Source organism: Escherichia sp. HH26CH, assembly GCF_009820205.1.
Taxonomy (GTDB): Bacteria; Pseudomonadota; Gammaproteobacteria; order Enterobacterales; family Enterobacteriaceae; genus Escherichia; species Escherichia coli_F.
The window spans coordinates 57672-173014 of the sequence record NZ_VNXM01000038.1 but is presented as its reverse complement, the minus strand read 5'-3'; the positions used below and the strand labels follow the sequence as shown (position 1 = coordinate 173014).

Genomic DNA, 115343 nt, shown 5'->3' with positions numbered 1-115343 from the left:
ATGTCGCCTTTCTTCGCGGTGCTTAATGCCTGGGCGAAGATCCCCGGCAACTCCTGAATACGGCCCCAGCCCATCTGGCCGCCGTTCAGCGCCTGCTGGTCGGCAGAATGAGCAATCGCCAGCTTACCGAAATCAGCGCCGTTACGCGCCTGATCGACAATGGCACGCGCCTGGCTTTCCGCTTCGTTCACCTGATCAGAGGTCGGGTTTTCTGGCAGCGGAATCAGGATGTGGCTCAGGTTCAGCTCAGTGCTGGCATCGTTTTGGTTACCCACCTGCTGCGCCAGAGATTCAACTTCCTGCGGCAGGATAGTGATGCGACGACGCACTTCGTTGTTACGCACTTCAGAGATAATCATCTCTTTGCGGATCTGGTTACGATAGGTGTTGTAGTTCAGACCGTCGTAAGCCAGACGGCTGCGCATCTGATCCAGCGTCATGTTGTTTTGCTTCGCGATGTTAGCAATCGCCTGATCGAGCTGCTCATCGGAGATTTTCACTCCCATTTTCTGCCCCATCTGCAGGATGATTTGATCCATGATCAAACGCTCCATGATTTGGTGGCGCAGCGTAGCATCATCAGGAAGTTGCTGCCTTGCCTGGGCAGCGTTCAGTTTTACCGACTGCATTAATCCATCAACGTCGCTTTCCAGCACGACGCCGTTATTGACGACGGCTGCGACTTTATCGACTACCTGGGGGGCAGCGAAACTGGTATTCGCGATCATGGCGATACCGAGAAGCAGCGTTTTCCAGTTCTTCATACTTTTTCCATTTCAATTAACCGCACTGCGGATTACGTGGTAAATCAACAAATCACAAAGTGTTTTGATACGGCAGAATGTTCGAACGCAGCATCTCTTGCGTACCCAGACCGTAGTTGGAGCTCAGGCCGCGAAGTTCGATGTTAAAGCCGATTGCGTTGTCATATACCGCATGTTGTTTATCGTTATCCCAACCGTTCAGCTTCCGCTCGTAACCGACGCGAATCGCATAGCAGCAGGAGCTATATTGCACACCTAACATAGAGTCGGCTTGCTTGTTCGCATTGGTGTCGTAGTAGTAGGCCCCGACAATTGACCAACGATCGGCAATTGGCCAGCTGGCGACGGCACCTACCTGCGAAATACCATTCTTATATTGCTCTGCCGTGGAATAGTACTTAGGCAGCGTAGCCTGAATATATTCCGGGCTGGCGTAACGGTAGTTCAACTGCACCAGACGGTCTTCATCCCGACGGTATTCAATGCTGGAGTTACTGGTGGCTACGTTATCCAGGCGCGTGTCGTACTGAATCCCGCCACGCAACCCCCAGCGCTCGGAGATACGCCAGTAGGTATCGCCTGCCCATACCAGTGAGCCCGTTTTGTCGTCATTCTCCCATGTTATGTTGTCATCGCCAGTGCGAGACTCCGTGAAATAGTAGATTTGACCAACGGAAATATTAAAACGTTCAACGGCAGCATCATCATATATGCGAGATGTGACACCGGTCGTCACCTGGTTAGCGGAGGCAATACGGTCAAGACCGCCATAAGTCCGGTCCCGGAACAGGCCTGAGTAGTCAGATTGCAGCAGAGACGAGTCGTAGTTATAGATGTCGCTCTGATCGCGATACGGCACGTACAAATACTGCGCGCGCGGTTCCAGCGTTTGGGTATAACCCGGTGCCAGCATTTCCATATCGCGTTCAAAGACCATTTTGCCGTCAACTTTGAATTGCGGCATTACGCGGTTAACGGATTCGTCCAGCTTGGTTGTGTTTCTGGAGTTATACCAGTCAAGGTTGGTTTGCTGATAATGGGTTGCCAGCAACTTCGCTTCGGTATTGATGCTGCCCCAGTTATTAGAGAGCGGCAAATTGATGGTCGGTTCCAGGTGAACACGGGTTGCTTCAGGCATGTCGTCTCTGGTGTTAACAAAGTGCACAGCCTGGCCGTAAATGCGCGTATCAAATGGACCAACATCATTCTGGTAGTAGTTAACGTCTAACTGCGGCTCTGCCGAGTAGCTACTGGTGTTCTGTTCGCTGAAGACCTGGAACTGCTTGGTTGAAACGGTGGCATTGAAGTTTTGTACCGCATAGCCAACGCTGAATTTTTGCGTTGCGTAGCCGTCAGTACTGGAACCGTACTTGTTATCGAAATCATTGAAGTAGCTAGGATCGCTGACCTTGGTGTAGTCGACGTTGAAACGCCACACCTGATCCATGACCCCGGAGTGGTTCCAGTAGAACAACCAACGACGTGAACTGTCATCGTTCGGGTGTTCATCTTCATAGACTTTATCGGAAGGCAGATAGTCCAGTTCCATCAAACCTGCGCCCGCCTGGGAGAGGTAGCGGAATTCGTTCTCCCACATGATGTTGCCACGACGATGCATATAATGCGGCGTGATGGTGGCATCCATATTTGGCGCAATGTTCCAGTAATATGGCAGGTAGAACTCAAAGTAGTTGGTGGTGGTGTACTTGGCGTTCGGGATCAAGAAACCAGAACGACGTTTGTCACCCACCGGCAACTGCAAATATGGGCTATAAAAGATCGGTACCGGACCCACCTTAAAGCGGGCGTTCCAGATTTCCGCAACTTGTTCTTCGCGGTCATGAATAATTTCGCTACCTACTACGCTCCAGGTGTCGGAACCCGGCAGACAGGAGGTAAAGCTACCGTTATCCAGAATGGTATAGCGGTTTTCACCACGTTGTTTCATCAGGTCCGCTTTACCGCGACCCTGGCGACCCACCATCTGGTAATCACCTTCCCAGACGTTGGTATCTTTGGTGTTCAGGTTCGCCCAGCCTTTCGGCCCTTTGAGGATGACCTGGTTATCGTCGTAATGGACATTACCGAGCGCATCAACGGTACGTACTGGCTCCGGCTGTCCTGGTGCCTCTTTTTGATGGAGCTGCACTTCGTCGGCCTGCAGACGGCTGTTACCCTGCATGATATCCACGCTGCCAGTAAACACGGCGTCATCCGGGTAGTCCCCTTTCGCGTGGTCAGCATTGATAGTCACGGGTAAGTCATTGGTATCGCCCTGTACCAGAGGACGATCATAGCTTGGCACGCCCAACATGCACTGTGAGGCGAGGTCGGCTGCCAGTCCCTGTTGACTATAAAGGGCGGTGGCAATCATGGTGGCCAGGAGAGTGGGGATACGTTTTTTCATACGTTGATTTTATTGTTCCATCATCGGTAACGTTGCGCGTGACAAACGGTCAGAGACTAACGTACTCGTCATCTCTACGCTAGTGTTAATCCTGTCCGAATAGCGTCAGTGGTGTTAGGCACGGCATTGAATGACAGGTATGATAATGCAAATTATAGGCGATGTCCCACAATTGACCGCAGCCGGAAAACGGTAAAAGCACCTTTATATTGTGGGAGATAGCCCTGATATCCGTGTGTCGATTTGGGGAATATATGCAGTATTGGGGAAAAATCATTGGCGTGGCCGTGGCCTTACTGATGGGCGGCGGCTTTTGGGGCGTAGTGTTAGGCCTGTTAATTGGCCATATGTTTGATAAAGCCCGTAGCCGTAAAATGGCGTGGTTCGCCAACCAGCGTGAGCGTCAGGCGCTGTTTTTTGCCACCACTTTTGAAGTGATGGGGCATTTAACCAAATCCAAAGGTCGCGTCACGGAGGCTGATATTCATATCGCCAGCCAGTTGATGGACCGAATGAACCTTCATGGCGCTTCCCGTACTGCGGCGCAAAATGCGTTCCGGGTTGGAAAATCAGACAATTACCCACTGCGCGAAAAGATGCGCCAGTTTCGCAGTGTCTGCTTTGGTCGTTTTGACTTAATTCGTATGTTTCTGGAGATCCAGATTCAGGCGGCGTTTGCTGATGGTTCGCTGCATCCGAATGAACGGGCGGTGCTGTATGTCATTGCCGAAGAGTTAGGCATCTCCCGCGCCCAGTTTGACCAGTTTTTGCGCATGATGCAGGGCGGTGCACAGTTTGGCGGCGGTTATCAGCAGCAATCTGGCGGTGGTAACTGGCAGCAAGCGCAGCGTGGCCCGACGCTGGAAGATGCCTGTAATGTGCTGGGCGTGAAGCCGACGGATGATGCGACCACCATTAAACGTGCCTATCGTAAGCTGATGAGCGAGCACCATCCGGATAAGCTGGTAGCAAAAGGTTTGCCGCCTGAGATGATGGAGATGGCGAAGCAGAAAGCGCAGGAAATTCAGCAGGCCTATGAGCTGATAAAGCAGCAGAAAGGGTTTAAATAAGTTTCAGGGTGAGTAAGAAGAGAAGGCCTTAGCGCCTTCTCCTGCCTACCTAATCGCGCTAGCAAGACTATTAAAAATCCGCTGGCGCTTTAAACGTCATACTATTGCCATACGCCGGATGGGTAATCGTCAGCATCTCTGCATGTAGTAACAAACGCGGTGCCATAGCTCTCGCTTCTGGTGATGCATAAAAACGATCGCCGAGAATCGGATGACCCAGCGCCAGCATATGCACACGCAACTGATGCGAACGCCCGGTAATCGGTTTTAACACCACTCTTGCCGTGTTATCCGCCGCATACTCCACCACTTCATATTCCGTCTGCGCAGGTTTACCTGTTTCGTAACAGACTTTCTGTTTCGGGCGGTTTGGCCAGTCGCAAATCAGCGGCAGATCTACCAGACCTTCCGCTGGGGATGGGTGCCCCCAGACGCGGGCCACATACTGCTTTTTCGGCTCGCGCTCGCGGAACTGGCGTTTTAATTCCCGCTCCGCGGCTTTGGTCAGCGCCACTACAATCACGCCGCTGGTAGCCATATCCAGACGATGCACCGATTCCGCCTGCGGATAATCACGCTGAATGCGCGTCATCACGCTGTCTTTGTGCTCCTCCAGACGCCCCGGCACAGACAACAAACCGCTCGGCTTGTTGACCGCCATAATGTGGTCATCCTGATACAGGATAACCAGCCAGGGCTCCTGCGGCGGATTGTAGTTTTCCATCCCCATTTTCGGCTCCGTTACTGATGCGTCACAACGATCAAACGCAGGGCATCCAGACGCCAGCCTGCCTGATCCAGGCTTTCCATTACCTGCTGACGGTTGCTCTCAATAGCAGTCAGTTCGTCGTCACGAATGTTCGGGTTCACTGCGCGCAGAGCTTCCAGCCGAGACAGCTCGGCAGACAGTTTTTCGTCGGCTTCGTTACGCGCTGCATCAATCAATGCTCGGGCAGATTTCTCGATCTGCGCTTCACCCAGCTGAAGGATAGCGTGAACATCCTGCTGCACGGCATTAACCAGCTTGCTGCCAGTGTGGCGGTTAACCGCGTTAAGCTGACGGTTAAAGGTTTCAAACTCCACCTGCGCCGCCAGGTTGTTGCCATTTTTATCCAGCAGCATACGTACCGGCGTCGGCGGCAGGAAGCGGTTGAGCTGCAACTGCTTCGGAGCCTGGGCTTCAACGACATAAATCAATTCCACCAACAGCGTACCTACCGGCAACGCTTTGTTTTTCAACAGTGAAATCGTGCTGCTACCGGTATCGCCAGAGAGGATCAGATCCAGACCGTTGCGGATCAGCGGATGCTCCCAGGTAATAAACTGCGCATCTTCACGCGCCAGCGCTACCTCACGGTCGAAGGTGATGGTGATGCCATCTTCCGACAGGCCCGGGAAGTCCGGCACCAGCATATGATCGGACGGCGTCAGCACGATCATGTTGTCGCCGCGATCGTCCTGATTGATACCGATAATATCGAACAGGTTCATGGCGAAGGCGATCAGGTTGGTATCGTCATCCTGCTCTTCAATGCTTTCAGCTAATGCCTGCGCTTTTTCGCCACCGTTGGAATGGATCTCCAGCAGGCGGTCACGACCCTGTTCCAGCTGTGCCTTCAACGCCTCGTGCTGCTCGCGGCAGTTTTTGATCAGATCGTCAAAGCCTTCGGTTTGATCCGGTGAGGCCAGGTAGTTAATCAGATCGTTATACACGCTATCGTAGATAGTGCGTCCGGTCGGGCAGGTGTGCTCGAATGCATCCAGACCTTCGTGATACCAGCGCACCAGCACCGACTGAGCGGTTTTTTCCAGATAAGGCACATGTATCTGAATATCGTGTGCCTGACCGATACGATCCAGACGACCAATACGCTGCTCCAGCAGATCCGGGTTGAACGGCAGATCGAACATTACCATGTGGCTGGCGAACTGGAAGTTACGCCCTTCAGAACCGATTTCCGAACACAGCAGCACCTGCGCGCCGGTGTCTTCTTCGGCAAACCATGCCGCAGCGCGGTCACGCTCAATAATCGACATGCCTTCGTGGAACACCGCGGCGCGGATACCTTCACGCTCACGCAGTACCTGCTCCAGTTGCAGCGCGGTAGCGGCTTTAGCGCAGATCACCAGCACTTTCTGAGAGCGATGGCTGGTCAGGTAGCCCATCAGCCACTCAACGCGCGGATCGAAGTTCCACCAGGTGGCGTTATCGCCTTCAAATTCCTGATAAATACGCTCCGGGTAGAGCATATCGCGAGCGCGATCTTCGGCACTTTTACGTGCGCCCATAATGCCGGACACTTTAATCGCCGTCTGATACTGCGTCGGCAGCGGCAGCTTAATAGTATGCAGCTCGCGTTTCGGGAAGCCTTTCACACCGTTACGCGTGTTACGGAACAGCACGCGGCTGGTGCCGTGGCGATCCATCAGCATGGAAACCAGTTCCTGACGGGCGCTCTGGGCATCTTCGCTGTCGCTGTTTGCCGCCTGCAGTAACGGCTCAATATCCTGCTCGCCGATCATCTCACCGAGCATGTTCAGTTCATCATTGCTCAGTTTGTTACCTGCCAGTAGCATGGCAACGGCATCTGCTACCGGACGATAATTTTTCTGCTCTTCAACGAACTGCGCGAAATCGTGGAAACGGTTCGGGTCCAGCAGACGCAGACGGGCGAAGTGGCTTTCCATCCCCAGTTGTTCCGGGGTCGCAGTCAGCAGCAGAACGCCGGGCACATGCTCTGCCAGTTGTTCAATGGCCTGATATTCACGGCTCGGCGCATCTTCGCTCCACACCAGGTGATGCGCTTCATCGACCACCAGCAGGTCCCATTCGGCTTCACAGAGATGTTCCAGACGCTGTTTGCTACGACGGGCAAAATCCAGCGAACAAATCACCAGCTGTTCGGTGTCGAACGGGTTGTAAGCATCGTGCTGAGCTTCGGCATAACGCTCATCATCAAACAGCGCAAAGCGCAGGTTGAAACGGCGCAGCATTTCTACCAGCCACTGATGCTGTAAGGTTTCCGGGACGATAATCAGTACACGTTCAGCAGCGCCAGAGAGCAACTGCTGATGCAGGATCATCCCGGCTTCAATGGTTTTCCCTAAACCCACTTCGTCAGCCAGCAGGACGCGCGGCGCATGGCGGCGACCAACATCATGAGCGATGTTGAGCTGATGCGGGATCAGACTGGTACGCTGACCGCGCAGGCCGCTGTACGGCATACGGAACTGTTCGCTGGAATATTTACGTGCGCGATAACGCAGAGCAAAGCGGTCCATACGGTCAATCTGCCCGGCAAACAGACGGTCCTGCGGTTTGCTGAACACCAGTTTGCTATCAAGGAAAACTTCACGCAGGGCTACGCCGGACTCTTCAGTATCCAGGCGAGTACCGATATAGGTCAGCAAGCCATTTTCTTCTTTTACTTCTTCGACTTGCATCTGCCAGCCGTCATGGCTGGTAATGGTATCACCAGGGTTGAACATCACGCGGGTCACGGGGGAATCACTGCGTGCGTACAGACGGTTTTCACCAGTAGATGGGAAAAGTAAAGTGACAGTTCGCGCATCCACCGCGACAACGGTTCCAAGTCCCAATTCGCTTTCTGTATCGCTGATCCAGCGTTGACCAAGTGTAAAAGGCATATGTGTTCGGCTCTATATCTTTAATTGCAGGCAATAACCACCCGCTACCGTGCTTATGAGGTAGTGGTGTTATTCAGGTCCAGGAATGGAAAGGGCGCTATGGTACTGGATGGCAAAGCATTCGTCACGCATCAAAATGGTATCTGGCGAACTCTTTTTTTGCTCAAAATAGCCCAAGTTGCCCGGTCATAAGTGTAGCAAAATTATCCTCAATAAAAGGGAGTATTCCCTCCGCTACCGGTTGCAGCTGGCGGGTCAGATAGTGTTCGTAATCCAGTGGTGAACGTTGGTAGTCCAGCGGCTCCGGGCCGTTGGTGGTCCATACGTACTTAATGGTGCCGCGGTTCTGATATTGCAAAGGGCGACCGCGCTTTTGGTTTTCTTCATCGGCAAGGCGTGCAGCGCGTACATGTGGCGGTACATTACGCTGATATTCGCTCAGCGGACGGCGAAGGCGTTTACGGTAAACCAGCCGTGCATCCAGTTCGCCTGCCATCAGTTTGTCGATGGTTTCGCGAACGTATTCCTGATATGGCTCGTTGCGGAAGATACGTAGATATAGCTCCTGCTGAAACTGCTGGGCCAGCGGTGTCCAGTCGGTGCGTACGGTTTCCAGCCCTTTAAACACCATCCGCTGTTTGTCGCCCTCCTGAATCAGTCCGGCGTAGCGCTTTTTGCTGCCCGTATCGGCCCCGCGAATGGTTGGCATCAGAAAACGGCAGAAATGGGTTTCATACTCCAGTTCTAATGCGCTGGTCAGCTGTTGTTTTTGCAGCGTTTCTGCCCACCAGGCGTTAACGTGCTGCACCAGTGCACGACCGATTTTCGCCGCTTCTTCTTCGGAGTGCGCGCCTTTCAGCCAGACAAACGTTGAGTCAGTATCGCCGTAGATTACGTCATAGCCCTGCGCTTCAATCAACGCTTTGGTTTGCCGCATGATCTGATGACCACGCATGGTGATTGACGACGCCAGGCGGGGATCGAAGAAGCGACAGGCGGTAGTCCCGAGCACGCCATAAAAGGCATTCATGATGATCTTCAGCGCCTGCGACAGTGGCTTATTGCCCTGGCGTTTGGCTTCATCGCGCCCGTGCCAGATGTTAGTCACAATCTCCGGCAGGCAATGTTTCTCCCGCGAGAACCAGGCATCGAGAAAGCCTTCGGTGCTGTGCTCTGGATCAGGCTGCGCCATGCCTTCCACCAGCCCGACGGGATCAATCAGATAGGTGCGGATGATCGAGGGGTACAGGCTTTTGTAGTCCAGCACCAGTACCGAATCATAAAGCCCAGGCCGCGAATCCATCACATAGCCGCCAGGGCTGGCGTGCGGCGGCACTTCGCCGAGATTAGGCGCGACATAACCAGCGCGATGCATTCGCGGAAAATAGAGATGACCAAACGCTGCCACCGACCCCCCGTGCCGATCTACCGGCAGGCCGTTAACCGTCGCTCGTTCGAGTAAAAACGGCATGATTTCAGTTTTGTGGAAGATCTGCGTCACCAGTTCGCAATCTTTCAGGTTATAAGTTGCCAGGGCAGGTTTATCTTCGGCGAAACGGCGGTCAATTTCGTCCATCCGATCCCACGGGTTATCGATAGATTTTCCTTCGCCTAATAACTCCTGAGCGACGGTTTCCAGCGAGAATGAAGAGAAATTCCAGAATGCAGATTTCAGCGCCTCAATACCGTCGATAATTAGCCGACCTTTGGCCTGGGCAAAAAAGACGCCGTTTTTAAAGCCGTGCTCGCGCCACTCCAGCTCACTGTTATCGCGCCCCAGACGCAGTGGAATACGGTAGCGCTCGGCATGTTTTTGCAGCATTCGCAGATCGAACTGCACCACGTTCCAGCCGATGATCACATCAGGATCGTGGTTAGCAAACCAGGCGTTGAGTTTTTCCAGCAGCTGCGGACGACTGGCGACGTACTCCAGTTCGAAATCAAGCGCGGAGGCATCGCCATTCTCCGGCCCCAGCATATAAACGATGCGCTGCCCGCAGCCTTCCAGACCGATGCAGTACAGTTCACCGTGGCGGGTGGTTTCAATATCAATAGAAACCCACTTGAGCGGCGGGCGGTAGTCGGGATGCGGTTTCAGACGGGCATTAACGATAGCGCCATTGCGCATATCACCCTCGACCCACACCGGAGAGGTGATAAACCGCTCCATCAGATAGCGTTCCGGCGGGCGCACATCGGCCTCGTAGACGGTAACGCCACCTTCACGCAGGCGCTTTTCGTAATTCATTAACTGGCGATGGGCGCGACAGTAAAGGCCATACACCGGCTGGCGATGAAAATCCTTTAACGCCAGCGGCGTCAGGCGAAAGCCTTGTTCACCCTGCAAAATATGCTGGGCGCGGGGAACCTGATCGGCGGGAATAAACGCCACGGACTCTTGCGGTGTAAGCGTAACCTGCAACGGCCCGTTGTCCGTCGCCAGCCAGAAGGAGACCTCTGTCCCTTGCGGGGTGTCCCGCCAGTGTCGGGTTAAGATAAAACCTGCCTGCGCCACGCTGAAATTCCAATAAAAAACCAGGCTTGATTATAGCCTGGTTTCGTTTGATTGGCTGTGGTTTTATACAGTCATTACTGCCCGTAATATGCCTTCGCACCATGCTTACGCAGATAGTGTTTATCCAGCAATGTTTGCTGCATATCCGGTAACTGCGGAGCAAGCTGGCGGCAGAAAATCCCCATATAAGCGACTTCTTCCAGCACGATGGCGTTATGCACTGCGTCTTCAGCGTTTTTACCCCATGCAAACGGGCCGTGAGAATGGACCAGAACGCCAGGCATTTGCGCTGCGTCGATACCCTGTTTTTCGAAAGTTTCAACGATGACGTTACCGGTTTCCCACTCATATTCGCCGTTGATTTCTGCGTCGGTCATTTTGCGAGTGCAGGGAATGGTGCCGTAGAAATAGTCGGCGTGGGTGGTGCCGGTTGCCGGGATTGACTGGCCCGCCTGCGCCCAGATGGTGGCATGGCGGGAGTGCGTATGCACAATGCCGCCAATGGACGGGAATGCCTGATAGAGCAGCCGGTGAGTTGGCGTGTCGGAGGAGGGCTTTTTCGTACCTTCAACCACTTCACCGGTTTCGATGCTGACCACGACCATATCGTCAGCGGTCATGATGCTGTAATCGACGCCGGAAGGTTTGATTACAAAGACGCCGCGCTCGCGATCAACGGCGCTGACGTTGCCCCAGGTCAGCGTGACCAGGTTGTGTTTTGGCAGCGCCAGGTTGGCTTCTAAAACCTGACGTTTGAGATCTTCTAACATGTTGACTCCTTCGTGCCGGATGCGCTTTGCTTATCCGGCCTACAAAATCGGAACGTGTAGGCCAGATAAGACGCGTCAGCGTCGCATCAGGCGTTACATACCTGATGCGGCTACTTAGCGACGAAATCCGTAATACACTTCGTTCCAGCGCAGTGCATCTTTAAACGCTGGCAGGCGGGTGTCGTTATCAATCACCGTGATTTCAATGTCGTGCATCTCGGCAAACTGGCGCATATCGTTGAGGTTCAACGCATGGCTGAAGACGGTGTGGTGCGCGCCACCGGCAAGGATCCACGCTTCGGAAGCGGTTGGCAGATCCGGTTGCGCTTTCCACAGCGCATTCGCCACTGGCAGTTTCGGCAAGGAGTGCGGAGTTTTCACCGTGTCGATGCAGTTAACCAGCAGACGGTAACGATCGCCGAGATCAATCAGGCTGGCGACAATGGCCGGACCGGTTTGGGTGTTGAAGATTAGGCGGGCCGGGTCGTCTTTACCACCAATACCGAGGTGCTGAACGTCGAGGATCGGTTTCTCTTCTGCGGCGATCGACGGGCAGACTTCCAGCATGTGGGAGCCGAGCACCAGGTCATTACCTTTCTCGAAGTGGTAGGTATAGTCCTCCATAAAAGAGGTGCCGCCCTGCAGACCGGTTGACATCACCTTCATGATGCGAAGCAGGGCGGCAGTTTTCCAGTCGCCTTCGCCCGCAAAGCCGTAGCCCTGCTGCATCAGACGCTGCACGGCCAGGCCTGGAAGCTGCTTCAGACCGTGCAAATCTTCAAAGGTGGTGGTGAACGCATGGAAGCCACCTTGTTCCAGGAAACGCTTCATCCCCAGCTCAATACGCGCAGCTTCCAGCACGTTCTGCCGTTTTTCGCCGTGGATTTGTGTCGCAGGCGTCATGGTGTAGCAGCTTTCGTACTCATCGACCAGCGCGTTAACATCGCCATCGCTGATGGAGTTCACCACCTGCACCAGATCGCCAACTGCCCAGGTATTGACGGAGAAACCGAATTTGATTTGTGCGGCAACTTTATCGCCATCGGTGACCGCTACTTCACGCATGTTATCGCCAAAGCGGCAAACTTTCAGATGACGGGTATCCTGTTTAGAGACCGCCTGACGCATCCATGAGCCGATACGCTCATGTGCCTGTTTATCCTGCCAGTGACCGGTAACGACGGCATGTTGCTGACGCATACGTGCGCCAATGAAGCCAAACTCGCGACCGCCATGTGCAGTCTGGTTCAGGTTCATAAAGTCCATGTCGATACTGTCCCACGGCAGCGCCGCGTTGAACTGGGTGTGGAATTGCAGCAACGGCTTATTGAGCATGGTCAGGCCGTTAATCCACATTTTGGCTGGAGAGAAGGTGTGCAGCCACACCACCAGACCAGCGCAACGATCGTCGTAATTCGCGTCACGGCAAATAGCGGTGATTTCATCCGGCGTGGTGCCCAGCGGTTTCAGCACCAGTTTGCAGGGCAGTTTCGCTTCCGTATTCAGCGCATTAACGACGTGCTCGGCATGTTGGGTGACCTGACGCAGGGTTTCCGGGCCATACAGATGCTGGCTGCCAATTACAAACCACACTTCATAATTATCAAAAATCGTCATTGTCGTGTCCTTATAGAGTCGGAACGGCCTGGGCAGCCTGTGCCGGGGCGGAAGTTGGAAGATAGTGTTGTTCGGCGCTCATCGCCCATTGCTGATAGCGGCGATAAAGCTGTTCAAAGCGTTGTGCCTGTTCGCTGCGCGGTTGCAGGGTTTTCTCTACCGCACTGGCCATTTTTTGCTGGGCTGATGGGATGTCTGCGTGCACTTTCGCGGCGACGGCAGCGAAAATCGCCGCACCGAGCGCACAGCACTGGTCAGAGGCAACAATTTGCAGCGGGCGATTCAGCACGTCGCAGCAGGCCTGCATAATGACCTGGTTTTTCCGCGCGATGCCGCCCAGCGCCATCACGTTATTAACGGCGATCCCCTGATCGGTAAAGCACTCCATGATTGCGCGTGCGCCAAAGGCGGTGGCAGCAATCAAACCGCCGAACAGCAGCGGAGCGTCGGTAGCGAGGTTCAGATCGGTAATCACCCCTTTCAGGCGTTGGTTAGCGTTTGGCGTGCGGCGGCCGTTAAACCAGTCGAGCACCACCGGCAGGTGATCCAGAGACGGATTTTTGGCCCATGCTTCGGTCAGCGCCGGAAGCAGTTGTTTCTGGCTGGCGTTGATTTGCTCTTTCAGTTCCGGATGCTGGGCGGCAAGCTGTTCCAGCGGCCAGCCGAGTACGCGACCGAACCAGGCGTAGATATCACCAAACGCCGACTGACCTGCTTCCAGACCGATAAATCCAGGCACCACGCTGCCATCAACCTGACCGCAAATGCCTTTAACTGCCCGCTCGCCAACGCTCTGTTTGTCGGCAATCAGAATGTCGCAGGTGGAAGTACCGATAACTTTTACCAGAGCGTTAGGCTGTGCGCCTGCGCCAACTGCGCCCATATGGCAGTCAAACGCGCCGCCGGAAATCACCACGCTTTCAGGCAGGCCGAGACGCTGTGCCCATTCCGGGCATAACGTGCCCACCGGAATATCGGCAGTCCAGGTGTCAGTGAACAGCGGGGAAGGCAAATGGCGATTGAGGATCGGGTCCAGTTCGTCAAAGAAACTGGCTGGCGGCAGGCCGCCCCAGCTTTCGTGCCACAGAGATTTATGTCCGGCGCTGCAACGTCCGCGGCGAATATCCTGCGGGCGCGTGGTGCCACTGAGCAGGGCGGGCACCCAGTCGCAAAGTTCAATCCACGATGCGGCAGATTGCGCTACGGCGCTGTCCTGGCGAGTCACATGCAGGATTTTTGCCCAGAACCATTCGCTGGAATAAATACCGCCAATATAGCGGGAGTAGTCAACTTTGCCCGGCGCGTGACACAAACGGGTGATCGCTTCCGCTTCTTCAACCGCGGTGTGGTCTTTCCACAATACGAACATCGCGTTCGGGTTTTCGGCAAACTCCGGGCGCAGCGCCAAGACGTTACCGTCGGCGTCAATCGGTGCGGGCGTCGAGCCGGTTGTGTCAACGCCAATCCCGACCACGGTTGCGCGCTGTTCGGCACTAAGCGCTGCAAGCACGGTTTTCAGCGCCGCTTCCATTGACTCAATGTAGTCACGCGGATGATGACGGAACTGGTTATTTGGGGCATCACAAAATTGCCCTTTCTGCCAACGGGGATACCACTCTACGCTGGTGGCGATCTCTTTACCGGTGGCGCAGTCCACCGCCAAAGCTCGCACAGAATCACTGCCAAAATCGAGGCCAATTGCAATCGCCATCGTTTCACTCCATCCAAAAAAACGGGTATGGAGAAACAGTAGAGAGTTGCGAAAAAAAGCGTCAGGTAGGATCCGCTAATCTTATGGATAAAAATGCTATGGCATAGCAAAGTGTGACGCCGTGCAAATAATCAATGTGGACTTTTCTGCCGTGATTATAGACACTTTTGTTACGCGTTTTTGTCATGGCTTTGGTCCCGCTTTGTTACAGAATGCTTTTAATAAGCGGGGTTACCGGTTGGATTAGCGAGAAGAGCCAGTAAAAGACGCAGTGACGGCAATGTCTAATGCAATATGGACAATTGGTTTCTTCTCTGAATGGCGGGAGTATGAAAAGTATGGCTGAAGCGCAAAATGATCCCCTGCTGCCGGGATACTCGTTTAACGCCCATCTGGTGGCGGGTTTAACGCCGATTGAGGCCAACGGATATCTCGATTTTTTTATTGACCGACCACTGGGAATGAAGGGTTATATTCTCAATCTCACCATACGCGGCCAGGGGGTGGTGAAAAATCAGGGACGAGAATTTGTCTGCCGACCGGGTGATATTTTGCTGTTCCCGCCAGGAGAGATTCATCACTACGGTCGTCATCCGGAGGCTCGCGAATGGTATCACCAGTGGGTTTACTTTCGTCCGCGCGCCTACTGGCATGAATGGCTTAACTGGCCGTCAATATTTGCCAATACGGGTTTCTTTCGCCCGGAGGAAGCGCACCAGCCGCATTTCAGCGACCTGTTTGGGCAAATCATTAACGCCGGGCAAGGGGAAGGGCGCTATTCGGAGCTGTTGGCGATAAATCTGCTTGAGCAATTGTTACTGCGGCGCATGGAAGCAATTAACGAGTCGCTCCATCCACCGATGGATAATCGGGTACGCGAGGCTTGTCAGTACATCAGCGATCACCTGGCAGACAGCAATTTTGATATTGCCAGCGTCGCGCAGCATGTCTGCCTGTCGCCGTCGCGTCTGTCGCATCTGTTCCGCCAGCAGTTAGGAATTAGCGTCTTAAGCTGGCGCGAGGACCAACGCATCAGCCAGGCGAAGCTGCTTTTGAGCACCACACGGATGCCTATCGCCACTGTCGGTCGCAATGTTGGCTTTGACGATCAACTCTATTTCTCGCGGGTATTTAAAAAATGCACCGGGGCCAGCCCCAGTGAGTTCCGTGCCGGTTGTGAAGAAAAAGTGAATGATGTAGCCGTCAAGTTGTCATAATTGGTAACGAATCAGATAATTGACGGCTTGACGGAGTAGCATAGGGTTTGCAGAATCCCTGCTTCGTCCATTTGACAGGCACATTATGCAAGCATTGCTGGAACACTTTATTACCCAATCCACCGTGTATTCATTGATGGCGGTAGTATTGGTGGCCTTTCTGGAGTCGCTGGCGCTGGTCGGTTTGATTCTGCCCGGTACGGTGCTGATGGCAGGACTGGGAGCGCTGATTGGCAGCGGCGAGTTAAGTTTCTGGCACGCCTGGCTGGCAGGGATTGTCGGTTGCCTGATGGGCGACTGGATCTCCTTCTGGCTGGGCTGGCGTTTTAAAAAGCCGTTGCATCGCTGGTCATTTCTGAAGAAGAACAAAGCATTACTCGATAAAACTGAACATGCGTTGCATCAACACAGCATGTTTACTATTTTGGTCGGTCGTTTTGTCGGCCCGACGCGTCCGCTGGTGCCAATGGTGGCGGGAATGTTGGATCTCCCGGTGGCGAAATTTATTACGCCAAATATTATCGGCTGCCTGTTATGGCCTCCGTTTTACTTCCTGCCGGGGATTCTGGCGGGCGCGGCGATTGATATTCCTGCCGGGATGCAGAGCGGTGAATTTAAGTGGTTGCTGCTGGCAACAGCGGTGTTTTTGTGGGTTGGCGGCTGGCTGTGTTGGCGGTTATGGCGCAGCGGCAAGGTAACTGATCGTTTAAGTCATTATTTGTCGCGCGGTCATTTGTTGTGGTTGACACCGTTGATTTCTGCCGTCGGTGTAGTGGCGCTGGTAGTGTTAATTCGCCACCCGTTGATGCCGGTATATATCGATATTTTGCGGAAAGTGGTTGGGGTTTAGGGGATAGTCTGTGCGGGTTGCCTGATGCGACGCTTGCCGCGTCTTATCAGGCCTACAAAACGCACTGTCCGTAGGTCGGATAAGGCGTTCACGCCGCATCCGACAGTGCATACTAACCCGTAATCCCCAATATTGCCGAAGCACTCGCCTTACCGCTCAACAATTCTTCAGTCTTACCCTGCCAGGCGATGCGCCCGTCGGCGACCACCACCGAGCGTGTGGCGATCCGCGCCGCATCTTCCACACTGTGCGACACCATCAATAGCGTCATTTTTTGCTGCTGGCAGCTCGTGCTCACCAGCGTCAGCATCTCCTGACGTAACGCCGGATCGAGCGCAGAGAACGGTTCATCGAGCAATAAAATGGGCTGTTCGCGTACCAGACAACGCGCTAACGCCACTCGCTGACGCTGACCGCCGGAAAGCTCGCCCGGTAACCGCGCCATTAAATTATCAATCCCCATCTGACGGGCAATAGCGTGCATTTTCTCCTGCTGCGCCGCGTTCAGTTTCAAGCCTGGATTTAGCCCCAGCCCAATGTTCTGCGCGACCGTCAGGTGACTGAACAGGTTGTTCTCCTGAAACAGCATCGATACCGGACGGCGTGACGGCGGCGTAGTGGTGTGATCAATACCATCGATAGTCAGCGAACCGCTGGCTGGCGTCAGAAAACCGGCGATCAAATTTAGCAGGGTACTTTTACCCGCGCCGCTTGGCCCGAGGATCGCCACCTGCTCGCCGCGTTCCACCGTTAAGCTAAAACGCATCGGCAAATGGTGATAAAGCCAGGTGATATCAGTCAGTTTTAACATTTCGCCCCGGTAGTTTTTCAATCACGGTAAACAGCAGAAAACAGAGCAGCAGCAGAATTAACGCGGTCACCGCGCCGTCCTGGCTACGATAGGAGCCAATTTGCTGGTAGAGATAAAACGGCAGGGTACGGAAATCATCGTTACCGAACAACGCCACCACGCCAAAATCACCAATCGACAGTACACAGGCAAAGGCCAGCGCCTGCGCCAGTGGGCGTTTCAGGGCGCGCAGCTCCACTACTTTTAATCGTGACCAGCCTTCAATGCCCAGCGACTGACACAACATACTGTAACGCGCGGTGATATCGCGCATCGGGTTTTCCAGCACTTTCAGCGCATAAGGGATGGCCATTAACGCATTGGTGAAAATCACGATGCCGTCAGCAGATTGTGGCAGGCCGATGGTGTTGTTGAGCAGTAAAAAGAAGCCCGTTGCCAGCACAATCCCCGGCATAGCGAGGATCAACATGCCGCTCATCTCCAGCGCCTGGCCCGCCAGCATTTTTTGCCGTGCCCGCAGTTCGCGACTGCTCCATAGCAGCATCATGGTCAGCACCACGCACAATACGCCTGCCGCCAGCGCAATACGCAACGAGGTCCACAGCGCCTGCCACAGCACCGGTTGTGCCAGCACCTCTGGCAACTGGCGATTTACCCCATCGACAATCACCGCCAGTAACGGTGGCAGCAACAGCAGCAGCGCCAGCACAATTAACACCGTGTCGCAAATGCGGCTATGCAGACGGTCGTCCGGGTCGTGCCAGCCTTGCAGCAGCGTGGTGCCGGGCGCAATGGCTTTACTTAGTCGCTGACTCAACAGCACCAGCCCAAGGCAACATATCATCTGGATCAGCGCCAGCATCGCCGCGCGGGCGGGATCGTAGTCGTAACTCAACGCCTGATAGATTGCCAGCTCGATAGTGGTCGCCTGCGGACCGCCGCCCAGCGATAGCACGGTGGCGAAGCTGGCGAAACAGAGCATAAAGATAAGCGCGGCAACCGGCGGGATTTGACGCCGTAACCACGGCCATTCGACGAAGCGGAAAAAATGCCAGCCGCGCATCCCAAGCTGGGCGGCAAGCTGACGTTGTTCGCCGGGAATGTTTTCCAGTGCCTGGAGTAATAAGCGGCTCGCCATCGGCAGATTAAAAAATACGTGCGCCAGCAAAATACCTTGCAGGCCGTAGGGCGAAAAGGTCCACTCCAGACCGAGCGATTGGCAGAGTGATGCCAGCCAGCCCTGGCGACCATAGACGCTAAGAATGCCGAAAACAGCAACCAGCACCGGGAGGATCAAGGTCATTGCGCACAGACGCAACAGCGCCAGCCGCCCCGGAAAGCGCCTGCGATAGAGGGCGCGGGCAAGGAATATTGCGGGCACGACAGAGATCAGCGCCGAGAGAAACGCCTGCCAGAAGGAAAAGCGCACCACATGCCACAGGTAGCTGTCCTGCCAGATTGCCACCCAGTCACCCTGCGGCGCGTTCCACCACAGGGCGAGAAATGCCGCCAGTGCAACCGCCACCACAAGCGTAGCGGCGCTTACGCCTGGAATTAACCAGCCGGGAATTAACGGCTGACGGCGCGTTGCCATTCGCTAATCCATGCCTGACGTTGTGCCGCCACCTCGGCTGGCGTGAACTCCAGCGTGGTTGCCGGTTTGGTCAGTTGTTCAAAACCGGCAGGCAGCGTGACGTTTGCCACCGGATACATCCAGTTGCCGGTTGGGATCGCATTCTGAAAAGCCGGAGAAACCATAAACTGGAGGAATTTTTGCGCCAGCTCCGGCTGTTTGCTGGCAGCGGTGCGGGCGGCGACTTCCACTTGCAAATAGTGACCTTCGCTGAAGTTCGCGGCGGCGTAGTTATCTTTCTTCTCTTCGAGAATGTGATAAGCCGGAGAGGTGGTGTAACTCAGTACCAGATCGCTTTCGCCTTTTAAAAACAGGCCGTAGGCTTCGCTCCAGCCTTTGGTGACCGTGACCGTTTTCTTCGCCAGTTTCTGCCAGGCTTGCGGGGCGTCATCGCCATAGACTTTTTGCATCCACAACAGCAGACCCAGCCCCGGCGTGCTGGTGCGCGGATCCTGATAAATCACCCGCCAGTTTTGATCGCTTTCAACCAATTCTTTCAGGCTTTGCGGCGGATTTTTCAGTTTGTTCTTGTCATAGACGAAGGCGAAATAGCCGTAATCAAACGGGACGAAAGTGTCATTATTCCAGCCGCCGGGAACGTTAACGGCATCCGCTGCCACACCGCTTTTAGCAAACAGCCCGGTTTTGCTGGCGGCATCTAACAGATTGTTATCCAGCCCCAGCACCACATCGGCTTTACTGTTTTTGCCTTCCATCCGCAGACGGTTGAGAAGCGAAACGCCATCTTCCAGCGCCACCAGTTTCAGTTCGCAATTACAGTCGGCTTCAAAGGCTTTTTTCACCACCGGACCTGGCCCCCAGTCGGCGGCGAAGGAATCGTAGGTATAAACAGTCAGAACGGGTTTAGCGAAAGCGGGTGCTGTACAGAGCAACAGCAGGGGAAGATATTTTTTTAACACTTTGCACCTCAAAGAAGAGTGGCAAAGGACTTGAGAAGGAGCCTCAAATCCCTTCGCCGGCGTTATCCGGATCAGGTTCGACGGGTATTTTCTCAGCGCACGCGGCAGCGTGGCACCCCGTTGAGAACGGCGTTAGTGTAGTGATTTTGTTATCAACCAGCAATCATGGATCCGGCGGCGCAAACCACGCGGATTTAAAATCGAACCAGCCGAGGGTGTTCATACGCAGACCGCGCATACTGCGTTGCCCCTGAATGATCAGCCAGTGGTGGATAAGTGGCACCATTGCTTTACTGGCGACCAGTTGCTGGCACCAGTTCGCCAGATTCATTTCGCCATTGCGCCAGCGGGCGGCGTCGGCTTGCCAGTCGATCGGAATACAGTGTTGGAGCAGCGGCACCTCGCACAAGTGCGCGAACAGCGAAAAATCCAGCGGCAGCGTAAAGTTGGCGCTGTTAAGCCAGATGTCACTTTCGATCTCTCCTTCGTGCCACTGATCGTAGCTGATCTCTTTAATTTTCAGTGTGACCTGATAACTTGCCAGAATCTGCTTCATGATCCCGGCAATCACTCGATGCTCAATATGATCCTGATAAAAAGTCAGGATGAGGCTTTCCAGCCCGGCAGGTTTTTCGCACTGCGTCGGGCGGGCATGATGCCAGCGGGGGAGCAGTCCATAAGCCGGAAACCACAGTTGCTGGTATTGTTCCTCGGCGAAATAGACCAGATTAGTTGGAGAAAGCACATAACTTACCCAGTCCCTGACTTGCTGATTCGCCCCACGGTGGGTGCGGCTGTCGAACAGTAAATAGTAGCAACCTTCCTCCAGCCGACTTTCAATCTCTTTTTCCTCGCCCTGCGGCCCTTTTAGCATCAGACCGCCGGCTGGCTCGTCGGCAATTTCTGGCAGAACCCAGACATTTACTTCGTCGATTAATGCGCGATAACCGAAGAAGTCATCGAATGCCTGAATTTTCAGTTGATTGGTGCTGTTGCGGATCACCGCATACGGACCGGTGCCGATGGGATGGCTGGCAAAGTTACTGAGGGTTTCCCATTCTCGTGGCAGGATCATCGCCGGAACTTGTCCCAACAGTAACGGCAACCAGCGGTCTGGTTGCGTGAGATGGATATCTAACGTCCAGGGTGTCGGCGACACAATTTCAGCAATATGTGAATAGAGTGGCAGCGTATTGATTCGTTTTAAAGAGGCGATCACATCGTCCATTTCCAGTTCACGACCATGATGAAAATGGACTCCTGGACGCAAAAAGAAGCGCCAGTGAAGCGGTGATATTTGCTGCCAGTGGTGGGCGATGTCTGCTTCCAGTTCCCCATTTTCCTCATTTATGCGCGTTAGCGAACTGAAGATTTGCCGGGCGATATGGGTTTCGGAACGGCGCAATGCACTGCCGGGCAGCAGATTGCGCAACGGACGATAGTAGAGAACGCGCAGGATGTGCCGCCCCTGGCGGAAGCTGCGTCCCAAATGAGAAACCAACATTTGCCGCACAGCCGCTTTGTCGCCAACCAGTTGCACCAACTGATCGATACGATCCTGCTCCAGTAAGTCTTCCGCCCGCTGTTGCTGAAGCGCCAGCCCGGTATAGAGGAATGTTAAACGTGAGCGTTTACCGCGCCCGACCTCCGCTTCCCATGTCAGCCAGCCGCGATCCTGCATGGTATTGAGCAGGGTGCGCATATGACGACGGGAGCAGCTCAGTAACGCTGCCAGTTCGTTGAGCGTCGTGTCCTGCGATTTACCCTCGCAGCATTGCCACAGGCGGATGAACTGTTGTTGCAGACGAGCGGATGGCATAAAAGGGGAACTCCTGTGCAAAAGACAGCAATTTTATTTTCCCTATATTAAGTCAATAATTCCTAACGATGAAGCAAGGAGGTGCCCCATGCGTCAGTTTTATCAGCACTATTTTACCGCGACAGCGACGTTGTGCTGGTTGCGTTGGTTAAGCGTCCCACAACGATTAACTATGCTTGAAGAACTGATGCAGTGGGAGGGGAGTCATTCTGACTACTGATTTGCGGACATCATGTGTGACTGAGTATTGGTGTTAATCGCCACGCCAGCAGTGATTATCTGCTGGCTTTTTTTTTGGCGATTGAGTGCGGGACGGTGTACAAACTAACGCATAAACGCCGGTTGCTTCTCTTCATAAGACGCAATTGCGTCGTCGTGCTGCAGAGTCAGGCCGATGCTGTCCAGACCGTTCATCATGCAGTGGCGGCGGAAGGCATCGATGGTAAAGCGATAAGTTTTCTCTCCCGCTTTCACCTCTTGCGCTTCCAGGTCCACATCAAAATGAATCCCCGGATTGGCTTTCACCAGCGCAAACAGTTCGTCCACTTCTGCATCGCTTAATTTCACCGGCAGCAGCTGGTTGTTAAAGCTGTTGCCGTAGAAGATGTCAGCAAAACTCGGTGCAATCACCACCTTAAAACCGTAATCGGTCAATGCCCACGGCGCGTGCTCACGCGAGGAACCGCAGCCGAAGTTTTCTCGTGCCAGCAAAATGGAAGCACCCTGATACTGCGGGAAGTTCAGCACGAAGTCCGGGTTTGGCTGTTGGCCTTTTTCATCCAGAAAACGCCAGTCGTTAAACAGATGCGCGCCAAAACCAGTGCGCGTCACTTTCTGCAAAAACTGTTTCGGGATGATTGCATCGGTATCGACATTGGCGGCATCCAGCGGAACCACCAGGCCTGTGTGTTTGATAAATTTCTCTGCCATGGTGTGCTCCTTATTTAATGTTGCGAATGTCGGCGAAATGTCCGGTCACAGCAGCAGCGGCAGCCATTGCCGGGCTGACCAGATGCGTGCGCCCGCCGCGCCCCTGGCGGCCTTCAAAGTTACGGTTGCTGGTGGAGGCACAACGCTCGCCCGGATTCAGGCGGTCGTTGTTCATCGCCAGACACATTGAGCAGCCTGGCAAGCGCCATTCAAAACCGGCTTCGATAAAGATTTTGTCCAGACCTTCCGCTTCCGCCTGGGCTTTTACCGGACCAGAGCCGGGAACCACCAGTGCCTGCACGCCCGGCGCGACTTTCCGGCCTTTGGCGATTTCTGCCGCTGCGCGTAAATCTTCAATGCGCGAGTTGGTGCAGGAACCGATAAACACTTTGTCGATAGCCACTTCGGTCAGCGGAATACCCGGTTTCAGCCCCATATAGGCCAGCGCTTTTTCTGCCGACGCGCGTTCAACTGGATCGGCAAACGAAGCCGGATCGGGAATGTTGTCGTTCACGGAGATCACCTGACCGGGGTTAGTTCCCCATGTTACCTGCGGGGCGATCTCTTCTGCTTGCAGAGTGACAACGGTATCGAAAGTTGCGCCTTCGTCGGTTTGCAGAGTTTTCCAGTAGGCAACGGCGTCGTCGAAATCTTTACCTTTCGGCGCATGCAGACGGCCTTTAACATAGTTAAAGGTGGTTTCGTCCGGCGCAACCAGACCGGCTTTTGCGCCCATTTCGATTGCCATGTTGCACAGGGTCATACGACCTTCCATGCTTAAATCACGGATTGCTTCGCCGCAAAACTCCACCACATGCCCGGTACCGCCAGCGCTGCCGGTTTTACCTATAATCGCCAGCACAATATCTTTCGCGGTAATGCCCGGCGCAGCTTTGCCCTGGACTTCAATTTTCATGGTTTTCGCGCGCCCCTGTTTCAGGGTCTGCGTTGCCAGTACGTGTTCGACCTCGGATGTACCGATACCAAAGGCCAGTGCACCAAACGCCCCGTGGGTGGCGGTATGTGAGTCGCCGCAGACAATGGTCATTCCTGGTAAGGTGACGCCCTGTTCCGGCCCCATTACGTGGACAATCCCCTGATACGGGTGATTCAGGTCATACAGCTCGACGCCAAACTCTTTGCAGTTTTTGATCAGCTCCTGCATCTGGATGCGCGCCATCTCACCGCAGGCATTAATGTCTTTAGTCTGAGTCGAGACGTTGTGATCCATGGTGGCGAAGGTTTTCCCCGGCTGACGTACCGGGCGACCGTGGGCGCGCAGACCATCGAACGCCTGCGGTGAGGTCACTTCATGTACCAGATGACGGTCGATATATAACAGCGGGGTTTCGTTTTCGGCTTCGTACACTACGTGAGCGTCGAATAATTTTTCGTATAACGTCTTAGCCATGATTACACCCCTTCTGCCACATAGCGGGCAATGATATCGCCCATTTCATCGGTACTAACGGCGGCAGCGCCACGGGCTAAATCCCCGGTGCGAATGCCTTCTTCTAACGCGCGGTTAATGGCGCGTTCAATGGCGGAAGCCGCATCATCGGCATCCAGGCTGTAACGCAGCAGCAGCGCCAGCGACAGAATTTGTGCAATCGGGTTGGCGATGTTTTTGCCTGCGATATCGGGTGCCGAGCCGCCCGCCGGTTCATACAGACCAAAACCTTGCTCGTTCAGGCTGGCGGAAGGCAACATGCCCATCGAGCCTGTGATCATCGCGCATTCATCAGACAGAATGTCGCCAAACAGGTTGGAGCACAGCAGTACGTCAAACTGCGACGGATCTTTAATCAGCTGCATGGTAGCGTTGTCGATGTACATATGCGCCAGTTCGACATCCGGATACTCCGTGGCGATCTCGTTAACAATCTCCCGCCATAAAATAGAGGATTGCAGCACATTGGCTTTGTCGATTGAGGTGACTTTGCGACGACGCTTGCGGGCAGATTCAAACGCGATACGGGCAATGCGCTCGATCTCAAAACGGTGATACACCTCGGTATCAAACGCTTTTTCATATTGTCCGCTACCTTCGCGGCCTTTTGGTTGACCGAAATAGATGCCACCGGTCAGTTCGCGCACGCACAGGATGTCGAAGCCGTTAGCGGCAATGTCAGCACGCAGCGGACAGAATGCTTCCAGCCCCTGATACAGTTTTGCCGGACGCAGGTTGCTGAATAATTTGAAGTGCTTACGCAAAGGCAACAGCGCGCCGCGTTCTGGTTGCTGGTCTGGCGGCAAATGTTCCCATTTCGGGCCGCCCACCGAGCCAAACAGCACGGCATCGGCTTGCTCACAACCTTCAACCGTCGCAGGCGGCAGCGGCTGCCCGTGGTTATCAATGGCTGCGCCGCCTACATCGTAATGGCTGGTGGTGATACGCATCGCAAAGCGGTTACGCACGGCATCCAGCACTTTCAGTGCCTGGGTCATCACTTCCGGCCCGATCCCATCTCCGGGTAAAACGGCAATATGGTAATTCTTCGACATCACACGGTTTCCTTGTTGTTTTCGTTGTGTTGAGCTTTGCGTTGCAACTCTTTTTCGACTTCTGCGGCGCGCCAGATATTGTTCAGTACGTGCACCATGGCTTTGGCGGAGGACTCGACAATATCGGTGGCCAGGCCGACGCCGTGGAAGCGGCGACCGTTGTAGTTAGCGACGATATCCACCTGACCCAGCGCATCTTTACCGTGGCCTTTGGCGGTCAGGCTGTATTTCACCAGTTCGACGTTATAGTCAGTGATGCGGTTAATCGCCTGATAGACGGCATCGACCGGACCATTACCGTTGGCAGCTTCCGCTTTAACTTCCTCGCCACAGGCCAGTTTGACGGCGGCAGTGGCAATATCGTTAGAACCAGACTGCACGCTGAAGTAATCCAGACGGAAATGCTCCGGCTCTTCTTGCTGCTTACCGATGAAGGCCAGCGCCTCCAGATCGTAATCAAACACCTGACCTTTTTTGTCCGCCAGCTTCAGGAAGGCATCGTACAAATTGTCTAAATTATATTCACTTTCTTTATACCCCATCTCATCCATGCGGTGTTTTACTGCCGCACGACCGGAACGAGAGGTCAGATTCAGCTGGATTTGGTTCAGACCAATAGATTCTGGTGTCATGATTTCGTAGTTTTCGCGGTTTTTCAGCACGCCATCCTGGTGGATACCGGAGGAGTGTGCGAATGCGCCGCTGCCAACAATGGCTTTGTTTGCCGGGATCGGCATATTACAAATCTGGCTAACTAACTGGCTGGTGCGCCATATTTCCTGGTGATTAATGGCGGTATGAACGTTAAGAATATCCTTACGAACTTTGATCGCCATGATCACTTCTTCCAGCGAACAGTTACCGGCTCGCTCGCCGATCCCATTCATTGCACCTTCCACCTGGCGCGCTCCGGCATGTACCGCCGCCAGTGAGTTGCCAACTGCCAGGCCTAAATCGTCGTGGGTATGTACGGAGATAATGGCTTTGTCGATGTTAGGTACGCGTTCATACAGGCCGCTGATGATTCCGGCGAACTCAAATGGCATGGTGTAGCCCACGGTGTCCGGAATGTTGATGGTGGTGGCACCGGCATTAATCGCCGCTTCCACCACGCGCGCCAGATCGGCAATGGGTGTGCGTCCGGCATCTTCGCAAGAAAATTCAACATCATCGGTGTAATTACGGGCGCGTTTCACCATATAGATAGCGCGTTCGATCACTTCGTCCAGCGTGCTGCGCAGCTTGGTGGCGATGTGCATTGGCGAAGTGGCAATAAAGGTATGGATACGGAAGGCTTCGGCAAATTTCAGAGATTCAGCTGCCACGTCGATATCCTTTTCCACGCAGCGAGCTAACGCACATACGCGGCTGTTTTTGACCTGGCGGGCGATGGTCTGCACCGATTCGAAATCGCCCGGCGAAGAGACGGGGAAACCGACTTCCATCACGTCAACACCCATACGCTCAAGGGCCAGCGCAATTTGCAGTTTTTCTTTCACACTCAAGCTTGCCTGTAACGCCTGTTCACCGTCGCGCAATGTGGTATCGAAAATAATGACTTGCTGGCTCATGGTTTGGGTCCTTGTCTCTTTTTGAGCGCCTCGCTTCGGGCATAAAAAAACCCGCGCAATGGCGCGGGTTTTTTGTTTGACTGCGTGCTGGCTTAATGCTGAATGCCGCTCACTCGTCTACCGCGCAAAGAAGATGCGTTTAGTAGTAGTAGACCGATAAAGCGAACGATGTGTGTCATTAAATCAGCTCCAGATGAATGCGATATGCTTTTAGAGTTACTGGATACAAAAACGGATGTCAACCCTGACGCAACAAAAACGTTCCGCCAGAGTGAGTTCTGCATTCGTCAAATTAGCTAATTGTGCTGCGGTGGTTAAAACAAGCGATATTAATTTCTGCTTAACCACCGACGCTTTTCATCGGTTGACATATTTCAGAATAAATTTTTGCATCTAATTAACGAGGAAAAGGGGGATAAAATGCACGCGTTACAAAACCTATCTTGATGATTTGTATTGAATTATATGTTTTGCTAATTTTTTGATATTCATTTGGTGAATATTATTGTTCGATTAATGTTAAGAATTAATGCATTAAACATATAAATTAATTATTAAAAAAGCACATTTAATCCATTTTGTGGATGATTGAGTATTCGCGGTAGCTATGATTAGATTGTTTTCGCAACAAAAACATTATGGATTATTATGCTGCGGTAAATGACTCTTTACTCGGCAATGGGTTCTGTTTTTATAAGAACCCGTATCTTTATGTTTTCCTAATTTTTCTCATTTTCCTTTTTCTTATTTTATATGCATGATAAATCATATTCTCGAGGATTATTTCTCTGCATTCCAATAAGGGAAAGGGAGTTAAGTGTGACAGTGGAGTTAAGTATGCCAGAGGTACAAACAGATCAACCAGAGACGGCGGAGTTAAGCAAGCCACAACTACGCATGGTCGATCTCAACTTATTAACCGTTTTCGATGCCGTGATGCAGGAGCAAAACATCACCCGTGCCGCTCATGTTCTGGGGATGTCGCAACCTGCGGTCAGTAACGCGGTTGCACGCCTGAAGGTGATGTTTAATGACGAGCTTTTTGTTCGTTATGGCCGTGGCATTCAACCGACTGCTCGCGCATTTCAACTTTTTGGTTCAGTTCGTCAGGCATTGCAATTAGTACAAAATGAATTGCCAGGTTCAGGTTTTGAACCCGCGAGCAGTGAACGTGTATTTCATCTTTGTGTTTGCAGTCCGTTAGACAGCATTCTGACCTCGCAGATTTATAATCACATTGAGCAAACTGCGCCAAATATACATGTTATGTTCAAGTCTTCATTAAATCAGAACACTGAACATCAGCTGCGTTATCAGGAAACGGAGTTTGTGATTAGTTATGAAGACTTCCATCGTCCTGAATTTACCAGTGTGCCATTATTTAAAGATGAAATGGTGCTGGTAGCCAGCAAAAATCATCCAACAATTAAAGGCCCGTTACTGAAACATGATGTTTATAACGAACAACATGCGGCAGTTTCGCTCGATCGTTTCGCGTCATTTAGTCAACCGTGGTATGACACGGTAGATAAACAAGCCAGTATCGCGTATCAGGGCATGGCAATGATGAGTGTACTGAGCGTGGTGTCGCAAACGCATCTGGTCGCTATTGCGCCGCGTTGGCTGGCTGAAGAGTTCGCTGAATCTTTAGAGTTACAGGTATTACCGCTGCCATTAAAACAAAATAGCAGAACCTGTTATCTCTCCTGGCATGAAGCTGCCGGGCGCGACAAAGGCCATCAGTGGATGGAAGAGCAATTAGTCTCAATTTGCAAACGCTAACTGAATGCAGAATAGGTCAGATATTGATTACTGATTTATTCTGTATTTTTTATTGAATATAGAATTTTATTCTGAATGTGTGAGTTCACTATTTTAGGATTAATTAAAAAAATAGAGAAATTGCTGTAAGTTGTGGGATTTAGCCGATTTATTATCAATTTAATCCTCCGTAATGGAGGATTTTATCGTTTCTTTTCACCTTTCCTCCTGTTTATTCTTATTACCTCGTATTTATGTCTCTGGCTACCAATTGCTTAAGCAAGATCGGGCGGTTAATGTGTTTTACACATTTTTCCGTTAAACAGTGAGGCAGGCCATGGAGATGTTGTCTGGAGCCGAGATGGTCGTCCGATCGCTTATCGATCAGGGCGTTAAACAAGTATTCGGTTATCCCGGAGGCGCGGTCCTTGATATTTACGATGCATTGCATACCGTGGGTGGTATCGATCATGTATTAGTTCGTCATGAGCAGGCGGCGGTGCATATGGCCGATGGTCTGGCACGCGCGACCGGGGAAGTCGGCGTCGTGCTGGTAACATCGGGGCCAGGGGCGACCAATGCGATTACTGGCATTGCCACCGCTTATATGGATTCCATTCCATTAGTTGTCCTTTCCGGGCAGGTAGCGACCTCGTTGATAGGTTATGATGCCTTTCAGGAGTGCGACATGGTGGGAATTTCCCGCCCAGTGGTGAAGCACAGTTTTCTGGTTAAGCAAACGGAAGACATTCCGCAGGTGCTGAAAAAGGCTTTTTGGCTGGCGGCAAGTGGTCGCCCTGGACCAGTGGTCGTTGATTTACCGAAAGATATTCTTAATCCTGCGAACAAATTACCCTACGTCTGGCCGGAGTCGGTCAGTATGCGATCTTACAATCCCACGACCTCCGGACATAAAGGGCAAATTAAGCGCGCTCTGCAAACGCTGGTGGCGGCAAAAAAACCGGTTGTGTATGTAGGCGGTGGGGCAATCACGGCGGGCTGCCATCAGCAGTTGAAAGACACGGTGGAGGCGTTGAATCTGCCCGTTGTTTCCTCATTAATGGGGCTGGGGGCGTTTCCGGCAACGCATCGTCAGGCACTGGGCATGCTGGGAATGCACGGCACCTACGAAGCCAATATGACGATGCATAACGCGGATGTGATTTTTGCCGTCGGGGTACGTTTTGATGACCGAACGACGAACAATCTTGCGAAGTACTGCCCAAATGCCACGGTTCTGCATATCGATATTGATCCTACTTCCATTTCTAAAACTGTGACTGCTGATATCCCGATTGTTGGAGATGCCCGCCAGGTCCTCGAACAAATACTTGAACTCCTGTCGCAAGAATCCGCCCATCAACCGCTGGATGAGATCCGCGATTGGTGGCAGCAGATTGAACTGTGGCGTGCTCGTCAGTGCCTGAAATACGATATTCACAGTGAAAAGATTAAACCGCAGGCGGTTATCGAGACTCTTTGGCGGCTGACGAAGGGGGACGCTTACGTGACGTCTGATGTCGGGCAGCACCAGATGTTCGCCGCACTTTATTATCCTTTCGACAAACCGCGTCGCTGGATTAACTCTGGTGGCCTCGGCACGATGGGGTTTGGTTTACCTGCGGCACTGGGTGTCAAAATGGCGCTGCCAGAAGAAACCGTGGTTTGCGTCACTGGTGACGGCAGTATTCAGATGAACATTCAGGAACTGTCAACCGCCTTGCAATACGAGTTGCCGGTATTGGTGGTGAATCTCAATAATCGCTATCTGGGGATGGTGAAGCAGTGGCAGGACATGATCTATTCCGGCCGTCATTCACAATCTTATATGCAATCGCTACCCGATTTCGTCCGTCTGGCGGAAGCCTATGGGCATGTTGGGATCCAGATTTCTCATCCGCAAGAGCTGGAAAGCAAACTTAGCGAGGCGCTGGAACAGGTGCGCAATAATCGTCTGGTGTTTGTTGATGTTACCGTCGATGGCAGTGAGCACGTCTACCCGATGCAGATTCGCGGGGGCGGAATGGATGAAATGTGGTTAAGCAAAACGGAGAGAACCTGATTATGCGCCGGATATTATCAGTCTTACTCGAAAATGAATCAGGCGCGTTATCCCGCGTGATTGGCCTTTTTTCCCAACGTGGCTACAACATTGAAAGCCTGACCGTTGCGCCCACCGACGATCCGACATTATCGCGTATGACCATCCAGACCGTGGGCGATGAAAAAGTGCTTGAGCAGATCGAAAAGCAATTACACAAACTGGTCGATGTCTTGCGCGTGAGCGAGCTGGGGCAGGGGGCGCACGTCGAGCGGGAAATTATGCTGGTGAAAATTCAGGCCAGCGGCTACGGACGTGACGAAGTGAAGCGCAATACGGAAATATTTCGTGGGCAAATCATCGATGTCACGCCATCGCTTTACACCGTCCAACTGGCAGGCACCAGCGATAAGCTTGATGCATTTTTAGCATCGATTCGCGATGTGGCGAAAATTGTGGAAGTTGCTCGCTCTGGTGTAGTTGGACTTTCGCGCGGCGATAAAATAATGCGTTGAGAATGATCTCAATGCGCAATTTGCAGCCCAACATGTCACGTTGGGCTTTTTTTGCGAATTCAGTGGGAACATGGAATAAAAGCAGTTGCCGCAGTTAATTTTCTGCGCTTAGATGTTAATGAATTTAACCCATACCAGTACAATGGCTATGGTTTTTACATTTTACGCAAGGGGCAATTGTGAAACTGGATGAAATCGCTCGGCTGGCGGGAGTGTCGCGGACCACTGCAAGCTATGTTATTAACGGCAAAGCGAAGCAATACCGTGTGAGCGACAAAACCGTTGAAAAAGTCATGGCTGTGGTGCGTGAGCACAATTACCACCCGAACGCCGTGGCAGCTGGGCTTCGTGCTGGACGCACACGTTCTATTGGTCTTGTGATCCCCGATCTGGAGAACACCAGCTATACCCGCATCGCTAATTATCTTGAACGTCAGGCGCGGCAACGGGGTTATCAACTGCTGATTGCTTGCTCAGAAGATCAGCCAGACAACGAAATGCGTTGTATTGAGCATCTTCTACAGCGTCAGGTTGATGCCATTATTGTTTCGACGTCGTTGCCACCAGAGCATCCTTTTTATCAACGCTGGGCTAACGACCCGTTCCCGATTGTCGCGCTGGACCGCGCCCTCGATCGTGAACACTTCACCAGCGTGGTTGGTGCCGATCAGGATGATGCCGAAATGCTGGCGGAAGAGTTACGTAAGTTTCCCGCCGAGACGGTGCTTTATCTTGGCGCGCTGCCGGAGCTTTCTGTGAGCTTCTTGCGTGAGCAAGGTTTCCGTACTGCCTGGAAAGATGATCCGCGCGAAGTGCATTTCCTTTATGCCAACAGCTATGAGCGGGAGGCGGCTGCCCAGTTATTCGAAAAATGGCTGGAAACGCATCCGATGCCGCAGGCGCTGTTCACAACGTCGTTTGCGTTGTTGCAAGGGGTGATGGATGTCACGCTGCGTCGCGATGGCAAACTGCCTTCTGACCTGGCAATTGCCACCTTTGGCGATAACGAACTGCTCGACTTCTTACAGTGCCCGGTGCTGGCAGTGGCTCAACGTCACCGCGATGTCGCAGAGCGTGTGCTGGAAATTGTCCTGGCAAGCCTGGACGAACCGCGTAAGCCAAAACCTGGGTTAACGCGCATTAAACGTAATCTCTATCGCCGCGGCGTGCTCAGCCGTAACTAAGCCGCGAACAAAAATACGCGCCAGTGAATTTCTCATTGGCGCGTCGAGTACGGGAATGGACATCAATATCCTTAAAGTAAATAAGACTATTCCTGGCTATTATTGATAAATGCTTTTAAACCCGCCCATTAATTAACTCACCTGCTGAAATTCACAATAATTAAGCAATATTGACAGAGCGTTTTTGCATTATTTTGTTACATGCAGAGATGAATTGCCGATTTAACAAACACTTTTCTTTGCTTTTGCGCAAACCTGCTGGCATCAAGCGCCACACAGACGCAACAGGGACTGTTAACCGGGGAAGATATGTCCTAAAATGCCGCTCGCGTCGCAAACTGACACTTTATATTTGCTGTGGAAAATAGTTAGTCATTTTAAAACGGTGATGACGATGAGGGATTTTTTCTTACAGCTATTCATAACGTTAATTTGCTTCGCACGTTGGACGTAAAATAAACAACGCTGATATTAGCCGTAAACATCGGGTTTTTTACCTCGGTATGCCTTGTGACTGGCTTGACAAGCTTTTCCTCCGCTCCGTAAACTCCTTTCAGTGGGAAATTGTGGGGCAAAGTGGGAATAAGGGGTGAGGCTGGCATGTTCCGGGGAGCAACGTTAGTCAATCTCGACAGCAAAGGGCGCTTATCAGTGCCTACCCGTTATCGGGAACAGCTGCTTGAGAACGCTGCCGGTCAAATGGTTTGCACCATTGACATTCATCACCCGTGCCTGCTGCTTTACCCCCTGCCTGAATGGGAAATTATCGAGCAAAAATTATCGCGTCTGTCGAGCATGAACCCGGTTGAGCGCCGTGTGCAGCGCCTTCTGTTAGGTCATGCCAGCGAATGTCAGATGGATGGCGCCGGTCGATTGTTAATCGCGCCAGTACTGCGGCAACATGCCGGGCTGACAAAAGAAGTGATGCTGGTTGGACAGTTCAACAAGTTTGAGCTGTGGGATGAAACAACCTGGCATCAACAGGTCAAGGAAGATATCGACGCAGAGCAGTTGGCTACTGGAGACTTATCGGAGCGACTGCAGGACTTGTCTCTATAAAATGATGGAAAACTATAAACATACTACGGTGCTGCTGGATGAAGCCGTTAATGGCCTCAATATCCGTCCTGATGGCATCTACATTGATGGGACTTTTGGTCGCGGTGGTCACTCACGTCTGATCCTCTCGCAGCTTGGCGAAGAGGGGCGTTTGCTGGCGATCGATCGCGACCCGCAGGCTATCGCCGTTGCGAAGACTATTGATGATCCGCGCTTCTCCATCATCCACGGACCTTTCTCCGCGCTGGGCGAATACGTTGCCGAGCGCGATCTTATCGGCAAGATCGACGGAATTCTCCTCGATCTTGGTGTCTCTTCACCGCAACTTGATGATGCAGAACGCGGCTTTTCCTTTATGCGCGATGGCCCGCTGGACATGCGTATGGACCCAACCCGCGGCCAATCCGCTGCTGAGTGGCTGCAAACCGCAGAAGAAGCTGATATCGCCTGGGTATTGAAAACCTACGGCGAAGAGCGTTTTGCCAAACGCATTGCCCGTGCCATTGTCGAGCGAAACCGCGAACAGCCGATGACCCGCACCAAAGAACTGGCGGAAGTCGTGGCTGCCGCAACGCCGGTGAAAGACAAATTCAAACATCCCGCGACCCGTACCTTCCAGGCGGTGCGCATTTGGGTAAACAGTGAACTGGAGGAGATAGAGCAGGCGCTAAAAAGCTCGCTCAACGTGCTGGCCCCTGGGGGGCGGCTTTCAATCATCAGCTTCCACTCGCTGGAAGACCGCATTGTGAAGCGCTTTATGCGTGAAAACAGCCGCGGCCCGCAAGTTCCGGCAGGGTTACCGATGACTGAAGAGCAGCTCAAAAAACTGGGTGGACGTCAGCTGCGAGCACTAGGCAAGTTGATGCCGGGCGAAGAAGAGGTGGCTGAGAACCCTCGTGCCCGTAGTTCAGTTCTGCGTATTGCAGAGAGGACGAACGCATGATCAGCAGAGTGACAGAAGCTCTAAGCAAAGTTAAAGGATCGATGGGAAGCCACGAGCGCCATGCATTGCCTGGTGTTATCGGTGACGATCTTTTGCGATTTGGGAAGCTGCCACTCTGCCTGTTCATTTGCATTATTTTGACGGCGGTGACCGTGGTAACCACGGCGCACCATACCCGTTTACTAACCGCTCAGCGCGAACAACTGGTGCTGGAGCGAGACGCTTTAGACATTGAATGGCGCAACCTGATTCTTGAAGAGAATGCGCTCGGCGACCATAGCCGTGTAGAAAGGATCGCCACGGAGAAGCTGCAAATGCAGCATGTTGATCCGTCACAAGAAAATATCGTAGTGCAAAAATAAGGATAAACGCGACGCATGAAAGCAGCGGCGAAAACGCAGAAACCAAAACGTCAGGAAGAACATGCCAACTTTATCAGTTGGCGTTTTGCGTTGTTATGCGGCTGTATTTTATTGGCACTGGCTTTCCTGCTGGGGCGCGTTGCCTGGTTGCAGGTAATCTCCCCGGATATGCTGGTGAAAGAGGGCGACATGCGCTCTCTTCGCGTTCAGCAAGTATCCACCTCCCGCGGCATGATTACCGATCGTTCTGGTCGCCCGTTAGCGGTGAGCGTGCCGGTAAAAGCGATTTGGGCTGACCCGAAAGAAGTGCATGACGCTGGCGGTATCAGCGTCGGTGATCGCTGGAAGGCGCTGGCTAACGCACTCAATATTCCGCTGGATCAGCTTTCCGCCCGCATTAACGCCAACCCGAAAGGGCGCTTTATTTATCTGGCGCGTCAGGTAAACCCTGACATGGCAGAGTACATCAAAAAACTGAAGCTGCCGGGGATTCATCTACGTGAAGAATCTCGCCGTTACTATCCGTCTGGCGAAGTGACCGCTCACCTCATCGGCTTTACTAACGTCGATAGTCAGGGGATTGAGGGCGTCGAGAAGAGTTTCGATAAATGGCTTACCGGGCAGCCTGGCGAGCGCATTGTGCGTAAAGACCGCTATGGTCGCGTAATTGAAGATATCTCTTCCACCGACAGTCAGGCGGCACACAACCTGGCGTTGAGTATTGATGAACGCCTGCAGGCGCTGGTTTATCGCGAACTGAATAACGCGGTGGCCTTTAACAAGGCTGAATCCGGTAGTGCCGTGCTGGTGGATGTCAACACCGGTGAAGTGTTGGCGATGGCTAACAGCCCGTCATACAACCCAAACAATCTGAGTGGCACGCCGAAAGAGGCGATGCGTAACCGTACCATCACCGACGTGTTTGAACCTGGCTCAACGGTCAAACCGATGGTGGTGATGACCGCGTTGCAACGTGGCGTGGTGCGAGAAAACTCGGTACTGAATACCGTTCCTTATCGGATTAACGGCCACGAAATCAAAGACGTGGCACGCTACAGCGAATTAACCCTGACCGGGGTATTACAGAAGTCGAGTAACGTCGGTGTTTCCAAACTGGCGTTAGCGATGCCGTCCTCAGCGTTAGTAGATACTTACTCACGTTTTGGACTGGGAAAAGCGACCAATTTGGGGTTGGTCGGAGAACGCAGTGGCTTATATCCTCAAAAACAACGGTGGTCTGACATAGAGAGGGCCACCTTCTCTTTCGGCTACGGGCTAATGGTAACACCGTTACAGTTAGCGCGAGTCTACGCAACTATCGGCAGCTATGGCATTTATCGCCCGCTGTCGATTACCAAAGTTGATCCCCCGGTTCCCGGTGAACGCGTCTTCCCGGAATCCATTGTTCGCACCGTGGTGCATATGATGGAAAGCGTGGCGCTACCGGGCGGTGGCGGCGTGAAGGCGGCGATTAAAGGCTATCGTATCGCCATTAAAACCGGTACCGCGAAAAAGGTCGGGCCGGACGGTCGCTACATCAATAAATATATTGCTTATACCGCAGGCGTTGCGCCTGCGAGTCAGCCGCGCTTCGCGCTGGTTGTTGTTATCAACGATCCGCAGGCGGGTAAATACTACGGCGGCGCCGTTTCCGCGCCGGTCTTTGGTGCCATCATGGGCGGCGTATTGCGTACCATGAACATCGAGCCGGATGCGCTGACAACGGGCGATAAAAATGAATTTGTGATTAATCAAGGCGAGGGGACAGGTGGCAGATCGTAATTTGCGCGACCTTCTTGCTCCGTGGGTGCCAGACGCACCTTCGCGAGCACTGCGAGAGATGACACTCGACAGCCGTGTGGCTGCGGCGGGCGATCTCTTTGTAGCTGTAGTAGGTCATCAGGCGGACGGGCGTCGATATATCCCGCAGGCGATAGCGCAAGGTGTGGCTGCCATTATTGCAGAGGCGAAAGATGAGGCGACCGACGGTGAAATCCGTGAAATGCACGGCGTACCAGTCATCTATCTCAGCCAGCTCAACGAGCGTTTATCTGCACTGGCGGGCCGCTTTTACCATGAACCCTCTGACAATTTACGTCTCGTGGGCGTAACGGGCACCAACGGCAAAACCACGACTACCCAGCTGCTGGCGCAGTGGAGCCAACTGCTTGGCGAAACAAGCGCGGTAATGGGTACTGTTGGTAATGGCCTGCTGGGAAAAGTGATCCCGACAGAAAATACCACCGGTTCGGCAGTCGATGTTCAGCATGAGCTGGCGGGACTGGTGGATCAGGGCGCGACTTTTTGCGCAATGGAAGTTTCCTCCCACGGACTGGTACAGCACCGTGTGGCGGCATTGAAATTTGCGGCGTCGGTCTTTACCAACTTAAGCCGCGATCACCTTGATTATCATGGTGATATGGAACACTACGAAGCCGCGAAATGGCTGCTTTATTCTGAACATCATTGCGGTCAGGCGATTATTAACGCCGACGATGAAGTGGGCCGCCGCTGGCTGGCAAAACTGCCGGACGCGGTTGCGGTATCAATGGAAGATCATATCAATCCGAACTGTCACGGACGCTGGTTGAAAGCGACCGACGTGAACTATCACGACAGCGGTGCGACTATTCGCTTTAGCTCAAGCTGGGGCGATGGCGAAATTGAAAGCCATCTGATGGGCGCTTTTAACGTCAGCAACTTGCTGCTGGCGCTGGCGACGCTGCTGGCGCTGGGCTATCCGCTGGCTGATCTGTTAAAAACCGCCGCGCGTCTGCAACCGGTTTGCGGACGTATGGAAGTGTTCACTGCACCGGGCAAACCGACGGTGGTGGTGGATTACGCGCATACGCCGGATGCATTGGAAAAAGCCTTGCAGGCTGCACGTCTTCACTGTGCAGGCAAGCTGTGGTGCGTCTTTGGCTGTGGTGGCGATCGCGATAAAGGTAAGCGTCCACTGATGGGAGCAATTGCTGAAGAGTTTGCTGACGTGGCGGTGGTGACGGACGATAACCCGCGTACCGAAGAGCCGCGTGCCATCATCAACGATATTCTGGCGGGAATGTTAGATGCCGGACATGCCAAAGTGATGGAAGGCCGCGCTGAAGCGGTGACTTGCGCTGTTATGCAGGCTAAAGAGAACGATGTGGTGCTGATCGCGGGCAAAGGCCATGAGGATTATCAGATTGTTGGCAACCAGCGTCTCGACTATTCCGATCGCGTCACGGTAGCGCGTCTGCTGGGGGTAATTGCATGATTAGCGTAACCCTTAGCCAACTTACCGATATTCTAAACGGTGAACTAAAAGGGGCAGATATCACCCTTGATGCTGTAACCACTGACACACGAAAACTGACGCCGGGTTGCCTGTTTGTTGCCCTGAAAGGCGAACGTTTCGATGCCCATGATTTTGCTGACCAGGCGAAAGCTGGCGGTGCGGGTGCACTACTGGTTAGCCGTCCGCTGGATATCGATCTGCCGCAGTTAATCGTCAAGGATACTCATCTGGCGTTTGGTGAACTGGCTGCATGGGTTCGCCAGCAAGTTCCGGCGCGCGTGGTTGCTCTGACCGGTTCCTCCGGCAAAACCTCCGTTAAAGAGATGACGGCAGCGATTTTAAGCCAGTGTGGCAACACGCTTTATACGGCAGGCAATCTCAACAACGACATCGGTGTACCGATGACGCTGTTGCGCTTAACGCCAGAGTACGATTACGCAGTAATTGAACTTGGCGCGAACCATCAGGGCGAAATTGCCTGGACTGTGAGTCTGACTCGCCCGGAAGCGGCGCTGGTCAACAACCTGGCAGCGGCGCATCTGGAAGGTTTTGGCTCGCTTGCGGGTGTCGCGAAAGCGAAAGGTGAAATCTTTAGCGGCCTGCCGGAAAACGGTATCGCCATTATGAATGCCGACAACAACGACTGGCTGAACTGGCAGAGTGTGATTGGCTCACGCAAAGTGTGGCGCTTCTCACCGAATGCTAACAACAGCGATTTCACCGCCACCAATATCCACGTGACCTCGCACGGTACGGAATTTACGCTGCAAACCCCAACGGGTAGCGTCGATGTTCTGCTGCCGTTGCCGGGGCGTCACAATATTGCGAATGCGCTGGCAGCCGCTGCGCTCTCCATGTCCGTGGGCGCAACGCTTGATGCTATTAAAGCGGGGCTGGCAAATCTGAAAGCTGTTCCTGGCCGTCTGTTCCCCATTCAACTGGCGGAAAATCAGTTGCTGCTCGACGACTCCTACAACGCTAACGTCGGCTCCATGACCGCCGCTGTTCAGGTACTGGCTGAAATGCCGGGCTACCGTGTGCTGGTGGTGGGCGATATGGCGGAACTGGGCGCTGAAAGCGAGGCCTGCCATGTACAGGTGGGCGAAGCGGCGAAGGCGGCGGGTATTGACCGTGTGTTAAGTGTGGGTAAACAAAGCCATGCTATCAGTACCGCCAGCGGCATTGGCGAACATTTTGCCGATAAAACTGCGCTTATCACACGTCTTAAATCACTGATTGCTGAGCAACAGGTAATTACGATTTTAGTTAAAGGTTCACGTAGTGCTGCCATGGAAGAGGTAGTACGCGCTTTACAGGAGAATGGGACATGTTAGTTTGGCTGGCCGAACATTTGGTCAAATATTATTCCGGCTTTAACGTCTTTTCCTATCTGACGTTTCGCGCCATCGTCAGCCTGCTGACTGCGCTGTTCATCTCATTGTGGATGGGCCCGCGCATGATTGCTCATTTGCAAAAACTTTCCTTTGGTCAGGTAGTGCGTAACGACGGTCCTGAATCACACTTCAGCAAGCGCGGTACGCCGACCATGGGCGGGATTATGATCCTGACAGCGATTGTGATCTCCGTGCTGCTGTGGGCATACCCGTCCAACCCGTATGTCTGGTGCGTGTTGGTCGTGCTGGTCGGTTACGGTGTTATTGGCTTCGTTGATGACTATCGCAAAGTAGTGCGTAAAGACACCAAGGGGTTGATTGCTCGCTGGAAGTATTTCTGGATGTCGGTTATTGCGCTGGGTGTTGCTTTCGCTTTGTACCTTGCCGGGAAAGACACGCCCGCAACGCAGCTGGTGGTCCCGTTCTTTAAAGATGTGATGCCGCAGTTGGGGCTGTTCTACATTCTGCTGGCTTACTTCGTCATTGTGGGTACTGGCAACGCGGTAAACCTGACTGATGGTCTCGACGGTCTGGCAATTATGCCGACCGTATTTGTCGCCGGTGGTTTTGCGCTGGTGGCGTGGGCGACCGGCAACATGAACTTTGCCAGCTATTTACACATACCGTATCTACGACACGCCGGGGAACTGGTCATTGTCTGTACCGCGATAGTCGGGGCAGGGCTGGGCTTCCTGTGGTTTAACACCTATCCGGCGCAGGTCTTTATGGGCGATGTCGGTTCGCTGGCGTTAGGTGGCGCGCTGGGCATTATCGCCGTACTGCTGCGTCAGGAATTCCTGCTGGTGATTATGGGCGGCGTGTTTGTCGTTGAAACCCTGTCGGTTATTTTGCAGGTCGGCTCCTTTAAACTGCGCGGACAACGTATTTTCCGCATGGCACCGATTCATCACCACTATGAACTGAAAGGCTGGCCGGAACCGCGTGTCATTGTGCGCTTCTGGATTATTTCGCTGATGCTGGTCCTGATTGGTCTGGCAACGCTGAAGGTACGTTAATCATGGCTGATTACCAGGGTAAAAATGTCGTCATTATCGGCCTGGGCCTCACCGGGCTTTCTTGCGTGGACTTTTTCCTCGCTCGCGGTGTGACGCCGCGCGTTATGGATACGCGGATGACACCGCCTGGCCTGGATAAATTACCCGAAGCCGTAGAACGCCACACGGGCGGTCTGAATGATGAATGGCTGATGGCGGCCGATCTGATTGTCGCCAGTCCCGGTATTGCACTGGCGCATCCATCCTTAAGCGCTGCCGCTGATGCCGGAATCGAAATCGTTGGCGATATCGAGCTGTTCTGTCGCGAAGCACAAGCACCGATTGTGGCGATTACCGGTTCTAACGGCAAAAGCACGGTCACCACGCTAGTGGGTGAAATGGCGAAAGCGGCGGGCGTTAACGTTGGCGTGGGTGGCAACATTGGCCTGCCCGCGTTGATGCTGTTGGATGCTGAGTGCGAACTGTACGTGCTGGAGCTGTCTAGCTTCCAGCTTGAAACCACCTCCAGCTTACAGGCGGTAGCAGCGACCATTCTGAACGTGACTGAAGATCATATGGATCGCTATCCATTTGGTTTACAGCAGTATCGTGCGGCAAAACTGCGCATTTATGAAAATGCGAAAGTTTGCGTGGTTAATGCTGATGATGCCTTAACAATGCCGATTCGTGGTGCGGATGAACGCTGCGTTAGCTTTGGTATCAATATGGGCGACTATCACTTGAATCATCAGCAGGGTGAAACCTGGCTGCGGGTGAAAGGCGAGAAAGTGTTGAACGTGAAAGAGATGAAACTTTCCGGTCAGCATAACTACACCAATGCGCTGGCGGCACTGGCGCTGGCAGACGCAGCTGGTTTGCCACGCGCCAGTAGCCTGAAAGCGTTAACTACGTTCACTGGTTTGCCGCATCGCTTTGAAGTGGTGCTGGAACATAACGGTGTGCGCTGGATTAACGACTCGAAAGCGACCAATGTCGGCAGTACGGAAGCGGCGCTCAATGGCCTGCACGTAGATGGCACGCTGCATTTGTTGCTGGGCGGCGATGGTAAATCGGCGGACTTTAGTCCGCTGGCACGTTACCTGAATGGCGATAACGTACGTTTGTATTGTTTCGGTCGTGACGGCGCACAGCTGGCGGCACTGCGCCCGGAAGTGGCAGAACAAACCGAAACCATGGAACAGGCGATGCGCTTGCTGGCTCCTCGTGTTCAACCAGGAGATATGGTTCTGCTCTCCCCGGCCTGTGCCAGCCTTGATCAATTCAAGAACTTTGAACAACGAGGCAATGAGTTTGCCCGTCTGGCGAAGGAGTTAGGTTGATGCGTTTATCTCTCCCTCGCCTGAAAATGCCGCGCCTGCCAGGATTCAGTATCCTGGTCTGGATCTCCACGGCGCTAAAGGGCTGGGTGATGGGCTCGCGGGAAAAAGATACCGACAGCCTGATCATGTACGATCGCACCTTACTGTGGCTGACCTTCGGCCTCGCGGCGATCGGCTTTATCATGGTGACGTCCGCATCAATGCCTATCGGACAACGCTTGACTAACGATCCCTTTTTCTTCGCTAAGCGTGATGGTGTCTACCTGATCCTGGCGTTCATTCTGGCGATCATTACGCTGCGTCTGCCGATGGAGTTCTGGCAACGTTACAGCGCTACGATGCTACTCGGTTCAATCATCCTGTTGATGATCGTTCTGGTAGTGGGTAGCTCTGTTAAAGGGGCATCGCGTTGGATCGATCTCGGCTTGCTGCGTATCCAGCCTGCGGAGCTGACAAAACTGTCGCTGTTTTGCTATATCGCCAACTATCTGGTGCGTAAAGGCGACGAAGTGCGTAATAACCTGCGCGGCTTCTTGAAACCGATGGGCGTGATTCTGGTGTTGGCAGTGTTACTGCTGGCACAGCCAGACCTTGGTACGGTGGTGGTGTTGTTTGTGACTACGCTGGCGATGTTGTTCCTGGCGGGGGCGAAATTGTGGCAGTTCATTGCCATTATCGGCATGGGGATTTCAGCGGTTGTGTTACTGATCCTCGCCGAACCGTACCGTATCCGCCGTGTTACCGCATTCTGGAATCCGTGGGAAGATCCCTTTGGTAGCGGCTATCAGTTAACGCAATCGCTGATGGCGTTTGGTCGCGGCGAACTGTGGGGGCAAGGTTTAGGTAACTCGGTTCAAAAACTGGAGTATCTGCCGGAAGCACACACTGACTTTATTTTCGCCATTATCGGCGAAGAATTAGGTTATGTCGGTGTGGTACTAGCACTTTTAATGGTATTCTTCGTCGCTTTTCGTGCGATGTCGATTGGCCGTAAAGCATTAGAAATTGACCATCGTTTTTCCGGTTTTCTCGCCTGTTCCATTGGCATCTGGTTTAGCTTCCAGGCGCTGGTTAACGTAGGTGCGGCGGCGGGGATGTTACCGACCAAAGGTCTGACATTGCCGCTGATCAGTTACGGTGGTTCGAGCTTACTGATTATGTCGACAGCCATCATGATGCTGTTGCGTATTGATTATGAAACGCGTCTGGAGAAAGCGCAGGCGTTTGTACGAGGTTCACGATGAGTGGTCAAGGAAAGCGATTAATGGTGATGGCCGGCGGAACCGGTGGACATGTGTTCCCGGGACTGGCGGTTGCGCACCATCTAATGGCTCAGGGTTGGCAAGTTCGCTGGCTGGGGACTGCCGACCGTATGGAAGCGGACTTAGTGCCAAAACATGGCATCGAAATTGATTTCATTCGTATCTCTGGTCTGCGTGGTAAAGGTATAAAAGCACTGTTAGCTGCGCCTCTGCGTATTTTTAACGCCTGGCGTCAGGCACGGGCGATTATGAAAGCGTTCAAACCTGATGTGGTGCTCGGTATGGGCGGCTACGTATCAGGCCCAGGTGGTCTGGCCGCGTGGTCGTTAGGCATTCCGGTTGTACTTCATGAACAAAACGGTATTGCGGGCTTAACCAATAAATGGCTGGCGAAGATTGCCACCAAAGTGATGCAGGCGTTTCCAGGCGCTTTCCCTAATGCGGAAGTGGTGGGTAATCCTGTTCGTACCGATGTGTTGGCGTTGCCACTGCCGCAGCAACGTTTGGCTGGACGTGAAGGTCCGGTTCGTGTGTTGGTAGTGGGTGGTTCCCAGGGCGCACGTATTCTTAACCAGACAATGCCGCAGGTTGCAGCAAAGCTGGGCGATTCAGTCACTATCTGGCATCAGAGCGGCAAAGGTTCGCAACAAACCGTTGAACAGGCATATGCCGAAGCAGGGCAACCGCAGCATAAAGTGACGGAATTTATTGATGATATGGCGGCGGCGTATGCGTGGGCGGATGTCGTCGTTTGCCGCTCCGGTGCGTTAACGGTGAGTGAAATCGCTGCGGCAGGACTACCGGCGTTGTTTGTGCCGTTTCAACATAAAGACCGCCAGCAATACTGGAATGCTCTACCGCTGGAAAAAGCGGGCGCAGCCAAAATTATCGAGCAGCCACAGCTTAGCGTGGATGCTGTCGCCAACACCCTGGCCGGGTGGTCGCGAGAAACCTTATTAACCATGGCAGAACGCGCCCGTGCTGCATCCATTCCGGATGCCACCGAGCGAGTGGCAAATGAAGTGAGCCGGGCTGCCCGGGCGTAATTGTAGCGATGCCTTTTGCATCGTATGAATGTAAGAAGTTAATGGCGTAAAGAATGAATACACAACAATTGGCAAAACTGCGTTCCATCGTGCCCGAAATGCGTCGCGTTCGGCACATACATTTTGTCGGCATCGGTGGTGCCGGTATGGGCGGTATTGCCGAAGTTCTGGCCAATGAAGGTTATCAGATCAGTGGTTCCGATTTAGCGCCAAATCCGGTCACGCAGCAGTTAATGAATCTTGGGGCGACGATTTATTTCAACCATCGCCCGGAAAACGTACGTGATGCCAGCGTGGTCGTTGTTTCCAGCGCGATTTCTGCCGATAACCCGGAAATTGTCGCAGCTCATGAAGCGCGTATTCCGGTGATCCGTCGTGCTGAAATGCTGGCTGAGTTAATGCGTTTTCGTCATGGCATCGCCATTGCCGGAACGCACGGCAAAACGACAACCACTGCGATGGTTTCCAGCATCTACGCAGAAGCGGGACTCGACCCAACCTTCGTTAACGGTGGGCTGGTAAAAGCGGCGGGCGTTCATGCGCGTTTGGGGCATGGTCGGTACCTGATTGCCGAAGCAGATGAGAGCGATGCATCGTTCCTGCATCTGCAACCGATGGTGGCGATTGTCACCAATATCGAAGCCGACCACATGGATACCTACCAGGGCGACTTTGAGAATTTAAAACAGACCTTTATTAATTTTCTGCACAACCTGCCGTTTTACGGTCGTGCGGTGATGTGTGTTGATGATCCGGTGATCCGCGAATTGTTACCGCGTGTGGGGCGTCAGACCACGACTTACGGCTTCAGCGAAGATGCCGACGTGCGTGTAGAAGATTATCAGCAGATTGGCCCGCAAGGGCACTTTACGCTGCTGCGCCAGGACAAAGAGCCGATGCGCGTCACCCTGAATGCGCCAGGCCGTCATAACGCGCTGAACGCCGCAGCTGCGGTTGCGGTTGCTACGGAAGAGGGAATTGACGACGAGGCTATTTTGCGTGCGCTGGAGAGCTTCCAGGGGACTGGTCGCCGTTTTGATTTCCTCGGTGAATTCCCGCTGGAGCCAGTGAATGGTAAAAGCGGTACGGCAATGCTGGTTGATGACTACGGTCACCATCCGACCGAAGTGGATGCCACCATTAAAGCGGCGCGTGCAGGCTGGCCGGATAAAAATCTGGTAATGCTGTTTCAGCCGCATCGTTTTACCCGTACGCGTGACCTGTATGATGATTTCGCCAATGTGCTGACGCAGGTTGATACCCTGTTGATGCTGGAAGTGTATCCGGCTGGCGAAGCGCCAATTCCGGGAGCGGACAGCCGTTCGCTGTGTCGCACAATTCGTGGACGTGGGAAAATTGATCCCATTCTGGTGCCGGACCCAGCGCAGGTAGCCGAAATGCTAGCACCAGTATTAACCGGTAACGACCTGATTCTCGTTCAGGGGGCCGGTAATATCGGAAAAATTGCTCGTTCTTTAGCTGAAATCAAACTGAAGCCGCAAACTCCGGAGGAAGAACAACATGACTGATAAAATCGCGGTCCTGTTGGGCGGGACCTCCGCCGAGCGGGAAGTTTCTTTGAATTCTGGCGCAGCGGTGTTAGCCGGGCTGCGTGAAGGCGGTATTGACGCGTATCCTGTCGACCCGAAAGAAGTTGACGTGACACAACTTAAGTCGATGGGCTTTCAGAAAGTGTTTATCGCACTACACGGTCGCGGTGGTGAAGATGGCACGTTGCAGGGCATGCTCGAGCTGATGGGCTTGCCTTATACCGGCAGCGGAGTAATGGCATCTGCGCTTTCAATGGATAAACTACGCAGCAAATTGCTTTGGCAGGGCGCTGGTTTACCGGTAGCGCCGTGGGTAGCATTAACCCGCGCAGAGTTTGAAAAAGGCCTGAGCGATAAGCAGTTAGCAGAAATTTCTGCCTTAGGTTTGCCGGTTATCGTTAAGCCGAGCCGCGAAGGTTCCAGCGTGGGAATGTCAAAAGTAGTAGCAGAAAATGCTCTACAAGATGCATTAAGATTGGCATTTCAGCACGATGAAGAAGTATTGATTGAAAAATGGCTAAGTGGGCCGGAGTTCACGGTTGCGATACTTGGTGAAGAAATTTTACCGTCAATACGTATTCAACCGGCCGGAACCTTCTATGATTATGAGGCGAAGTATCTCTCTGATGAGACACAGTATTTCTGCCCCGCAGGTCTGGAAGCGTCACAAGAGGCCAATTTGCAGGCATTAGTGCTGAAAGCATGGACGACGTTAGGTTGCAAAGGATGGGGACGTATTGACGTTATGCTGGACAGCGATGGACAGTTTTATCTGCTGGAAGCCAATACCTCACCGGGTATGACCAGCCACAGCCTGGTGCCGATGGCGGCACGTCAGGCAGGTATGAGCTTCTCGCAGTTGGTAGTACGAATTCTGGAACTGGCGGACTAATATGTCGCAGGCTGCTCTGAACACGCGAAACAGCGAAGAAGAGGTTTCTTCTCGCCGCAATAATGGAACGCGTCTGGCGGGGATCCTTTTCCTGCTGACCGTTTTAACGACAGTGTTGGTGAGCGGCTGGGTCGTGTTGGGCTGGATGGAAGATGCGCAACGCCTGCCGCTCTCAAAGCTGGTGTTGACCGGTGAACGCCATTACACGCGTAATGACGATATCCGGCAGTCGATCCTGGCATTGGGTGAGCCAGGTACCTTTATGACCCAGGATGTCAACATCATCCAGACGCAAATAGAACAACGCCTGCCGTGGATTAAGCAGGTGAGCGTCAGAAAGCAGTGGCCTGATGAATTGAAGATTCATCTGGTTGAATATGTGCCTATTGCGCGGTGGAATGATCAACATATGGTAGACGCGGAAGGAAACACTTTCAGCGTGCCGCCAGATCGCACCAGCAAGCAGGTGCTTCCAATGCTGTATGGCCCGGAAGGCAGCGCCAATGAAGTGTTGCAGGGCTATCGCGAAATGGGGCAGATGCTGGCAAAGGACAGATTTACTCTGAAGGAAGCGGCGATGACCGCGCGGCGTTCCTGGCAGTTGACGCTGAATAACGATATTAAGCTCAATCTTGGCCGGGGCGATACGATGAAACGTTTGGCTCGCTTTGTAGAACTTTATCCGGTTTTACAGCAGCAGGCGCAAACCGATGGCAAACGGATTAGCTACGTTGATTTGCGTTATGACTCTGGAGCGGCAGTAGGCTGGGCGCCCTTGCCGCCAGAGGAATCTACTCAGCAACAAAATCAGGCACAGGCAGAACAACAATGATCAAGGCGACGGACAGAAAACTGGTAGTAGGACTGGAGATTGGTACCGCGAAGGTTGCCGCTTTAGTAGGGGAAGTTCTGCCCGACGGTATGGTCAATATCATTGGCGTGGGCAGCTGCCCGTCGCGTGGTATGGATAAAGGCGGGGTAAACGACCTCGAATCCGTGGTCAAGTGCGTACAACGCGCCATTGACCAGGCAGAATTGATGGCAGATTGTCAGATCTCTTCGGTATATCTGGCGCTTTCTGGTAAGCACATCAGCTGCCAGAATGAAATTGGTATGGTGCCTATTTCTGAAGAAGAAGTGACGCAAGAAGATGTGGAAAACGTCGTCCATACCGCGAAATCAGTGCGTGTGCGCGATGAGCATCGTGTGCTGCATGTGATCCCGCAAGAGTATGCGATTGACTATCAGGAAGGGATCAAGAATCCGGTAGGACTTTCGGGCGTGCGGATGCAGGCAAAAGTGCATCTGATCACATGTCACAACGATATGGCGAAAAACATCGTCAAAGCGGTTGAACGTTGTGGGCTGAAAGTTGACCAACTGATATTTGCCGGACTGGCATCAAGTTATTCGGTATTGACGGAAGATGAACGTGAACTGGGTGTCTGCGTCGTCGATATCGGTGGTGGTACAATGGATATCGCCGTTTATACCGGTGGGGCATTGCGCCACACTAAGGTAATTCCTTATGCTGGCAATGTCGTGACCAGTGATATCGCTTACGCCTTTGGCACGCCGCCAAGCGACGCCGAAGCGATTAAAGTTCGCCACGGTTGTGCGCTGGGTTCCATCGTTGGAAAAGATGAGAGCGTGGAAGTGCCGAGCGTAGGCGGTCGTCCACCGCGGAGTCTGCAACGTCAGACCCTGGCAGAGGTGATCGAGCCACGCTATACCGAACTGCTCAACCTGGTCAACGAAGAGATATTGCAGTTGCAGGAAAAGCTTCGCCAACAAGGGGTTAAACATCACCTGGCGGCAGGCATTGTATTAACCGGTGGCGCAGCGCAGATTGAAGGGCTTGCAGCTTGTGCTCAGCGCGTGTTTCATACGCAGGTGCGCATCGGCGCGCCGCTGAACATTACCGGTTTAACGGATTATGCTCAGGAGCCGTATTATTCGACGGCGGTGGGATTGCTTCACTACGGGAAAGAGTCACATCTTAACGGTGAAGCTGAAGTAGAAAAACGTGTTACAGCATCAGTTGGCTCGTGGATCAAGCGACTCAATAGTTGGCTGCGAAAAGAGTTTTAATTTTTATGAGGTCGACGATAATTACGGCCTCAGGCGACAGGCACAAATCGGAGAGAAACTATGTTTGAACCAATGGAACTTACCAATGACGCGGTGATTAAAGTCATCGGCGTCGGCGGCGGCGGCGGTAATGCTGTTGAACACATGGTGCGCGAGCGCATTGAAGGTGTTGAATTCTTCGCGGTAAATACCGATGCACAAGCGCTGCGTAAAACAGCGGTTGGACAGACGATTCAAATCGGTAGCGGTATCACCAAAGGACTGGGAGCTGGCGCAAATCCAGAAGTTGGCCGTAATGCGGCTGATGAGGATCGCGATGCACTGCGTGCGGCGCTGGAAGGTGCAGACATGGTCTTTATTGCTGCGGGTATGGGTGGTGGTACCGGTACTGGTGCAGCACCAGTTGTCGCTGAAGTGGCAAAAGATTTGGGGATCCTGACCGTTGCTGTCGTGACTAAGCCTTTCAACTTTGAAGGCAAGAAGCGTATGGCATTCGCTGAGCAGGGGATCACTGAACTGTCCAAGCATGTGGACTCTCTGATCACTATCCCTAACGACAAACTGCTGAAAGTCTTGGGCCGCGGTATCTCCCTGCTGGATGCATTTGGCGCAGCGAACGATGTACTGAAAGGTGCTGTGCAAGGTATCGCTGAACTGATTACTCGTCCAGGCCTGATGAACGTGGACTTTGCAGACGTACGTACCGTAATGTCTGAAATGGGCTACGCAATGATGGGTTCTGGTGTGGCGAGCGGCGAAGACCGTGCGGAAGAAGCTGCTGAAATGGCTATCTCCTCTCCGCTGCTGGAAGATATCGATCTGTCTGGCGCGCGCGGCGTGCTGGTTAACATCACGGCGGGCTTCGACCTGCGTCTGGATGAGTTCGAAACGGTAGGTAACACCATCCGTGCATTTGCATCCGACAACGCAACTGTCGTTATCGGTACTTCTCTTGACCCGGATATGAATGACGAGCTGCGCGTAACTGTTGTTGCGACAGGTATCGGTATGGACAAACGTCCTGAAATCACTCTGGTGACCAATAAGCAGGTTCAGCAGCCAGTGATGGATCGCTACCAGCAGCACGGGATGGCTCCGCTGACCCAGGAGCAGAAGCCGGTTGCTAAAGTCGTGAATGACAATGCGCCGCAAACTGCGAAAGAGCCGGATTATCTGGATATCCCAGCATTCCTGCGTAAGCAAGCTGATTAAGAATTGACTGGAATTTGGGTTTCGAGGCTCTTTGTGCTAAACTGGCCCGCCGAATGTATAGTACACTTCGGTTGGATAGGTAATTTGGCGAGATAATACGATGATCAAACAAAGGACACTTAAACGTATCGTTCAGGCGACGGGTGTCGGTTTACATACCGGCAAGAAAGTCACCCTGACGTTACGCCCTGCGCCGGCCAACACCGGGGTCATCTATCGTCGCACCGACTTGAATCCACCGGTAGATTTCCCGGCCGATGCCAAATCTGTGCGTGATACCATGCTCTGTACGTGTCTGGTCAACGAGCATGATGTACGGATTTCAACCGTAGAGCACCTCAATGCTGCTCTCGCGGGCCTCGGCATCGATAACATTGTTATCGAAGTTAACGCGCCGGAAATCCCGATCATGGACGGCAGCGCCGCTCCGTTTGTATACCTGCTGCTTGACGCCGGTATCGACGAGTTGAACTGCGCCAAGAAATTTGTTCGCATCAAAGAGACTGTTCGTGTCGAAGATGGCGATAAGTGGGCTGAATTTAAGCCGTACAATGGTTTTTCGCTGGATTTCACCATCGATTTCAACCATCCGGCTATTGACTCCAGTAACCAGCGCTATGCGATGAACTTCTCCGCTGATGCGTTTATGCGCCAGATCAGCCGTGCGCGTACGTTCGGTTTCATGCGTGATATCGAATATCTGCAGTCCCGTGGTTTGTGCCTGGGCGGCAGCTTCGATTGTGCCATCGTTGTTGACGATTATCGCGTACTGAACGAAGACGGCCTGCGTTTTGAAGACGAATTTGTGCGTCACAAAATGCTCGATGCGATCGGTGACTTGTTCATGTGTGGTCACAATATTATTGGCGCATTTACCGCTTATAAATCTGGTCATGCACTGAATAACAAACTGCTGCAGGCTGTCCTTGCAAAACAGGAAGCCTGGGAATATGTGACCTTCCAGGACGACGCAGAACTGCCGTTGGCCTTCAAAGCGCCTTCAGCCGTACTGGCATAACGACATTTATACTGTCGTATAAAATTCGACTGGCAAATCTGGCACTCTCTCCGGCCAGATGAACCAGTCGTTTTTTTTTGAATTTTATAAGAACGATAAAAAACGGTGCGAACGCTGTTTTCTTAAGCATTTTTACGCACAACTTATCTTCATTCGTGCTGTGGACTTCAGGCTTTAATGATAAGATTTGTGCGCTAAATACGTTTGAATACGATCGGGATGGCAATAACGTGAGTGGAATACTGACGCGCTGGCGACAGTTTGGTAAACGCTACTTCTGGCCGCATCTCTTATTAGGGATGGTCGCGGCGAGTTTAGGTTTGCCTGCGCTCAGCAACGCCGCCGAACCAAACGCGCCCGCAAAAGCGACAACCCGCAACCACGAGCCTTCAGCCAAAGTTAACTTTGGTCAATTGGCCATGCTGGAAGCGAACACGCGCCGCCCGAATTCGAACTATTCCGTTGATTACTGGCATCAACATGCCATTCGCACGGTAATCCGTCATCTTTCCTTCGCAATGGCACCGCAAACGCTGCCCGTTGCTGAAGAATCTTTGCCTCTTCAGGCGCAACATCTTGCATTACTGGATACGCTCAGCGCGCTGTTGACCCAGGAAGGCACGCCGTCTGAAAAGGGTTATCGCATTGATTATGCGCATTTTACCCCGCAAGCAAAATTCAGCACGCCCGTCTGGATAAGCCAGGCGCAAGGCATCCGTGCTGGCCCTCAACGCCTCAGCTAACAACAATAAACCTTTACTTCATTTTATTGACTCCGCAACGCGGGGCGTTTGAGATTTTATTATGCTAATCAAATTATTAACTAAAGTTTTCGGTAGTCGTAACGATCGCACCCTGCGCCGGATGCGCAAAGTCGTCAACATCATCAATGCCATGGAACCGGAGATGGAAAAACTCTCCGACGAAGAACTGAAAGGGAAAACCGCAGAGTTTCGTGCACGTCTGGAAAAAGGCGAAGTGCTGGAAAATCTGATCCCAGAAGCTTTCGCTGTGGTGCGTGAGGCAAGTAAGCGCGTCTTTGGTATGCGTCACTTCGACGTTCAGTTACTCGGCGGTATGGTTCTTAACGAACGCTGCATCGCGGAAATGCGTACCGGTGAAGGTAAAACCCTGACCGCAACGCTGCCTGCTTACCTGAACGCATTAACCGGTAAGGGCGTACACGTTGTTACCGTCAACGACTACCTGGCGCAACGTGACGCCGAAAACAACCGTCCGCTGTTTGAATTCCTCGGCCTGACAGTCGGCATCAACCTGCCGGGCATGCCAGCACCGGCAAAGCGCGAAGCTTACGCAGCTGACATCACTTACGGTACAAACAACGAATACGGCTTTGACTACCTGCGCGATAACATGGCGTTCAGCCCTGAAGAACGTGTACAGCGTAAACTGCACTATGCGCTGGTGGACGAAGTGGACTCCATCCTGATCGATGAAGCGCGTACACCGCTGATCATTTCCGGCCCGGCAGAAGACAGCTCGGAAATGTATAAACGCGTGAATAAAATTATTCCGCACCTGATCCGTCAGGAAAAAGAAGACTCCGAAACCTTCCAGGGCGAAGGCCACTTCTCGGTGGACGAAAAATCTCGCCAGGTAAACCTGACCGAACGTGGTCTGGTGCTGATTGAAGAACTGCTGGTGAAAGAAGGCATCATGGATGAAGGGGAGTCTCTGTACTCTCCGGCCAACATAATGCTGATGCACCACGTAACGGCGGCGCTGCGCGCTCATGCGCTATTTACCCGAGACGTCGACTACATCGTTAAAGATGGTGAAGTTATCATCGTTGACGAACACACCGGTCGTACCATGCAGGGACGTCGTTGGTCCGATGGCCTGCATCAGGCAGTGGAAGCGAAAGAAGGAGTACAGATCCAGAACGAAAACCAGACGCTGGCGTCGATCACCTTCCAGAACTACTTCCGTTTGTATGAAAAACTGGCGGGCATGACCGGTACTGCTGATACCGAAGCTTTCGAATTTAGCTCAATCTACAAGCTGGATACCGTTGTTGTTCCGACCAACCGTCCGATGATTCGTAAAGATCTGCCTGATTTGGTCTATATGACTGAAGCGGAAAAAATCCAGGCGATCATCGAAGATATCAAAGAGCGTACCGCGAAGGGCCAGCCAGTGCTGGTGGGTACTATCTCCATCGAAAAATCTGAGCTGGTGTCAAACGAACTGACCAAAGCCGGTATTAAGCACAACGTCCTGAACGCCAAATTCCACGCCAACGAAGCGGCGATTGTTGCTCAGGCAGGTTATCCGGCTGCGGTGACTATCGCGACCAACATGGCGGGTCGTGGTACAGATATTGTGCTCGGTGGTAGCTGGCAGGCAGAAGTTGCCGCGCTGGAAAATCCGACCGCAGAGCAAATTGAAAAAATTAAGGCCGACTGGCAGGTGCGCCACGATGCGGTACTGGCTGCAGGTGGTCTGCATATCATCGGTACAGAACGTCACGAATCTCGTCGTATCGATAACCAGCTACGCGGTCGTTCTGGGCGCCAGGGGGATGCCGGTTCTTCCCGTTTCTACCTGTCGATGGAAGATGCGCTGATGCGTATTTTTGCTTCTGACCGTGTTTCCGGCATGATGCGTAAACTGGGTATGAAACCAGGCGAAGCCATCGAGCACCCGTGGGTGACCAAAGCGATTGCCAACGCTCAGCGTAAAGTTGAAAGCCGTAACTTCGATATTCGTAAGCAACTGCTGGAATATGATGACGTGGCTAACGATCAGCGTCGCGCCATTTACTCCCAGCGTAATGAACTGCTGGATGTCAGCGATGTGAGCGATACCATCAACAGCATTCGTGAAGATGTGTTCAAAGCGACCATCGATGCCTACATTCCACCGCAGTCGCTGGAAGAAATGTGGGATATTCCGGGGCTGCAGGAACGTCTGAAGAACGATTTCGACCTCGATTTGCCGATTGCCGAGTGGCTGGACAAAGAGCCAGAACTGCATGAAGAGACGCTGCGTGAGCGTATTCTGGCGCAGTCCATCGAAGTGTATCAGCGTAAAGAAGAAGTGGTTGGCGCTGAGATGATGCGTCACTTCGAGAAAGGCGTCATGCTGCAAACGCTTGACTCCCTGTGGAAAGAGCACCTGGCGGCGATGGATTATCTGCGTCAAGGTATCCACCTGCGTGGCTATGCACAGAAAGATCCGAAGCAGGAATACAAACGTGAATCGTTCTCCATGTTTGCAGCGATGCTGGAGTCGCTGAAATATGAAGTCATCAGCACGCTGAGCAAAGTCCAGGTACGTATGCCTGAAGAGGTTGAGGAGCTGGAACAACAGCGTCGTATGGAAGCCGAGCGTTTAGCGCAAATGCAGCAGCTTAGCCATCAGGATGACGACTCTGCAGCCGCAGCTGCACTGGCGGCACAAACCGGTGAACGCAAAGTTGGACGTAATGATCCTTGTCCGTGCGGTTCTGGTAAAAAATACAAGCAGTGCCACGGTCGCCTGCAATAAAGCTAACAGTTGAAGTAAAAGGCGCAGGATTCTGCGCCTTTTTTATAGGTTTAAGACAATGAAAAAGCTGCAAATTGCGGTAGGTATTATTCGCAACGAGAACAATGAAATCTTTATAACCCGTCGCGCCGCAGATGCGCACATGGCGAATAAACTGGAGTTTCCTGGCGGTAAAATTGAAATGGGCGAAACGCCGGAACAGGCGGTGGTGCGTGAACTTCAGGAAGAAGTCGGGATTACCCCACAACATTATTCGCTATTTGAAAAACTGGAATATGAATTCCCGGACAGGCATATAACACTGTGGTTCTGGCTGGTCGAAAGCTGGGAAGGGGAGCCGTGGGGTAAAGAAGGGCAACCCGGTGAGTGGATGTCGCTGGTTGGTCTGAATGCCGATGATTTTCCGCCAGCCAATGAACCGGTACTTGCGAAGCTTAAGCGTGTGTATGTCGGATAGGCGTTTATGCCGCATCCAACATTTGCACAAGATGCCCGATGCGACGCTGGCGCGTCTTATCAGTATCTACAATTTTAACACGTTGATATGTAAGGTCTTGTAGGTCGGATAAGGCGTTCCCGCCGCATCCGACATTTGCACACGATGCCTGATGCGACGCTGCCCGCGTCTTATCAGGCCAGCGTCGCATCAGATAAAATGTCACTGCTTTGGCTCTTCGCTCCAGTCATCGCTTTCGGAAAGATCGCCACTGCTGGGGATTCGTTTTTCTTCAGCAGCCCATTCTCCGAGGTCGATCAGCTGGCAACGTTTGGAACAAAATGGCCGAAACGGGCTGATTTCACCCCACACCACCGTTTTCCCGCAGGTTGGGCAATTCACCGTAATAGTTTCTGACATTTTTACTCCTTAGCAACAGGCCAGTTCGAAATCCAGACGTTCCGGTACCTGTCCGTTTTCACTGTCCAGCGGCATAAAACGAATGGCAAAACGGCTCTTATGACCGGAAATTTGCGGATAAAGCTGTGAATCGAGTGACAGATTCAGGCGCAGCAAGTCGGCATCGCCACCGTTATCCTGATAAAAACCATTCAGGCTGGTTTGTTTACGGAAGGGGGCCGACTGGCGAATTAAATCCAGCACCATGGTAAGTGCCTGGGTGAGCGGGTTCAGGCTGGCAATCCAGGTTTCTACCTGGCTGTCGCGCTGCGCCTGGGGTAGATGCAGCCAAATGTGCAATGTAGGTAAATCAAAGCTACAACAGCCGCCTGGGATGCTCAGTCGCTGACGCACCAGAGCAATCAAACGATCTTCACGCAGAAATTGCCCGATACGCGGCGCGGAAATTAATACGCTCCCCGCCGCTTTTAACTGCTGAATTAATGCTTCAATACGGCTCTGGTCCACGCCAGGCACGCCAATCCAGGTCTGGAGTTTGCGCTGCTGGCGGTCAAGTTCTTTCAACAGCTCAGTACGGACTTCGCCGCGCTCGAAAACATCCAGTAATTCACTGACATTGCGGAAGAAATGCAGAGCGCCAGCGTAGTCAACGACGGGTAGATTAACGGTGAGTTGCTGAATCAAAAACTCAATGCGCAGCCATGTACGCATTTTTTCATTTAGTGGATGTTCAAAAAGGACCTGGGTCTGCATTACGGTTTTTCCTGTGAGACAAACTGCGACGCAAGCTGCAAATAGTGTGCGTGCAGGCGGGCAACATCCGATGCGATAGCATCCGGTGCGCCGTTATTATCAATGACGTCATCTGCCACGGCAAGGCGAGCTTCGCGCGTTGCCTGAGCAGCAAGGATTTGTTCGACATGCTCGCGAGTGACATCATCGCGCTGCATGGTGCGTTTAAGTTGCGTTTCTGGGCTGACATCCACCACCAGCACTCGATTCGCTTTTTTATACAATGAGTTTTCTACCAGCAATGGCACAACCCAAAGTACATAGGGGGAAGATGCTTGCTGGATCTGGTGTTGCGTCTCTTGCTGAATCAGCGGATGCAGCAGGGCGTTAAGCCAGTTTTTCTCTTCCGGGTTGGCGAAAATCCGCTCGCGCAAGGCCCGGCGCTGCAATGTTCCATCAGCAGCAATCATGTTAGCGCCAAAGTGATCAGCAATGGCATGTAGCGCAGGTGCACCTGGTTCAACCACCTGACGAGCAATAATATCGGCATCAATGACGTTAATTCCGAGATCAGCAAACGCATTGGCAACGGTACTCTTGCCACTGCCAATGCCTCCCGTTAAGGCAACTATATACCTCATAATTTATATTCCCGGGAATTCATCATGATTATCAAAACGTTAAAAATGAGCGCACGAAAGCGAAATTGATGAAACGTTCGCTCACTATTTACCAGGTAAATTTATGGGATTGTAGCGTAAAAAAAGACAATTTCGCAGTCTTGCGCCGCATTGATTAGTGCGTATGATAGCGTCACTGGAGTTGCGCTCTTACCCTTATAGCCATTAACCCCAGGAATCCGCACATGCGTATTGAAGAAGATCTGAAGTTAGGTTTTAAAGACGTTCTCATCCGCCCTAAACGCTCCACTCTTAAAAGCCGTTCCGATGTTGAACTGGAACGTCAATTCACCTTCAAACATTCAGGTCAGAGCTGGTCCGGCGTGCCGATTATCGCCGCAAATATGGACACCGTAGGCACATTTTCTATGGCCTCTGCGCTGGCTTCTTTTGATATTCTGACTGCTGTGCATAAACACTATTCTGTCGAAGAGTGGCAAGCGTTTATCAACAATTCTTCCGCTGATGTGCTGAAACATGTGATGGTTTCTACCGGTACGTCTGATGCGGATTTCGAAAAAACTAAACAGATTCTCGACCTGAACCCGGCATTAAACTTCGTTTGTATTGATGTGGCGAATGGTTATTCTGAACACTTCGTGCAGTTCGTTGCGAAAGCGCGTGAAGCGTGGCCGACCAAAACCATTTGTGCTGGCAACGTAGTGACTGGTGAAATGTGTGAGGAGCTTATCCTCTCCGGTGCTGATATCGTTAAAGTTGGCATTGGCCCCGGTTCTGTTTGTACAACTCGCGTCAAAACAGGCGTCGGTTATCCGCAACTTTCTGCGGTGATCGAATGTGCCGATGCTGCGCATGGTCTGGGCGGAATGATCGTCAGCGACGGTGGCTGCACCACGCCAGGCGATGTCGCGAAAGCCTTTGGCGGCGGTGCCGATTTCGTCATGCTTGGCGGCATGCTGGCGGGCCACGAAGAGAGCGGTGGTCGCATCGTTGAGGAGAACGGCGAGAAATTTATGCTGTTCTACGGCATGAGCTCCGAGTCTGCGATGAAACGTCACGTTGGCGGCGTTGCGGAATATCGCGCAGCAGAAGGTAAAACCGTTAAGCTGCCGCTGCGAGGCCCGGTTGAACATACCGCGCGTGATATTTTGGGCGGCCTGCGTTCAGCTTGTACATACGTTGGGGCTTCACGTCTGAAAGAGCTGACCAAGCGCACCACGTTTATCCGTGTACAGGAACAAGAAAACCGCATCTTCAACAATCTGTAATCTCCCAATGCTGGCGTGGAGTAACACGCCAGCGTTATCCCATCCCACTCATCGCATCGCCTAAATGGAAAATTGGCAAATACATTGCCACCACTAGCGTACCGATAATTCCTCCCGTTATGACCAGCAACACCGGTTCGAGCAAGGCTGCAAGGTTATCCGCCAGCGCCATGGTGTTATCCCGATGATGACGGGCGAGGTTGTCTAACATGAGATCCAGCGAGCCGGATACCTCTCCTGTTCTCACTAATTGCAAACAGAGCGGGCTAAACTCACCGGCATTTTTTAGCGCCAGCCAGATGGGATGACCGTTACTAATATCGTGCTGGATTTGTGTCAGAAGTTGCTCCCAATACGGACAGCGCATTGTTGCTCTGACGCTCTCTACGCCCTGTAAAAAAGTAATGCCTGCACTTTGTGTCAGCGCCAGGATCGTAAAGATCTGCGTGAGTTTTTGTCCTCGCATCAGTGAACCCATAATTGGGATGCGTAACAGTGATTTTTGCCTCACGATGAGCCAGGTCGGGCGGCGCACCAGCAACTTATTGGCTATTGCCAGCAGTAAGCCGAACAACAGCAGCAGCCAGCCCCATTCGCCACTAAAGTCTGCCAGCGTCATGATCCCCTGCGTTAGCGCTGGTAATGGGGTGTTAAAGGTCTTGTAGATAGCAGCAAACTCCGGCAGTACAAAATGCAGCATTGCCACAACCACCATTATTGCCATCGCTAAAATGATGATGGGATAACGCAACGCTGATTTCACTTTATCGGCTAACTGACGCTGGGCTTTTTGCTGTCGAGCAAGTTCAAAGCAACATTCATCTAACTTACCGGTCAATTCCCCCGTGCGGATCATTGCCTGATAGAGCGGTGGAAATACCTCTGACCAGGGTAATAAGGCATTGGAAAAGGCAACGCCCTGTTCGAGATCGAGCGCCAGTGATTGCAGCAACGCTTGCCATTGCTTACTGGGATGCTGTTCCGCAAGCAGTGCCAGCCCTTCAGAAAGGGTTAACCCGGCTTTGAGTAGCGTCGCCAGTTGATGAATGACTTCCGCGCTTTTATCTCCTCGCCACTGCGCAGAATTGATGGCGATTCGCTTCAGGCTAAGTGGGGTAACCATCTGTTGCTGTAGTGCTATGAGCAGCAAAGCACGGCTCTCTGCCCATAGCATCCCATCTTGCGCATTGCCGTCGCCGGTTATGCCACGCCAGCGCCAGAGTTGCTTACTCGCCATGTGGCATTCCCAATACGCGGATTAACTCTTCAAAGGTGGTTAAGCCTTGCTCCACGGCCAGGCAGCCGTTTTCAAAAAGCGTTCGCATACCCGCCTGTCGGGCGTGCGTTTCCAGCGATTCAACGTCGGTATTAGCGGAAATAAGCTGACGTATGAACGGTGTTATGGGCAGAACTTCAAATAAGGCCGTGCGACCATAAAAACCGTGGTAGCAATGTACACAACCGGGTGCTTGCCAGCGGGGCAGCGGCGACGGCCATACATTGTCTGGAATATGGATGGGCTCCCCTTGCTGCAGGCGACAATGTGGGCAAAGTTTACGTACCAGACGCTGGGCTATTACCAGCGTAAGCGCCGATGAGAGCATCCAGCGGGCGACTCCCATTTGCTGTAAACGTACCAGCGTTTCAGTGGTGGAATTGGTGTGTAGGGTAGACAACACCAGGTGACCGGTTTGCGCCGCTTTAATAGCGATCTCTGCTGTTTCGCCATCGCGGATCTCTCCGATCATGATGACGTCAGGGTCCTGGCGCAATAACGCACGCAAAACGCCCTGAAAGGTAAGACCGGCACGCGGATGGATTTGCGTCTGGTTTAGTCCGGCTATGGGGATCTCAACCGGATCTTCGACGCTACAAATATTAATGTCAGCGGTATTTAGCGTTTGCAGGGCACTATAAAGCGTGACCGTTTTGCCGCTGCCTGTAGGGCCAGTTACCAGCACCAGTCCCTGTGGTTGTTGCAAGGCATGAGCAAAGTCCGCCAGTTGTAACGGCTGCATCCCCAGCGTGTTGATATCCAGTGCCTGGCTCACCTGCTGTAACAACCTTAATACCACCTTTTCACCACCCTGGCATGGTAAGGTCGCAATACGAAATGAGACGGCGTTTCCTGCCAGTTCGACAGTGAATTGCCCGTCCTGCGGCAGGCGATGTTCCGCAATATCCAGGTTGCCCAGCACTTTTAATCTGGCGGTTAATGCGACTCCGGCATCCGGTAAAACATCCGGTAAAGGATGCAATACACCGTCGATACGCAAGCGGATGCGGTAGGCATTGTCCGCTGGTTCGATATGAATATCAGACGCGCGTTGTTCCAGCGCAGATTGTAACGTTCGAGTCAGCAACTCTGCTTTGGGCTGATGCTTCTCATGAATAGCTACGGGCAATGTCTGTTGGGTGCGACTGGCGTGACCTTCCATTTGTTGGCGCGTCCAGCAGGTGATCTCAATACGTTTGGTGGTAGCGAAATGCAATGCGTCCAGTAGCTCATGCGAAGGGGCATCGACCACCGCAACATGAACCACCTCTTCGCTGGCATCCAGCAAGACTCCCTGATAACGCAGACACAGGGCGGTGAGCTGTGGAATATTCATTGCCGCTCCTTAGTTGGCGTCATCAAAGCGAAAGACATCTTCGCAGGCTTGCTGCAATGCGCTGTCACTTTGAATATTGCAGTTGCGCGTCCAGCCGGTGACGCCGTTTGCGTTATCCCAACCCGGTGTCATGACGACGCTTAGCCCATTGAGACTTTCTTGCCCGGTCAGCGACACCACGCCCTTTGCCACACTCATGGCTGAAACATAGCGGGTGGTGGTAGGCGAGGGAATGCCATTGCTGCCACCGTCGCAGGTATCTAATCCACCATGTTCCAGCGCGCACAACTCTACGGCGGTACGGTAAGGCACAAAGGTTTGTAGCATGTCGGTGAGTGCGGCTTTGCGCAGGTAGTTTTGATAAGCGGGAATACCAATGGCGCTTAAAATGGCAATGATGCCAATAACCACCATCAGTTCGATAAGTGTAAAACCGCGTTGCTTGTCCATTTGTTTCGCTCCTTGATTTGGTTGGCGCTACTTTGGCAAACGCCATCAGCACAAGCGAGGGGCAAAAAACGAAACGGGAAAGCAGCTTCCGGAGTTTTTTATTACGTTGCAGCGAAAGACAAGAAATTTGCGAGGCGTTACGAAGAAAGTTGGGAAAGGGGAGATTATCCGCCCGCGATGGAGCGGATAAATCTGTCAGCAATCAGCGAAAACGCATTGAAAGGTCGAGTGCCTGTACGTGTTTAGTTAGCGCACCGACGGAGATAAAGTCCACGCCCGTTTCGGCAAATTCGCGCAGTGTTTTGTCAGTGACGTTGCCAGACACTTCCAGTAGCGCCTTGTCGTTGGTGCGTTTGACAGCTTCGCGCATCTGTTCTGTTTCGAAGTTATCCAGCATGATGATATCGGCACCTGCTTTCAGGGCTTCATCAAGTTCTTCCAGATTCTCTACTTCGACTTCTACTGGCGCATCTGGGTGCAGCCAGGACGCTTTTTCGACCGCCTGGCGCACTGAGCCGGAGGCAATAATATGGTTTTCTTTGATCAGGAAGGCATCAGAAAGCCCCAGGCGGTGATTCGCTCCGCCGCCGCAAAGTACCGCGTATTTCAGAGCTGAACGCAGGCCGGGTAAGGTTTTGCGCGTATCCAACAACTGCGTGTTGGTGCCCTCCAGTAATTCGACATAGTGGCGTACCTTACTGGCAACCCCTGAAAGGGTTTGCACAAAATTAAGTGCAGTGCGTTCGCCCGTTAACAGCACGCGGGATGGACCTTCAAGTTCGAACAAGGGTTGTTTGGCGTTGATGACATCGCCGTCATCCACATGCCAGATTATGGTGACATCGTCGCCTGCCAGTTGAATAAACACCTCTTCAACCCAGCGTTTGCCGCAAAATACGCCATTCTCGCGTGTGATCACTGTGGCATGAGAGCGAGAGTTTTCCGGTAAAAGTTTTGCCGTAATGTCATTGTTGGCATCGACTGTTCCGCCTAAATCTTCCCGCAGCGCCTGGGCCACCGCGCCGGGGATATCGAGATTAATGCGTTCCAGCAGCTCGTCACGTCGGGTGTCAGGGTTATAGCGGCGAGGCGGCATGTTAAAACTCCAGATAGCTAACGAATCATAAGGTAGAAACATGCTACTCTGAACCGGGTATTAGCACCACATATAAGGAGATCCTGCATGTTGTTAGAACAGGGGTGGCTGGTTGGCGCGCGCCGCGTTCCCTCACCACATTACGATTGCCGCCCGGATGACGAAACACCCACCCTGCTGGTGGTGCACAATATTAGCCTGCCGCCAGGCGAGTTTGGCGGTCCGTGGATCGACGCATTATTCACTGGAACTATTGATCCGCAGGCACATCCTTTCTTTGCTGAGATCGCCCATTTGCGCGTCTCCGCTCACTGTTTGATTCGCCGCGATGGTGAAATAGTCCAGTATGTTCCTTTCGATAAACGTGCCTGGCATGCCGGAGTCTCTCAGTATCAAGGGCGCGAACGCTGCAATGATTTTTCTATTGGGATTGAGCTGGAAGGCACCGATACGCTGGCGTATACCGATGCGCAGTATCAACAGCTTGCGGCGGTTACGCGGGCACTGATTGATCGCTATCCAGATATCGCTAATAACATGACGGGCCATTGTGATATTGCGCCGGATCGGAAAACCGATCCCGGTCCTGCATTTGATTGGGCACGGTTTCGTGCACTGGTCAGCAAGGAGACAACATGACGCTATTTACAACCTTACTGGTGTTAATTTTCGAGCGCCTGTTTAAGTTGGGCGAGCACTGGCAGCTTGATCATCGTCTTGAAGCGTTCTTTCGGCGGGTGAAACATTTTTCTCTCGGGCGCACATTAGGCATGACCATTATTGCGATGGGCGTGACTTTTTTACTGTTACGCGCATTGCAGGGAGTGTTGTTCAACGTTCCCACGCTGCTGGTGTGGCTGCTGATTGGTTTGCTGTGTATTGGCGCAGGTAAAGTTCGTCTTCATTATCATGCTTATCTGACAGCTGCTTCACGTAATGATAGCCATGCCCGTGCCACGATGGCTGGCGAACTCACCATGATTCACGGCGTCCCGGCAGGCTGCGATGAACGTGAGTATTTGCGTGAGCTGCAAAATGCATTGCTGTGGATTAACTTTCGTTTTTATCTTGCTCCGTTGTTCTGGCTGATTGTGGGGGGAACCTGGGGACCCGTTACGCTGATGGGGTATGCGTTTTTGCGTGCATGGCAATACTGGCTGGCGCGTTACCAGACGCCGCATCATCGTTTACAGTCCGGCATTGATGCCGTGCTTCATGTACTGGATTGGGTGCCGGTTCGTCTTGCGGGTGTGGTATATGCCTTGATCGGTCATGGGGAAAAAGCGTTACCGGCCTGGTTTGCTTCGCTGGGTGATTTCCATACTTCGCAATATCAGGTATTAACACGTCTGGCACAGTTCTCTCTGGCGCGTGAACCGCATGTCGATAAGGTGGAGACGCCGAAGGCAGCGGTTTCCATGGCGAAGAAAACCTCGTTCGTGGTCGTGGTGGTAATTGCGCTACTGACGATTTACGGGGCGTTGGTGTAAAGATTATTGCCCTCACCCTGCACGGGTGAGGGCGTAGAGAGATTAATGCGCTTTTACGGCTTTGGCGGTTTTCTCTTTAAACAGATAGCCGATACCTAACACGATCAGCCATACCGGGATCAGGTATACCGAAATCGCCATTCCTGGGGTCATCAGCATAATCACCAGTACCGCCGCCATAAACAGCAGGCAGATCCAGTTACCCAGCGGATAAAGCAGAGCAGGGAAGCGAGTTACCACGCCTTGTTCCTGCTTGGCGCGACGGAATTTCATATGCGCCAGGCTAATCATCGCCCAGTTGATGACCAGTGCAGATACCACCAGCGCCATTAACAGTCCGAATGCGGATTCCGGTGCAAGGTAGTTAATCAGCACGCACAATGCCGTAACCAGCGCAGACACCAGAATAGTGTTAACCGGTACACCGCGTTTGTCGACAGACGCCAGCGCTTTTGGCGCGTTGCCCTGTTGTGCCAGACCAAACAGCATACGGCTGTTGCAATATACGCAGCTGTTGTACACGGAGAGCGCAGCAGTCAGTACCACGATGTTCAGCGCATTCGCCACAAAGGTATCGCCCAATTCGTGGAAGATCAGTACAAACGGACTGGTATCAGCAGTAACGCGGGTCCATGGCATCAGGGAGAGCAGAACGGCTAACGAACCAATATAGAAAATCAGGATGCGGTAGATAACCTGGTTAGTCGCTTTTGGAATGCTTTGCTCCGGATTATCAGCTTCTGCTGCGGTGATCCCCACCAGTTCCAGACCGCCGAAAGAGAACATGATAATCGCCATCATCATCACCAGTCCGGTAAAGCCGTGCGGCAGGAAACCACCCTGATCCCACAGGTTGCTAACACTCGCCTGCGGTCCGCCGTTGCCGCTGAATAGCAGCCAGCCGCCGAAGATGATCATCGCCACCACTGCGATAACTTTGATAATGGCAAACCAGAACTCCATCTCGCCAAACACTTTTACGTTTGTCAGGTTGATGGCGTTGATCACCACAAAGAACACGGCGGCAGAAACCCAGGTGGGGATTTCCGGATACCAGAACTGAATGTATTTACCCACGGCAGTCAGCTCTGCCATGGCAACTAAAACGTACAGTACCCAGTAGTTCCAGCCAGAAGCGAAACCGGCAAAACTGCCCCAGTATTTATAAGCAAAGTGGCTAAAGGAGCCTGCGACAGGTTCTTCGACCACCATTTCACCTAGCTGACGCATGATCAGAAAGGCGATAAAACCAGCAATGGCGTAACCCAGGATAATCCCTGGCCCTGCGGACTGTATTACGGAGGCGCTACCCAGAAATAGCCCGGTCCCTATCGCGCCACCCAGCGCGATAAGCTGAATATGGCGGTTTTTAAGGCCGCGCTTTAGCTGCTCGCCGTGCTGTTGACCTTCCATCATGAAACCTCGTACGGTGATTGTTTTTTTGATCTACGCAGTGATGCGTGTGTAAGTTTGCAATTCCGTTTTTTGTATTGATTTGTTTACATCAAAGACGTTTGAATTGTTACAAAAGGACTTCCGTCAGATAAAGAATAATGGTATGCGGCAGCGAATGCACCCTCTTTATGCATGGTTGAAGATGAGTTGCTTAAAAAGGAACCGTTTGTAAAGGTCAGCCTCAAATCCCCTCAACATACAGAATGAATATAAATTCATTATTTTTGAATTAAAAATCGATAAATTGGTAAGTGAATCGGTTCAATTCGGATTTTTATAGTTTAATAATCGTTAAAAAATCCCTTTCCTACGTAAAGTCTACATTTGTGCATAGTTACAACTTTGAAACGTTATATATGTCAACTTGTTAAAATGTGCACAGTTTCATGATTTCAATCAAAACCTGTATGGACATGAGGTGAATACTTTGTTACTTTAGCGTCACAGACATGAAATTGGTAAGACCAATTGACTTCGGCAAGTGGCTTAAGACAGGAACTCATGGCCTACAGCAAAATCCGCCAACCAAAACTCTCCGATGTGATTGAGCAGCAACTGGAGTTTTTGATCCTCGAAGGCACACTCCGCCCGGGCGAAAAACTCCCACCGGAACGCGAACTGGCGAAACAGTTCGACGTCTCCCGTCCCTCCTTGCGTGAGGCGATTCAACGTCTCGAAGCAAAGGGCTTGTTGCTTCGTCGCCAGGGTGGCGGCACTTTTGTTCAGAGCAGCCTCTGGCAAAGTTTCAGCGATCCGCTGGTGGAGCTGCTCTCCGACCATCCTGAATCACAGTATGACTTGCTCGAAACACGACACGCCCTGGAAGGTATCGCCGCCTATTACGCCGCGCTGCGTAGTACCGATGAAGACAAGGAACGCATCCGTGAACTCCACCACGCCATAGAGCTGGCGCAGCAGTCTGGCGATCTGGACGCGGAATCAAACGCCGTCCTCCAGTATCAGATTGCCGTCACCGAAGCAGCCCACAATGTAGTTCTGCTTCATCTGCTAAGGTGTATGGAGCCGATGTTGGCTCAGAATGTCCGTCAGAACTTCGAATTGCTCTATTCGCGTCGCGAGATGCTGCCGCTGGTGAGTAGTCACCGCACTCGCATATTCGAAGCGATTATGGCCGGTAAGCCGGAAGAAGCGCGCGAAGCATCGCATCGCCATCTGGCCTTTATCGAAGAAATTTTGCTCGACAGAAGCCGTGAAGAGAGTCGCCGTGAGCGTTCTCTGCGTCGTCTGGAACAACGAAAGAATTAGTGATTTTTCTGGTAAAAATTATCCAGAAGATGTTGTAAATCAAGCGCATATAAAAGCGCGGCAACTAAACGTAGAACCTGTCTTATTGAGCTTTCCGGCGAGAGTTCAATGGGACAGGTTCCAGAAAACTCAACGTTATTAGATAGATAAGGAATAACCCATGTCAGAACGTTTCCCAAATGACGTGGATCCGATCGAAACTCGCGACTGGCTCCAGGCGATCGAATCGGTCATCCGTGAAGAAGGTGTTGAGCGTGCTCAGTATCTGATCGACCAACTGCTTGCTGAAGCCCGCAAAGGCGGTGTCAACGTAGCCGCAGGCACCGGTATCAGCAACTACATCAACACCATCCCCGTTGAAGAACAACCGGAGTATCCGGGTAATCTGGAACTGGAACGCCGTATTCGTTCAGCTATCCGCTGGAACGCCATCATGACGGTTCTGCGTGCGTCGAAAAAAGACCTCGAACTGGGCGGCCACATGGCGTCCTTCCAGTCGTCCGCAACCATTTATGATGTGTGCTTTAACCACTTCTTCCGTGCACGCAACGAGCAGGATGGCGGCGACCTGGTTTACTTCCAGGGCCACATCTCCCCGGGCGTTTACGCACGTGCTTTCCTGGAAGGTCGTCTGACTCAAGAGCAGCTGGATAACTTCCGTCAGGAAGTTCACGGCAATGGCCTCTCTTCCTATCCGCACCCGAAACTGATGCCGGAATTCTGGCAGTTCCCGACCGTATCTATGGGTCTGGGTCCGATTGGTGCTATTTACCAGGCTAAATTCCTGAAATATCTGGAACACCGTGGCCTGAAAGATACTTCTAAACAGACCGTTTACGCCTTCCTCGGCGACGGCGAGATGGACGAACCAGAATCCAAAGGTGCGATCACCATCGCTACCCGTGAAAAACTGGATAACCTGGTCTTCGTTATCAACTGTAACCTGCAGCGTCTTGACGGCCCGGTCACCGGTAACGGCAAGATCATCAACGAACTGGAAGGCATCTTCGAAGGTGCTGGCTGGAACGTGATCAAAGTGATGTGGGGTAGCCGTTGGGATGAGCTGCTGCGTAAAGATACCAGCGGTAAACTGATCCAGCTGATGAACGAAACCGTTGACGGCGACTACCAGACCTTCAAATCGAAAGATGGTGCATACGTTCGTGAACACTTCTTCGGTAAATATCCGGAAACCGCAGCTCTGGTTGCAGACTGGACTGACGAGCAGATCTGGGCGCTGAACCGTGGCGGTCACGATCCGAAGAAAATCTACGCTGCATTCAAGAAAGCGCAGGAAACCAAAGGCAAAGCGACAGTAATCCTTGCTCATACCATTAAAGGTTACGGCATGGGCGACGCGGCTGAAGGTAAAAACATCGCGCACCAGGTTAAGAAAATGAACATGGACGGCGTGCGTCATATCCGCGACCGTTTCAATGTGCCGGTGTCTGATGCTGATATCGAAAAACTGCCGTACATCACCTTCCCGGAAGGTTCTGAAGAGCATACCTATCTGCACGCTCAGCGTCAGAAATTGCACGGTTATCTGCCAAGCCGCCAGCCGAACTTCACCGAGAAGCTGGAGCTGCCGAGCCTGCAAGACTTCGGCGCGCTGCTGGAAGAGCAGAGCAAAGAGATCTCTACCACTATCGCTTTCGTTCGTGCCCTGAACGTGATGCTGAAGAACAAGTCGATCAAAGATCGTCTGGTGCCGATCATCGCCGACGAAGCGCGTACTTTCGGTATGGAAGGTCTGTTCCGTCAGATTGGTATTTACAGCCCGAACGGTCAGCAGTACACCCCGCAGGACCGCGAGCAGGTTGCTTACTATAAAGAAGACGAGAAAGGTCAGATTCTGCAAGAAGGGATCAACGAGCTGGGCGCAGGTTGTTCCTGGCTGGCAGCGGCGACTTCTTACAGCACCAACAATCTGCCGATGATTCCGTTCTACATCTATTACTCGATGTTCGGCTTCCAGCGTATCGGCGATTTGTGCTGGGCTGCTGGCGACCAGCAGGCACGTGGCTTCCTGATCGGTGGTACTTCCGGTCGTACCACCCTGAACGGCGAAGGTCTGCAGCACGAAGATGGTCACAGCCACATTCAGTCGCTGACTATCCCGAACTGTATCTCTTACGACCCGGCTTACGCTTACGAAGTTGCTGTCATCATGCATGACGGTCTGGAGCGTATGTACGGTGAAAAACAAGAGAACGTTTACTACTACATCACTACGCTGAACGAAAACTACCACATGCCGGCAATGCCGGAAGGTGCTGAGGAAGGTATCCGTAAAGGTATCTACAAACTCGAAACCATTGAAGGTAGCAAAGGTAAAGTTCAGCTGCTGGGCTCCGGTTCTATCCTGCGTCACGTCCGTGAAGCGGCAGAGATCCTGGCGAAAGATTATGGCGTAGGTTCTGACGTATATAGCGTGACCTCCTTCACCGAACTGGCGCGTGATGGTCAGGATTGTGAACGCTGGAATATGCTGCACCCGCTGGAAACTCCACGCGTTCCGTATATCGCTCAGGTGATGAACGACGCTCCGGCAGTGGCATCTACCGACTATATGAAACTGTTCGCTGAGCAGGTCCGTACTTACGTACCGGCTGACGACTACCGCGTACTGGGTACTGATGGCTTCGGTCGTTCCGACAGCCGTGAGAACCTGCGTCACCACTTCGAAGTTGATGCTTCTTATGTCGTGGTTGCGGCGCTGGGCGAACTGGCTAAACGTGGCGAAATCGATAAGAAAGTGGTTGCTGACGCAATCGCCAAATTCAACATCGATGCAGATAAAGTTAACCCGCGTCTGGCGTAAGAGGTAAAAGAATAATGGCTATCGAAATCAAAGTACCGGACATCGGGGCTGATGAAGTTGAAATCACCGAGATCCTGGTCAAAGTGGGCGACAAAGTTGAAGCCGAACAGTCGCTGATCACCGTAGAAGGCGACAAAGCCTCTATGGAAGTTCCATCTCCGCAGGCGGGTATCGTTAAAGAGATCAAAGTCTCTGTGGGCGATAAAACCCAGACTGGCGCACTGATTATGATTTTCGATTCCGCCGACGGTGCAGCTGACGCTGCACCTGCTCAGGCAGAAGAGAAGAAAGAAGCAGCTCCGGCAGCAGCACCCGCGGCTGCGGCGGCAAAAGACGTAAATGTTCCGGATATCGGCAGCGACGAAGTCGAAGTGACCGAAATCCTGGTGAAAGTGGGCGACAAAGTTGAAGCTGAACAGTCGCTGATCACCGTAGAAGGCGACAAGGCTTCTATGGAAGTTCCGGCTCCGTTTGCAGGCACCGTGAAAGAGATCAAAGTGACCGTGGGTGACAAAGTGTCTACCGGCTCACTGATTATGGTCTTCGAAGTCGCGGGTGAAGCAGGCGCGGCAGCTCCGGCGGCTAAACAGGAAGCGGCTCCGGCAGCGGCCCCTGCACCAGCGGCTGGCGTGAAAGAAGTTAACGTTCCGGATATCGGCGGTGACGAAGTTGAAGTGACCGAAGTGATGGTGAAAGTGGGCGACAAAGTTGCCGCTGAACAGTCACTGATCACCGTAGAAGGCGATAAAGCGTCTATGGAAGTTCCGGCTCCGTTTGCAGGCGTCGTGAAGGAACTGAAAGTCAACGTTGGCGATAAAGTGAAAACTGGCTCGCTGATTATGATCTTCGAAGTTGAAGGCGCAGCGCCTGCGGCAGCTCCTGCGAAACAGGAAGCGGCAGCGCCGGCTCCGGCAGCAAAAGCTGAAGCTCCGGCAGCAGCACCGGCTGCAAAAGCAGAAGGCAAATCTGAATTTGCTGAAAACGACGCTTACGTTCACGCGACTCCGCTGATCCGCCGTCTGGCACGCGAATTTGGCGTTAACCTGGCGAAAGTGAAGGGCACTGGCCGTAAAGGTCGTATCCTGCGCGAAGACGTTCAGGCTTACGTGAAAGAAGCGATCAAACGTGCAGAAGCGGCTCCGGCGGCAACTGGCGGCGGTATCCCTGGCATGCTGCCGTGGCCGAAGGTGGACTTCAGCAAGTTTGGTGAAATCGAAGAAGTGGAACTGGGCCGCATCCAGAAAATCTCTGGTGCGAACCTGAGCCGTAACTGGGTGATGATCCCGCATGTTACTCACTTCGACAAAACCGATATCACTGAGCTGGAAGCGTTCCGTAAACAGCAGAACGAAGAAGCAGCGAAACGTAAGCTGGATGTGAAGATAACCCCAGTTGTCTTCATCATGAAAGCCGTTGCTGCGGCACTTGAGCAGATGCCTCGCTTCAACAGTTCTCTGTCGGAAGACGGTCAGCGTCTGACTCTGAAGAAATACATCAACATCGGTGTGGCGGTGGATACCCCGAACGGCCTGGTTGTTCCGGTATTCAAAGACGTCAACAAGAAAGGCATCATCGAGCTGTCTCGCGAGCTGATGACTATTTCTAAGAAAGCGCGTGATGGTAAGCTGACTGCGGGCGAAATGCAGGGCGGTTGCTTCACCATCTCCAGCATCGGCGGCCTGGGTACTACCCACTTCGCGCCGATTGTGAACGCGCCGGAAGTGGCTATCCTCGGCGTTTCCAAGTCCGCGATGGAGCCGGTGTGGAATGGTAAAGAGTTCGTGCCGCGTCTGATGCTGCCAATTTCTCTCTCCTTCGACCACCGCGTGATCGACGGTGCTGATGGTGCCCGTTTCATTACCATCATTAACAACACGCTGTCTGACATTCGCCGTCTGGTGATGTAAGTAAAAGAGCCGGCCCAACGGCCGGCTTTTTTCTGGTAATCTCATGAATGTATTGAGGTTATTAGCGAATAGACAAATCGGTTGCCGTTTGTTGTTTAAAAATTGTTAACAATTTTGTAAAATACCGACGGATAGAACGACCCGGTGGATGATGGGCGTCATAAAAATAACGTCAGACCCGCCGGAGATAAATATATAGAGGTCATGATGAGTACTGAAATCAAAACTCAGGTCGTGGTACTTGGGGCAGGCCCCGCAGGTTACTCCGCTGCCTTCCGTTGCGCTGATTTAGGTCTGGAAACCGTAATCGTAGAACGCTACAACACCCTCGGCGGTGTTTGCCTGAACGTCGGCTGTATCCCTTCTAAAGCACTGCTGCACGTAGCAAAAGTTATCGAAGAAGCCAAAGCGCTGGCTGAACACGGTATCGTCTTCGGCGAACCGAAAACCGATATCGACAAGATTCGTACCTGGAAAGAGAAAGTGATCAATCAGCTGACCGGTGGTCTGGCTGGTATGGCGAAAGGCCGCAAAGTCAAAGTGGTCAACGGTCTGGGTAAATTCACCGGGGCGAACACCCTGGAAGTGGAAGGTGAGAACGGCAAAACCGTGATCAACTTCGACAACGCGATCATTGCAGCGGGTTCTAGCCCGATCCAACTGCCGTTTATTCCGCATGAAGATCCGCGTATTTGGGACTCCACAGATGCGCTGGAACTGAAAGAAGTACCAGAACGCCTGCTGGTAATGGGTGGCGGTATCATCGGTCTGGAAATGGGGACCGTATACCACGCGCTGGGTTCACAGATTGACGTGGTTGAAATGTTCGACCAGGTTATCCCGGCAGCTGACAAAGACATCGTTAAAGTCTTCACCAAGCGTATCAGCAAGAAATTCAACCTGATGCTGGAAACCAAAGTTACCGCCGTTGAAGCGAAAGAAGACGGCATTTATGTGACGATGGAAGGCAAAAAAGCACCAGCTGAACCGCAGCGTTACGACGCCGTGCTGGTAGCGATTGGTCGTGTGCCGAACGGTAAAAACCTCGACGCAGGCAAAGCGGGCGTGGAAGTGGACGACCGTGGTTTCATCCGCGTTGATAAACAGCTGCGTACCAACGTACCGCACATCTTTGCTATCGGCGATATCGTCGGTCAGCCGATGCTGGCACACAAAGGTGTTCACGAAGGTCACGTTGCCGCTGAAGTTATCGCCGGTAAAAAACATTACTTCGATCCGAAAGTTATCCCGTCCATCGCCTATACAGAACCAGAAGTTGCATGGGTTGGTCTGACTGAGAAAGAAGCGAAAGAGAAAGGCATCAGCTATGAAACCGCCACCTTCCCGTGGGCTGCTTCTGGTCGTGCTATCGCTTCCGACTGCGCAGACGGTATGACCAAGCTGATTTTCGACAAAGAATCTCACCGTGTGATCGGTGGTGCGATTGTCGGTACTAACGGCGGCGAGCTGCTGGGTGAAATCGGTCTGGCAATCGAAATGGGTTGTGATGCTGAAGACATCGCACTGACCATCCACGCGCACCCGACTCTGCACGAGTCTGTGGGCCTGGCGGCAGAAGTGTTCGAAGGTAGCATCACCGACCTGCCGAACCCGAAAGCGAAGAAGAAGTAATTTTTCGTTTGCCGGAACATCCGGTAATTAAAAAAGCGGCTAACCACGCCGCTTTTTTTAAGTCTGTAATTTACCTTTCCAGTCGCCTTGCTCCGTGCTCAGAGAGACGTTCGCGTACTGCTGACCGTTGCTCGTTATTCAATCGGGCAGTACGGTTACTGTCGTTTAGACGTTGTGGGCGGCTCTCCTGAACTTTCTCCCGAAAAACCTGACGTTGTTCAGGTGATGCCGATTGTATACGCTGGCGGGCGTTATCACGTTGCTGTTGGTTCTGTGGGCGCTGCTGTACTTTTTCCTTAAACACCTGGCGCTGCTCAGGCGAGGCAGACTGAATACGCTCACGCGCTGCCTCTCTTCGCTGCTGGTTCTGTGGGTTAGTCTGCATTTTCTCGCGCAACGCCTGACGCTGCTCAGGCGAGGCTGACTGAATACGCTCACGTGCCGCTTCTCTTCTCTGCTGGTTCTGCGGGTTAGTCTGCATTCTCTCGCGGACTGCCTGGCGCTGCTCAGGAGAGGCCGACTGATAACGCTGACGAGCGGCGTCCTTTTGTTGCTGGGTCAGTGGTTGGCGACGGCTGAAGTCGCGGAAGTCGTCATAGCTCCCATAGTGTTCAGCTTCATTAAACCGCTGTGCCGCTGCCTGACGTTGGGTATCTCGCGTAATGACGGGTGTGGCGTGTGTTCGTTGCTGAAACTGACTTGCTGCCGCCTGACGCTGGCTGTCGCGTGTTGGAACAGGTAACTGCGTGGCGCTCATGCCGCCGTTGACATCGGTTTGGTGAAACCGCTTTGCCATATCCTGATCATGATAGGGCACACCATCACGGTAGTTTGGATTGTGCCGCCATGCCATATTCTTATCAGTAAGATGCTCACCGGTGATACGGTTGAAATTGTTGACGTTGATATTGATGTTGTCGCCGTTGTGTTGCCAGCCATTACCGTCACGATGACCGCCATCGTGGTGATGATAATCATCATCGTCATGATGATGGTCATGATCGTCATCGTCCCAGTCGATGCTGCTGAATAGTGCGTATGTAGTAGCAACGCCCATGCTATAGCCGAATCCGCGCACAAAGCTGTCAACAAACGGTTCTCCGGCTGGTGGTGGCAGATAAACCGGCGGATACGCAGTATTGGCCCAGTTCCCGTAAACCACGGTTGGGTTGTAGTTGGGAATATAGACCACATCAGGATTGGCGGGCTCAATGGAAATGACGGTTGTTGCAGGCTCTGTAATGACAGGGTTGGCAGTTGTAACGGTATTGGATGGTATGACGGGAGCCGTGACTGTCTGTTTTACCGGTATAGCTTTCTTCGTTGTGGTAATAACTTTCTGTTCGGTTGATGACTTCAGCGAGCCGGTTTGTTGCGCCAGTTGCCGCAACCGCTGTACCGAGTCCATCACGTCCTGCGGCTGCGCCAGAAAAGCATCGCCCAGGTTTTGCACCCATTGCGGGTTTTCGCCCATTAACGCCATCAACTGTGGAAAGGCTACCAGTGATTTGACGCTGGCGTCCCACGGCTGGTCAGATACCGCCTGAATAGCAGCATCGCCTTGTTTAAGTGGATTATCGTGCGACCATTGCACTGCTTGCGCAACGTTTGCCGGATAGGTTGATGCCATTAACACTTGTGAAAGCAAAGAGTCGGGGTACAGCGCGACAGGTGCAACCCATTGATCTATTTGCGCAGTGCTGAATGCGGTTTTAACGACGGCGGGCGTTACGGGCGGTGCGGAAACCGTTGCAGGAAGCGTAACTGCGGTGATGTCAGGCGCAGCCAGTTGTGTCGATTGCGCTTCCACAGGCGCTTCCACTGTGCGGCTTTTTATATATAGCCCGGCAGAGGCGGAACAAAGCCCGGCACTGCAAATTAGCGCCAGCACATGGGGTTTAAACGGCAAAGTCATTTTCATAATTCGGATCTCAAGGAAATCGCAATGGTCGGCGAACTGCCACCCGCAGGTGCTGTGAATCCGAGTATAAAGAGGCGGTAGTTTAAATTTTGACTAATCTTGTGTTTTGTTGAGAAAGGTGATTATCACCATGCGAATTAACGAGGTTTTTACGAAGGGAAACAATCTCTAGACTATCCTTAACGATTCAGCCACTTTTTTATGTTGCTTTTTTGTAAACAGATTAACACGTCGTCAAAATCCTGCTATTCTGCCCGTTGCGGTACTGGGCATTTACCCTACAAACTGCTGTCTCACAGGAGCGTGAAGAGAATCGCCTGCCGCACTATGACAATGAGAGCGAGGAGAACCGTCGTGCTAGAAGAATACCGTAAGCACGTAGCTGAGCGTGCCGCTGAGGGGATTGCGCCCAAACCCCTGGATGCAAACCAAATGGCCGCACTTGTAGAGCTGCTGAAAAACCCGCCCGCGGGCGAAGAAGAATTCCTGTTAGATCTGTTAACCAACCGTGTTCCCCCTGGCGTCGATGAAGCAGCCTATGTAAAAGCAGGCTTCCTGGCTGCTGTCGCCAAAGGCGAAGCTAAATCCCCGCTGCTGACTCCGGAAAAAGCTATCGAACTGCTGGGCACTATGCAGGGTGGTTACAACATTCATCCGCTGATCGACGCGCTGGATGATGCCAAACTGGCACCGATTGCTGCCAAAGCACTGTCCCACACGCTGTTGATGTTCGATAACTTCTATGACGTAGAAGAGAAAGCGAAAGCAGGCAACGAATATGCGAAGCAGGTAATGCAGTCCTGGGCAGATGCCGAATGGTTCCTGAATCGCCCGGCGCTGGCTGAAAAACTGACCGTTACCGTCTTCAAAGTAACTGGCGAAACCAACACCGATGACCTCTCTCCGGCACCGGATGCGTGGTCGCGCCCGGATATCCCACTGCACGCGCTGGCGATGCTGAAAAACGCGCGTGAAGGTATTGAGCCAGATCAGCCGGGTGTTGTTGGTCCGATCAAGCAAATCGAAGCTCTGCAACAGAAAGGTTTCCCGCTGGCCTATGTGGGTGACGTTGTGGGTACCGGTTCCTCACGTAAATCTGCGACTAACTCCGTGCTGTGGTTTATGGGTGAAGATATTCCTCATGTACCGAACAAACGCGGCGGTGGTTTGTGCCTCGGTGGTAAAATTGCACCAATCTTCTTTAATACGATGGAAGACGCGGGTGCACTGCCAATCGAAGTCGACGTCTCTAACCTGAACATGGGCGACGTGATTGACGTTTACCCGTACAAAGGTGAAGTGCGTAACCACGAAACCGGCGAACTGCTGGCGACCTTCGAACTGAAAACCGACGTGCTGATTGATGAAGTGCGAGCAGGTGGCCGTATTCCGCTGATTATCGGGCGTGGGCTGACCACCAAAGCGCGTGAAGCACTCGGCCTGCCGCAGAGCGATGTGTTCCGTCAGGCGAAAGATGTCGCTGAGAGCGATCGCGGCTTCTCGCTGGCGCAGAAAATGGTCGGTCGTGCCTGCGGCGTGAAAGGCATTCGTCCGGGTGCGTACTGCGAACCGAAAATGACCTCTGTAGGTTCCCAGGACACCACCGGCCCAATGACCCGTGATGAACTGAAAGACCTGGCGTGCCTGGGCTTCTCGGCTGATCTGGTGATGCAGTCTTTCTGTCACACAGCGGCTTATCCGAAACCAGTTGACGTTAACACTCACCACACGCTGCCGGACTTCATCATGAACCGTGGCGGTGTGTCGCTGCGTCCGGGTGATGGCGTAATCCACTCCTGGCTGAACCGTATGCTGCTGCCGGATACCGTCGGTACTGGCGGTGACTCCCATACTCGTTTCCCGATCGGTATCTCTTTCCCGGCGGGTTCTGGTCTGGTGGCATTTGCAGCCGCGACCGGCGTAATGCCGCTGGATATGCCGGAATCCGTTCTGGTGCGCTTCAAAGGCAAAATGCAGCCGGGCATCACCCTGCGCGATCTGGTACACGCCATTCCGCTGTATGCGATCAAACAAGGTCTGCTGACCGTTGAGAAGAAAGGCAAGAAAAACATCTTCTCTGGCCGCATTCTGGAAATCGAAGGTCTGCCGGATCTGAAAGTTGAGCAGGCCTTTGAGCTGACCGATGCGTCCGCCGAGCGTTCTGCTGCCGGTTGTACCATCAAGCTGAACAAAGAGCCGATCATTGAATACCTGAACTCTAACATCGTCCTGCTGAAGTGGATGATCGCGGAAGGTTATGGCGATCGTCGTACCCTGGAACGTCGTATTCAGGGCATGGAAAAATGGCTGGCGAATCCTGAGTTGCTGGAAGCCGATGCAGATGCGGAATACGCGGCAGTGATCGACATCGATCTGGCGGATATCAAAGAGCCAATCCTCTGTGCACCGAACGACCCGGACGACGCGCGTCCGCTGTCTGCGGTACAGGGCGAGAAAATCGACGAAGTGTTTATCGGTTCTTGCATGACCAACATCGGTCACTTCCGTGCCGCCGGTAAACTGCTGGATGCGCATAAAGGTCAGCTACCGACCCGCCTGTGGGTGGCACCGCCAACCCGTATGGACGCTGCGCAGCTTACCGAGGAAGGCTATTACAGCGTCTTCGGTAAGAGCGGTGCGCGTATCGAGATACCTGGCTGTTCCCTGTGTATGGGTAACCAGGCGCGTGTAGCAGACGGTGCGACGGTGGTTTCCACCTCTACCCGTAACTTCCCGAACCGTCTGGGTACTGGCGCGAACGTCTTCCTGGCTTCTGCTGAACTGGCTGCTGTTGCGGCGCTGATTGGCAAACTGCCGACACCGGAAGAGTACCAGACCTACGTGGCGCAGGTAGATAAAACAGCCGTTGATACTTACCGTTATCTGAACTTCAACCAGCTTTCTCAGTACACCGAAAAAGCGGATGGGGTGATTTTCCAGACTGCGGTTTAATAAGTAAGCGCACCCGCTGCGCATAAACGAGACAATGCCCGGTGAATGAGATTCCCGGGCATTTTTTATTTCTAAACCATCGCCGTTCTGCTGTTTTTCTCCGATAAGGCTGCGATAATTAAATCAATGGCGCAATGCGATTTCGGCGCATTGCCGGGAGCAGAGGAACACACTATGGATTATGAATTTCTGCGCGATGTAACCGGAGTGGTAAAGGTGCGCATGTCCATGGGGCATGAAGTGGTCGGGCACTGGTTTAATGAAGAGGTAAAAGAAAACCTGGCCTTGCTTGATGAAGTGGAAGACGCCGCGCGCACGCTCAAAGGCAGCGAACGTTCCTGGCAGCGGGCAGGGCATGAATACACCCTGTGGATGGACGGTGAAGAGGTAATGGTTCGCGCCAATCAACTGGAATTCGCTGGCGATGAAATGGAAGAGGGGATGAACTACTACGACGAAGAAAGCCTGTCGCTATGCGGCGTTGAGGATTTTCTTCAGGTGGTGGCGGCTTACCGCGATTTCCTCAGGCAAGGGTAAACTAAACATTGCTGGATATTGCAACGCCCCTGGTCCAGGAGCGTTGTTTACATTAGTACTCAAGTTACCAGTTTGCGATTGAGGAAGGATTCTTTTCCAGCGCGGCTAATAATTTCTTCGCCTCTTTCCCTTCGCTTGTAGAAAGGACGTTTTTCGCATTTTTATTTTCGGCAAGCGATAAGACCGGAATCGTTTCCAGGTCTTCTTCTGCTACCTGAAACTCTTGCCCCATTTGTGCAGAGATTTTTTTTGCCATTTGAAAGAGGACCCACGATTTTACATTATCCCCTTTTAGTAAATACAAATAAGCAAATGAACTATAATCAGTATAATTTTCTGTTTTTTTGTTGATTTTTATAACCATACTTTTTTTATAAAGTTCGAGACTCTTATTGATATCCTTTGGAGTACTAATGTCGCCACGAGCATAATTCCATGATTTTTCTTGCATAGCATAAGCATCACCTTGATCAATTGCTTTTTGCAGCCATTCATTTGCGGTATGTTCATTTTTCTCAACGATATCACCGAAGTTTCCACGGTAATAACGGTACATTTTCACTTGAGAATCGGCATCGCCATTTTCTGCTGCTTTACGCGTCCATTCAAGACTTTTGCTGGCATCTTGCTTTACACCACCTGCGGTATTGTAGATTTCAGCTAAAATAACTTGCGATGGTATATTATTTTTTATTGCCGCTTTTTCAAAGTAAGTGAATGCTTCTTCGGCGGAACGGGTAGACAGACCGAGATGATACAGAGCAGTGGCGTCACCTTTGTCGGCTAATTTATGCAATTCACTGAGTGATGTATTAATCCAAAGTGTTTTCCATGCGTCTGGGTTGTTTTTTGCTAACTCTTCGCCAAGGCGCGCTATTTCATCTCTTTGCCAGTTAGTCGCATTCTTTACATCAATAGGGGCGGTCAGGGAGCTATTTTTTTGGGTGTATGCAGAGGCATAAACCAGTACTGAACCTTTTAGATAGTTTTTCTCAACGCCATCACCATTAATGTATTTAACGCCTAATTCATACTGTGCTTTTACATCACCAGCGTATAATCCTTTCTCCAGAGCATATACATCAGTAGCATTAGCGATGTTCATAAATAAACCACTGCATAATAATATTGCAGCTATGGTTTTCTTGTTATTCATTATCTATTTCCCTTAATTATGTTGTTCCATGAAGATATTTACGTGGTGAATATTTGTGTTCTTTTATATCGTAACTTAAATGTGTGAAAAATGCAAAAGAAACACAGTGTTATTAACTCTCATTTTTAATGAATAATAAGGAGTGTTTCGGCTGCTATTTTATTATTTCAATACTGCTCTAACTTATACATTAGGCCAGTAAGACACCACGCTACAGCATGGCGGAGCCTGCGAGCTCCGCCAGAGCCGTTAAACAGCAGGCATATTGCGCCCGTAATAAATCTCGCGCATTTCTTTCCACAGCGCAGCGGTAATTTCCTGGCGCTCGCTGTCGGTTAAATCTTCCGGTTTAGTGTGGAACATGTAGTGCTTAAGGTCGAACTCTTTAAGCAACATTTTTGTATGGAAGATATTTTCCTGATAGACGTTCACATCCACCATGTCATACAACGCCTTCATATCCTCGGACATAAAGTTCTGAATCGAATTAATCTCATGGTCGATAAAGTGCTTCATACCGTTAATGTCGCGGGTAAAACCGCGCACGCGATAATCAATGGTCACGATATCGGATTCAAGCTGGTGGATCAGGTAATTCAGTGCCTTCAACGGAGAAATCACGCCGCAGGTCGAGACTTCAATATCAGCACGGAAGGTACATAAACCGCCTTCAGGATGGCTTTCCGGATAGGTATGTACGCAAATATGACTTTTATCGAGATGGGCAACGACCGTTTCTGGCAGTGGTCCAGGGTGTTCTGTTTTGTCGATAAGTTTCGGGTCGACCGGTTCTTCACTCACCAGAATAGTGACGCTGGCACCCTGTGGTTCGTAATCCTGGCGGGCGATGTTAAGAATATTGGCTCCGATAATGGAACAGGTTTCTGACAGAATTTCGGTCAGGCGGTTGGCATTATAGAGTTCATCGATATAAGCGATATAACCGTCGCGCTCTTCGGCAGTTTTGGCATAGCAGATATCGTAAATACAAAAACTCAGACTTTTGGTCAGATTATTAAAGCCATGCAGTTTCAGTTTTTTCAATTTCTTATCTTCTCCTTAGGACGGCTGTGAGGCCAGTGCGTCTTGCAGATACTGAGGTAAGGCAAAAGCTGCCGTATGGACTGCCGGATTGTAATAACGGCATTTCAGGCCAGAAGCGAGAAAACGCGCCTGAATAATTTCGCTTGAGAGATGGCGTAAGGCGTCGTTATCTGTCGCCCATGCAAAGGTCATGATGCCGCCGTAATAGGTCGGGATTGCCGCCTGATAAAAGCCAACATCGCTGAAGTAATGGCTGAGTTTACGATAGCTGTCGATAGCCTCTTCCTGCTGTAAAAAGCAGACGCCGTTTTGTGCGACGAAGATACCGCCAGGATTCAGGCAACGTTTGCAGCCTTCATAAAATGCTGAGGTGAAAAGACTTTCGCCGGGACCGATAGGATCGGTGCAGTCGGAGATAATGACATCAAAGGTCTGGCTGGTTTGATTAACGAAATTGACGCCATCGTCGATCACCAGTTTAAAGCGCGGATCGTCGTAGCTACCGGCGTTATGGTTGGGCAGATACTGACGGCAGAACGACACGACACCCGCATCGATTTCCACCATCGCGATTGACTCAACGTTTTTATGTCGGGTCACTTCACGCAGCATGGCACCGTCGCCGCCGCCGATAATCAGCACATGTTTCGCGTGACCGTGGGCTAATAGCGGAACGTGGGTCATCATCTCATGATAGATAAACTCGTCGCGCTCGGTGGTTTGTACTACGCCATCCAGCGCCATTACGCGACCAAATGCGGCGTTCTCAAAAATGATCAGATCCTGGTGATCGGTCTTTTCATGATACAGAACGTTATCTACAGCAAAGTACTGCCCAAACTGGTCGTGTAGCGTTTCATGCCACTGTTTTTTTTCGGCCATGGGTTGATACCTCCTTTGTTAACACCCGTAAAAAAAGGGCGCAACATAATAGCTAACATTGACCGCGGATGCACGGTCAATATTTCTACAAAAAGGTATCAGGGATTATTTGACGTAGGCAAGCAGGCTTAAGGAATCGCGAGCCAGGGCTTTGCATTTTTTAGCGACGGGAATGCCGATGCCGCTGAGATCGCGGTAGCTGTCTTCACCGAGGGCTTTCATGTCGAAGGTATCGTAGTTGCTGAGATCCCACTGGTTTTGCTGGGCGAAAAAGACCAGTGCGCGACGAATCTGCCCGTTTGGTAAGTTCTGGTAACCACAATCGTTCTTCAGAAAGACAAAAACTGCCGTTAAATCGGCCATATCTTCGGCTTCAGACTCGCTGAGCGCGTAACTGTTTGCGCAGACGGCCATCAAGCTGCCGAATAACACTGTTCTGAAAAACGTCTTCATTGCTTCTACCAGGGGCTTAAAGAAGATAAACGTTAGCACACTGCGAGCGAGGCGACGACCATTATTGTTGATTAAATTGTGTCTGCGGCTTGACCTTCCCGTAAGGGGAAGGACTATGCTCAACGTTTGATTTTGTTTCGCCTGCTTAAGAATAAGGAAATAACTATGCAACGTCGTGATTTCTTGAAATATTCCATTGCGCTGGGCGTAGCTTCAGCCTTGCCGCTGTGGAGCCGCGCAGTATTTGCGGCGGAGCGTCCAACGTTACCGATCCCTGATTTGCTCACGACTGATGCCCGCAATCGTATTCAGTTAACTGTTGGCACAGGCCAGTCCACCTTTGCCGGAAAAACGGCAACTACCTGGGGCTATAACGGCAATCTGCTGGGGCCGGCGGTGAAATTACAGCGCGGCAAAGCGGTAACGGTTGATATCTATAACCAACTGAGGGAAGAAACGACGTTGCACTGGCACGGGCTGGAAGTACCGGGTGAAGTCGACGGCGGCCCGCAGGGAATTATTCCGCCAGGTGGCAAGCGTACGGTGACGTTGAACGTTGATCAACCTGCCGCTACCTGCTGGTTCCATCCGCATCAACATGGCAAAACCGGGCGACAGGTGGCGATGGGGCTGGCGGGGCTGGTAGTGATTGAAGATGACGAGATCCTGAAGTTAATGCTGCCAAAACAGTGGGGTATCGATGATGTCCCGGTGATCGTGCAGGATAAAAAATTTAACGCTGACGGGCAGATTGATTATCAACTGGATGTGATGACCGCTGCCGTGGGTTGGTTTGGCGATACGCTGCTGACCAATGGTGCTATCTACCCGCAACACGCCGCCCCGCGTGGCTGGCTGCGCCTGCGTTTGCTCAATGGCTGTAACGCCCGCTCGCTCAATTTCGCTACCAGTGACAATCGCCCGCTGTATGTGATTGCCAGCGACGGTGGTCTGCTACCTGAACCAGTGAAGGTGAGCGAGCTGCCGGTGCTGATGGGCGAGCGTTTCGAAGTGCTGGTGGAGGTTAACGACAACAAACCCTTTGATCTGGTGACGCTACCGGTCAGCCAGATGGGAATGGCAATTGCACCGTTTGACAAGCCGCATCCGGTAATGCGGATCCAGCCGATTTCCATTAGTGCTTCAGGTGCCTTACCTGACGCGTTAAGTAGCCTGCCAGCATTACCTTCGCTGGAAGGGCTGACGGTACGTAAGCTGCAACTCTCTATGGACCCGATGCTCGATATGATGGGTATGCAGATGCTGATGGAGAAATATGGCGATCAGGCGATGGCCGGGATGGACCACAGCCAGATGATGGGCCATATGGGGCACGGCAATATGAATCATATGAACCACGGCGGGAAGTTCGATTTCCACCATGCCAATAAAATCAACGGTCAGGCGTTTGATATGAATAAGCCGATGTTTGCGGCGGCGAAAGGGCAGTACGAGCGTTGGGTTATTTCTGGCGTGGGCGACATGATGCTGCATCCGTTCCATATTCACGGCACGCAGTTCCGTATCTTGTCAGAAAATGGCAAACCGCCAGCGACGCATCGCGCAGGCTGGAAAGATACTGTTAAGGTAGAAGGTAATGTCAGCGAAGTCCTGGTGAAGTTTAATCACGACGCACCGAAAGAACATGCATATATGGCGCACTGCCATCTGCTGGAGCATGAAGATACGGGGATGATGTTAGGGTTTACGGTATAAAAAGACCGTATTCAGAAATATGCCCGGATCTCTCCGGGCATTATTCTGCTGACAAACGCAAAACTGCCTGATGCGCTACGCTTATCAGGCCTACGTGAACTCTGCAATTTATTGAATTTGCGAGTTTTAGTAGGCCGGATAAGGCGTTTTCGCCGCATCCGGCATGAACAAAGCGCACTTTGTCAGCAATATGAGTCAATCTTAATTCACATCATCCGGCAACGCATAAGCCACAATATAGTCGCCCATCTTCGTACCAAATGAACCGTGACCGCCTGCGGAGATCACCACATACTGCTTACCATTCACTTCATAGGTCATCGGTGTTGCCTGACCACCCGCCGGTAAACGGCCCTGCCACAGTTTTTCACCGTTGCTCATGTTGTAAGCGCGCAGGTAGTTATCTGCCGTAGCGGCGATAAACAGCACGTTACCCGCTGTGGAGATTGGCCCGCCAAGCATCGGCATACCCATATTGAACGGCACCGGAATGGGCATCGGGAACGGCATGCTGTCCTGCGGCGTACCAATGCGTTTCTTCCACACCACTTCGTTGGTTTTCAGATCCAACGCCGAGATATAGCCCCATGCTGGCTGTTTACACGGCAGACCAAACGGTGAAAGGAACGGGTTGAGCGTAACGCCATACGGTACGCCGTACTGTGGCTGAATGCCGGATTCCGTACCGGTGCCTTTGGCATCTTTCGGCTGTTCCATCGGGTTGCCAGGACCGCGTGGGATCAGTTTCGAAACGAACGGCAGCGCCATTGGGTTGGCAATTGCCACTTCACGATTCGGATCAACGGAAATCCCGCCCCATTCGAACATCCCCAGGTTACCCGGGAAGACCAGCGTACCCTGTTCAGATGGCGGGGTGAAAATACCTTCATAACGCATCTGGTGGAACATTACGCGGCACACCAGTTGGTCAAACATGGTGGCGCCCCACATATCCGCACCGCTTAAATCTTTCGTCGGACGGAAGCTCAGTTCAGAAAACGGTTGAGTAGGGGTAACGTAATCACCTTTCGCTGCGCCTTGCGGCACCGGTTTTTCCGGGGCCGGAACCACCAGTTCACCATTGCGGCGATCAAGCACAAAAATGTTGCCGGTTTTCGCTGGAGCGTAAATAACCGGAACTTTTTGACCATTAACGGTGATATCTGCCAGCGTTGGCTGTGCCGGAAGATCCATATCCCACAGGTCGTGGTGAACGGTCTGATAGCTCCACGCCAGTTTCCCGGTAGTGGCATTCAGCGCCAGAATTGAGCTGGCATAACGTTCCTGTTCTGGGGTGCGGTTACCGCCCCAGATATCTGGCGTGGTAACGCCCATCGGCAGATACACCAGATCCAGCTTCGCGTCATAGGCCGCAGGTGCCCACGAGTTTGGCGAGTTAAAGGTAAAGGTGTGTTCGTCAGACGGGATCGCGTTCGGATCTTTCGCGCCTGGATCAAAGGCCCACAACAGCTCCCCGGTATTGACATCAAAACCACGGATCACGCCAGACGTTTCGCGGGTTGAGAAGTTATCAGTGACGGAACCCGCCATCACGATGGTTTTATCAGTGATAATCGGTGGTGAAGTCGGCTCATACAGACCCGGTTTGGTGTCCGGCATATTGCTTTGCAGATTGAGTACGCCTTTATTGGCAAAGGTTTCGCACAGCTTGCCGTTTTCAGCGTTAATCGCAATCAGGCGGCCATCATTGACCGGGAGAATGATACGACGCGGGCAATCCGCCATCACTTCCGGCGAAGCAGTTTCTGCTTTGGCTTCATGATAAGAGACACCACGGCAGGTTACATGCTGGAAAGACTCGTTGGTTTTCAGCTCAGGATCGTAATGCCATTTCTCTTTGCCGCTGGCGGCATCGAGCGCAAACAAACGCTGGTGAGCGGTACACAGGTAAAGCGTGTCGCCTACTTTAATCGGCGTCACTTCATTGGTGATTTCGCCCGGATCGTTCGGCTGTTTCACATCGCCTGTACGGAACACCCAGGCTTCTTTCAGCTTGTGGACGTTATCAGCGTTAATTTGTTTCAGTGGTGAAAAGCGTTGACCTTCCTGATTGCGACCATAGGCAGGCCAGTCTTGATCGGCAACGGGGGAGATAGCTTCGGCAGGTGTAGCATCAGCGCTTAAGGTGCCGTTGATTTCCTGTGGATCGTTAAATCCGGCCCAGGTGAGGATACCACCGCTAATCAACAGCGCGACCACCAACGCGGCAACTGCGCCGCTGGCAGGAATGACCAGGCGACGCCAGACAAACGGCAGGATCAGCCAGATACCAAAGAAGACCAGAATGTCGCTACGCGGCGTCAGCGCCCAGAAATCGAAACCCACTTCCCAGACGCCCCAAATCATGGTGCCAAGCAGCAATGCCGCGTAAAGCCAAAGTGCGGCGCGTTTGCTGCGCCACAGCATCCAGGCGACGCCGAGCATCATAAGGCCAGCGATAGGGTAGTACCAGGAGCCGCCGATCGCGACCAACCAGCCTCCGCCAATGAGAAGATACAGCCCGCAAAGCGCTGCAAATAGGGCTGTTAGCGTGACGAGTAATCGTCGCGAGCCGGTATTGTTAATTGCCATAAAGAGACACCATTTCAATTCATTAATATTTTAGTAGCAATTAATTATAGGTTTTAACATGTGTGATCGTCATCACAATTCGAGCTTTATTAACAGATTCCGCCAATGAATAGTTTTACTGGTATACTGCGTGTCTTGCGCTTTGTTGCGGTGCCAAAACCTGCCCGTGCGAAGTGATTTGTTTTTAAATCATATGGTTAGAGATATGAAACATACTGTAGAAGTAATGATCCCCGAAGCGGAGATTAAAGCGCGTATCGCCGAACTGGGTCGTCAGATTACTGAGCGTTACAAAGACAGCGGCAGCGATATGGTGCTGGTAGGCCTGCTGCGTGGCTCATTTATGTTTATGGCGGACCTGTGCCGTGAAGTTCAGGTATCTCATGAAGTCGATTTTATGACCGCCTCCAGCTACGGTAGCGGCATGTCCACCACCCGCGATGTGAAAATCCTCAAAGATCTGGATGAAGATATCCGTGGCAAGGACGTGCTGATTGTTGAAGATATCATCGACTCGGGTAATACACTGTCGAAAGTGCGTGAAATCTTAAGCCTGCGCGAACCGAAGTCGCTGGCGATTTGTACGCTGCTGGATAAACCGTCCCGTCGTGAAGTGAACGTCCCGGTAGAATTTATCGGTTTCTCGATCCCGGATGAGTTTGTGGTGGGTTACGGCATTGATTACGCTCAGCGTTACCGCCATCTGCCGTACATCGGCAAAGTAGTGCTGCTGGACGAGTAAGTGCGGATGTGCCGGATGTGTTGCATCCGGCATGGTGTTTTTATTTGTGGTTGGCGTGTTTCAGCTTGAGATTGGAAATCCCGTGACGGTAACGTTGTTCAAGGGTTTCGCGGTTGGTGGCGGTAACATCCAGATCACGCAGCAAACCGTCGTGAATGCCGTAGGCCCAGCCGTGAATGGTGACTTTCTGCCCGCGTTTCCACGCTGATTGCATAATGGTGGAGTGGCCCAGGTTATATACCTGCTCCATGACGTTCAGTTCGCACAAGGTATCCAGACGGCGCTCTTGCGGCATTTCGCCAAGCAATGAGCTATGTTTGAACCAGATATCGCGAATGTGCAGCAGCCAGTTGTTGATAAGCCCCAGTTCCGGGTTTTCAACTGCGGCCTGTACGCCGCCGCAACCGTAGTGGCCACAGATAATAATGTGTTCAACTTCGAGAACATCCACTGCATACTGAACCACGGAAAGGCAGTTCAGGTCGGTGTGAATGACCAGGTTAGCAACATTACGGTGAACAAAGAGTTCGCCCGGCTCAAGACCGGTTAAACGTTCTGCAGGAACGCGACTGTCGGAACATCCAATCCATAGAAAGCGCGGTTTTTGCGCTTGCGCCAGTTTCTCAAAAAACCCGGGATCCTCTTCCACCAGCATTTTTGACCATAGTGCATTGTTGCTGATGAGTGTATCTATGTCTTTCATGGAGGTTAACGACCTGTAACCAAATAATTACGTTTGGCTAATATAGGGCAACTCCGGGACGATTTAAACCACAGATAAAGTGTAAGAACGTAAGGTAAGTAAAAATTTATGACCATTGCACTGGAACTTCAACAGCTTAAAAAAACCTATCCAGGCGGCGTTCAGGCGCTTCGTGGAATCGATTTGCAGGTCGAAGCGGGTGATTTTTATGCGCTTCTCGGGCCGAACGGGGCCGGGAAATCAACCACTATCGGTATTATCAGCTCTCTGGTAAATAAAACCTCCGGGCGGGTCAGCGTATTTGGTTACGATCTCGAGAAAGATGTCGTGAACGCTAAACGTCAGTTGGGACTGGTGCCGCAGGAATTTAACTTCAACCCGTTTGAAACCGTGCAACAAATTGTGGTGAACCAGGCGGGGTACTACGGTGTAGAGCGCAAAGAAGCGTACATCCGCAGCGAAAAGTATCTTAAACAGCTCGATTTATGGGGAAAGCGTAACGAACGTGCGCGTATGTTATCGGGCGGGATGAAGCGCCGTTTAATGATTGCTCGTGCGTTAATGCATGAACCTAAACTGCTGATTCTTGACGAACCAACCGCAGGCGTGGATATCGAACTTCGCCGCTCAATGTGGGGATTTTTGAAGGATTTAAACGACAAAGGCACCACCATCATTCTTACCACGCACTACCTGGAAGAAGCAGAAATGCTGTGCCGCAATATCGGCATTATTCAACACGGTGAGCTGGTGGAAAATACCTCGATGAAGGCGCTGCTGGCGAAGCTGAAATCGGAAACTTTTATTCTCGATCTCGCGCCGAAAAGCCCATTGCCGAAGCTCGATGGCTATCAGTATCGACTGGTCGATACCGCTACGCTGGAAGTTGAAGTGCTGCGTGAGCAGGGGATCAACAGTGTATTCACGCAGTTAAGTGAGCAGGGTATTCAGGTATTAAGTATGCGTAACAAAGCTAACCGTCTGGAAGAGCTGTTTGTTTCACTGGTTAATGAAAAACAAGGAGATCGCGCATGATGCATCTTTACTGGGTGGCACTAAAAAGCATCTGGGCGAAAGAGATCCATCGCTTTATGCGTATCTGGGTGCAGACGCTGGTGCCACCGGTCATCACCATGACCCTTTATTTTATTATCTTCGGTAACCTGATTGGTTCGCGCATCGGCGATATGCATGGCTTCAGCTATATGCAGTTCATCGTGCCGGGGCTGATCATGATGTCGGTAATCACCAATGCCTACGCCAACGTCGCTTCATCATTTTTTGGTGCCAAGTTCCAGCGTAATATTGAAGAGCTGCTGGTTGCACCCGTACCGACTCACGTGATTATTGCCGGATATGTTGGCGGTGGTGTGGCGCGCGGACTGTTTGTTGGCATTCTGGTGACGGCAATTTCACTGTTTTTTGTGCCTTTTCAGGTACATTCGTGGGTATTTGTCGCTTTAACGCTGGTGCTCACGGCGGTGTTATTCTCCCTTGCTGGATTGCTGAACGGCGTGTTTGCCAAAACGTTCGATGACATCAGCCTGGTGCCAACCTTTGTGTTAACGCCACTCACGTATTTGGGCGGGGTCTTTTACTCCCTGACTTTGCTGCCGCCGTTCTGGCAGGGACTGTCGCACCTGAACCCGATCGTTTATATGATCAGTGGTTTCCGCTACGGCTTCCTCGGAATCAATGATGTGCCGCTGGTCACTACCTTTGGCGTACTGGTGGTCTTTATTGTGGCGTTTTATTTGATTTGCTGGTCGCTGATCCAACGTGGGCGTGGTCTGCGTAGCTAAGGCTATTTCCTCTCCTCTGGATTCGGGGGAGAGGAGTTTTGACGGCTATCACCCTTTATCAACAATGGTCAGGGTAGACTGATTTTCGGCTAAGGAGGAAGGCGATGCTAGGTTGGGTTATTACCTGTCACGATGATCGGGCGCAAGAGATACTGGATGCGCTGGAGAAAAAACACGGGGCGCTTCTTCAGTGCCGGGCCGTGAATTTCTGGCGCGGATTAAGTTCTAATATGCTCAGCCGTATGATGTGCGATGCTCTGCATGAAGCAGACTCTGGCGATGGGGTGATCTTTTTAACTGATATTGCCGGAGCGCCGCCGTACCGCGTGGCTTCGCTATTAAGCCACAAACACTCCCGCTGTGAAGTGATTTCTGGGGTAACGTTACCGTTAGTTGAACAGATGCTGGCCTACCGTGAAACATTATCCAGCGCTGAGTTTCGCGAGCGAATTGTCGAACTGGGTGCGCCGGAGGTCAGTAGTCTTTGGCACCAACAACAAAAAAATCCGCCTTTCGTCCTCAAACATAATTTGTATGAGTATTAACCCGCGATCCTGATGACGCTTTTGCTACAATAAAAGCGTTGTTTCATCCCTGGTTATTTTTTCATGTATAAACAAGCTGTTATTCTCCTGCTGATGCTGTTTACCACAAGCGTCAGTGCCGCATTACCTGCCCGTTATATGCAAACCATCGAAAATGCCGCGGTCTGGGCGCAAATTGGCGACAAAATGGTGACGGTAGGGAATATTCGGGCCGGACAAATCATTGCCGTGGAGCCGACTGCCGCAAGTTATTACGCATTTAATTTTGGCTTTGGCAAAGGGTTTATCGATAAAGGTCATCTCGAGCCGGTTCAGGGGAGACAAAAAGTTGAAGACGGTTTGGGTGACCTCAACAAGCCGCTGAGTAATCAGAACTTAATAACCTGGAAAGATACGCCGGTTTATAACGCGCCGAGTGTGGGCAGTGCGCCATTTGGGGTACTGGCGGACAATTTGCGTTATCCGATTTTGCATAAACTGAAAGACAGGTTAAACCAAACCTGGTATCAGGTCCGTATTGGCGATCGACTGGCCTATATCAGCGCGCTGGATGCCCAACCCGACAATGGCCTGCCGGTGCTAACCTATCATCATATTCTGCGCGACGAAGAAAACACCCGTTTTCGCCATACTTCGACGACCACCTCGGTACGCGCCTTCAATAACCAGATGGCCTGGCTGCGCGACAGGGGATACGCGACACTGAGCATGACGCAGTTGGAAGGTTACGTGCAGAATAACATTAATCTCCCGGCACGTGCCGTGGTGATTACCTTTGATGATGGTCTCAAGTCGGTTAGCCGCTATGCGTATCCTGTGTTGAAACACTATGGTATGAAGGCGACGGCATTTATTGTTACCTCGCGCATTAAACGTCACCCGCAGAAATGGGATCCAAAATCGCTGCAATTTATGAGCATTTCTGAGCTTAACGAAATTCGTGATGTATTTGATTTCCAGTCACATACTCATTTTTTGCATCGGGTAGATGGCTATCGCCGCCCCATATTACTGAGCCGTAGTGAGCACAATATTCTGTTTGATTTTGCGCGATCGCGTCGGGCGCTGGCGCAGTTTAATCCACATGTCTTGTATCTTTCTTATCCGTTTGGCGGATTTAATGACAAAGCGGTGAAGGCGGCACGTGAAGCCGGATTTCATCTGGCAGTGACCACCATGAAAGGCAAAGTAAAACCGGGGGATAATCCGTTGTTACTAAAACGGCTTTATATCTTAAGAATGGATTCGCTGGAGACGATGTCGCGGCTGGTGAGTAACCAGCCGCAGGGGTGATTATCAGGCCACCTGAACTGGAATCGCTTTTGCGGTACGTTTCATTTCATTGTCGCCTTCAAAATAAGCAACGTTGGGTCGCCATGTACGGGCTTCTTCATCCGGCATAGTGACGAAGCTGGCGATGATGACAATATCGCCGACGCTGGCGCAGTGGGCCGCCGCACCGTTAACAGAAATAATTCTCGAACCGCGCTCTGCCGCGATGGCATAGGTGGAGAAACGCTTGCCGTTGGTGACATTCCAGATATCAATGGCTTCGTTTTCGAGAATACCGGCTGCGTCAAGAAAATCCTGGTCAATGGCGCAAGAACCTTCATAGTGCAGGTCCGCATGAGTCACTTTCACGCGGTGGAGTTTGCCCTGCAGCATCGTGCGAATCATAACTTCTACCTTTCTACCCTGTCGTTAACGAAGCAGGCGGTGCCTGCTTTGAGGAAATTCTCACGCAGTATTGCCCGATTTTTGTCTAGTGTCTACTCATCTGACGGCATTTGCATCAGCAGTTTGCGTGCCGTGCCGAAGCGAGCCATGTAACGCATGTAACCAATTGAAATTTCTCTGAACGCTGCTCGGTAAACACTAAAGAGGCGGCTGACGACGGCGCGCCTTGACTGGATACTGCCTTCACGCAAGACAACACGGAAGGCAGGGAAGATGGATGCACCGAGTACCACACCGCATGATGCGGTGTTTAAACAATTTTTAATGCACGCGGAAACGGCTCGCGACTTTCTGGATATCCATTTGCCAGCGGAGCTACGCGAACTGTGTGACCTCGACACGCTGCATCTTGAGTCGGGGAGTTTTATTGAAGAAAGCCTGAAAGGGCACAGCACTGACGTGCTCTATTCCGTGCAAATGCAGGGTAATACGGGCTATCTACATGTTGTGATTGAACACCAAAGCAAGCCGGATAAAAAAATGGCGTTTCGCATGATGCGTTATTCTATTGCTGCCATGCACCGGCATCTGGAGGCAGATCACGATAAGCTGCCGCTGGTGGTGCCGATTCTGTTTTATCAGGGCGAGGCCACACCTTATCCGCTCTCAATGTGCTGGTTTGATATGTTTTACTCGCCGGAGCTGGCGCGACGCGTCTATAACAGTCCTTTCCCGCTGGTGGATATCACTATCACACCGGATGACGAAATCATGCAACATCGGCGGATTGCGATTCTCGAACTGCTGCAAAAACATATTCGCCAGCGCGACTTAATGTTATTGCTGGAGCAACTGGTCACGCTGATTGACGAAGGGTACACTAGCGGAAGTCAGTTAGTTGCCATGCAAAACTATATGCTGCAACGCGGTCATACTGAACAAGCGGATTTGTTTTATGGTGTGGTGAGAGACAGGGAAACGGGAGGGGAGTCTATGATGACGCTGGCGCAGTGGTTTGAAGAGAAAGGGATTGAGAAGGGAATGGAGAAAGGAATGGAGAAAGGAATTGAGAAGGGGATTCAGCAGGGAAGACAGGAAGTAAGTCAGGAATTCGCCCTGCGTCTTCTGAGTAAAGGAATGTCTCGGGAAGACATTGCAGAGATGGCAAATTTACCTCTTACAGAGGTTGATAAGCTAATTAACTCTAACTAAGTTGTCTGCGTTATGAATAATCGCTTACAGATAACGTGGCAATGAATAACTGGCGCCATCAGCCGTAGCGCCAGTTAAATATTACGCCAGTTCGACGATTTTGTTGTCGATCAGGCGAGCATCGCCAAGCCAGGCGGCTACCAGAATCACAGCTCGTTTGCTGTTTTCAGCGATTTCCAGCAAGGTGTCGGCATCGCGAATCTGAATATCATCGGAACGGAAACCTTTTTCATTCAGTTCTTGCCCGGCAATAGCAATAATTTCATCGAGATCCCGTTCGCCAGCCTGCAATTTGTCGGCAATTGAACTTAAGACCTTGTACAGACCCGGCGCAATTTTACGTTGTTCCGCCGTCAGATAGCCGTTACGGGAACTGAGTGCCAGACCGTCTTTCGCGCGCATAATCGGCACTCCGACAATCTCAATATCGAAGCCCATATCGGCAACCATTTTGCGGATCAGCGCCAGTTGCTGAAAATCCTTTTCACCGAAGCAGGCGATGTCCGGCTGGACCAGGTTGAACAGTTTGCTGACGATGGTCGATACGCCGCGAAAATGTCCTGGGCGGCTGGCACCTTCCAGCATGGTGGAAAGGCCTGGAACATCGACATAGGTGTGGGTTTCTGTACCGTTCGGATAGATCTCTTTTACCGAGGGAGCGAAAACCAGATCCACTTTACGTTTGTTTAGCTTCTCGCAGTCTTCCTGCAAGGTGCGTGGGTAGCGAGCCAGATCTTCCGGGCGGTCAAACTGCATCGGGTTAACGAAAATACTGACGACGACTACATCGGCGCGGGCTTTGGCTTCGTCGACCAGCTTCATATGACCATCGTGCAGGTTACCCATAGTAGGCACCAGCGCCACGCGTTTGCCTTCCATTCGCAGGCGGCGAATTTGCTGACGCAGCAACGGCAGGGTTTCGATAATTAACACAACGTGACTCCTCAATGGAAACTGTGTTCTTCGCCCGGATAAACACCGGACTCCACTTCAGCTATATACTGACGCACTGCTGCGCGGATGTCGCCCGTTTCAGTAAGGAAATTTTTTGCAAATTTAGGGATATGGCCGCCGGTAATACCGAACGCGTCGTGCATCACGAGGATTTGCCCGTCGGTGACGTTGCCCGCGCCAATACCGATTACCGGAATCGCCAGCGCTTCGGTAATGCGTTTCGCCAGTTCAACCGGCACGCATTCCAGCACCAGCAACTGTGCACCAGCGGCTTCTAAGGCTAACGCATCGCTGAGCAGTTGATCGCCCGCTTCATCGCCACGCCCTTGTACTTTGTAGCCGCCAAATATATTCACTGACTGTGGGGTTAAACCTAAATGACCACAAACCGGAACTGCGCGTTCAGTCAGCATTCGTACCGTCTCAACCAACCATGCGCCGCCTTCAATTTTGACCATATTGGCTCCGGCACGCATTACTGTGGCGGCATTTTCAAAGGCCTGTTCCGGGGTGGAGTACGCCATAAACGGCAGGTCGGCCAGCAGCAGGCAATTTGGTGCGCCACGACGTACGGCAGCAGTGTGGTAGGCGATATCTTGAACGGTTACCGGGAGTGTGGAGTCGTGCCCCTGAACAGTCATGCCCAGCGAATCGCCAACCAACATCACGTTAAGTCCTTCTTCGGCAAACAATTTAGCGAAGCTGTAGTCGTAAGCGGTTATTGTCGCGAAGCGTTTTTTGTCCTGTTTGCATTTCTGCAGTAAGGTGATGGTACACGGTTTCATCATACCCCCCTGTTAGCCATAGTTTTAATCAATAATAATGGCGCATTGTAGGGGATGTCAGTGATGAGTGTTAGCCCTTTGTGGTCAAAACCGGCAGGTATTCCTGCCGGTAATGTGTGGTCATGGGTAGGTAATCTGGAATGTTCCTGTCCCGCGGAATTTCCCAGGTTTGATATCCGCAGAACCATCTTGCTTGAGGGTCGCCTGAAATGAGAGGGGTTTTTTTGTCTGTTCCCTTGTCACTCTCTACATAAGGATCGTTCATAATATCTTTATACACAGAATTCACGCTATTAGGGACAATTACCATCTGCGTGCTGACACTTGATTGCAGCCCTTCAATTAATACGCCTACCCCAGATGCCGCCCCGGAACTTTGCAGATTGCCCAGAAGTTGTTTATTATTAACGCCTACTTTTGCCGAAGTGAGTTTTACTTCAATATTATGGATATATGTACAACCAGTCAGATTAATATTGAATTTCGCTGGCGAAAGTCCAGCCTTAATGTCTTTAGGTAGCTTATTTCCTAACTGTACATCATTACCATTCGTCACCGATGTGCCGCTGACGCCAGAAATCGTTGAGGCAGAACACGTTGGCCAGGCAAGGATCATTCCTGTCGCCGGAATTGTTATGTTTACTTTTTTCGAGTGGCTTTGATTGGGAGTGGTGTCATTATGAAAATAGAAGTCCACCGCACCATGTCCACCGTTTTTACTGAGCTGAAAATTACTTGCTTGCTGGGCGGTAGGGGCAAAATTTTGATCAGCATATAAGTGAATTTTGAAGCCTGTATTCACCCCCCCCAATATATAATAGGTGGAATCATAACTACACCCAGTACTCTCTCCAGTATATTTTAATCCAGTGTCAATCCCGGAATTCGAGGCGTTATCAATCCATATTGGAATGTTATCTGTTGACACGCCAGAGCTATACAGTGCTGTGATCTCAATAACAAAGTAGAGTCCATTGATATTAGTTTTCCACAACGTATGGCCATCAGCAGATAAGCCAGATGATATATAGTTATGAAATATCTTAATAGGATGTTGGCCGGTATCATTTTTATAACAATAGACCGAACCATAACTATTGACCCCAGACCAATCGTAGACGGCGATTTCTCTGAGACCAGATTCTTTGTGTACAGCTACTGTTTTACCAAAGGTGTTTGGATGAGAGACATTAAAATCTGCGGTCGGTCCGTTGGTCTTGTAATCATTATTCTTCGTCCCTTCAACAGTATTGCCGACTACCAGTGTATAGGCTGATGCTGAAAATATACAGCCTGCCAGCAAGAATGCCAATAAACGGGGTAACCACTGTATTATTTTATTCATTATGTATTTCGTCCTTGAATTTATTCGTAATAAACATCGACCAGGACACGACTTCTGACTACACCCGGTTGAGGGGCAAGCGATTTAACCACGCGTTGCATTCTGGAATAGAACGTCCAGGTCGAAGAGATAAGATCGTCCGAGGTGACGGAAAAAATCGCCCGTGACGTGCCATCCTGAGCCAGAATGTTATAAGATTGAACGCCTGGCTCGGTCGAAAAAATGACGATGCCGACATTTTTTGCACCGGTTGATAGTTGTTCTTCGTCATTCGCAAAAACCTGTAAATTCCCATTGGCGAGATGACCGCTTTGGGGAATAAAGTTCATTTTTAACTGTGTAGGCGTTGTGCTTACTGCATCACTACTGCAGCCAGTAACCTCAATCGTAAATGTCTTTCCGCCACCATACTCCGTTTCAGCGGTAACGTTGGCAGGGAAATAATTCAAATCCACGGTACCAAGATTGACTGTCCCACCATCGCTGACCTGTGTCTGGCAGGTTGTGTTAGTCACCGACGCGATAAGATCCAGGTCCTGACCGGCATAACACTGGTTTAACGACAGGGTTGCTACGAGCCCTGCAGTCAGTGAGAAATTGCGATATGGAAAGAGCACAATAACCGCCTTTTTAATTTATTGATACGAAATGGTCAGGGTGGTCGGTGAGTAAAAATCACCGGCAGTAAGTTCGGTTCTTGCTGCCCCGTCCACCGGGACCATTCGCGTGCTGAGCGGATAGGTCAGTGGGTTCTGGGTGGTAACAGAAGAGAGATCAACCTCGATCGTATTAAGGTTTTTACAATGAAACTGAGTACTTCCATTGCCATTTGGTGTGGCAGTCGTCCATACCTCAACTGCCGTTTTCGCGGCTTTCGGCGTTTGTGGTGAGGCATTAGCAAATGCAGCCAGATTCGCATTGGGGCCCGAACAACCTATCATTCTTGGTGCCAGCGTTAAGTATGCTTTTTTACCGGGTATGCCCGCACAACCGCTAAACTGCAGATCAAATGTTTTTATTTTGGTTTTCGTGAATACTTCAGAGATTGAAACACTGCCGAAATCAACCGTTTTGGTGCCACTGCTACTGCCAGTGTCCATTGTCATGGTACAAGTCCCTGTTGTAATCAGACTATTCACGGTCAATCCGACAGAAGGTGTACCTGCCATTGCAGAGGGCGCGCCGCATGCCGCAATCGACGCTGCGGCTAAAACCATTTTTGTAATCACATTCATTTTCATGGTAGCCATCCTTCTTATTCGTAGGTGAAACTAAACGTAGCTTTGGCTTTAAAATCACCAATCTGTCCCGCGCCCGCGGTTGTTTCACGCAGGGCAACGGTCATCGGTAAACCATTGGTTATTTCATCCGTAGTCCAGTTAAAGCTGGTTGAGCCATCGACTGCCAGATAGTTTTCACCAGTAGTGCTTTTGCGCTTAATTCCCATACCGATGTTATTGGCTACTTGCGAGCCTGTAGCTTCGTTTTTAATCAACTTACCGGAAATAGATGTTCCGCTAATTCGCGTCTTGATTGTCCCTATGCCCGCACTGCATCCTGATGCGACGAGTTTAAAAGTGGTTTCTGCGGCGCTGTCAAAATTAACCAGTTTATCCAACCCAACGTCAGGAATGATCAGGCTGTATTGATCGCTACCGATTGTCGTAATATCGACAGAATCTTTCGCAATTTTCATTGTGCAGGTGGTTTCTGTTACCGTCGCAACAAAATCAACATCAATATTTTCCGCTTGCACGGCCTGGGGCAGGCTGAGACTAAGCAAAGGGATTGCTATAAGTATCCGTTTCATGGATGCTCCGTTTTAGTGTTTTGCCATGTGGCAGGTAAGATTATTTAAAAACAGCGTTGATCCTGGCGAGGATGTTTCAGGCGTATCCGGGAATGCGTAACGGGCAAGACACTCCACGGGTTGGTTATTTTCAAACCAACGAATGCTGAGCACGCCTTGCTCCTGAATACCGCGCACGTAAGCCTGCCCACCCTGGCCCATGTTGCCGATCATCTTATCGTTTTCAAAAACTTCGGCGGCAAAAGGTATTGGTTTGCCCGCGTCACTGGCAATCTCGAGAACTGCTGCACGTCCCTGATCGGTTTCAAATTTCGCTATCACAATCGAACCACTGCGCGGTACGGTCATAGCACTGGTACTTTTTAACTCAACGTTGTCTTCCATCGAGTCGATATCAAGATCTACCCGGTTCTCGCGGTAAGGGCTTAACGAACTGGCTATGCCATAACCCCAACGGTCAATAGTGCTAGTGCTATTATTCAGGCGAGCGCCTTTCGCGCCTGGTGCATTTACCAGTACCATCGTGTCGGCGTCACTGAAGCTGTCATTCGTGAATGTCAGGCCACCGCTGTGTAATACAAAACCGCCTTCAGCGCTGAGTGAATATTGTCGGCTGTTATCGGTGTCTGCTGAGGCAGAAGCGGAGAAGCCGCCATACTGGGAGTCATAGCTCATGTACCCGCCGAGCGAGGTGATATCTTTTGAATCCTTCGCCACTGAGTAGGCAGTGTTTACACTATAGGAGAGAGCGTTATCTTCATTGCCTCCGGAGAGGTTCGTGTTGAACTGATGGTTGCCGTTCAGGTCACTATTAACCTGAGAGGTTAGGGAGCGGAACCCTGATTTAGGTCGATATCCACCGAGCAGGTTTTCCAGGGGAACACTGACGCTAAAGTAAACGGAGTCATCTTTTTTACCGTCTTCATTCCAGGTTCTCTGGAAGTTCATACTGAAGCTGCCCCACGATACGCCCTTACTGTAACCGAGGTTATAATCAGTACGGCTATCGCTTCCAGCCCAATAATCGGTCCAGGTGGTAGACATATACAGCGAGCCCCAGTCGGAATCGGCCATTTTGAGCGGCTGGTTCAGGCTGATAGTAAATTGATTCTTCATGCGCTCGTAGCTGCTCATCGTATTGTACTTTTCACCATCGCGGGCGTGGTTTGCGTCGTCGATCAGTGTCAGTGCATCATGCAGTCCGAGATAATCCTGAGTTGAATAGCGATAGGCGGCCAGGTTGATTGAGGTATCTGTCGATTCGATGAGTTTGTTCCAGGTCACCCGATAGCTCTGCCCCTGATATGTCTTATCAGACGGAATTTCCGTACGGGAGTGAGTCACATCAACGGCGAACGCGCCGACCGACGTGTTGATACCAACCCCTAATAATCCGGCGGCATAATTGTTATCGGTTACCTGAATACCGGTATACCCGGTAAAAAAGTTGTTGAAGCCGTAGTAGTACGAAAACTGGGCGAGGTTAGGCTCATGATGCAGGTCATCGTCAATTACCTGGCCGGCCGAAATATCCCAACGGCCAACACCTGGACGTTGCATCTGCACGACAGAGGAGAAGGGCTGAGTAAAGGTGCGTTTGCTACCATCAGCTTCCTCAATAGTCACTAACAGTTCAGAACCGAAGCCGGATGGAGTGATGTCATCAATCGTGAATGCGCCTGGTGGTACCGTCGCTTCGTAAATCTTATAGCCGCCCTGGGTAATGGTGACTTTGGCGTTAGTATTGGCAACGCCACGGATAATAGGGGCGTAGCTGGACAACGAAGAGGGCAGCATACGACTGTCGCTATAGAGGCGCGCGCCACGAACGTTAACCGAGTCGAATGTTTCGCCAGTAGTATATGCTTCACCGACAATTAACTGGGAACGTAGCGAGGGAAGATCGCGCTGCAGATAGCGATTCTGAAAATCAAAATTGTTTACGCCGTTATTATCCCACGAATAGTTGCCACGAGCGCGTAAATGCCATGCCCCGAGGTTAATACCAGAATTAAACGAAGCGTAGACGCTGTCATTACTGTCGCCTGAATATGCATTGTGATAGGCGTTGATCGAGTAAGAGAGCATTGCGGCGTTAATTCCGGATTCCCACAGCGAGGGATCGACATAACCCTGGTAGCCCTTTAACACAAAAGCCTGGGGTACAGTGACATCCAGCCGCTGTTCGCCGACATCGAACCTGACCTGAGCCTGATCGTATGATTTGGCCATATCCAGGCAGTCGCCATCTTCGCTATCGCGCTTGATTAGCACTACACTGTTATCCGGCTGAAGGATATGTAGTTGCGCCAGGTTTTTCGCAGTTAAACAGGCCGCGGCGCTTTGGGTGCCGACATCAATAAATGGGAGGGTGAGATTGCTGACCGCCTTGTCGTTAACAAAAACGCTGACGTTATAAATTCCCGGTAGTGTCGGGTTGCCTTCAGTATAGCGGGAGACATCAATGGTTGCCGCGCCGCTTCCCATCAGAAAAGAGCTGTCATACTCTACTGCTTCTTCTGCCAGCACATAGTTGCTATATATAAGCGCACAGCAGACCGTAAGTAGCGTTTTTTTAGGGATGTTGGTGACACTGTTCGCCATAATCAAGGCCTTATTCCCGCTTAGGTCATGAAAGTTACAAGGATGCGGAGCCGTCGATCATGCCGCCGAAGTCGCTGATCGCCTGATAAGTTATTTTTCCGGTACTGACATTGTTGCTCAGACCTTTAACCGCAAATTCTGCATGGGCAAATGGTGCGACCATGGATGCCTCGACGCTGTATTTTTTACCGTTGGCATCCAGCGAAATCTGATTAAATGAGACGTAATAAGGCGTTGGGTTATTTGCCTGGACAAAGGCTTTTCCTTGTTGCGAGGTCACCTGCCATTTGATTTTTGCTGGTGCTTCAAAGGATTCACCTTGCAAGCCGCCCGGGCGATAAAAAAGTTTGATGCGTGTGCGGAATGCCAGTTGCAGCATGTTGTTGTCAGTGGTGTTATTGCTGATTTTGGGCGGAACTTCCAGCACGTTAAACCAGAACACACTTTCGCGATCGCCAGGCAATGGCGTTGCGCTGGTATAAGCAATTTTTATCGTTTGCCCGCGTTTTGGCTCTATACGCGAAACGGGGGGGGTAGAAGCAAAAGGTACTTTTATCTGACTGGGATCGGCATTATCGTTACCGGTATCAAGCCAGTTCTGTACTAATAGCGGGCGATTGCCTTTATTTTCCAGCCGTATGCTGACATCTTTTTTATTGGCATCATAAATGATACGTGTACCGGAAATGACAATATCAGCGAACACCGGAGCGCTGGTTAAAAGTGCACTGATAAATAATGCGCTAACTGTTTTTTTAACAAAGGGAAACATAAGCACTCCTTGCTATAGCGTAATTATAGGGAAACAGAAAAATAAGGTTTGCCTGCTGGCAAACCTTATGCCTATTACACAATTAGTTATAAATAATGGTGTACATTGCGTTAGTCGTAACGTGACCAGCAGTTACAGCAGAGCTGTTAGGTGCTTTTACGTAAGACGCGTTAAACAGGTATTGACCATCACCGTCTGCATCTAATTTCAATAACTGTACGTTAGAGGCGTCATTCATATGGACCTGTTTAATCTCAGGAGCACCATCCTTGTTTGTCATATTATGGACAGCAATATTCACGTTTTCTGCCGGTGCAAGACCGTTAACAGTGACGTTCATATTGTTGTTCAGAGTACCGCTGGTATTTGCAAAGCTAATGGAACTCATGGTTAAAGAAGCTTCGCTGTTACTGGCGGGAGCACAGTCCACAGAAATCTTAAATTCTTTTGGCAGGAGACCAACAGAAGTCTCGCTAACTGCAGGAAATGTATCAGTAACCTGCGCGGTAGTCAGTGATACTACGCCATCACTAGTGATGCTCTGTTTACCGCCATCAGCAACACCTATTTTACACGTGCCAGATTGTACAAGACCGTTAAAGTCGATTTGGCCACCATCAGCTGCCATTACTGAGCCAGAAGCAAAAATCATAGCGGCCGCGAGAAGAGTTTTTTTCATTACATGTGTCCTTACAAAGATATTAAAAATATTACGGGGAAGGCATAGTAATGAACGAAATGGAAAAATGTAATAGTGTGGAATTATCACTGCGTTGAATATATTTGCTATATGTATTATTTTGCTGTTTTTATGTTCTGAATAAAGGGAAGTTGCGTGGTATGTGCTAAGAAATAATATATAAAAAGATATCAATTAATTATTTCTAATTTGTAAATTAAGAATAAATAATGTTTGAAGGAGAGAGAGGATGTGTAAGATGTATATAATCTATTATTACTGTAATTATGCTATCTAGCATACCTTGCGTTTATCTTCAATAAGAAATGCATTACAAGGTTAATTACCAGATTTCAGGTTGGATTGTATTCAATTTTGTAAGTATAACTTGTAGTGTCTCCCCATCAGGAAAGACCAGCTTCGGCGCGATTTCAAACAGCGGCCACAGCATAAAGCCGCGATTCTTCATATCGTAATGCGGGACGGTGAGTCGTTCGGTATTAATGGTTTCATTACCAAACAACATGATATCAAGATCGAGTGTGCGCGGTCCCCAGCGTTCAGCTTTGCGGACGCGACCTTGCTGCAACTCAATACGCTGTGTGTGGTTGAGGAGTTCTTCAGCTGTAAGAGAGGTTTCCAGCGCCACGGCTGCGTTTAAGTAATCGGGTTGATCTTGCGGCCCCAGCGGTGGGGTGCGGTAAAACGAAGAAACGGCAAGAATGCGGCTTTCAGGAATGTCATCTATTGCCTTCAGGGCAGCATTGACCTGCTCCAGCGGAGAGGCCAGATTGCTGCCGATGGCAATATACGCCACTGTCATGCGGTGCCCTCACGGCGCGGCGCACGTCTGCGCGGGCGACGAGTACGACGACGCGGTGACGGTTCTTCATCCAGTTCGTTAAGCATCCCTTTTTGGTCTGGCGGCGCGGAAACCTGGAACTCACCCCACCATTTCGCCAGACGTTGTAGCTCGGCGTTGCGTTCTACTTCAGCACGCAGTGCCAGCAGGTCATAAGCGGCACGGAACTTCGGATGTTCGAGTAATTTCCATGCGCGTTTACCCTGACGGCGGGACATGCGCAACTGTAACTGCCAGATATCACGGGTTAAAGTGGTTAGCCGTTTCGGGATTGCCAGTGAACGGCAGGCTTCGTCCAGCACGTCGTTCATCGCCAGCGCGAAAGCGTCGTGATAGGTCAGGCCACTTTCCTGGGCGATCTTCTGTGCTGTTTCCAGCAGGGGATACCAGAACATGGCGGCAAACAGGAACGCCGGGTTGACGCGCATATCGTTATGAATACGCGTGTCAGTATTCTTCAGCACCTGCTCAATGATCCGCTCCATTGGACTGTCACCATTTTCCGTAAAGTAGCGGGTAATGGTCGGGAACAGCGGCTGGAACAGATGGTATTCACACAGCAGTTTATAGGTTTCGTAACCGTAACCCGCTTGCAACAGTTTCAGAGATTCTTCAAACAAACGCGCCGGAGGAATATCGTTTAGCAAGGTTGCCAGGCGTGGGATCGGTTCTGCGGTTTCCGGGCTGATGCGCATGCCCAATTTGGCGGCAAAACGTACCGCGCGCAGCATCCGTACCGGATCTTCACGGTAGCGCGTTTCCGGGTTACCAATCAGACGGATAACGCCGTCCTTCAGATCCTTCATGCCGCCAACGTAATCACGGACGGTAAAATCTGCCACGCTGTAATACAGGCTGTTGATAGTGAAATCGCGGCGCTGGGCGTCTTCTTCGATGGAGCCGAAAATGTTGTCGCGCAGCAACATGCCGTTTTGCCCGCGTTGGGAGGTCGTGCGGTCGCTGACGTTACCTTCGTGATGTCCCCGGAAGGTCGCAACTTCGATAATCTCCGGGCCAAACATCACATGAGCCAGACGGAAACGGCGACCCACCAGGCGGCAGTTACGGAACAGTTTGCGCACCTGCTCAGGCGTGGCGTTAGTGGTTACGTCAAAATCTTTCGGCTTTTTGCCAAGTAACAGGTCGCGCACGCCGCCGCCAACCAACCAGGCTTCGTATCCCGCTTTATTGAGCCTGTACATTACCTTCAGGGCATTTTCACTGATATCTTTGCGGGAAATAGCATGCTGCTCACGCGGGATCACCGTCACCTGTGGACGGGCGACTGCCTGTTCAGCCTCGCTTTCCTCGCGGCTTAGCACCTTGCGGCAAAAATTAGCGACTCGGGTAAAAATAATACACCTCGGTAGTGTCAAACATCATTCAGGACAAAAAAATAGCGGCTAATCATAGCTCAGCATGACGCATTTGAGAATGTTGAATTTACAATTGCCGACTCAGGAATGGTAGTCAGCGTCCAGTTTGTGACGGCTGACTGGAGAATTTGCTCAACGCTGAAATCCTGCCAGTGTGTTTCTGCCTGCTGGCCCAGAAATTGAAGTGCCGCGATTAACACCGGCCGAGGATCGCCTTTCGGCAACGCAGGCGCATGATTCTGCTTAGAAAGTTTAGCGCCTTGTGGATTAAGTGCCAGTGGCAAATGAATGTAATCTGGCACCTGCCAGCCAAAAAGCTGGTACAGCGAGATTTGGCGCACCGTGGGTTCGATCAAATCTGCCCCGCGGACAATTTCGCTCACGCCCTGGAAGTGATCATCCACCACCACCGCCAGGTTATAGGCAAATAAACCATCACGACGATGAATAATAAAATCTTCCCGCGCCAGTTTTTGGTCGGCATGAATAATGCCGCGCAGCTGGTCAGTAAACTGGGTGACCGGATGCTGCTGGCGAATACGTACAGCAGCGTTTTCTGGCCCATGATGCAACTCCCGGCAATGACCGTCGTAAATACCGCCAATGCTTTGAATACGTGCGCGCGTGCAGGTGCAGTAATAACTTAACCCTTGCTCATGTAACCATGCGAGTGCTTCACGATAGGCGTCGTGACGTTGCGATTGCCAGAGAACATCGCCGTCCCAGTGTAGACCGTAATGTTCCAGCTGGCGCAGGATGGTCTCTGCGGCACCGGGAACTTCACGAGGCGGATCGATATCTTCAATGCGAACAAGCCAGCGACCTTGCCGGGCGCGAGCCTGTAGAAAGCTTCCAAGCGCGGCAATCAGAGAGCCAAAATGAAGCTCGCCAGAAGGAGAGGGGGCGAAGCGACCAATATAGTGTGTGTCTGTCATCTCGTTGAACAAAAAATAAGGCGGGAGCATTTCCCGCCTGTGGTAAACGTGATGGAACGGCTGTAATTAGCCAGCCATTTGTTTTTCGCGAATTTCAGCCAGCGTTTTGCAGTCGATGCACAGATCGGCTGTCGGGCGCGCTTCCAGACGGCGAATACCAATTTCAACACCGCAGGACTCGCAGTAGCCGAAATCTTCGTCTTCCACTTTTTTCAGCGTTTTCTCGATCTTTTTGATCAGCTTACGCTCGCGATCGCGGTTACGCAGTTCGAGGCTGAACTCTTCTTCCTGGGCTGCACGGTCTACCGGATCCGGGAAGTTGGCTGCTTCATCCTGCATATGTGTAACGGTGCGATCGACTTCATCCCTGAGTTGATTACGCCATGCTTCCAGAATACGACGGAAGTGCGCCAGCTGGGCTTCGTTCATATACTCTTCGCCCGGCTTCTCCTGATATGGCTCCACCCCAGCGATGGCGAGAATACTCAGGGACGATGTTTTACGGTTTTGCCCTTCTTGCATGTTGCTTCTCCTTAACACGCACTATCGATCCCCATGTTCGGGGGAAAAATGAGGCCGCTATAAATAGCAGAAGCTTTTCCGGATAGCAATTATCTAAACGTAACACTTGACAACTGTGTGAGGAAAAGCGTATTTGCGCACGCGACCAGAATGTAAATTAACCAGTTACATACTTTACTACAATGTAACCGGCAGTGATTTTTTAAGAGCCATGCCTTCAGCAGAAAGTTCTGCTTTGTAAGCCAGAATTTCTACCCCCCTCTGTTGAGCTTCTGACAATAGTTGCGCGTATTTCTCATCGATGTGGCGCGCGGGTGAAAACCGTGTAATGGCTGAATGCAGCACGGCGAAAAAGATAACCGCACGCTGGCCTTCAGCCGCTACGCTCATCAACTCCCGAAGGTGTTTCTGACCTCGTTCAGTGACCGCATCGGGAAAATATCCCTGTTCGTTCTCCGCTAACGTAACCGATTTCACTTCAATATAGCAGTCTGGACGCGAATCCGCCTGCAACATGAAGTCAATACGGCTGCGTTCGGCGCCGTATTTTACTTCGCTTTTCAGAGAGCTATATCCTGACAGTTCTGAAATGGATTCATTAAGGATAGCCTCTTTCGTCAACCTGTTAGCCCAAAGTGTATTGACGCAAATAAATGCGCCGCTTTGGCTTTGGGTTAACTCCCAGGTGTGTGGGTATTTCCGTTTGGTATTGTCTGAAGTCGAATACCAGACGGTATCGCCAGGCGTTGCACAACCGGTCATGGCTCCCGTATTCGGGCAGTGTAGCGTTAATTCGCAACCATCGGGTGTGATCACATCGGCTAAAAAACGTTTGTAACGCTGAATTAGCGTCGCGCGCTGTAGAGGGGGAGAAAATTCCATTGCGACAATCCTTGTTATTGCGTTAGCGCCCAGCGTTTTAGCGGCGTGTAGCGTGTGCGCCCACGGGCAAACGAGGAGGCGTAAAGGGTGAACTCCGTCACCGTATACGACCAGTTAAAGCCTGGCGGCGGGATTGTCACCGCCTCGCTGGCGTCGCGCAATAAGGTGATATGTGGATGAAACGGTCGATTGCTTTGAAAACAACCGCTGCGTGCAGCTTGTGAACGGAGCATATTCGCCAACTGGATTAAGCCGCGTGGCGGCTGACGCATCCCTAACCATACCACACGCGAACGCAGCCACTGACCGGCGTCATCAAGCGTGAGTGTGAAACCGGGCTGACGAATCCGTCCGGCTAAAAGAGAAAGCGCCTTCTCTTTCTCTGCGCTGACTTCGCCTAAAAATGCCAGTGTCAGATGTAAATTATCGGCAGCGACCGGACGTCCCGCGTCTGGTGGGAACTGTGCGGCGCGCCAGTGGATAATCTGTTCGCGGATTTCTGCAGGTAAGTCGATAGCAAAGAACAGCCGTTGCGGTTCAGACATGTGAGGTACTCGGTTATGCATTACCGCGATGCTACAATGTGGCGCGAAGAATGTTAACCCTCTGGAGCGTTTTGTGTCGTCGTTGCCCGTTGCCGTCGTCTTACCTGAGTTACTTGCTGCCCTCGATGGTGCACCGCAGGTGTTATTAAGTGCGCCGACCGGGGCCGGGAAATCAACCTGGCTGCCGCTGCAACTGCTGGCGCATCCCGGCATTAACGGAAAAATTATCCTGCTGGAGCCGCGTCGCCTGGCGGCGCGTAACGTTGCGCAACGACTGGCGGAACTGCTTAACGAAAAAACAGGTGATACGGTAGGCTACCGGATGCGCGCGCAAAACTGTGTCGGGCCAAATACTCGCCTGGAAGTAGTTACCGAAGGCGTGTTGACGCGCATGATCCAGCGTGACCCTGAACTGAGCGGCGTTGGATTGGTGATCCTCGATGAGTTTCATGAGCGCAGCTTGCAGGCGGATCTGGCGTTGGCGCTGTTACTCGATGTGCAACAAGGTCTGCGTGATGACCTTAAACTACTGATTATGTCGGCTACGCTGGACAATGACCGCTTGCAGCAGATGCTGCCAGAAGCGCCCGTCGTCATCTCAGAAGGGCGCTCATTTCCGGTTGAACGCCGATATTTACCGCTGCTCGCTCATCAGCGTTTTGATGAAGCCGTGGCGGTTGCCACCGCCGAATTGCTGCATCAGGAAAGCGGCTCATTACTGTTATTTTTACCTGGTGTCGGAGAAATTCAGCGCGTTCAGGAACAACTGGCTTCGCGCATCGGTAGTGATGTGTTGCTCTGCCCGCTGTATGGCGCGTTGTCGCTGAACGATCAGCGAAAAGCGATCCTTCCGGCACCAGAAGGGATGCGCAAAGTGGTGCTGGCAACCAATATTGCTGAAACCAGTTTAACCATCGAAGGCATTCGTCTGGTGGTGGATTGTGCTCAGGAACGTGTGGCGCGCTTTGATCCGCGCACGGGGCTAACGCGGCTGATTACCCAACGCATTAGCCAGGCATCAATGACGCAACGCTCCGGGCGTGCCGGACGTCTGGAGCCGGGGATCTGTTTACATTTAATCGCCAAAGAACAAGCAGAACGCGCCTCCGCGCAAAGTGAACCAGAAATATTACAAAGCGATCTCTCCGGTTTGCTGATGGAATTACTGCAATGGGGATGCAGCGATCCGACGCAGATGAGCTGGCTGGATCAACCGCCAGCCGTGAATTTACAGGCCGCGAAACGCCTGTTGCGGATGCTGGGGGCGATGGACGGTGAACGGCTAAGCACGAAAGGGCAGAAAATGGCGACGCTGGGTAACGATCCGCGTTTAGCGGCAATGCTGGTGAGCGCAAAGAGCGACGACGAAGCTGCTACCGCTGCAAAAATTGCCGCTATTCTCGAAGAGCCACCACGGATGGGCAATATCGATCTGGGCGTGGCGTTTTCGCGCAATCAACCTGCCTGGCAGCAACGTAGCCAGCAACTGTTAAAGCGCTTAAACGTACGCGGCGGTGAGGCAGACAGTTCGCTTATCGCACCGTTACTTGCCGGAGCGTTTGCCGATCGCATCGCTCGCCGCCGTGGGCAAGAGGGGCGCTATCAACTGGCAAACGGCATGGGGGCAATGCTCGATGCCGATGATGCGCTAAGCCGCCACGAATGGTTGATCGCACCGTTATTGTTGCAGGGTAGCGCCTCGCCGGATGCGCGGATTTTACTGGCGCTACCGGTCGATATCGATGAATTAGTGCAATGTTGTCCGCAGCTGGTGCAGCAATTGGACACCGTGGAGTGGGATGATGCGCAAGGTACGCTGAAAGCCTGGCGTCGGCTGCAAATCGGCCAACTGACGGTAAAAGTGCAGCCGCTGGCGAAGCCTTCAGAAGACGAGCTGCATCAGGCGATGCTTAACGGCGTTCGTGATAAAGGCTTAAGCGTGCTTAACTGGACGCCGGAAGCGGAACAGCTACGCTTGCGTTTGTTATGCGCCGCCAGGTGGTTGCCGGAATATGACTGGCCAGCGGTTGATGATGAAAGTTTGTTGGCGACGCTGGAAACGTGGCTGCTGCCGCATATGACAGGCGTACATTCGCTACGCGGCCTGAAATCACTCGATATTTTTCAGGCGCTACGCGGATTACTTGATTGGGGAATGCAGCAACGTCTGGATAGTGAATTGCCTGCGCATTACACTGTGCCGACGGGAAGCCGGATCGCCATTCGTTATCATGAAGATAACCCGCCCGCGCTGGCAGTGAGAATGCAGGAGATGTTTGGCGAGGCCACCAATCCGACGATCGCCCAGGGGCGCGTGCCGCTGGTGCTGGAGTTGCTTTCTCCTGCCCAAAGGCCGCTGCAAATCACACGAGATTTGAGCGCCTTCTGGAAAGGAGCGTATCGCGAGGTGCAAAAAGAGATGAAAGGGCGTTATCCCAAACACGTCTGGCCGGATGATCCGGCAAATACCGCACCGACGCGACGGACGAAAAAGTATTCATGAAGACCAAAGTAAATTTGAGAGATATCTTCTTCTGTCTTGTTACAGAAGAACAGAAAATCGGGCTTTTGCGCCTGAATATTGCGGAGAAAAAGCATGGCCGGGAATGACCGCGAGCCAATTGGACGCAAAGGGAAACCGACGCGTCCGGTCAAACAAAAGGTAAGCCGTCGTCGTTACGAAGATGACGATGATTACGACGATTATGATGACTATGAGGATGAAGAACCGATGCCGCGCAAAGGTAAGGGCAAAGGCAAAGGGCGTAAGCCTCGTGGCAAACGCGGCTGGCTATGGCTGCTGCTAAAACTGGCTATCGTTTTTGCCGTGCTGATCGCCATTTACGGTGTTTATCTCGATCAAAAAATTCGTAGCCGTATTGATGGCAAAGTCTGGCAATTGCCTGCGGCTGTTTATGGCCGAATGGTCAACCTTGAGCCAGACATGACCATCAGCAAAAACGAGATGGTGAAGCTGCTGGAGGCGACCCAGTATCGCCAGGTGTCGAAAATGACGCGCCCTGGCGAATTTACCGTGCAGGCCAACAGCATTGAAATGATCCGCCGTCCGTTTGATTTCCCGGACAGTAAAGAAGGGCAGGTGCGTGCACGTCTGACCTTTGATGGCGATCATCTGGCGACCATCGTCAATATGGAGAACAACCGTCAGTTCGGTTTCTTCCGTCTTGATCCGCGCCTGATCACCATGATCTCCTCACCAAACGGCGAGCAGCGTCTGTTTGTGCCGCGCAGTGGGTTCCCTGACTTGCTGGTGGATACGTTGTTGGCGACTGAAGACCGTCATTTCTACGAGCATGATGGGATCAGTCTCTACTCCATCGGACGAGCGGTGCTGGCAAACCTGACCGCCGGACGCACGGTGCAGGGGGCGAGTACGCTGACGCAACAGCTGGTGAAAAACCTGTTCCTCTCCAGCGAGCGTTCTTACTGGCGTAAAGCGAACGAAGCCTACATGGCGCTGATCATGGACGCGCGTTACAGCAAAGACCGTATTCTTGAGCTGTATATGAACGAGGTGTATCTCGGTCAGAGCGGCGACAACGAAATCCGCGGCTTCCCGCTGGCGAGCTTGTATTACTTTGGTCGCCCGGTAGAAGAATTGAGCCTCGACCAGCAGGCGCTGTTGGTGGGTATGGTGAAAGGGGCGTCCATCTACAACCCGTGGCGTAACCCGAAACTGGCGCTGGAGCGACGTAACCTGGTACTGCGTCTGCTGCAACAGCAACAGATTATTGATCAAGAACTCTATGACATGTTAAGTGCACGTCCGCTGGGCGTTCAGCCGCGCGGCGGGGTAATCTCTCCACAGCCAGCCTTTATGCAACTGGTGCGTCAGGAGCTGCAGGCGAAATTAGGCGATAAGGTAAAAGATCTCTCCGGCGTGAAGATCTTCACTACCTTTGACTCGGTGGCTCAGGACGCGGCGGAAAAAGCCGCCGTGGAAGGCATTCCGGCACTGAAGAAACAGCGTAAGTTGAGCGATCTTGAAACCGCGATTGTGGTCATCGACCGCTTTAGTGGTGAAGTTCGTGCGATGGTCGGTGGTTCTGAGCCGCAGTTTGCGGGTTACAACCGTGCGATGCAGGCGCGTCGTTCGATTGGTTCCCTTGCAAAACCAGCGACTTATCTGACGGCCTTAAGCCAGCCGAAAATCTATCGCCTGAACACGTGGATTGCCGATGCGCCAATCGCGCTGCGTCAGCCGAATGGCCAGGTCTGGTCACCGCAGAACGATGACCGTCGTTATAGCGAAAGTGGCAGAGTGATGCTGGTGGATGCGTTGACCCGTTCGATGAACGTGCCGACGGTAAATCTGGGGATGGCGCTGGGGCTGCCTGCGGTTACGGATACCTGGATTAAACTGGGCGTACCGAAAGATCAGCTGCATCCGGTTCCGGCAATGCTGCTGGGGGCGTTGAACTTAACGCCAATTGAAGTGGCGCAGGCGTTCCAGACCATCGCTAGTGGTGGTAACCGAGCACCGCTTTCTGCGCTGCGTTCGGTAATCGCGGAAGATGGCAAGGTGTTGTATCAGAGCTTCCCGCAGGCGGAACGCGCGGTTCCGGCGCAGGCGGCGTATCTGACACTATGGACCATGCAGCAGGTGGTACAACGCGGTACCGGTCGTCAGCTTGGGGCGAAATATCCAAATCTGCATCTGGCAGGGAAAACGGGTACTACCAACAACAACGTAGATACATGGTTTGCGGGCATTGACGGCAGCACGGTGACCATCACCTGGGTAGGCCGTGATAACAACCAGCCGACCAAACTGTATGGAGCCAGCGGGGCAATGTCGATTTATCAGCGTTATCTGGCTAACCAGACGCCAACACCGCTGAATCTTGTTCCGCCAGAAGACATTGCTGATATGGGCGTGGACTACGACGGCAACTTTGTCTGCAGCGGGGGCATGCGTGTCTTACCGGTCTGGACCAGCGATCCGCAATCGCTGTGCCAGCAGAGTGAGATGCAGCAGCAACCGTCAGGCAATCCGTTTGATCAGTCTTCTCAGCCGCAGCAACAGCCGCAACAGCAACCTGCTCAGCAAGAGCAGAAAGACAGTGACGGCGTAGCAGGTTGGATCAAGGATATGTTTGGTAGTAATTAATATCGTAATAGCTCTCCGCTGATGCGGAGAGCGTAATAGATTACTATGACGTTATATAGATAAATATAATAAGTATTTATTTAATGAATCTAATGGGGTGAATTTATATTTTTAATTTATGATTTTATATTTTTGAGAATAAGAACAAACCTTTAAATTTCAGATGGTTGTAACCTTTTTATTATATGTCGTATAGACATGTAATGTCTTTTTTGCTCTAATCTAAAAATAATTTATTATTTGCATCTATTTATATTATCAATATTTATCAAGTCCTGCCCAGCCTCTCTGGAATGGAATCATGCTTTATTGACTCATAATTAAGGGATTTTTATGAATAAAAAATTGCTTTCTCTATTTGCGTCAGGAACTTTCCTGGCAGCAGTAAGTACGAGTGTATTTGCTGTAGATACTGGGATTGTTAACTTCAATGGTAAAATTGTTGCTGATACCTGCGAAATCAATGTCAATGATTCTAGTAGTACGACAGGCACGGTGACTTTTGCAGATACTTACCCTGCGGACTATACCGGGGATGGTACGATTGGGACTTCAAAAGATTTTAAGATTGAGTTGCTAAAGTGTGACCCATTGGTTACAAAACTAAACCTGACATTTTCTGGAACCACAACGGATACTGGTTCTCTTCGCCTTGAAAATAGCGAAACTGCTGCGGGTAGTGCAACAAATGTGGGTATTACGGTAACAAATAAAAATGGCGGAACAAGTAGTGTAAAATTTGATGGTTCTGTCCCTGATGAATCCACTGATGTTGATAATGCTGGCGATGTAAATCCCACGATATTTAATTATACTGCTAATGTCATCCAGATTGGTAATAACCCGCCAACTGCGGGGAAATATGCCTCATCTGCAACGTTTGAAGTCTTCTATCGGTAATATTTATAGTGTATTGAGGGACTATCTGACCATGGAGGGTTATTTATGTCAGTATCTTATCGATTCTTTTTAGGATTTACATTTCTTCTCACTGCAATACAGGCACAGGCAAGTGTTGTACTTGGTGGTACACGCATTGTCTATCCTTCAAATCAAAATGAAGTTCAAATTACATTAAAGAACAAAGACGTACATGCTCGTTATCTCGTGCAAAGTTGGGTGAGTAATATTGATGGTTCTAAAGCCCCTTTTCTCATCACGCCTCCCGTTTATAAACTTGAGGAAAACCGTCAAACACTACTCCATGTTGTATTTACAGGAAATAAAGAAAGCCTTCCTCAAGATAGAGAAAGTTTGTTTTTAGCAAATATAAAATCTATTTCTGCTATGCCGGAGGAGCTAAAAGATAAAAACACCTTGCAATTTGCAATGAAAGTACGGCTTAAGTTATTTTGGCGACCAGATTCTTTGAGTAATAGCGACGCTTTAACTGCATGGGAAAAACTTAAATTTCATAAAGAATCAGGGAGGCTCATAGTAAAAAATCCAACGCCTTTTTATATTTCATTTAATGAGCTAACAGTATCAGGTAAGAGCATTACTGCTGTCGAGGAGAAATCTGAACCTGGAGCATTGTCAATGATGGTTGGTCCATTTTCTGAGAATCGGTTTAGTCTTCCTGCTGGAGCAGGTAGTGTTGTTGAGTGGTCGGTGATAACTGACTATGGTTCAAGTTCAGGGAAACGTCAACAAAAACTATAAACCGCTTAATTGTATTTTCATACCAGGGCGAAAAGGAATTTATGCCGCTACCACTGCATTGTACATTTGTTTTAACTGGAGTAGCGCTTGCGCTATCTACAGTGTATTCATTGAGCTATGCACGAGATGAATTTAACTTACGTATCCTGGAGTTGGATAGTCCGCTTGAAAATACAAAAGTGCTGGAAGAGTTTATTAATAATAACAATCTAACGCCAGGTGTCTATCTTACCTCTGTAATGTGGGGGCAAGAATATCTTGATAAGAGAAACATTACGTTCATTCTTTCTTCAGACAAAAAAAAACTTATCCCTCGTTTTACAAAGGCAGATCTCGGTGAGCTAGGACTTAACGTGGGTGCCATTCCAGCGTTACAAGTAATGGATGATGACGCTGAGGTTGGCGATATTTCACAGATTATTGATGGCGCACGTTATGACTTCCAGCTAGATAGTCAAACACTGCGACTGCAAATTCCTCAAATTTATCAGAATTCAAGAGCCATAGGGAGTATTTCACCAAAATACTGGAATGATGGCGATAGTGCTGCCTGGTTAAGTTATTATGCCAGTGGTTCTCAACAAAATAGTGATGGTGATAACCTGAACTCAAATTGGTTGAATTTAAACTCAGGTGTAAATTTAGGTGTATGGCGGTTACGTAATAATACTGTTTATAGTGGCTCCAATTGGGATTCGATTAGCACCAGTTTGCAACGTGATATCAAAATATTACGTAGCCAGATGGAAGTCGGGCAAACTTTCACGAATGGTGAACTTTTTGATAGTGTGCAAATGACAGGTATAAAACTTGAAACTGATACCAGTATGTTGCCTGAGAGTGAACAAGGCTTTGCGCCTGTAGTACGTGGTATTGCAAATAGCGACGCACAAGTTGTGATTAAACAGAATGGCTATGTCATTTACCAAACATGGGTATCAGCAGGGCCATTTGAAATTAAAGACTTAAACCAGGTAACGGCAGGGGCCGATCTGGACGTTACCATCAAGGAAACAAATGGACAAGAACACAGCTTTATTCAGGCTAGTTCAGCGGTTCCAATCCTACAGCGAGAAAACGCATTAAAATATAGTGTTGCTGCTGGAAAATATCGTGACAGTGATAATAAATCAGAGCAACCTGTTTTTGGGGTTGCAACAGCGATATATGGTTTGCCTTATGGAATAACGATTTATGGTGGCATACTTGGAGCCTCCATGTACCGTTCTGGTGTGACCGGAATTGGTGCTGACTTAGGCCGCCTGGGATCGGTTTCTATTGATATCACAGCAGCAAATACGAAACTTGAAGAACACAATGATGCAACTGGACTGTCATGGCGTGCAATGTATTCGAAAGATTTTCCAGATACTGATACGACATTAAATCTGGCAAGCTATCGTTATTCAACATCGCAATTTTATACTTTTCAGGAGGCACTTGATCAACGTGATATTCCTGATGATAAGAGTATTTATAGTTATCGCCAGACCAATAATAGACGTAACCGTTTGCAAATTAATCTTTCGCAAAATATAGGTCGTTGGGGATCGATCTATCTTAATGGTTATCAACAAGATTATTGGGGAATGCAAGGATCCGAACGCAGCATAGGAATGGGTTATAGTACTAGCTGGAGTGATATTAGCTGGTCTGTTAATTACGCACTGACAGATATGCCTGGAATGGCTGGTGAGCAGCAATTTTCATTGTCAATCAATATTCCTCTGTCTCGCTGGTTGCCGGGGGCATGGGCGACGTATAATGCAAATCGTTCAGACAAAGGTAATACCTCTCATCAAATGGGTATTGCTGGAACTGCTCTGCAAGATAATAACCTTAGTTATAATTTACAACAAACTTATGCCGATAATAACGTGGGTTATGGTGCCAGCATAAATGGACGTTATCGTAGTTCAGTAGGCGAGTTTGGTCTGGGATATAACTATGATAAAAATAGTCGACAATGGAATTATAGCGCACAAGGTGCGGTGGTTGCGCATACTCATGGAGTAACATTAGGGCAATCAGTACAGGATTCATTCGCGATTGTGCATATTGATGATGGTGCTAATGTAAAAGTACAAAATGCGCAGGGAGTTTATA

General features: G+C 51.6%; 99 protein-coding genes and 1 riboswitch (2 of these 100 cut by a window edge). Of the genes, 50 read left to right on the top strand and 49 right to left on the bottom strand.

Annotated features, from left to right (window positions below):
* Both surA and lptD read right to left on the bottom strand, forming a co-directional pair.
* Positions 1-764, bottom strand: partial view of a peptidylprolyl isomerase SurA gene (gene surA, locus FQ015_RS12740; protein ID WP_160524121.1) — the 5' portion only. The gene continues 523 nt to the left of window position 1, outside the view; the window shows 764 of its 1287 coding nt (coding positions 1-764); its start codon is at positions 762-764; its stop codon lies beyond the left edge, outside the window.
* Between the two features lie 52 nt (positions 765-816).
* A complete protein-coding gene (gene lptD / locus FQ015_RS12735) occupies positions 817-3171 on the bottom strand; it encodes an LPS assembly protein LptD (RefSeq protein ID WP_000746151.1) in 2355 nt (784 codons plus the stop codon).
* A gap of 254 nt (positions 3172-3425) precedes the next feature.
* Here lptD and djlA point away from each other — a divergent pair, with 254 nt between their 5' ends.
* The gene (djlA, locus tag FQ015_RS12730) at positions 3426-4241 is read left to right on the top strand and encodes a co-chaperone DjlA (protein ID WP_001200573.1); all 816 of its coding nucleotides are present in this window, start codon (positions 3426-3428) and stop codon (positions 4239-4241) included.
* A 70-nt stretch (positions 4242-4311) separates the two neighbouring features.
* Here the strand turns inward: djlA and rluA are convergent, their stop codons facing one another.
* The 6 genes from rluA to araB form a co-directional block, all read right to left on the bottom strand.
* Entirely contained in the window at positions 4312-4971 is a 660-nt protein-coding gene (gene rluA / locus FQ015_RS12725) for a bifunctional tRNA pseudouridine(32) synthase/23S rRNA pseudouridine(746) synthase RluA (protein ID WP_115738986.1), read from the bottom strand.
* Positions 4972-4982: 11 nt separating this feature from the next.
* Entirely contained in the window at positions 4983-7889 is a 2907-nt protein-coding gene (gene rapA, locus FQ015_RS12720; RefSeq protein WP_001117011.1) for an RNA polymerase-associated protein RapA, read from the bottom strand.
* 163 nt (positions 7890-8052) lie between these two features.
* The gene (gene polB, locus FQ015_RS12715; protein ID WP_160524120.1) at positions 8053-10404 is read right to left on the bottom strand and encodes a DNA polymerase II; all 2352 of its coding nucleotides are present in this window, start codon (positions 10402-10404) and stop codon (positions 8053-8055) included.
* 74 nt (positions 10405-10478) lie between these two features.
* A complete protein-coding gene (gene araD / locus FQ015_RS12710) occupies positions 10479-11174 on the bottom strand; it encodes an L-ribulose-5-phosphate 4-epimerase (RefSeq protein ID WP_000888658.1) in 696 nt (231 codons plus the stop codon).
* A 114-nt stretch (positions 11175-11288) separates the two neighbouring features.
* Positions 11289-12791: an L-arabinose isomerase gene (araA, locus tag FQ015_RS12705; RefSeq protein ID WP_000151726.1), complete on the bottom strand. Its 1503-nt coding sequence runs from the start codon at positions 12789-12791 to the stop codon at positions 11289-11291.
* 10 nt (positions 12792-12801) lie between these two features.
* The gene (gene araB / locus FQ015_RS12700) at positions 12802-14502 is read right to left on the bottom strand and encodes a ribulokinase (protein ID WP_160524119.1); all 1701 of its coding nucleotides are present in this window, start codon (positions 14500-14502) and stop codon (positions 12802-12804) included.
* A gap of 338 nt (positions 14503-14840) precedes the next feature.
* On the opposite strand from araB, the gene araC reads away from it, so the two are divergent.
* Both araC and FQ015_RS12690 read left to right on the top strand, forming a co-directional pair.
* Positions 14841-15719 carry an arabinose operon transcriptional regulator AraC gene (gene araC, locus FQ015_RS12695; protein WP_115738992.1) on the top strand — a complete coding sequence of 293 codons (879 nt, stop codon included), beginning with the start codon at positions 14841-14843 and terminating at the stop codon, positions 15717-15719.
* Positions 15720-15804: 85 nt separating this feature from the next.
* Positions 15805-16569, top strand: a complete 765-nt coding sequence (locus tag FQ015_RS12690) for a DedA family protein (RefSeq protein ID WP_160524118.1) — start codon at positions 15805-15807, stop codon at positions 16567-16569.
* Between the two features lie 112 nt (positions 16570-16681).
* On the opposite strand, the gene thiQ is transcribed toward FQ015_RS12690, so the two are convergent.
* The 4 genes from thiQ to sgrR all read right to left on the bottom strand — a co-directional run bounded on the left by thiQ (position 16682) and on the right by sgrR (position 21752).
* On the bottom strand, positions 16682-17380 hold the full coding sequence (gene thiQ, locus FQ015_RS12685) for a thiamine ABC transporter ATP-binding protein ThiQ (RefSeq protein WP_000916276.1): 699 nt from the start codon (positions 17378-17380) through the stop codon (positions 16682-16684).
* A complete protein-coding gene (thiP, locus tag FQ015_RS12680; protein ID WP_160524117.1) occupies positions 17364-18974 on the bottom strand; it encodes a thiamine/thiamine pyrophosphate ABC transporter permease ThiP in 1611 nt (536 codons plus the stop codon). The genes thiQ and thiP overlap by 17 nt, the downstream gene beginning before the upstream one ends.
* Positions 18950-19933, bottom strand: a complete 984-nt coding sequence (gene thiB / locus FQ015_RS12675) for a thiamine ABC transporter substrate binding subunit (protein ID WP_160524116.1) — start codon at positions 19931-19933, stop codon at positions 18950-18952. Before thiB ends, thiP begins: the two co-directional genes overlap by 25 nt.
* Before the next feature lie 30 nt (positions 19934-19963).
* Positions 19964-20063: riboswitch (TPP riboswitch) on the bottom strand.
* A 33-nt stretch (positions 20064-20096) separates the two neighbouring features.
* Positions 20097-21752, bottom strand: coding sequence for a DNA-binding transcriptional regulator SgrR (gene sgrR, locus FQ015_RS12670; RefSeq protein ID WP_160524115.1), 1656 nt, complete (start codon positions 21750-21752; stop codon positions 20097-20099).
* 88 nt (positions 21753-21840) lie between these two features.
* On the opposite strand from sgrR, the gene sgrT reads away from it, so the two are divergent.
* On the top strand, positions 21841-21972 hold the full coding sequence (gene sgrT / locus FQ015_RS12665; RefSeq protein WP_001248772.1) for a glucose uptake inhibitor SgrT: 132 nt from the start codon (positions 21841-21843) through the stop codon (positions 21970-21972).
* A gap of 104 nt (positions 21973-22076) precedes the next feature.
* On the opposite strand, the gene leuD is transcribed toward sgrT, so the two are convergent.
* The 5 genes from leuD to leuL form a co-directional block, all read right to left on the bottom strand.
* Positions 22077-22682 carry a 3-isopropylmalate dehydratase small subunit gene (leuD, locus tag FQ015_RS12660; RefSeq protein WP_000818231.1) on the bottom strand — a complete coding sequence of 202 codons (606 nt, stop codon included), beginning with the start codon at positions 22680-22682 and terminating at the stop codon, positions 22077-22079.
* A gap of 10 nt (positions 22683-22692) precedes the next feature.
* Positions 22693-24093, bottom strand: coding sequence for a 3-isopropylmalate dehydratase large subunit (gene leuC / locus FQ015_RS12655; RefSeq protein WP_001140645.1), 1401 nt, complete (start codon positions 24091-24093; stop codon positions 22693-22695).
* A gap of 2 nt (positions 24094-24095) precedes the next feature.
* Complete coding sequence (gene leuB / locus FQ015_RS12650) at positions 24096-25187, bottom strand: 3-isopropylmalate dehydrogenase (protein WP_000042368.1); 1092 nt, start codon at positions 25185-25187, stop codon at positions 24096-24098.
* Positions 25187-26758, bottom strand: a complete 1572-nt coding sequence (gene leuA, locus FQ015_RS12645) for a 2-isopropylmalate synthase (RefSeq protein ID WP_160524114.1) — start codon at positions 26756-26758, stop codon at positions 25187-25189. Before leuA ends, leuB begins: the two co-directional genes overlap by 1 nt.
* Before the next feature lie 92 nt (positions 26759-26850).
* Complete coding sequence (gene leuL / locus FQ015_RS12640; RefSeq protein ID WP_001300467.1) at positions 26851-26937, bottom strand: leu operon leader peptide; 87 nt, start codon at positions 26935-26937, stop codon at positions 26851-26853.
* Positions 26938-27595: 658 nt separating this feature from the next.
* On the opposite strand from leuL, the gene leuO reads away from it, so the two are divergent.
* Entirely contained in the window at positions 27596-28540 is a 945-nt protein-coding gene (gene leuO / locus FQ015_RS12635; RefSeq protein WP_001361829.1) for a transcriptional regulator LeuO, read from the top strand.
* Between the two features lie 154 nt (positions 28541-28694).
* On the opposite strand, the gene FQ015_RS24615 is transcribed toward leuO, so the two are convergent.
* Entirely contained in the window at positions 28695-28739 is a 45-nt protein-coding gene (locus tag FQ015_RS24615) for a hypothetical protein (protein WP_175565144.1), read from the bottom strand.
* A gap of 117 nt (positions 28740-28856) precedes the next feature.
* Here FQ015_RS24615 and ilvI point away from each other — a divergent pair, with 117 nt between their 5' ends.
* The 23 genes from ilvI (at position 28857) to mutT (ending at position 54667) form a co-directional block, all read left to right on the top strand.
* Positions 28857-30581, top strand: a complete 1725-nt coding sequence (ilvI, locus tag FQ015_RS12630) for an acetolactate synthase 3 large subunit (protein ID WP_160524113.1) — start codon at positions 28857-28859, stop codon at positions 30579-30581.
* 2 nt (positions 30582-30583) lie between these two features.
* Positions 30584-31075 (top strand): acetolactate synthase small subunit, encoded by a 492-nt coding sequence (gene ilvN / locus FQ015_RS12625; RefSeq protein ID WP_001252744.1) that lies wholly within the window; start codon positions 30584-30586, stop codon positions 31073-31075.
* Positions 31076-31086: 11 nt separating this feature from the next.
* On the top strand, positions 31087-31173 hold the full coding sequence (locus FQ015_RS12620) for a hypothetical protein (protein WP_032160836.1): 87 nt from the start codon (positions 31087-31089) through the stop codon (positions 31171-31173).
* 81 nt (positions 31174-31254) lie between these two features.
* Entirely contained in the window at positions 31255-32259 is a 1005-nt protein-coding gene (gene cra, locus FQ015_RS12615) for a catabolite repressor/activator (RefSeq protein ID WP_000762400.1), read from the top strand.
* A 600-nt stretch (positions 32260-32859) separates the two neighbouring features.
* The gene (gene mraZ / locus FQ015_RS12610) at positions 32860-33318 is read left to right on the top strand and encodes a division/cell wall cluster transcriptional repressor MraZ (RefSeq protein WP_001295770.1); all 459 of its coding nucleotides are present in this window, start codon (positions 32860-32862) and stop codon (positions 33316-33318) included.
* 1 nt (position 33319) lies between these two features.
* Positions 33320-34261 (top strand): 16S rRNA (cytosine(1402)-N(4))-methyltransferase RsmH, encoded by a 942-nt coding sequence (gene rsmH / locus FQ015_RS12605; RefSeq protein ID WP_000970479.1) that lies wholly within the window; start codon positions 33320-33322, stop codon positions 34259-34261.
* Positions 34258-34623, top strand: a complete 366-nt coding sequence (gene ftsL / locus FQ015_RS12600) for a cell division protein FtsL (RefSeq protein WP_000625658.1) — start codon at positions 34258-34260, stop codon at positions 34621-34623. Before rsmH ends, ftsL begins: the two co-directional genes overlap by 4 nt.
* Positions 34624-34638: 15 nt before the next feature.
* A complete protein-coding gene (gene ftsI / locus FQ015_RS12595) occupies positions 34639-36405 on the top strand; it encodes a peptidoglycan glycosyltransferase FtsI (protein WP_000642212.1) in 1767 nt (588 codons plus the stop codon).
* Positions 36392-37879, top strand: a complete 1488-nt coding sequence (gene murE / locus FQ015_RS12590) for a UDP-N-acetylmuramoyl-L-alanyl-D-glutamate--2,6-diaminopimelate ligase (protein WP_000785117.1) — start codon at positions 36392-36394, stop codon at positions 37877-37879. The genes ftsI and murE overlap by 14 nt, the downstream gene beginning before the upstream one ends.
* Positions 37876-39234 carry a UDP-N-acetylmuramoyl-tripeptide--D-alanyl-D-alanine ligase gene (gene murF / locus FQ015_RS12585; protein WP_160524112.1) on the top strand — a complete coding sequence of 453 codons (1359 nt, stop codon included), beginning with the start codon at positions 37876-37878 and terminating at the stop codon, positions 39232-39234. Before murE ends, murF begins: the two co-directional genes overlap by 4 nt.
* Positions 39228-40310 (top strand): phospho-N-acetylmuramoyl-pentapeptide-transferase, encoded by a 1083-nt coding sequence (gene mraY / locus FQ015_RS12580; protein WP_000964131.1) that lies wholly within the window; start codon positions 39228-39230, stop codon positions 40308-40310. Before murF ends, mraY begins: the two co-directional genes overlap by 7 nt.
* 2 nt (positions 40311-40312) lie before the next feature.
* Positions 40313-41629, top strand: a complete 1317-nt coding sequence (gene murD, locus FQ015_RS12575) for a UDP-N-acetylmuramoyl-L-alanine--D-glutamate ligase (protein WP_000796453.1) — start codon at positions 40313-40315, stop codon at positions 41627-41629.
* On the top strand, positions 41629-42873 hold the full coding sequence (gene ftsW, locus FQ015_RS12570) for a cell division protein FtsW (protein WP_001295532.1): 1245 nt from the start codon (positions 41629-41631) through the stop codon (positions 42871-42873). Before murD ends, ftsW begins: the two co-directional genes overlap by 1 nt.
* Entirely contained in the window at positions 42870-43937 is a 1068-nt protein-coding gene (murG, locus tag FQ015_RS12565) for an undecaprenyldiphospho-muramoylpentapeptide beta-N-acetylglucosaminyltransferase (protein WP_039021822.1), read from the top strand. Before ftsW ends, murG begins: the two co-directional genes overlap by 4 nt.
* A 53-nt stretch (positions 43938-43990) precedes the next feature.
* Positions 43991-45466, top strand: coding sequence for a UDP-N-acetylmuramate--L-alanine ligase (gene murC / locus FQ015_RS12560; RefSeq protein ID WP_001096048.1), 1476 nt, complete (start codon positions 43991-43993; stop codon positions 45464-45466).
* Positions 45459-46379, top strand: a complete 921-nt coding sequence (gene ddlB / locus FQ015_RS12555) for a D-alanine--D-alanine ligase (RefSeq protein WP_000130051.1) — start codon at positions 45459-45461, stop codon at positions 46377-46379. Before murC ends, ddlB begins: the two co-directional genes overlap by 8 nt.
* A gap of 1 nt (position 46380) precedes the next feature.
* Entirely contained in the window at positions 46381-47211 is an 831-nt protein-coding gene (gene ftsQ, locus FQ015_RS12550) for a cell division protein FtsQ (RefSeq protein WP_000075744.1), read from the top strand.
* A complete protein-coding gene (gene ftsA / locus FQ015_RS12545; RefSeq protein ID WP_000588474.1) occupies positions 47208-48470 on the top strand; it encodes a cell division protein FtsA in 1263 nt (420 codons plus the stop codon). The genes ftsQ and ftsA overlap by 4 nt, the downstream gene beginning before the upstream one ends.
* A 60-nt stretch (positions 48471-48530) precedes the next feature.
* Positions 48531-49682 carry a cell division protein FtsZ gene (gene ftsZ / locus FQ015_RS12540; RefSeq protein ID WP_000462776.1) on the top strand — a complete coding sequence of 384 codons (1152 nt, stop codon included), beginning with the start codon at positions 48531-48533 and terminating at the stop codon, positions 49680-49682.
* 100 nt (positions 49683-49782) lie between these two features.
* The gene (gene lpxC / locus FQ015_RS12535; protein ID WP_000595482.1) at positions 49783-50700 is read left to right on the top strand and encodes a UDP-3-O-acyl-N-acetylglucosamine deacetylase; all 918 of its coding nucleotides are present in this window, start codon (positions 49783-49785) and stop codon (positions 50698-50700) included.
* A gap of 230 nt (positions 50701-50930) precedes the next feature.
* Positions 50931-51443, top strand: coding sequence for a secA translation cis-regulator SecM (secM, locus tag FQ015_RS12530; protein WP_039021823.1), 513 nt, complete (start codon positions 50931-50933; stop codon positions 51441-51443).
* A gap of 61 nt (positions 51444-51504) precedes the next feature.
* The gene (gene secA / locus FQ015_RS12525) at positions 51505-54210 is read left to right on the top strand and encodes a preprotein translocase subunit SecA (protein ID WP_000905777.1); all 2706 of its coding nucleotides are present in this window, start codon (positions 51505-51507) and stop codon (positions 54208-54210) included.
* A 58-nt stretch (positions 54211-54268) separates the two neighbouring features.
* Positions 54269-54667: an 8-oxo-dGTP diphosphatase MutT gene (gene mutT / locus FQ015_RS12520; RefSeq protein WP_000736034.1), complete on the top strand. Its 399-nt coding sequence runs from the start codon at positions 54269-54271 to the stop codon at positions 54665-54667.
* A gap of 201 nt (positions 54668-54868) precedes the next feature.
* On the opposite strand, the gene yacG is transcribed toward mutT, so the two are convergent.
* From yacG to coaE, 3 genes are read right to left on the bottom strand one after another with little or no spacing between them, the layout of a single operon-like run.
* On the bottom strand, positions 54869-55066 hold the full coding sequence (gene yacG / locus FQ015_RS12515) for a DNA gyrase inhibitor YacG (protein WP_000005042.1): 198 nt from the start codon (positions 55064-55066) through the stop codon (positions 54869-54871).
* Positions 55067-55075: 9 nt separating this feature from the next.
* A complete protein-coding gene (gene zapD, locus FQ015_RS12510; protein WP_001194743.1) occupies positions 55076-55819 on the bottom strand; it encodes a cell division protein ZapD in 744 nt (247 codons plus the stop codon).
* A complete protein-coding gene (gene coaE, locus FQ015_RS12505; RefSeq protein WP_001269512.1) occupies positions 55819-56439 on the bottom strand; it encodes a dephospho-CoA kinase in 621 nt (206 codons plus the stop codon). Before coaE ends, zapD begins: the two co-directional genes overlap by 1 nt.
* Before the next feature lie 24 nt (positions 56440-56463).
* On the opposite strand from coaE, the gene FQ015_RS23970 reads away from it, so the two are divergent.
* Both FQ015_RS23970 and guaC read left to right on the top strand, forming a co-directional pair.
* Positions 56464-56508 carry a protein YacM gene (locus FQ015_RS23970; RefSeq protein ID WP_120795372.1) on the top strand — a complete coding sequence of 15 codons (45 nt, stop codon included), beginning with the start codon at positions 56464-56466 and terminating at the stop codon, positions 56506-56508.
* Positions 56509-56663: 155 nt separating this feature from the next.
* Positions 56664-57707, top strand: a complete 1044-nt coding sequence (guaC, locus tag FQ015_RS12500) for a GMP reductase (protein ID WP_039021824.1) — start codon at positions 56664-56666, stop codon at positions 57705-57707.
* 34 nt (positions 57708-57741) lie between these two features.
* On the opposite strand, the gene hofC is transcribed toward guaC, so the two are convergent.
* From hofC to nadC, 4 genes are all read right to left on the bottom strand, one after another.
* Positions 57742-58944, bottom strand: coding sequence for a protein transport protein HofC (gene hofC, locus FQ015_RS12495; RefSeq protein WP_039021825.1), 1203 nt, complete (start codon positions 58942-58944; stop codon positions 57742-57744).
* On the bottom strand, positions 58934-60319 hold the full coding sequence (gene gspE, locus FQ015_RS12490) for a type II secretion system protein GspE (RefSeq protein WP_032302388.1): 1386 nt from the start codon (positions 60317-60319) through the stop codon (positions 58934-58936). The genes hofC and gspE overlap by 11 nt, the downstream gene beginning before the upstream one ends.
* Positions 60320-60328: 9 nt before the next feature.
* Positions 60329-60769, bottom strand: coding sequence for a prepilin peptidase-dependent pilin (ppdD, locus tag FQ015_RS12485; protein ID WP_000360904.1), 441 nt, complete (start codon positions 60767-60769; stop codon positions 60329-60331).
* Positions 60770-60971: 202 nt separating this feature from the next.
* Positions 60972-61865, bottom strand: coding sequence for a carboxylating nicotinate-nucleotide diphosphorylase (nadC, locus tag FQ015_RS12480; RefSeq protein WP_160524111.1), 894 nt, complete (start codon positions 61863-61865; stop codon positions 60972-60974).
* 87 nt (positions 61866-61952) lie between these two features.
* Here nadC and ampD point away from each other — a divergent pair, with 87 nt between their 5' ends.
* Both ampD and ampE read left to right on the top strand, forming a co-directional pair.
* Complete coding sequence (gene ampD, locus FQ015_RS12475) at positions 61953-62504, top strand: 1,6-anhydro-N-acetylmuramyl-L-alanine amidase AmpD (RefSeq protein ID WP_000923726.1); 552 nt, start codon at positions 61953-61955, stop codon at positions 62502-62504.
* On the top strand, positions 62501-63355 hold the full coding sequence (gene ampE / locus FQ015_RS12470) for a beta-lactamase regulator AmpE (protein ID WP_000172005.1): 855 nt from the start codon (positions 62501-62503) through the stop codon (positions 63353-63355). Before ampD ends, ampE begins: the two co-directional genes overlap by 4 nt.
* Positions 63356-63397: 42 nt before the next feature.
* On the opposite strand, the gene aroP is transcribed toward ampE, so the two are convergent.
* Positions 63398-64771: an aromatic amino acid transporter AroP gene (gene aroP, locus FQ015_RS12465; RefSeq protein ID WP_000969912.1), complete on the bottom strand. Its 1374-nt coding sequence runs from the start codon at positions 64769-64771 to the stop codon at positions 63398-63400.
* A 540-nt stretch (positions 64772-65311) separates the two neighbouring features.
* Between aroP and pdhR the strand changes: the two genes are divergently transcribed.
* The 4 genes from pdhR (at position 65312) to lpdA (ending at position 72439) form a co-directional block, all read left to right on the top strand.
* On the top strand, positions 65312-66076 hold the full coding sequence (gene pdhR, locus FQ015_RS12460; RefSeq protein ID WP_000331776.1) for a pyruvate dehydrogenase complex transcriptional repressor PdhR: 765 nt from the start codon (positions 65312-65314) through the stop codon (positions 66074-66076).
* A gap of 160 nt (positions 66077-66236) precedes the next feature.
* On the top strand, positions 66237-68900 hold the full coding sequence (gene aceE / locus FQ015_RS12455) for a pyruvate dehydrogenase (acetyl-transferring), homodimeric type (RefSeq protein WP_000003820.1): 2664 nt from the start codon (positions 66237-66239) through the stop codon (positions 68898-68900).
* Positions 68901-68914: 14 nt separating this feature from the next.
* Positions 68915-70807 carry a pyruvate dehydrogenase complex dihydrolipoyllysine-residue acetyltransferase gene (aceF, locus tag FQ015_RS12450; protein WP_000963544.1) on the top strand — a complete coding sequence of 631 codons (1893 nt, stop codon included), beginning with the start codon at positions 68915-68917 and terminating at the stop codon, positions 70805-70807.
* A 207-nt stretch (positions 70808-71014) separates the two neighbouring features.
* Positions 71015-72439: a dihydrolipoyl dehydrogenase gene (gene lpdA / locus FQ015_RS12445; RefSeq protein WP_097416145.1), complete on the top strand. Its 1425-nt coding sequence runs from the start codon at positions 71015-71017 to the stop codon at positions 72437-72439.
* Positions 72440-72509: 70 nt separating this feature from the next.
* Here the strand turns inward: lpdA and FQ015_RS12440 are convergent, their stop codons facing one another.
* On the bottom strand, positions 72510-74360 hold the full coding sequence (locus tag FQ015_RS12440; RefSeq protein ID WP_160524110.1) for a DUF3300 domain-containing protein: 1851 nt from the start codon (positions 74358-74360) through the stop codon (positions 72510-72512).
* Between the two features lie 354 nt (positions 74361-74714).
* On the opposite strand from FQ015_RS12440, the gene acnB reads away from it, so the two are divergent.
* Positions 74715-77312: a bifunctional aconitate hydratase 2/2-methylisocitrate dehydratase gene (acnB, locus tag FQ015_RS12435; protein WP_012599867.1), complete on the top strand. Its 2598-nt coding sequence runs from the start codon at positions 74715-74717 to the stop codon at positions 77310-77312.
* 174 nt (positions 77313-77486) lie between these two features.
* Positions 77487-77849, top strand: a complete 363-nt coding sequence (gene yacL, locus FQ015_RS12430) for a protein YacL (RefSeq protein ID WP_039021872.1) — start codon at positions 77487-77489, stop codon at positions 77847-77849.
* Between the two features lie 64 nt (positions 77850-77913).
* On the opposite strand, the gene FQ015_RS12425 is transcribed toward yacL, so the two are convergent.
* The 4 genes from FQ015_RS12425 to FQ015_RS12410 form a co-directional block, all read right to left on the bottom strand.
* Positions 77914-79005, bottom strand: a complete 1092-nt coding sequence (locus FQ015_RS12425) for a tetratricopeptide repeat protein (protein WP_115738818.1) — start codon at positions 79003-79005, stop codon at positions 77914-77916.
* A 249-nt stretch (positions 79006-79254) separates the two neighbouring features.
* Positions 79255-80049, bottom strand: a complete 795-nt coding sequence (gene speD / locus FQ015_RS12420; protein ID WP_000734290.1) for an adenosylmethionine decarboxylase — start codon at positions 80047-80049, stop codon at positions 79255-79257.
* Positions 80050-80064: 15 nt separating this feature from the next.
* On the bottom strand, positions 80065-80931 hold the full coding sequence (gene speE / locus FQ015_RS12415) for a polyamine aminopropyltransferase (protein WP_160524109.1): 867 nt from the start codon (positions 80929-80931) through the stop codon (positions 80065-80067).
* A 105-nt stretch (positions 80932-81036) separates the two neighbouring features.
* Entirely contained in the window at positions 81037-81384 is a 348-nt protein-coding gene (locus FQ015_RS12410; protein WP_001295568.1) for a YacC family pilotin-like protein, read from the bottom strand.
* 165 nt (positions 81385-81549) lie between these two features.
* Here FQ015_RS12410 and cueO point away from each other — a divergent pair, with 165 nt between their 5' ends.
* A complete protein-coding gene (gene cueO, locus FQ015_RS12405; protein WP_160524108.1) occupies positions 81550-83100 on the top strand; it encodes a multicopper oxidase CueO in 1551 nt (516 codons plus the stop codon).
* Positions 83101-83301: 201 nt separating this feature from the next.
* Here the strand turns inward: cueO and gcd are convergent, their stop codons facing one another.
* Entirely contained in the window at positions 83302-85692 is a 2391-nt protein-coding gene (gene gcd, locus FQ015_RS12400) for a quinoprotein glucose dehydrogenase (protein WP_105272036.1), read from the bottom strand.
* Positions 85693-85897: 205 nt separating this feature from the next.
* On the opposite strand from gcd, the gene hpt reads away from it, so the two are divergent.
* Positions 85898-86434, top strand: coding sequence for a hypoxanthine phosphoribosyltransferase (gene hpt, locus FQ015_RS12395; RefSeq protein WP_000683336.1), 537 nt, complete (start codon positions 85898-85900; stop codon positions 86432-86434).
* 40 nt (positions 86435-86474) lie between these two features.
* On the opposite strand, the gene can is transcribed toward hpt, so the two are convergent.
* Entirely contained in the window at positions 86475-87137 is a 663-nt protein-coding gene (gene can / locus FQ015_RS12390; protein ID WP_000651599.1) for a carbonate dehydratase, read from the bottom strand.
* 108 nt (positions 87138-87245) lie between these two features.
* Between can and FQ015_RS12385 the strand changes: the two genes are divergently transcribed.
* From FQ015_RS12385 to FQ015_RS12370, 4 genes are all read left to right on the top strand, one after another.
* Positions 87246-88172 (top strand): ABC transporter ATP-binding protein, encoded by a 927-nt coding sequence (locus FQ015_RS12385; RefSeq protein ID WP_000150637.1) that lies wholly within the window; start codon positions 87246-87248, stop codon positions 88170-88172.
* Positions 88169-88939 (top strand): ABC transporter permease, encoded by a 771-nt coding sequence (locus tag FQ015_RS12380; protein ID WP_000972203.1) that lies wholly within the window; start codon positions 88169-88171, stop codon positions 88937-88939. Before FQ015_RS12385 ends, FQ015_RS12380 begins: the two co-directional genes overlap by 4 nt.
* Positions 88940-89043: 104 nt before the next feature.
* A complete protein-coding gene (locus FQ015_RS12375; protein WP_000901977.1) occupies positions 89044-89484 on the top strand; it encodes a PTS sugar transporter subunit IIA in 441 nt (146 codons plus the stop codon).
* A 63-nt stretch (positions 89485-89547) separates the two neighbouring features.
* Positions 89548-90777, top strand: coding sequence for a polysaccharide deacetylase family protein (locus FQ015_RS12370; protein WP_160524107.1), 1230 nt, complete (start codon positions 89548-89550; stop codon positions 90775-90777).
* Positions 90778-90780: 3 nt separating this feature from the next.
* Here the strand turns inward: FQ015_RS12370 and panD are convergent, their stop codons facing one another.
* Positions 90781-91161, bottom strand: coding sequence for an aspartate 1-decarboxylase (gene panD / locus FQ015_RS12365; protein ID WP_000621515.1), 381 nt, complete (start codon positions 91159-91161; stop codon positions 90781-90783).
* Positions 91162-91434: 273 nt separating this feature from the next.
* Here panD and FQ015_RS12360 point away from each other — a divergent pair, with 273 nt between their 5' ends.
* Complete coding sequence (locus FQ015_RS12360) at positions 91435-92373, top strand: Rpn family recombination-promoting nuclease/putative transposase (protein WP_160524106.1); 939 nt, start codon at positions 91435-91437, stop codon at positions 92371-92373.
* Positions 92374-92454: 81 nt separating this feature from the next.
* Here FQ015_RS12360 and panC read toward each other — a convergent pair whose 3' ends face one another.
* From panC to thpR, 15 genes are all read right to left on the bottom strand, one after another.
* A complete protein-coding gene (gene panC, locus FQ015_RS12355) occupies positions 92455-93306 on the bottom strand; it encodes a pantoate--beta-alanine ligase (RefSeq protein ID WP_000905376.1) in 852 nt (283 codons plus the stop codon).
* A gap of 11 nt (positions 93307-93317) precedes the next feature.
* Positions 93318-94112, bottom strand: a complete 795-nt coding sequence (gene panB, locus FQ015_RS12350; RefSeq protein ID WP_160524130.1) for a 3-methyl-2-oxobutanoate hydroxymethyltransferase — start codon at positions 94110-94112, stop codon at positions 93318-93320.
* Positions 94113-94182: 70 nt separating this feature from the next.
* On the bottom strand, positions 94183-95457 hold the full coding sequence (locus tag FQ015_RS12345) for a hypothetical protein (RefSeq protein WP_237427029.1): 1275 nt from the start codon (positions 95455-95457) through the stop codon (positions 94183-94185).
* Positions 95458-95477: 20 nt separating this feature from the next.
* Positions 95478-96074 carry a fimbrial-like protein gene (locus FQ015_RS12340; protein ID WP_160524105.1) on the bottom strand — a complete coding sequence of 199 codons (597 nt, stop codon included), beginning with the start codon at positions 96072-96074 and terminating at the stop codon, positions 95478-95480.
* 18 nt (positions 96075-96092) lie between these two features.
* Complete coding sequence (locus FQ015_RS12335) at positions 96093-96698, bottom strand: fimbrial protein (protein WP_039021862.1); 606 nt, start codon at positions 96696-96698, stop codon at positions 96093-96095.
* Positions 96699-96712: 14 nt separating this feature from the next.
* A complete protein-coding gene (locus FQ015_RS12330) occupies positions 96713-97267 on the bottom strand; it encodes a fimbrial protein (protein WP_039021861.1) in 555 nt (184 codons plus the stop codon).
* A gap of 12 nt (positions 97268-97279) precedes the next feature.
* A complete protein-coding gene (locus tag FQ015_RS12325; protein WP_052247494.1) occupies positions 97280-99871 on the bottom strand; it encodes an outer membrane usher protein in 2592 nt (863 codons plus the stop codon).
* Positions 99872-99905: 34 nt separating this feature from the next.
* On the bottom strand, positions 99906-100643 hold the full coding sequence (locus FQ015_RS12320) for a fimbrial chaperone (RefSeq protein WP_039021860.1): 738 nt from the start codon (positions 100641-100643) through the stop codon (positions 99906-99908).
* 82 nt (positions 100644-100725) lie between these two features.
* Positions 100726-101322 (bottom strand): fimbrial protein, encoded by a 597-nt coding sequence (locus FQ015_RS12315; protein ID WP_039021859.1) that lies wholly within the window; start codon positions 101320-101322, stop codon positions 100726-100728.
* Between the two features lie 343 nt (positions 101323-101665).
* A complete protein-coding gene (gene folK, locus FQ015_RS12310) occupies positions 101666-102145 on the bottom strand; it encodes a 2-amino-4-hydroxy-6-hydroxymethyldihydropteridine diphosphokinase (RefSeq protein WP_039021858.1) in 480 nt (159 codons plus the stop codon).
* Positions 102142-103539, bottom strand: coding sequence for a polynucleotide adenylyltransferase PcnB (pcnB, locus tag FQ015_RS12305; protein ID WP_203369798.1), 1398 nt, complete (start codon positions 103537-103539; stop codon positions 102142-102144). The genes folK and pcnB overlap by 4 nt, the downstream gene beginning before the upstream one ends.
* A 59-nt stretch (positions 103540-103598) precedes the next feature.
* Positions 103599-104495 carry a tRNA glutamyl-Q(34) synthetase GluQRS gene (gluQRS, locus tag FQ015_RS12300; protein WP_032302439.1) on the bottom strand — a complete coding sequence of 299 codons (897 nt, stop codon included), beginning with the start codon at positions 104493-104495 and terminating at the stop codon, positions 103599-103601.
* A 66-nt stretch (positions 104496-104561) separates the two neighbouring features.
* Positions 104562-105017, bottom strand: a complete 456-nt coding sequence (gene dksA / locus FQ015_RS12295; RefSeq protein ID WP_001155227.1) for an RNA polymerase-binding protein DksA — start codon at positions 105015-105017, stop codon at positions 104562-104564.
* Between the two features lie 177 nt (positions 105018-105194).
* A complete protein-coding gene (gene sfsA / locus FQ015_RS12290) occupies positions 105195-105899 on the bottom strand; it encodes a DNA/RNA nuclease SfsA (protein ID WP_000396023.1) in 705 nt (234 codons plus the stop codon).
* A 14-nt stretch (positions 105900-105913) separates the two neighbouring features.
* Positions 105914-106444: an RNA 2',3'-cyclic phosphodiesterase gene (thpR, locus tag FQ015_RS12285; protein WP_001294670.1), complete on the bottom strand. Its 531-nt coding sequence runs from the start codon at positions 106442-106444 to the stop codon at positions 105914-105916.
* A 73-nt stretch (positions 106445-106517) separates the two neighbouring features.
* Here thpR and hrpB point away from each other — a divergent pair, with 73 nt between their 5' ends.
* From hrpB to FQ015_RS12260, 5 genes are all read left to right on the top strand, one after another.
* Positions 106518-108947: an ATP-dependent helicase HrpB gene (hrpB, locus tag FQ015_RS12280; protein ID WP_039021626.1), complete on the top strand. Its 2430-nt coding sequence runs from the start codon at positions 106518-106520 to the stop codon at positions 108945-108947.
* A gap of 93 nt (positions 108948-109040) precedes the next feature.
* Positions 109041-111575 (top strand): bifunctional glycosyl transferase/transpeptidase, encoded by a 2535-nt coding sequence (gene mrcB, locus FQ015_RS12275; protein WP_160524104.1) that lies wholly within the window; start codon positions 109041-109043, stop codon positions 111573-111575.
* A gap of 333 nt (positions 111576-111908) precedes the next feature.
* Complete coding sequence (locus FQ015_RS12270; protein WP_001035602.1) at positions 111909-112475, top strand: fimbrial protein; 567 nt, start codon at positions 111909-111911, stop codon at positions 112473-112475.
* Positions 112476-112520: 45 nt separating this feature from the next.
* Positions 112521-113237, top strand: coding sequence for a fimbrial biogenesis chaperone (locus FQ015_RS12265; RefSeq protein ID WP_039021628.1), 717 nt, complete (start codon positions 112521-112523; stop codon positions 113235-113237).
* Positions 113238-113278: 41 nt separating this feature from the next.
* Positions 113279-115343, top strand: partial view of a fimbria/pilus outer membrane usher protein gene (locus FQ015_RS12260; protein WP_160524103.1) — the 5' portion only. It continues 410 nt past the right edge of the window; the window shows 2065 of its 2475 coding nt (coding positions 1-2065); its start codon is at positions 113279-113281; the stop codon falls past the right edge of the window.

Coding starts and splice junctions, on each gene's coding strand:
- FQ015_RS12330 (WP_039021861.1), bottom strand. CDS start 97,267: ATGAAACGGATACTTATAGCAATCCCTTTGCTTAGTCTCAGCCTGCCC.
- yacL (WP_039021872.1), top strand. CDS start 77,487: ATGGATTATGAATTTCTGCGCGATGTAACCGGAGTGGTAAAGGTGCGC.
- ftsA (WP_000588474.1), top strand. CDS start 47,208: ATGATCAAGGCGACGGACAGAAAACTGGTAGTAGGACTGGAGATTGGT.
- murG (WP_039021822.1), top strand. CDS start 42,870: ATGAGTGGTCAAGGAAAGCGATTAATGGTGATGGCCGGCGGAACCGGT.
- lpdA (WP_097416145.1), top strand. CDS start 71,015: ATGAGTACTGAAATCAAAACTCAGGTCGTGGTACTTGGGGCAGGCCCC.
- FQ015_RS12375 (WP_000901977.1), top strand. CDS start 89,044: ATGCTAGGTTGGGTTATTACCTGTCACGATGATCGGGCGCAAGAGATA.
- pdhR (WP_000331776.1), top strand. CDS start 65,312: ATGGCCTACAGCAAAATCCGCCAACCAAAACTCTCCGATGTGATTGAG.
- leuA (WP_160524114.1), bottom strand. CDS start 26,758: ATGAGCCAGCAAGTCATTATTTTCGATACCACATTGCGCGACGGTGAA.
- murF (WP_160524112.1), top strand. CDS start 37,876: ATGATTAGCGTAACCCTTAGCCAACTTACCGATATTCTAAACGGTGAA.
- leuC (WP_001140645.1), bottom strand. CDS start 24,093: ATGGCTAAGACGTTATACGAAAAATTATTCGACGCTCACGTAGTGTAC.
- mutT (WP_000736034.1), top strand. CDS start 54,269: ATGAAAAAGCTGCAAATTGCGGTAGGTATTATTCGCAACGAGAACAAT.
- leuL (WP_001300467.1), bottom strand. CDS start 26,937: ATGACACACATCGTTCGCTTTATCGGTCTACTACTACTAAACGCATCT.
- leuD (WP_000818231.1), bottom strand. CDS start 22,682: ATGGCAGAGAAATTTATCAAACACACAGGCCTGGTGGTTCCGCTGGAT.
- sgrR (WP_160524115.1), bottom strand. CDS start 21,752: ATGCCATCCGCTCGTCTGCAACAACAGTTCATCCGCCTGTGGCAATGC.
- murD (WP_000796453.1), top strand. CDS start 40,313: ATGGCTGATTACCAGGGTAAAAATGTCGTCATTATCGGCCTGGGCCTC.
- leuO (WP_001361829.1), top strand. CDS start 27,596: ATGCCAGAGGTACAAACAGATCAACCAGAGACGGCGGAGTTAAGCAAG.
- ilvN (WP_001252744.1), top strand. CDS start 30,584: ATGCGCCGGATATTATCAGTCTTACTCGAAAATGAATCAGGCGCGTTA.
- FQ015_RS12315 (WP_039021859.1), bottom strand. CDS start 101,322: ATGAAAAAAACTCTTCTCGCGGCCGCTATGATTTTTGCTTCTGGCTCA.
- panD (WP_000621515.1), bottom strand. CDS start 91,161: ATGATTCGCACGATGCTGCAGGGCAAACTCCACCGCGTGAAAGTGACT.
- FQ015_RS12690 (WP_160524118.1), top strand. CDS start 15,805: ATGCAAGCATTGCTGGAACACTTTATTACCCAATCCACCGTGTATTCA.
- FQ015_RS12620 (WP_032160836.1), top strand. CDS start 31,087: ATGCGCAATTTGCAGCCCAACATGTCACGTTGGGCTTTTTTTGCGAAT.
- mraY (WP_000964131.1), top strand. CDS start 39,228: ATGTTAGTTTGGCTGGCCGAACATTTGGTCAAATATTATTCCGGCTTT.
- hpt (WP_000683336.1), top strand. CDS start 85,898: ATGAAACATACTGTAGAAGTAATGATCCCCGAAGCGGAGATTAAAGCG.
- aceE (WP_000003820.1), top strand. CDS start 66,237: ATGTCAGAACGTTTCCCAAATGACGTGGATCCGATCGAAACTCGCGAC.
- FQ015_RS12335 (WP_039021862.1), bottom strand. CDS start 96,698: ATGAAAATGAATGTGATTACAAAAATGGTTTTAGCCGCAGCGTCGATT.
- sfsA (WP_000396023.1), bottom strand. CDS start 105,899: ATGGAATTTTCTCCCCCTCTACAGCGCGCGACGCTAATTCAGCGTTAC.
- hofC (WP_039021825.1), bottom strand. CDS start 58,944: ATGGCGAGTAAGCAACTCTGGCGCTGGCGTGGCATAACCGGCGACGGC.
- lptD (WP_000746151.1), bottom strand. CDS start 3,171: ATGAAAAAACGTATCCCCACTCTCCTGGCCACCATGATTGCCACCGCC.
- FQ015_RS12380 (WP_000972203.1), top strand. CDS start 88,169: ATGATGCATCTTTACTGGGTGGCACTAAAAAGCATCTGGGCGAAAGAG.
- folK (WP_039021858.1), bottom strand. CDS start 102,145: ATGACAGTGGCGTATATTGCCATCGGCAGCAATCTGGCCTCTCCGCTG.
- gspE (WP_032302388.1), bottom strand. CDS start 60,319: ATGAATATTCCACAGCTCACCGCCCTGTGTCTGCGTTATCAGGGAGTC.
- secA (WP_000905777.1), top strand. CDS start 51,505: ATGCTAATCAAATTATTAACTAAAGTTTTCGGTAGTCGTAACGATCGC.
- araB (WP_160524119.1), bottom strand. CDS start 14,502: ATGGCGATTGCAATTGGCCTCGATTTTGGCAGTGATTCTGTGCGAGCT.
- aceF (WP_000963544.1), top strand. CDS start 68,915: ATGGCTATCGAAATCAAAGTACCGGACATCGGGGCTGATGAAGTTGAA.
- mraZ (WP_001295770.1), top strand. CDS start 32,860: ATGTTCCGGGGAGCAACGTTAGTCAATCTCGACAGCAAAGGGCGCTTA.
- thiP (WP_160524117.1), bottom strand. CDS start 18,974: ATGGCAACGCGCCGTCAGCCGTTAATTCCCGGCTGGTTAATTCCAGGC.
- can (WP_000651599.1), bottom strand. CDS start 87,137: ATGAAAGACATAGATACACTCATCAGCAACAATGCACTATGGTCAAAA.
- nadC (WP_160524111.1), bottom strand. CDS start 61,865: ATGCCGCCTCGCCGCTATAACCCTGACACCCGACGTGACGAGCTGCTG.
- ftsZ (WP_000462776.1), top strand. CDS start 48,531: ATGTTTGAACCAATGGAACTTACCAATGACGCGGTGATTAAAGTCATC.
- sgrT (WP_001248772.1), top strand. CDS start 21,841: ATGCGTCAGTTTTATCAGCACTATTTTACCGCGACAGCGACGTTGTGC.
- FQ015_RS12385 (WP_000150637.1), top strand. CDS start 87,246: ATGACCATTGCACTGGAACTTCAACAGCTTAAAAAAACCTATCCAGGC.
- FQ015_RS12370 (WP_160524107.1), top strand. CDS start 89,548: ATGTATAAACAAGCTGTTATTCTCCTGCTGATGCTGTTTACCACAAGC.
- gluQRS (WP_032302439.1), bottom strand. CDS start 104,495: ATGACAGACACACACTATATTGGTCGCTTCGCCCCCTCTCCTTCTGGC.
- speE (WP_160524109.1), bottom strand. CDS start 80,931: ATGGCCGAAAAAAAACAGTGGCATGAAACGCTACACGACCAGTTTGGG.
- FQ015_RS12410 (WP_001295568.1), bottom strand. CDS start 81,384: ATGAAGACGTTTTTCAGAACAGTGTTATTCGGCAGCTTGATGGCCGTC.
- ampD (WP_000923726.1), top strand. CDS start 61,953: ATGTTGTTAGAACAGGGGTGGCTGGTTGGCGCGCGCCGCGTTCCCTCA.
- ilvI (WP_160524113.1), top strand. CDS start 28,857: ATGGAGATGTTGTCTGGAGCCGAGATGGTCGTCCGATCGCTTATCGAT.
- rapA (WP_001117011.1), bottom strand. CDS start 7,889: ATGCCTTTTACACTTGGTCAACGCTGGATCAGCGATACAGAAAGCGAA.
- yacG (WP_000005042.1), bottom strand. CDS start 55,066: ATGTCAGAAACTATTACGGTGAATTGCCCAACCTGCGGGAAAACGGTG.
- FQ015_RS12440 (WP_160524110.1), bottom strand. CDS start 74,360: ATGAAAATGACTTTGCCGTTTAAACCCCATGTGCTGGCGCTAATTTGC.
- thpR (WP_001294670.1), bottom strand. CDS start 106,444: ATGTCTGAACCGCAACGGCTGTTCTTTGCTATCGACTTACCTGCAGAA.
- aroP (WP_000969912.1), bottom strand. CDS start 64,771: ATGATGGAAGGTCAACAGCACGGCGAGCAGCTAAAGCGCGGCCTTAAA.
- FQ015_RS12360 (WP_160524106.1), top strand. CDS start 91,435: ATGGATGCACCGAGTACCACACCGCATGATGCGGTGTTTAAACAATTT.
- guaC (WP_039021824.1), top strand. CDS start 56,664: ATGCGTATTGAAGAAGATCTGAAGTTAGGTTTTAAAGACGTTCTCATC.
- gcd (WP_105272036.1), bottom strand. CDS start 85,692: ATGGCAATTAACAATACCGGCTCGCGACGATTACTCGTCACGCTAACA.
- ppdD (WP_000360904.1), bottom strand. CDS start 60,769: ATGGACAAGCAACGCGGTTTTACACTTATCGAACTGATGGTGGTTATT.
- FQ015_RS12345 (WP_237427029.1), bottom strand. CDS start 95,457: ATGAATAAAATAATACAGTGGTTACCCCGTTTATTGGCATTCTTGCTG.
- araD (WP_000888658.1), bottom strand. CDS start 11,174: ATGTTAGAAGATCTCAAACGTCAGGTTTTAGAAGCCAACCTGGCGCTG.
- coaE (WP_001269512.1), bottom strand. CDS start 56,439: ATGAGGTATATAGTTGCCTTAACGGGAGGCATTGGCAGTGGCAAGAGT.
- panB (WP_160524130.1), bottom strand. CDS start 94,112: ATGAAACCGTGTACCATCACCTTACTGCAGAAATGCAAACAGGACAAA.
- ampE (WP_000172005.1), top strand. CDS start 62,501: ATGACGCTATTTACAACCTTACTGGTGTTAATTTTCGAGCGCCTGTTT.
- rsmH (WP_000970479.1), top strand. CDS start 33,320: ATGATGGAAAACTATAAACATACTACGGTGCTGCTGGATGAAGCCGTT.
- FQ015_RS12270 (WP_001035602.1), top strand. CDS start 111,909: ATGAATAAAAAATTGCTTTCTCTATTTGCGTCAGGAACTTTCCTGGCA.
- cueO (WP_160524108.1), top strand. CDS start 81,550: ATGCAACGTCGTGATTTCTTGAAATATTCCATTGCGCTGGGCGTAGCT.
- ddlB (WP_000130051.1), top strand. CDS start 45,459: ATGACTGATAAAATCGCGGTCCTGTTGGGCGGGACCTCCGCCGAGCGG.
- araA (WP_000151726.1), bottom strand. CDS start 12,791: ATGACGATTTTTGATAATTATGAAGTGTGGTTTGTAATTGGCAGCCAG.
- ftsQ (WP_000075744.1), top strand. CDS start 46,381: ATGTCGCAGGCTGCTCTGAACACGCGAAACAGCGAAGAAGAGGTTTCT.
- djlA (WP_001200573.1), top strand. CDS start 3,426: ATGCAGTATTGGGGAAAAATCATTGGCGTGGCCGTGGCCTTACTGATG.
- ftsW (WP_001295532.1), top strand. CDS start 41,629: ATGCGTTTATCTCTCCCTCGCCTGAAAATGCCGCGCCTGCCAGGATTC.
- ftsI (WP_000642212.1), top strand. CDS start 34,639: ATGAAAGCAGCGGCGAAAACGCAGAAACCAAAACGTCAGGAAGAACAT.
- mrcB (WP_160524104.1), top strand. CDS start 109,041: ATGGCCGGGAATGACCGCGAGCCAATTGGACGCAAAGGGAAACCGACG.
- leuB (WP_000042368.1), bottom strand. CDS start 25,187: ATGTCGAAGAATTACCATATTGCCGTTTTACCCGGAGATGGGATCGGG.
- zapD (WP_001194743.1), bottom strand. CDS start 55,819: ATGCAGACCCAGGTCCTTTTTGAACATCCACTAAATGAAAAAATGCGT.
- FQ015_RS12320 (WP_039021860.1), bottom strand. CDS start 100,643: ATGTTTCCCTTTGTTAAAAAAACAGTTAGCGCATTATTTATCAGTGCA.
- FQ015_RS12325 (WP_052247494.1), bottom strand. CDS start 99,871: ATGGCGAACAGTGTCACCAACATCCCTAAAAAAACGCTACTTACGGTC.
- dksA (WP_001155227.1), bottom strand. CDS start 105,017: ATGCAAGAAGGGCAAAACCGTAAAACATCGTCCCTGAGTATTCTCGCC.
- lpxC (WP_000595482.1), top strand. CDS start 49,783: ATGATCAAACAAAGGACACTTAAACGTATCGTTCAGGCGACGGGTGTC.
- murC (WP_001096048.1), top strand. CDS start 43,991: ATGAATACACAACAATTGGCAAAACTGCGTTCCATCGTGCCCGAAATG.
- araC (WP_115738992.1), top strand. CDS start 14,841: ATGGCTGAAGCGCAAAATGATCCCCTGCTGCCGGGATACTCGTTTAAC.
- ftsL (WP_000625658.1), top strand. CDS start 34,258: ATGATCAGCAGAGTGACAGAAGCTCTAAGCAAAGTTAAAGGATCGATG.
- FQ015_RS12425 (WP_115738818.1), bottom strand. CDS start 79,005: ATGAATAACAAGAAAACCATAGCTGCAATATTATTATGCAGTGGTTTA.
- FQ015_RS12265 (WP_039021628.1), top strand. CDS start 112,521: ATGTCAGTATCTTATCGATTCTTTTTAGGATTTACATTTCTTCTCACT.
- thiQ (WP_000916276.1), bottom strand. CDS start 17,380: ATGTTAAAACTGACTGATATCACCTGGCTTTATCACCATTTGCCGATG.
- rluA (WP_115738986.1), bottom strand. CDS start 4,971: ATGGGGATGGAAAACTACAATCCGCCGCAGGAGCCCTGGCTGGTTATC.